We start from the raw sequence: 115,343 nt of genomic DNA, 5'->3' as shown, positions 1-115,343 counted from the left end.
GACCGAATGGTATTGATCGGGCGTGGGAGCTGAAACAGCAGCTGGGAGCTGACACTATGTTCATTGCAGGTGGTACGCTTATCCAACTGCAAAGGGAGCAAGGTACAGCAATGCCAGCTCATCTAATCAGCCTGGAATGGATAGATTCTATGAACGGTATCAATGAAATCAAAGTGAATTCCAAGGAGTATCTCCGGATAGGTTCGCTGGCTGCCTTATCAGCAATCCAGCTGCACCCAATCGTAAATGAAAGCTATCTGCTGCTTGCAGACGCTGCAGGGCAGGTAGCATCGCCTGCCGTAAGGAACCGTGCGACGATTGGCGGGAATATCTGTTATGCTGTCGGCGATACACTGCCTGCATTAATTGCAATGGATGCCGAAGCAACCTGGTATGACGGGGAAAAAACGCAAACGGATAAGCTGGAAAACTATTTGAATAGGAGAGGACCGCAGAAGGATGCCATTTTTACATCTATTTTAATACCGAAAAGAACAACGCCAGAGAATTCTAATTCTATTCGGTATTATCGCAAGGTTGGGCGCAGGGAGGAGTTTATCCCTTCCCTTGTTACGGTGGCAGTCTCTGTCGATTTAAACCGGGTTAATAGAATAGAAGAAATCCGACTTGCTGCCGGGGGAGGGACTTATCGGCCGCATCGTCTAATGGCTAGCGAACAGCTGCTGGCGGGTACCATACTTTCAAAGCATGCATTAAAGAATCTGCATGAGAAAATTATCGAGGAATATCAGCCGGATGATGACTTCTTTGCCACGGCTCACTACCGGAAGATGATGGCGGCAAATCTGATTATTGCAGAATTAGCCAGTTACCTGGATTCATAGTTTGAAAGGAGGAGGCAGCTTGCGGCAAGAGAAAGAAAAATCTAGTATTAGGCCGGATGGCTTTGCAAAAGTTACAGGTAAGCTGAATTATTTAACCGATCTTTCATTTCCCGATATGCTTTATGGCAAGATTCTAAGGAGCATTTACCCGCATGCCAAAATCATATCCATTGATACTGAGCATGCAGAAAACCTTCCTGGTGTCAAAGCCGTGATTACATACAAGGATGTTCCTGGATTGAATGGATTTGGAATCGTCATGCCGGACCAGCCGGTTTTATGTGAGGATGTTGTCCGTTACGTTGGGGATGCGGTTGCAGCAGTAGCGGCTGAGACACCAGAAATCGCAGCAAAAGCATTAGAACTTATTGAAGTGATTTATGAGCCTCTCCCCTTTCTGGACAGTCCTGAAAAGGCAATGGAATCTATGGCTCCTAAGCTGCATCCTGAAGGGAACATTCTCCATCGCACATCCAACAAAAAAGGAAATATTAAACAAGGATTTGCAGAAAGTCTTCATATTATGGAGGAAACCTATCATGTACCAAGACAAATGCATGCCTATATGGAAACAGAGGGTGGTGTCATTGTACCAGAAAAAAATGGCGGAATAACCGTCTATGTTGGAACACAGCATGGCTATAAAGATCGGTTTCAGCTGAGCAGGCTGCTTGGTATGGAAGAGGAAAAGATCCGGATTGTTTCAAGTCCGATTGGAGGATCGTTTGGTGGTAAGGATGAATTAAATATTCAGCCATATGCAGCAATCCTTGCCCTTAAGAGCGGCTATCCAGTAAAGATTCATCAATCGAGAAAGGAATCCGTCATTTCAGGGATAAAAAGACATCCAATGAAAATCACTGCCAAAACAGGTGTGGATAAGCATGGGAAAATCATGGCACATCAGGAATATATCATTGCAGATACTGGTGCCTATTCGACACTTGGACCGGCCATTCTTGATTTTGCAACAGAACATGCAACAGGTCCTTACCTTATTCCTAATGTAGAGGTTGAAGGTCTGGCAGTCTTTACAAATAATGGAGTAGCTGGTGAATTCAGAGGTTTTGGCGGTAATCAGGTGACGTTTGCACTTGAAGGACAAATGGACCGTCTTGCCGAAAAACTGCAAATGGATCCAATTGAATTGAGACGGTGTAATCTACGGAAATCAAATGACCCCGGTCCGCTTGGGCAGCGAATAGCAGAGACGGATGGAGCATCCGATGTATTGGAAGCAGTTGCTTTGAAAGCCGATAACCGGAAAAAGGAAGCCGAATCATTCAATCGGCAATCGAAATGGAAGCGCAGAGGGATCGGTATGTCGATTGCAATGCATGGAGGAGGCCTCGGATATGGGAGATTGGACCCTGCTGGAGGCAGATTATCGCTGAACAGCAATGGCAAAATAGAAGCCGCCTTTGGATTTGAAGAAGCGGGTCAAGGAATTATCGCGGTCATTGAAACGATTGTTACAGATGTACTCGGCTGCTCAAAAGAAGATTTGGATATTGTAATAGGCGACACGGCCCTTGTTCCTTCATCTGGATCGACAACCGCTTCAAGAGGAACAAGTATGGTATGGCATGCAATCAAGCGACTGGAAAATGAATTTCGCATACAGCTTTTGCAGGCTGCATCGACAGCATCAGGAATTGCTGCCGATCTTTTGGAACTGGGCCATGGCGGGGTATACATCGACACAACCAAGGATGCGCCGAAGACATTGCTTCTTAGCTATCAGGAACTTTCCAAAACGACTGAGGAAGGTAATAAAATCGCAGTTTCTACAGAATTTGATTTTCCGACTACACCTGACAAAATTGATTCCGGTCATTTCCTTTACACATTTGTTGGAGTTTTAACTGAAGTGGAGGTCGACCTTCTAACTGGTAAAGTTTCCTTAATTGATATCGAACAGACAGTTTCTGCCGGACCGATCGTCAACCGCATTGGCTATACTGGACAAATTGAAGGTGGAGGAATAATGGCAGTCGGCTATACATTAATGGAAGAAGCAGCCATGCTGAAAAGTGAATATATGACAGATAACTTTGATACATACCTCATACCAGGTATCGCAGATGTTCCGTTTAGCATGAAAGTGGAAGCTATCGAGGATTTAGTTCCTGGTGATCCGTTTGGTCCAAGGGGAGTGGGAGAGATAGGTACGGTAGCAGTCGCACCTGCCATCACAAAGGGAATCCACGATGCAATCGGATATTGGGCAGCCCGTTTACCTATCTCATCAGAGGTTATCTTGGATTATGTTATGGAAAAGGGGGCATCGCATTGGATGAACGAAATTTATTAAGGGAAAAAGGCAGCGCACATTCTGTTTCTGCTGAGCGTATCCCGATTTCACTGGTGCTGAATGGTGAACATCTGCAGCTGGAGGTTGATCCTTTGCTTCGGCTTGTCGATCTGCTAAGAGATCAGCTTCATTTAACGGGTACGAAAATTTCCTGTGGCATAGGCAGATGTGGTGCATGCTCCGTTTTGGTTGATGGAAAGCTAATGAATGCGTGCCTGTTGCTGGCATATCAGTTGGATGGGAGAACACTCACAACGATTGAAGGATTGAATAAAGACGGGAAGGTGCAATCGATACAGCAGCTATTCCTTGAAGAAGGAGGATTCCAATGCGGTTACTGTACACCAGGCATGATCATGGCAGTTGCCTCCATGCTTAAGCAGACACCGAATCCGACAGAAGAGCAAATTAAAGAGGCGCTGTCTGGTAATCTGTGCAGGTGTACCGGCTATGGAGGAATCGTACGTGCTATCCAGCGGTATGCAGAAGAACATACAGGCTGAGGGAATGTGAAAATCCCGAATAGTGATGATTGAAAGAAGGGAGAAATGAAAAATGGAGAAAAGTTTGTTTCCACGTCCAGAACAGGCGGATTGTATAAAAGAATTGAATGCTACGGCGCGCGGCGACAGTGCTGCCTCACTCGTAATACAAAATGCCAAGCTGGTAAATGTGGTTTCAGGTGAAATTTTACCTGAAATGGATGTTGCTGTACAAGGAAGCCGTATTGCCTATGTGGGTAAAGATGCGGGACATACAATCGACGGCAGCACCAAAATCATTGAAGCAGATGGACGTTACTTGGCGCCGGGATTTCTTGATGGACATTGTCATATCGAAAGCAGTCAGATTACTCCAACCCAATTTGCACGTGCTGTACTGCCGAAAGGGACGACTGGGGGATTTTTTGATGCGCATGAGATAACAAATGTACTTGGCCTGGAAGGATTGAAGCTGATGTTCCAGGAAGCAAGGCAAACGCCGATGGCATCCTATATGCAGGTCGCTTCCTGTGTTCCTTCAACGAGTAGTGATTATGAAACGAATGGAGCCTCCATCGGCCCGGATGAAGTGGCAGAAGCATTTACATGGGGAAAAGATATGATTGGTCTTGGAGAAGTGATGAATTTTCCTGGTGTAGTGTATGGTGATGAGCGTATGCTGGGAGAAATTGAACAGGCATTAAAGGCGAATCGCATCGTTGACGGGCATTACACATGGTCGCCCAGGGATGATAGGAAACTGTCTGCCTATGCTGCAACAGGAATCAGTGGCGATCATGAATGTACGACGTCAGAGGATGTCATTGCAAGGATTCGGCTTGGACAATATGCAAAAATGCGCCGTGGCTCTGCCTGGCATGATGTTGCGGAAACCATCAAGGCATACACAGAGAAAGGTTTGGATACAAGGCGAATGATGCTTGTAACGGATGATCGCAGTCCTGAATCGCTTGTGGACGAGGGACATATGGATTTCGTCATCAGGCATGCCATTGCACAGGGAGTACCGCCGGTTATTGCCATTCAAATGGCGACAATCAATACAGCGGAACGGTTTGGACTGTCCAATGATATTGGAATAATTGCGCCGGGTCGCTTTGCCGATATGGTGCTGCTGGACGGTGCCTTAACAGATGTAAATGTTGCAATGACGATAGCTGCCGGCCAGGTTGTCGCTGAAAATAATCAAATAGTTGCCGAGCTTCCAGATTTCAGCTATCCTGTTTCCGCTCTGCAATCTGTTCATATTGACCGTAAAATCACTCCAGGAGAATTCGTTATCGAATCACCAGTTCAAGAAGGCAGATTAGAGGTAAGAGCAATCGAGGTCCGTGAAAACCAGGTTGGCACATTCGAAAGACATATTCCCGTCACTTGCTCTAACGGAGAGGTAAGTTCTTTAGACGGTCTTTGTAAAATGGCGGTATTGGAACGTCATGGCATCAATGGGAATACAGGGCTTGGGCTTGTATCGGGAATTGGTTTTAACGAACCTGCAGCAATAGCGACAACTGTGGCACATGACAGCCATAATCTGATGGTAATTGGAAGTAATGATGCCCGAATGGCCGAAGCGGCAAATGCTGTAGTGGAAATGCAGGGCGGCATAGCAGTCGTGAGCGATTCCGGTATTACTACGCTCCCGCTTCCGGTTGCCGGTTTAATGTCGGAAGCTCCATTTGAAGAGGTGGCGGCAGGATCAAAGGCAATCAGTCAGGCTTTGGCGGCAGCTGGCTGCACCATGAATTATGCCTTTATGACATTATCGTTATTAGCACTTGTCGTGATTCCGGAAATTCGCCTGTCGGATACTGGACTGGTACGTATAACAGATGCAGGTTTTGAAAAGGTGTCCCTGTTTGTAGAAGAAAAGATAGATGCAAAGGTTATACAATAAGACTCTCTTCGTTAGTATTGCTCTTTCTCTGAACTTCGCATGTGAAAAAATTGAGAGATAACAGCAACGGCCGATTTCCGCTCCGGGCAGTCGCTTTCCGTGGCGGGCGCTTCAGCTTCCTCGGAAGAACCCCACTTCCTGCGGGATCTTCAGCTGTTGCTTTTCTTGCTGTACTTCCCTGGTTTCTATCAGCGGCCTATAATTATTTATGAATTTATTCAATAAAGAAAGCAGTTAGTAAACCCGATAACAGCAACGGCCGATTTCCGCTCCGGGCAGTCGCTTTCCGCGGGCAACGCTTCAGCTTCCTCGTAAGAAACCCACTTCCTGCGGGATCTTCAGCTGTTGCTTTTCCCTACCTCCTTGGTTTCTACCAATCATTTCAAATTATTTAAGGATTTATTAAAATACAATCGAATATAAAAAAACTCAATAAATACGATAACTGCTTAGGCCGATTTCCACTCCGGGCAGTAGCTTTCCGCGGGCAACGCTTCAGCTTCCTCAGAAGCAAAACCGGCTTCTTGCGGGATCTTCACCTGTTGCTTTTCCCGCTGGAGTCGACTGCCCTACGCTCCAATCCATCAGCTTCATAATCGAATCAGTAATTTGATTCAGAAAACTAAATCTTAGCGGAGGAAATACACGGAGACTCCTGCGGGAAAGCGAAGACGATAAGACCCCACAGAGAGCGAACTTTGCGAGCGAGGAGGCTTAGCGCGAGCCCGCGGAAAGCGCAGTGTATTTCCGGAGTGGAGATTACCACAATATAATTTCTATAAACAATTGACAGAACAGCATAGAAATGAGGAAATTCACTTTGGCTTTTTTGTCTTCAGAAAAAAGCGAAGACGCTAAGACCCCACTAGATGCACCTGCATCTTCGCAGTATGCTTTCTCGGTGCAAGGAAACATAGAAGCAATCGCAAGTAGTACCCTGGCTTAGCGCGAGCCCGCGAAAAGCACAGTGTATTTCCGGAGTGGGGATTACCACACCATAATTTCTATAAATAATTGACAGAGCAGCATAGAGATGGGGAAATTCACTTTGGCTATTTTGTCTTTAGAATATACGGTGACGCTAAGACCCCACTTGATGTACCTGCGTCTACCAGTAATGCTTCGAAGCTGGCTTCCTCGGTGCAAGGGAGCACAGGAGTAATCGCAAGTAGTGCCCTGGCTTAGCACGAGCCCGTGGAAAGCGAAGTATATTTCAGGAGCGGAAATCGGCCGTTATCTCAAAATTTATATGCTATATGTCATGAACAGCAATCTTTTAGAAACAGCATATAAAAAAGAATGCAGCAGAAAAAGTGAAATCAAAATTGGTTTCACTTTTTCTTTTGTGCTTTTTAAAATAATAATCATTTTTTCGCAGGATAACGCTAATTAATTAAGTGAAGAGACAGCTCTCGCACATAATCACCTGCAACATAAGGCAAGGCGGTCCCGCACGAAAGCTAGTAACCGTATGATAAACATAACGAATCTTCTTATGTGAAGATTACTAACATCTGATTATATATTTTGTACAAATTGCCATTAGAAGTTCATCGATATTAACTAATGACATTTGTGAGCTTATAAATTAGTATGGATAAAAATAAAAATAATCTGAATTATTGCGTGATGAAGTTTTACAAGCATGCAGCTAACGGTTTTAAAATTGTTCTGGAAAGGAAGATAACGATGCATACAACCGAAGAAACAGTCGTTTCATTTAGACGTGTCAGCAAAATCTTCAACAAGAAGATAATGGCATTGCAGAATTTTGATCTGGAAGTGAAAGATGGTGAGTTTATCAGTTTTCTTGGCCCTTCCGGATGCGGAAAATCGACAGCATTACGCATGGTTGCCGGTCTTGAGAAGGCGTCTGAAGGTGAAGTGCAGGTCTTTAATGAACAGCCGAAAGAGGTAATAAGCAATACGAATGATGTTGCTTTTGTTTTCCAGGATGCTAACTTGCTGCCATGGCGAAATGTTTTGGACAATGTCGTCCTTCCGCTTGAGCTGAGGGGAGAAAATAAACAGGAAAGCAGAGATAAAGCGATTGATGTCCTTGAAAAGGTGGGATTGAAGGGCCATCTGAAGTCCTATCCAAGGCAGCTGTCGGGCGGGATGAAGATGAGAGTATCGATTGCACGTGCCTTGGCTGCCAAGCCTAAAATGCTGCTTATGGATGAACCTTTTGGAGCGTTGGATGAAATGACAAGACAAACCTTGCAAATGGATCTTCTGCATATATGGGAAAGGGAGAAAACAACTATCCTTTTTGTAACACATAATGTCTATGAAGCGGCATTGCTTTCATCGCGCATCGCTGTTATGACTGCTGGCCCAGGCAGATTGTCGGCGTTGATAGACGTCGATCTTCCGCGGCCTCGTGAATTGAGTATCCGAACTTCGAACGAGTTTATGAAATATGTTGAAACAGCATCAAATCATCTGGAAAATGGATCAATCGGAAGGGAGCTGGGATAAATGACGATGCAAACAGCGGAAGTGACCAAGCAAACAACTGTAGTTAACGACGTTGAGAAGGAGCAGAATCGATTATGGCTTATTTTCAAAGGGAACCTTCTTGGTCCTATCATTGCTTTTATCCTTTTCATTGCTATATGGCAAATCCTTCCGACTGTGCTTGGGCTGGAACACTATATTCTGCCCACGCCTATAGACGTTGTGAATGCAGCGGTTGAAGATTGGGCATTGCTATGGCCTGCCGTTCAAATAACGATATTGGAATCTGTAATTGGATTTTTCCTGAGTGCTGTTCTGGGAATTGGTATTACCATCCTTTTAGCGAGCTCAAAAGTTCTGGAAAAGAGCATTTATCCATATGCGATCGTTTTACAAACGATTCCTGTTGTTGCCGTAGCTCCGATTGTAGTCATTTGGTTTGGAGCGGGATTGAATTCCATTGTCATCCTGTCTTTTCTCGTCGGATTTTTTCCGATCATTTCCAATACCTTAATGGGATTAAATTCAGTCGATAAAAATATGGATGAGTTATTTACTTTATATAATGCTTCCAAATGGCAAAAGATGTGGAAGCTGAGAATCCCGGCAGCAATGCCGTTCATCATGGCCGGGTTAAAGGTATCCTGTACATTATCGATTATCGGTGCGATTGTTGGTGAATATGTTGCAGGGATCGGCGGTGGAAGGGGTGGATTGGGATATTCTATAACGGTTGCCGCCATTCAGGTAAAAACTCCATATTTATTCGCTTGTGGAATTGCTGCTGCCATATTAGGGATAGGATTCTATCTGCTTATAAGTCTATTTTCGCATCTCATGCTCAAGTCCTGGCATGAATCAGCTATGAAACAAGAAAAATAAAAATTTGGAGGTTGAAAAATGTTAGGGCATTCGAATGTTAAAGCGAAAATCATATGCCTCTGTTTAACCATAGTTGTATTACTTGGAGCATGCAGTGGGCAGGAAAGCAATGGCGCAACTGAAGACGGTGAATTCAATGATTCCGTTAAATTGGTTTTAAACTGGTTTCCTAAAAGTCAGCATGGTGGTGCATATGCAGCACAGGAAAATGGGATCTATGAGGAGAATGGTCTTGATGTAACGTTGGAGCCTGGTGGTCCGCAAGTTTCGCCTATCCAAATCGTTGCTTCTGGAAAAGCAGAGTTTGGCCTTGCGCACGCAGATCAATTGGTAATGGCAAGAAACGAGGGAATCGAACTTGTTTCTGTGGCGGCGACAATGCAAGGCAGTCCCCAGGCCCTAATGTTCCATGAAGGTCATGGAGTGGAGGATTTCAGTGATTTAAATGGAAGACAGGCTTTCATACAACCCGGTATCCCGTACTGGCAATATTTAAAAAACAGCTATGATTTAAGCGGGGTTGAAGAGCTGTCCTATAGCGGTGAATATTCTATCTTTATGCAGGATCCGGAAGTTGTCAGCCAATCGTTTGTTACCTCTGAACCGTATTTCATGGAGCTTGAAGGTATAGCAACGGAAACACTGTTAATCTCTGAGTCCGGTTATGACCCATACAATATTGTTCTATTTACAACAAAAGAATATATCGAAGAAAATGAGGAAACGGTTAAACGTTTTGTCGATTCCTATTTGGATGGTTGGTATAGCTACCAGGATTCACCGGATACGATTCATGAAGTCATTAATGAAGCTAATCCAGAGATTGAACTGGAAGCATTGGAATTTGAAGAGGAGACCCAGCGTGAATTTATCTTTGGAGGAGAAGCCGAACAGAATGGTGTTGGCTATATGACTGAAGAACGCTGGCAGCTGTTGATTGACCAGCTGCTGGAACTGGAAATGCTGGATGAGGAATTTGACCCGAATGAAATATTTACAACAGAGTTCCTGCCAGAAAATTAATCGGAAGCAGATATAGGGATTTATTCATTGGTTAAAATGATCGGTATATTGATTAACTATTAGGAGGGTGTAAATGAAGGACCTTTACCATGCATATGTAAACAAAGACCTTACAGTTGATCCAAGTGGGCATTCCCTGTTGGATGGGTTAACTTTTTCTGTGAAAGATGTTATCGCAATAAAGGGGCATACCAATGGTGCCGGCAATCCGGATTGGCTGGCATCACATGACGAGGCTGGCCGCCATGCACCAGTGATTGAGAGGCTTCTGCAGCATGGTGCGAGGCTGCATGGTGTCACACATACCGACGAGATTATGTATAGCTTAAATGGTGAAAATTATCATTACGGGACACCAGTAAATCCGAAAGCGCCGGACCGGATTCCTGGCGGCTCATCAAGTGGTTCAGCTGTAGCGGTATCAGGTGGATCGGTTGATTTTGCTTTAGGTACAGATACAGGCGGTTCAGTTCGGATCCCTTCCGCCTATTGCGGTATCTTCGGTTTCCGGCCAACACATGGTGCAATGTCAATGGAAGGAGTAATTCCTCTGGCACAAAGCTTTGATACGATTGGCTGGATGGCCCGCAGTCCAGCCATTATGCGCAAAGTTGGCAATGCACTCCTTGATGAAGCGGATCAAAATGATGCGGGGAAAACCGAATTTATTTTCTTGAAGCAGGCATGGGAGTTTTTGGATGAAGATACAAGTAACGTATTATCGGCATTTACACCGATTTTTGAAAAGCTTGGAAGTAAATCGATAGCATCTGCGAGTTTAAGTGATTGGGCGAATGCATTCAGATATATACAAGGAATAGAAATCTGGCAGGAGCACGGCAAGTGGATCAGGCAGACACGACCTGCGTTTGGTCCGGATATTGCCGCCCGTTTTGAATGGGCGAGTACATTGAATAAGGATGGCGCTGAGAAGGAATTCGAATTAAGGAAAGAACTCTGGAAGACGCTTGCAGAGGAATTGGGAAACAATGGTGTCTTTGTCATCCCAACTACTCCTGGAACTGCACCAAAATTGAATTTGGCAAGCAAAGAGCTGGAGGAACGCCGAAATAAGACTATGCAGCTTACTTGTATTGCCGGATTGGCCGGATTACCGCAAGTAACCATCCCGGCTGCTGAAATCGATGGAATGCCAGTCGGACTGTCGATAATCGCTAACCGTAATCAGGATCGACGTTTATTGATGCTGGTCGAGAAGATATTTGAGACAATCGCTGCAAAGAAGTGAAGTAAGGCATCAGAGGCTCAAGCAATAATAGATTGCCTGAGCCTTGTTGTTAGAGTATCTGCCATTCTATCCTCGCAGCCATTTTCCTTTTCCTGTATTTTTGGTATCTTTGTCAGCTTGATAGATGGGTGTTCCACGGTTTATTGTTCCAATTATCCTGCAGGGAAATGTATGATCCATGTAAAGGCTTTGTTTATGTCTGGAAAATAGGTTTTCTGCAGTTACAGTATGTGCTTGATCCAAGGAGATAATGGCTAAATCTGCATCCATCCCGACACGTATCTCTCCTTTATCAGCTAAATGAAACCGTTTTGCCGGATTAGATGCGGTCCACTTTGCAATACGTTCAAAAGGAATATCATGTTTTATCGCCAATTCAATCATGGACAATAACGTGAATTGTCCGCCATTGATTCCTCCCCAGGCTTTCCTTAAGCTGAAATTAGCTGGGTCTTTCAGTTCTGGCGGACATGGTGAGTGGTCGGAAGTAATCATATCGATTTTGTCTTCCAGTAGTGATTCTATCAGTCTCCTGTTTTCTCGTTCATCGCGCAATGGCGGGGCGCATTTTGCTGCTGCTCCTTTTGTTTCCAGATCTGACATGGTACATAGCAAATAATGGGGGCAGGTTTCGAGTGTAACATCCATTCCCTGCTGTTTTGCTTTTGTAATGATCTGGACAGATTGAGCACTGCTGATATGTACAAAGTGAAGTGGGCAATTGGTTATCTTGGCAAAGGAGAGTGCACGCTGCACAGCTTCTGCTTCTGCTTCTATTGGTCTGGTAGCGGCGAAAGAAGCGGCATCATCTCCCGTGATTTCCCCTTCCAAAAATTTTATGATTGCAGTGCTTTCAGAATGTAGTGCAAGAATTTTTCCAGTTTCTGCAATCCGCTTCATGCCTTTCAGCAATATGGCATCATCCACATGTTCAAACGCTTCATTTCCGCTTGGAGAGAGAAAGGCTTTAAAGCCGATAACACCTTTTTGGGCAAGATGGTGAATCTCCTCCAGATTTCCTGGGACAAGCCCTCCCCAGAGCCCGAAGTCGATTAATGATTTATTTTCTGCTATTTCTGCCTTTTGTTTCAATGCATCGACTGTAACAGTGGAAGGTATACCATTAAGCGGCATATCGAAGTAAGTGGTGCAGCCGCCGGCACCCAACATCGCCGATCCGGTATGGAACCCTTCCCAGTCTTCATGTCCCGGTTCATTGAAATGGACATGGATATCAATGGCACCTGGAAAGATGTAATGATTATCGGCATGGATGACGCGATCTGCCTTGTTTTGCAAATCTTTTTCCACTGCTGAAAATTTTCCATTGGTGACCCCGATATCCAGCTTTCTGACACCGGTTGGCAGCACAACATTTCCATTTTTAATAATGGTATCAAAATGTTCCATCAATCATCTCTCCTTTCCTTTCCTTTCCTTTCCTTTCTATGATTAGTTTACTAGGGCCTCTTTTTCCTGTGCCTCGTATTCATCCATTGCTGCCTGGAGTGCCTTGCCGATCTTTACGGGTACATGATGCCTGATTAATACGGCCTCAAGTGCAGCTAATGCAAACAAGATATTTTCTTTTCGGCAGCTGTATCCCATTGTTCCGATTCGCCAAATTTTCCCCTGAAGCGGGCCAAATGAACTGGCGATTTCAATTCCAAATTCATTAAGCAGCATCTTTCTGACAGATTCCCCATCCACTCCGGGGGGGATTAGTACACAGGTGACTGTCGGCAGCTTGGAAGCCTCGTTTCCGAAGATCGATAAACCCATTGCTTTAATTCCGGAAATCAGTGCCTGTTCATGCCGCTTATGGCGCAAGAACCGTTCCTCCAGCCCTTCTTCCAGTACAATCCGCAAGCCTTCATGGAGTGCATAGAGCATCGTGGTTGCTTCTGTATGGTGGTTGAGCCTTCTAGGCCCCCAATAATCCTGCAGCATACTAATATCAAAGTAATTGCTCTTAATGAAAGGTCTGCGGCCAGTCTGTCTGCGATCTGCTTCCGTCTCAATTCCTTTCTCCACTTTTTTTCTCGCGGCAATGACTTTTTCAATCCTGTTATTATAAGTTATCGGCGCCATACCGGATGGAACGGACAAACATTTCTGAGTGCCCCCGACAACGCCATCAAGGTACCATTCATCAGCTCTGACAGGAGTGCCGCCAATGGAAGCGACGGCATCAACAATAAATAATATATCCTGTTCCCGGCATGCCCTGCCGATTTCCTCGAGGGACTGCATCTGGCCGGTTGAGGTTTCACCGTGGACAATGGCTGTGATTTTTGGTGAAATCTTTTTCATTTCCTGAATGATGTCAGAAGGGGAGAATACCTCCCCCCAGGGGCATTCCATCGTATGCACGTCCGCACCATATCTTTCACAGATTTCCAGGAGCAAATGACCGAATCTGCCGTAAATGGGAATGAGTACTTTATCTCCCGGTTCAATAATGCTGCAAAGCAGTGCTTCCACTCCCGATCTTGACGTGCCATCGACCGGGAATGCCCAATCATTCTTCGTTTGGAATACCTTTCGAAGCATCTGCATGACCCGGTCCATAATGGTTGTGAAGGCTGGATCAAATTGCCCAAGTATAGGTGTTCCCATAGCCCGGAGAACTCGCGGGTCCACTTCTACTGGGCCGGGTGTCATGATTGTTCGGCTCGGTGTACTTAGTTCTCTATAGGTCATCATATCTCTCCTCCCTGATAGGCTAGCTTATATAGAAATGCAGTCAGCAATTCAACACCTTTTTCCAAATCCTTGTTAAGTGTCTGTTCCAGTGGTGAATGACTGATGCCATCCACACTTGGAACAAACAAGAGAGCGGTTGGACAGAAGCTTCCAAAAACTTGGGAATCATGGCCGGCACCGCTAGTTAATTCATGATGGGAGATACCTTTTTCGCTGGCAGTGAGTCGGGCTATATTCAATAGATTCTCATCCATTTTTACCGAATCAGCTTGAAACCATTGTCTTACATTTATCATTGTTCCTGACTTGCCAGCTATGTCCTTGAAATAGCGGAACAGCTCATCGCAGAATTGTTCCAAGTATGCTGTATCATGGTGGCGGACGTCCAGTGAAAATTCGGTTTTTCCGGCGATAACGTTCGATACATTTGGACTGGCTGTAATACTGCCAACGGTTGCACGGAGGCCGGGATCTGCCTTTCCTGCCTTCTCGGTAATATGTGCAATTAGTCCTGCTGCAATCGACAATGCATCTTTCCGGTCATGCATGGGGGTTGTACCCGCGTGATTGCTCTCCCCTTGTACTGTGATTGTGAAACGTTTCTGTCCAACTATATGGCTGACAAGCCCAATTGATTTTGCGGCTTTTTCGAGAATGCTGCCTTGTTCAATGTGTATTTCAACAAAGCAGCCAATGTCTGTTCTGGAAGTAGGCTTGTAATGCTCTGGGCTAAATCCGGAAATTTTCATTGCCTCCAATAAGGAGACCCCATCTTCATCTCTGACTGCAGCGGCGTCATCCAACGTGTATTCACCCGTTATATTCCGAGATCCCCAGTAGGAAATCGGAAATCTGCTGCCTTCTTCTTCGCATAAGGAAACTACTTCCATTGTATGCTTGGGTTCGCCGTACTTTTTGAATAATCTTTGTACTGCAATCAGGCTCGCAATCACACCATAGGCGCCATCGAATTTGCCGCCATCCACCACGGTATCCACATGGGATCCTGTTAATATAATGGGAGCCGTTTTATCCTTGCCTTCTACCCGTCCGAATAAATTCCCCACATTATCATAATAGGCTTGGAACCCGGATTTTTCCATGAAAGTTTTCAATGCTTCCTGTGCCTCCAGCCAGGAGGAAGTGTAAAGTAAGCGTGTAACCCCGTCGTTCTTTGTCTGCCCAAATTTGCTTAGCCATTGGACCATCTCAAGAGTGTTAGGGAATGGTGAAAAATCCATACTCATTAAATATACCTCCCAAGGAAGTCATTTATTTTCAATTTTAAAAATAATGAATATCCTTTATAGTACTAAATCAATGGCTGGATGACATTGTTTAAAATGTAGTTTTTTATGGAAATATTTGTACAAAACAACCAATTCATCAACGAAACTAACTACATTCCTTAGATAACTTACCCAATGCGCATTTAAAAATTTGTATATTTTGAATAATGACAATTAAAAGGGTTGTGTTTATCATATAATGTAAGGTAACTTAACATCAAGTGAAGGGGGTATGCTTGCTTGGTGAATTTGCAATTATTAAATCAAATGAGCGAACAGGATTTTATTGATACACTTGGTGAGATTTATGAGCGCGCAGCATGGGTTGCTGCAGGGGCAGCTGATTCTAGGCCATTTAAGTCGATTGATTCGCTTCATCAGTCAATGGCTAAAGTAGTCCAAGGCGAAACAAAAGGGAAAAAGCTAGAACTGATACGAGCACATCCCAATCTGGGGGATTCCATGGAAATGAGTGTGAAATCTCAGGAAGAGCAGCAAGGTGCTGGATTGAATGATCTTTCTCCAGAAGAATTGGAGAAGTTCAGGGCTATGAATCAACTTTATATGGACCAATTTGATTTCCCATTCATAATCGCTGTAAAAGGAAAAGATAAAAATACAATCTATCAGGCGATGGAAAAGCGTATCAGGCATTCATCAACTGAAGAATTTGAAACGGCTCTTCTGGAAATTCATCAAATAGCTTTCTACCGTTTGCAGGATAAAATCAGGGAGGAGAATACTTATGATCAATCATACAAATGAAAGAGCAATGTTTTATGGAAAAAAAGATGTCTTTGCATATCGAACCTATTTAAAGCCGCTTTCAGGTATAAGGAAAATACCAGAATCGGATTTTGCCGGGAGAAATAATATTATTTTTGGAATCAATGTCAGTGTCTCGGTCGGCGGCGAAGAGCTTCTTCCATCCTTTGCTGAGGGAGACAATTCAAAGGTCGTGGCGACGGACTCGATGAAAAACTTTATTCAAAGGCATCTTGGCAGTTATGATGGATCAACCATAGAGGGTTTCGTTTCCTATGTGTCCAAATCTTTTCTGGAAAGATATCCCCACTTTGAGAGTATTCAAATGACTGGGAAGGAAGTGCCTTTTAAATCGGTGAAAGCTATAACAGAACAAGGATTGAAGGAAAGCCCGCTTGTTTTTGACCATTCGAGAAACGAGTGTGCAGAGGCATCTGTTGCAATGAAACGCTATGGAGAAACAATCGAAATGAGAGATCAAAAAAGCGGCATTACTGGACTTCAGCTGATTAAAGTGAAAGGGAATTCTTTTGTTGGGTTTGTCCGTGATGAATATACAACATTGCCGGAAGACGGCAACAGGCCATTATTCATTTACTTAAATATATACTGGCGATATGCGGACGCGGAACAGGCATATGGAGAAGACCCGAATTTGTATGCTGCGGCTGAACAGATAAAGGATATTGCAGCCTCTGTATTCCATGAACTGGAAACTGCCTCGATTCAGCATCTTATCTATAAAATTGGCTGTCGGATCCTGCATCGTTTTCCGCAACTGAAGGATATTACCTTTGAATCGCAGAATCGTACGTGGGAGACAGTAGTGGAAGACATTGAGGGTTCAGAGGGTAAGGTATATACTGAGCCAAGACCGCCATACGGCTTTCAGATTTTCACCGTAACACAGGAGGATGCATTACAGGATATAGATAGTCTGGAAGAGCAAATCAGTAAATAGGAAGAGGGATATGTTTGGCATTAACGACACATATATTGGACCTGGCAGAGGGAATTCCGGCAGTGGATGTTCGTGTTGATTTATTTATATTGAGGGAGACCTCTGCTGAAAAGGAATTATTGAAAACGAGTCTGACAAATCATGATGGTCGTCTTGATATACCGCTTTTAATGGAGCCGGATGTAGAAGCGGCAGTATATGAACTTATCTTTTATATCGGAGATTATTTTCGCAGGAAAAACCCTGACCTGATCGAACCTCTCTTTTTAGATAAGGTGCCTGTCCGTTTTGGTATTAGTGACCCTGCAGCAAATTATCATGTTCCGCTGCTTGCTTCTCCGTGGGGATATCAGGTTTATCGCGGGAGTTAGCGTACGATGGCAGTAGCTGCTAGCTGCAACATTCACTCATCGTACTTGGCAAACAGATTGTCATTTGACCTTATAACGGGTGATTTCCTCCATCTCATCTGTTATGAATTCGGGTTTTCAGATGGAGGCTCCCCTGTGTACTTGAGGGGGAGGCAAGTGTCCGCATGATTTGTTTAGCTAAATATGTCCCTGCAAATTATGCTGGATCCGTAGTGCAAGCCGGAGACGAAATGTTGTTTCCGGGTCGCTCAGACTTTCCCCCTCAAGTAATTTTTCACATTTTTCCAATCGGTAAATAACAGTATTTCGATGGATATACAGCCGCTTGGCGGTTTCAGAGATACTTGAATGGTTTTCCAGGTAGACAAATAATGTATGTAATAAACTTTCATTATGAGAAGCTGGTCCAGTAAGGTTTTTTAAGGTGGACGCGTAAAACCTCTTTAATTCCTCAACAGGAATGATACGCAGCAGATCTGTCACATCTTTGGTTTGATAGGTTTGGATAAATCCGGATTTCCCAGAAATAATCCCACTTTGCAATGTGTCCGATGCTTCTGTATACGCATGTTCCACATCCATAAAATGCGGTGCAGCACTGCTGACCCCGAACGAAATATGCTTCTGAAAATGTGTGTAGATCTTTTTCTGCATGCTTGTCAATGCTGCAAGAATGGCCGGGTATATTTTTGAAGTACCCTCACTTACTTCCAGCAAGATAATGACAATGTCGTCATTGCTTAACATATGTGATGGAAAAGGCAAATCCAATAAATTCCCCTCAATAAATTCAAATATTGTGTCCATCTCTCTTTGGTGACTGGCAAAGCTGAGTGATTTCAGATCATTATCAATCCTTCCGGCGACACATACATAGGCTTGTTCATTGGCAAGGCCAAACTCCTTTGCACGGCTTTGAACCTCTGTACTGGATGAAAAATTCCCATTGAGATAATTGATAAAAAAGTCATTTTTTGCCCGTTGCTTTTGCTGCTTCAATGCCGTTTCCTTTATTAGCTCGAAGGCAATCACATTGGTTGCCTGTTTAATGGACAGAGCAACGCCAGTATCAGCATTCAGCATGTTCCCGCAAATGATCAGGAAACTGCGTTTTTTTTCTGTCATGTAAATAGGGAAAACAGCCAGGGTCTGATATTGGTCATGCTTCTCTTTAGGGATGATCGAAAAATAGGTGGATTCGGATTTCGGTAAAAATAAATGGTAACCGTTTAATAGAAGCAATTCCATTTTGTGATGTATATCTTCAGCCTCATGGGATGCACTGATAAGCTTTGCATGAGGATCCAGCAAAATCACAGGGTATGAAACCATTTTTGAAATCTCCTGCAACAATCGCTTCATTCCTTTCCCTGTCATTATATGCTGTGTGAACTTCTGATGGGATTGGATGGCATGACTCAGTTCATTGTTCCTGATATTGAGAATGATGCTAAGTGTTTGATTGGCGACATCACTTAAACTGACTTCGCTTGGCAGATCTATAAGGGGAAAATTATATTCCCTTGCAAGATGAATGGCATCGTCAGGGATTTCGTTGAGGAATCGCTTTGACTTAATGCCAATCCCGGCACAGCCAATCGTCGACATATACTGGATCAGCTCCAGGAGAAGAGAAATATCGTCTTTAAAATGGTAGGCAGTAGTGATCAGCAAGTCATTTTTCTGCAGAAATTCACTGATATCCGGGGCATCCATCATTTTTACATTTTGGATGGTTCTATCAACATCCCCAGTAACCAATTTGGCATCCTCAAGCAATGGCATTTGCAGCAGTTCGGAAATACGCATCAGCAACCCTCCTCAAATAGTACAATCTCTAAACAATCTATATTTTTGCATTATACTAAAAATTAAGGTGCCTGTCACTTCCCGGTTTTTGTAGAAAAATGTCGATTTGGATGGAGATAATCTCATATTCCCCTACCGAATCTTGTAAGAGAATCTAACATAGAAGTTATTTGACGGAAATAATAAATTTTTCTGAGAATTTTGTTTACAAACAATTTTATATTAGGTAATATATGTTTTAAACAAATGAGAGGTTGAAATCGCTATCATATTTTGTGTGCTTTTCTTTTCTTACGGATGTATATCGTAAAGAAGGATAGCAAAGGTTTATTTGAGTGAAATAGAAGTCGGCTGCAGCCTGCCTAAGCGCAGCTATTCTTCGTAAGGATCTCTAGGCTATTTTAAAGTAATAGTTTAGGAAAGATCTAAAATGGGCGTACTTGGCTGAACTATATAATCAGATGGTAATGGGGAGGTAATTTATTTGAAAAAGAGATTGGCTATGCTGTTTATCCTGTTGACTGTAATTTCGCTTTTGGCAGCATGTGGCGGTGAATCTGATGCAGATGGTGAAGAAGTATATACATTACAGGCAGGGCACTCATTGCCGGATGATCATCCCTATCAGCTAGCATTGCTGGAAATGGCTGAAAATGTGGAAGAAAGAACCGATGGAAGAGTGAAGATTGAAGTATTTCCTTACAGTGAGCTTGGGGCAGAGCGCGAATTAACAGAGGGTATGACATTGGGTACAGTGGATATCGTTGTATCGTCTACTGCACCTGTAACGAACTTTGTACCGGAATTGGCTGTATTGGACGCCCCGTTTATATTTAATGATCGTGAATCCGCTGTTAAAATCCTTGAAGGTGAAATTGGCGATGAACTCTTCGGTGCACTGGAAGAACAAGGGATTTTGGGCATGTCGTGGGGGGAGAATGGGTACCGGCACATTACAAACAGTACGCATCCAATAGAAAAACCTGAAGATCTAAATGGTGTAAAGATTCGTACGCAGGAAAACGAAATACACTTGGCAGCTTTTGAAGAGCTGGGGGCCCAGCCTACTCCAATGGCCTGGACTGAAGCACTGACAGCCCTTCAGCAGGGGGTTGTGGATGCCCAGGAAAATCCGGCCATTGTTGCAGACCAATATAGTCTGTTTGAAGCCAATCAAAAATATATGAGCTTAACAGGTCATGTATATTCCGTTGCAATCTTTATGATGAGCAAACAGACATATGATGAACTTCCAGAAGATTTGCAGGAAATTGTCCTGGAAGAAGGGCAGCGGATGGGTGCGGTTGAACGTGACATGATTATTGAGATGGAGAAGGAATCGATTGGAACATTGAAAGAGCAAGGGATGGAAATTATTGAAGACGTTGATGTGGCACCATTCCAGGAAGCTGTAGCACCGGTATATGATCTGGTTGAATATCAGGATCTATTAAATAGGATATTGGATGCTCAAAAATAAAATTATGTTTTACAGTTAGGGAGAAACAGGAGAGAGTTATTTTCTCCTGTTTCTCTATTCTTGATAGGGAGTGGGAAACAGTGCTACGTATAGTAAATTACATAAATTTTGGTATGAAACATATTCTTAATCTGATTATGGCTGTTTTGGTAGCTTCTACGTTTATGCAAGTCATCTACCGATTTTTTCTTCATAACCCTCTTGCATGGACAGAGGAATTGGCACGCTATTGTTTGATTGTCCTGACGTTCCTTGGGGCAGCCTATGCGATGTCATTAAAGCAGCACATCGGGATAGAATTTATAGTAGATAAATTTCCTGCAACCGGAAAGAAAGGATTGCAGACAATCGCATTTCTAATATGTTTGCTGTTTTATCTGCTGATGATTGTTCAGGGGTTAAACCTGGCAGACAGTGCGATGAACCAACTATCCCCCGTTCTTCGTATACCAATGGGGATTCTGTATATGGTCATTCCGCTTAGTGGTTTCCTGCTGGCGGTTAATCATCTTGCTAACTTCCTGGAAGCTATGAAGGGAGGCAGCGGGCATGACGATTCTATTGTTTAGTATCATGATCCTTCTGTTTTTTATAAATGTACCGATTGCAATTGCACTTGCGATGGCTGCTTCGATTATTTTTCTGATTCAGGGTGATGTGTCATTGGTTGTCATTATGCAGCGAATGTTTAATTCAGTCGACTCCTTCCCGCTGCTCGCTATTCCATTTTTTATCCTTGCAGGTAAGCTGATGGAAAGTGGTGGAATATCAAGAAGGCTGATTCATTTTGCCAATGTTATATTCGGAAGGGTCAATGGAGGACTTGCCATCGTATCCATTGCAGCCTGTGCTTTTTTTGCGGCGATTTCCGGATCGGCAGCAGCGACAACGGCAGCCGTTGGATCGATCCTTATTCCGGCAATGGTGAAAAAAGGTTACGATAAAAGCTTCTCTACTGCGGTACAGGCAGCAGGGGGGACAATTGGGGTTATGATTCCGCCGAGTGTTCCGCTTGTGCTGTACGGGGTGACTGCAGGCGTATCAATCAGTGATTTATTTATCGCCGGAATCATTCCAGGATTAATGGTGACAATTTCTCTGATGATTCTGGTCTACATCATCTCTCTTAAACAGGGCTATGGCGGGGGAGAAATATTTAGTTTTAAGGACCTTCTAAAGGCTTTTGCTGATGCGATCTTAGCTATCCTCATGCCAGTCATAATTTTAGGAGGGATATATGGTGGTGTATTCACTCCTACAGAGGCTGCTGTGGTAGCTGTAGTCTACGGTTTAATCGTAGGGATCTTTATTTACCGGGAAATCAGCATCAAAGATTTCCCGGATATATTTTCTTCCTCGGTTGTAACAAGTGCGGTAATTATGTTCATTATTGCTGGGGCATCTGTTTTCGGGTATTACTTGACAAGGGAAAGAGTGCCGCGCGAACTGGCGGAATTTATGCTCGGAATCACGGATAATTGGATTATCGCGTTATTGATCATCAACTTATTATTGCTGATCATTGGTACGTTTATCGAAACGTCTGCAGCAATTATTATAATGACACCCATCCTCGCACCGATTGCAGCTGCGCTCGGAATTGATCTGATCCATTTTGGTATCATCATGATTGTCAACCTTGCAATTGGGTTTATCACTCCGCCCGTTGGTGTGAACCTGTTTGTTGCTTCAAACATATCGAATACCAAGATTGAACATGTGATAAGGGCGATTATCCCATTTGTCCTGGTGATGGTCATCAGCTTATTGATCATCTCCTTTATGCCTGTGTTTAGCCTTCTGCTGGTTGATTAAGAAGAACGTGATGTTAGAAGTGTCTGCCTCTGCTCCTGCCTGTTAAAGGCAGTAAACCAGGGGCAGACACTGTTCTATACTGGCAAAAATCATCTATTCCCGGTTTTAGTGTATGATCATGCCCAGCTTGAGATAAGTTTTGGCTTTGGAGTTTACTGTTTATCTATGCAGGTTATGGAACCTCTTCGATAAGCGGTTTTCTGTTTCTTTCATTTTGCCCATGTCAACGAAATGGCTATAGACTTGAAGTGAATTTTGTGAAAAAATAAGAAATAAAACATCGTTTAGGAGCTATTATCATGAAGAAAGTCGTCCAATGGGGCTTGCCTATCTCGATCATTACCTTTACAGTATTGCATTTTGTTACCTACTTTAACGGAAATGAATTTTTACTTGATCTCCTGTCCATAAGCGGAATGGGGATTTTGTTATTTGCAGTCATTTTATATACACCGCCGAAAATAAAAATGCCATTCGGTCTTTTTATTGCCGGTCTGTTAATCATCACTTTTTCCGATTCCCATCTTATGGAGGGACTGATGGATGGTTTTCGGGAAATGCGCAATATGATTGGTTTGCTTGTCACTGTACCGATGATCAGCTGGGTGTTGCGGGAAGAGCCCTTTCTCGAAGCAATTATGGGATTTGGGCATCGTTTTCTGAACACTAGCAGGAAATTTTATTTCGGTATGATTTCGTTTACCCAGATTATTGCATATTTCCTCTTATTCGGATCCATATCGATGATGTACCAATTTGTGGATATGATTTTAAAAGATGAAAGCGGCGAGGCATGGGAGCATTTTAAAGGGACGGCTCTCCTTCGGGGATTCTCGCTTTCTGTCATGTGGGTGGTGAGCATTCCGAGTTTTGCATATGTTGTGGAATCGATGGGTGCCTCGCTTGGCGTCTCCATTATCCAAGGAATGTTTGTCTCTATCGCTGGAATCATGGTCGCGCTCCTTTTTTCAAAATTTGAAGAAAAAAGCTATGGGGTGGATTTGACCGCGGGACTCAAGACGGAAATAGAAGAACTGCTCAGCCACACTGCAGATAAGAAGCAAATGAACCGGATAGTTTTGGAATTTATGATTCTCTTTGTCTCCCTGTTCGGGTCGATTTTTATCCTGAGTTCTTTCGTCGAGATCGAATTGTTAATTCTGATACCTTTAGTTGTTATGGTCTGGATTTTAACCTATTATGTCAGTAAACGCCGACTCAATAAACTATTTGATTTAGCAAAGAAATATGTGCAGAAGGATATGGCTCATCAATCCTATCAGCTATGTGTCATGCTTGGTGCTGGGATTCTTATTTTTGCATTGAGCCATACTGAGTTTGCAAGTTTAATAGTTGATGGTATCTATTCCTTGCAAGAGGTACTCCCGTTCTTGAATGTCCTGTACTTTCTCCCATTTATGGTGATTATTCTGGGATTTTTTGGGCTTGGGCCGCTTACTGTAATGGTATTGGTTGCCGGAATTCTGGAATCCATATATCTCCCGTATCCGCCGGAGCTTATTGTGCTGGCAGTTACTTTGGGTAGTTCCATTTCCATACTTCTTTCGCCGATGATCATGCCAATCATTATGCTTAGCGGTGAAAATGGGCTTAGCGGATTTAAGAATGGGATCGGTTTCAACTGGAAATTCGGAGTCGTCATTTATTTAATGGTAATGGGCTATGTTCAGGTCAGGGTTTATATGGGATGGTAAAATAACGGATATGTGTATGAGCCAAGCCGATGCAGGGGATAACCTCTGCATTTTTTTGGAATGGCAAGAATCTATTAAACTTGGATGAAGTGTGAAAAGAAGCGGCATTCCCTTATCAAAGCTCAACTGCCACATTCCTGCTTGACATTGCATTTCCTACTATTTAAAATAAATGTAAACGATTTCAAAATATTCTTGCAGAAATTGATCTGTCCCTCCATTAAATAGGCTGTTAAGAAAAAAAGAGTTCATTAACATCACCTTGAAAATCCTCGTGTTCGATTAATAGCATCACTTTAAAATCAGCAAAATATAGCAAGTATCCATCAGCAGGATCTACCCATAAAAAGCAATCAGCTTTATCTTTTCAGTAAGCTATGAAACTAAAAAGACAGTTTGAGAAATCTATTGATTTATTTTATGTAAACCTTCTTTGACTATCCGAATAGGAAGAAGGCATGAATAAGCCGGTCTAAACTCAGTCCATAAAATGGGCCAAGGAACCAGCATAACCAATGCTGGACATAGCTTATTTAATGCGCATTCTTATATCGGAACCAAAATAGACTAAGGTTGGGGTGTATTTATGAACTGGAAAAAAGTTTAGAGCTGAGCTTGGGAACATTACTCCGTTTCTATCAAGATCCGGTAAGCCGGATGAATATGCCCAATTGGTTCAAAGTATAATTAAAAATACGATGCTGAATGGAGAAACCATTCGGCTGGACGGAGCGATTCGGATGCATCCTAAGTAAATAGGAGGAAAAGAGATATGAGGGAAGCAGTCATAGTTGAAGCGGTAAGGACGCCGGTCGGAAAAAGAAATGGGGCCTTGAGTGAAATACGGGCTGAAGATTTAGCTGCGATGGCTTTAGAAGAAGTCATCCACCGTTCTGGAATTGCAGCAAATCTGGTCGAGGATGTCATTATGGGTTGTGTTACACAAACGGGGGAGCAGTCGTTTGATATCGGCAGGCAAGCGGCTCTGATTGCGGGTTATCCTGTCGAGGTACCCGGCACAACGATTGATAGACAATGCGGATCGAGTCAGCAGGCCGTCCATTTTGCCGCACAAGCGATTATTAGCGGGGATATGGATATTGTTGTCGCAGCAGGAATTGAAAATATGTCCCGAGTGCCGATGGGGTCCAATCAGCAAGGGGTCAAGCCCAGTGAGAAACTAACCTCCAAATATGAAATAATCAATCAGGGAATTTCGGCAGAGAGAATCGCCGGAAAATGGGAAATCAGCCGTGAAGAAATGGACGCTTTTTCTATTGAAAGCCATGAGAAAGCCATCCATGCAATGAAGAAAGGCTACTTTAATAAAGAGATCATTCCCTTAAAAGTGATACGTGCTGATGGTACGCAAACAGTAATTAATCAGGATGAAGGGCCGCGTGAGGGCTCGTCCATGGAAAAAATGGCGGGGCTGAAGCCGGCATTCCTAAAGAATGGAAGAATTACAGCAGGCAATTCAAGCCAAATCAGTGATGGTGCAGCGGCAATCCTTATCATGTCGCGTGAGAAGGCGGAAGAGCTGGGATATAAACCTAAATTTAAAATTTTGGCCAGAGTTGTAATAGGTTCAGATCCGACACTGATGCTGACAGGGCCAATTGCCGCTACAGAAAAGGTATTGAAAAAAGCTGGATTGAGCATGGATGCTATCGATATTTTTGAGGTGAATGAAGCATTTGCATCTGTACCGATTGCCTGGCTGAAGGAAACTGGAGCCAATCCGAATAAACTTAACCCAAATGGTGGAGCGATTGCCCTTGGTCACCCGCTCGGTGCCAGCGGTGCAAGACTGATGGTCACTATGCTGTATGAGTTGGAGCGAACAGGTAAGCGCTATGGGTTACAGACGATGTGTGAGGGACATGGAATGGCAAATGCAACGATAATAGAAAGACTGGATTGACTCTTTGATGGGGAATCTGGAGAGATTTTGCGCTCAATTGAGGTTGAAAAAGTGATCGGTGTTTTCATTTATCATATCATATCTGATTATTCTAAAAATGAGTTCACGAGTAAAGATCAATAGATTCATCCACGGTTGATTATGGAAAGAAGTCTTTTATGAATACTTCTTGAAAACTATCAGATTGAAAACTATCAGACGAATTTTTGAAAAGGAGATAAGCTAAAATGCAGCTAAACGGTTTAAAACAGCAAATGAAATTACCTGTCATTATGGCACCGATGTTCTTAATATCCAATCCCAATATGGTAATCAGTGCCTGTGAGTCTGGGATAATTGGCTCTTTTCCGGCGCTCAATGCCCGTACAAAGGAAATCTTGGACGAATGGATGGAAGAAATTAATTCGGTACTCAAACAAAAGCAAAAGGAAAATCCGGAAGCTAGAATCGCACCATGGGCCATTAATTTCATTAGCCATAAATCCAATAAGCGATTCCAGGAAGATCTGGAATTAATTGAAAAGCATCAACCACCGATTGTGATTACGTCACTTGGTGATCCCAGTTACGTGGTTCAAGCTGTCCACGCTTATGGCGGCATCGTATTGTCTGATGTTATCAATACCAAGTTTGCCAAAAAGGCACTGGAGAAAGGCAGCGATGGTTTAATTCTTGTTGCTAACGGTGCTGGCGGACATGGAGGAACGCTTAATCCATTTGCATTTGTCCATGAAATCCGCAGCTTCTTTAACGGGCCGATAGTACTTGGCGGGGCAATGTCCAAGGGAGAGGATATTTTGGCGGCACAGATATTGGGTGCAGACCTTGCCTATATGGGTACCCATTTCATTACTGCAAAGGAAAGTAATGCCAGTGAGGAATATGTGATGACGGCAATCAATTCATCTGTTGATGATATTGTCTATACATCTGCTTTCAGCGGCATACCTGCCAATTACTTGATTCCAAGCATTGTAAAATCAGGGCTCAACCCAAATCAGCTCCCCGAGAAAGGAAAGATTGATTTTTCTGAGCTTGGACATCCCGAAATTCGTGCATGGAAGGATATCTGGGGAGCGGGTCAAGGAGTTGGCGGGGTCAAAAGAGTCCAGTCTGTCGCTGAAATTACGGAAGAATTGCTGGAACAGTATAACCATGCAAAGGAAAAAGTAATCAAGGGTAAAAAGGACTTCGCAACCCGCTAATGAAAGAAAAAGGAAAAGAGGTGTCGGCATGTCAGAAGTTGTTAACGTAAGGAATCAAAACAAAATAGCATATATATCGATGAACAGACCGGAAAAACGTAATGCATTGTCGGTAGATATGGCAAATCAATTATTGGATGCATTTCATGATGCGGACCGGGATGAAGAGATAAGAGCCATTATTTTTACAGGAGAAGGGAAAGCTTTTTCTTCTGGAGGCGATTTGGAAACATTAGACAGTCTAAACAATACTGCAGAAATTATCACATATATGAAGCAGGCATTAGCAGTTATCCAAACCATCCGCCAGCTGGATAAATACGTTATAAGCGCTGTACATGGGTTTGCAGCAGGGGCAGGGTTCAGTTTGGCCATTGCAGCAGATTTTATTGTGGCAGATACAAATGCGAAATTCGTCAGCAGCTTTACAAATGTAGGGATAATACCTGATCTTGGACTTCTTAAGGCTTTGTCGGATAAGCTTCCCTCAGCAGTAGCGAAAGAGTGGATTTCCTCCGGCAAACCCGTTTCTGTCCAGGAGGCGTATGAGAAAGGGATTGTCAATAGGGTTGCAGATGGCAATCTCTTAGAAGAGGCAGCAGAATTTGCCAGATTTATTGTGGAAGGTCCGCCACTTGCCAACCGGTTTGTCAAACAGCTGGTCAATCACTCGAATGAACTTACCTTTGATACGAATGATATGCAGGAAATGGCCGTTCAGACATTGCTTCTGCAATCGGAAGACAATAAGGAAGGAATTCAGGCATTTTTTGAAAAAAGAAAGCCAATTTTTGGTGGCAAATAGAAATAAATTGTATAGGAAGGAGCTGTTCACATGTTTTCACCCTTGACACCACTGGACTGGAAACGCCGTGCCGTAAAATACTATCCAAATAAAACGGCGGTGATTGATGGGGAAAAGGAATTTACGTATAAGGAATTTGGCAACCGTGCAGACAGGCTATCGGCATCATTGATGGAAGCGGGCATTACAGAAGGTGATCATGTTGCGGTCATGCTCCCTAATACCCACTATATGCTGGAATGCTTTTATGGCATCTGTCAGCTAGGGGCAGTAATGGTGCCGCTGAATTATCGGCTCAGTGGGAAGGAACTTGAATATATCATCAATCATAGTGATGCGAAAATGCTGATTGTTGATGAGGAATTCGCTCGGCCGATTGAAGAGATTGGGGATCGCCTCTCATTGGAAGAGATAATTGTGGTGTCGGTGGAGGGCCAGAAGACTTCCTTAACAGCAATCGATTATGAGGGTTTTTTGACCAAGGCTCCTGCTGACGTTAAGCTTCCGGAGGTGCAAATCGATGAGAATCGGCTTTTGACCCTAAATTACACGAGTGGAACAACCTCGAATCCTAAAGGTGTTATGCTCACACATCGAAGCAATTACTTTAATGCAGCGAACTTCATGCATCATATGCGAGTGGAGCATGATGATGTATACCTTCATACATTACCAATGTTCCATGCCAATGGCTGGGGCGGTGTCTGGGCTATAACAGCAGCAGGAGGCACACATGTCTGTTTACGGAAGGTGGATTCTTCCTTCATACTGGATCTGTTCGAAACAAGGAAAATTACATTATTATGCGGAGCACCGACTGTGGTGAATATGCTTGTGAATGACCCGAGGGCAAGGGAAGTGACGATGGCAACAAATCCGAGAATGGGAACGGCCGGTTCACCGCCTGCAGCGGCACTTATTCATAAGGCACAGGATATATTAGGACTGAACATGATTCATGTTTATGGATTAACCGAAACATCCCCATTTATTCTTTATTGCGAATGGAAGAAAGAATTCAATACCAAATCTCCCGATGAGCAGGCAGCAATCAAGGCGAGACAGGGGATAGAACTAACTCGCCTTCAATGGAGAAACCAAGGTTATCCATCAGGACGGGGAAGAAGTACAGTGGAACGGCGAAGAACTAGGTGAAATTGTCACTCGTGGAAATGTAGTGATGAAAGGATATTATAAGGATCCGGAGAAGACAAATGCAGCTATCAAGGATGGCTGGTTCCATACAGGCGATCTCGCAGTCACATATCCAGATGGCTTTATAGAAATACGGGATCGTGCTAAAGATTTAATTATATCGGGTGGAGAAAATATCTCTTCGACAGAAGTAGAAGGGATATTATATAAACATCCCGATATTTTAGAAGTTGCAGTGATTGCAATCCCTGATGAGAAATGGGGAGAGGTACCACTTGCCATTATTGTCCTGCAGCCGGAAGCCCGGCCGACAGAAGAAGAAATAATCCTCTATTGCCGTGAAAATATGGCACATTTTAAAGCGCCAAAAACCGTTGAATTTGTGGAAGAGCTCCCAAAGACAGCTACAGGCAAGCTGCAGAAATATCGCCTGCGCGAAATGTTCTGGAAAGGAACAAAAAAAGTTAACTAACTATACCTCACAGGAAACGGGCAGCACCTTCTATCTGGGTTCAGGTAATGTCGAGTGGCCGAATGCAGAGCAATTGCGGGATGCCACTTCCTGCTCGCCAGAATACTGTCCGGTCTTGGCAAAATACTGTCCGATTCCAGCCAAATACTGTCCGAATACGGGTAAATACTGTCCAAATCGGATGGAATACTGTCCAAATGCACCCAAATACTGTCCGCCCGGCGAAATACAGAGCAAGTGCGGAAGTCCGCGCCCGCCCAGCCAAATACAGTCCGCGCCGCGCGCCCCGTGCCACCCACGCCCTCAACCCCCGCGCCTCTCGCAGCCTTTGAATTTCACTAAACCTCAATCATTTCTAAAAACAGCCAAATATTATATGATAGTACTAGATAAATAATTAGGAGGTCCGATATGATAACGCATCTGCAAGATACGGTTACATTAAACAATGGAGTGATGATGCCTGGTTTTGGGCTGGGTGTGTATAAGGCAGCTAATGATGAAACGGTTGTTAATGCAGTCAAATTTGCTATCCAAAATGGGTACCGGAGCATCGATACAGCTTCATATTATGACAATGAAGAGGGTGTCGGACAGGGCATTAGAGAATCGGGAATTGCTAGAGAGGACATTTTTGTGACATCAAAGGTATGGAATGATGAACAGGGATACGAAAGCACATTGGAAGCATTTGACCGCAGTCTTAAGAAGCTGAAAATGGATTACCTGGATCTCTACCTGGTCCATTGGCCGGTAAGGGGAAAATATAAGGAGACCTGGCGTGCCCTGGAAAAATTGTATGCAGAAGGTAAAGTGCGGGCAATTGGTGTAAGTAATTTTCACCCCCATCATCTAGAGGATTTGATGAGGGATAGTCAAGTGAAGCCTGCAATTAATCAGGTCGAATATCATCCGCATCTTGCACAGCTAGAGCTTCGGGATTTCTGCGAGAAGGAACATATTCAGCTTGAAGCATGGTCACCGTTAAAGCGTGGCCAACTGCTGAATGAACCAATATTGACCGAGATTGCTGAGAAACACGGAAAATCTGCTGCGCAGGTAATCTTACGCTGGGACATACAGAATAATGTAATTACAATTCCCAAATCAGTTACAAAGGAACGGATCATTGCGAACGCTGATATTTTTGATTTTTCGCTGACGGAAGAGGATATGGAAAAAATCAATCGCTTGAATATCAATGACCGATCAGGTAAGAATCCAGACAGTTTCGATCAGGAATAATGATCGAATATGATGTTTGCAGAGCCGGGCTGAACAGTCCGGCTTTTCTTCGGTTCTCAATAGCACTAGTAAATAATATGTTTACATTTTCCTTAATCAGGGCAAAGAAAAATAAAACTGTTAAGGAAGTGACCAATATGCTAGCAGTAACAAACCAGGGAAAGAACAAGGTCGAAGTGAAAGATGTAGAAGCCCCGAAGATTCAAAAGGACACGGATATGATTGTCAAAATCACAACTACAGCTATCTGCGGATCAGATCTGCATCTGTATAGAAACACGATACCGCTGAGCAAGGATTATGTGATTGGACATGAGCCGATGGGGATCGTTGAAGAAGTCGGTCCCGGTGTGAAAAAGGTTAAAAAGGGTGACCGGGTAGTTATTCCATTTAATGTAAGCTGCGGGGAATGTCACTTTTGCCAAAATCAAATGGAGAGCCAATGTGATAATTCCAATCCACATCAGGATACTGGTGCCTACTTTGGCTATTCGGAAATGTTTGGAGATTATCCGGGTGGACAGGCTGAATACCTTCGTGTTCCATATGCCGATTTTTCATCATTTGTCGTTCCAGAAAGCAGTGAGCTTGATGACGAAAATTTGCTCTTTCTGTCCGATGTTGTTCCAACAGCGTATTGGAGTATTGAAAATAGCGGGGTAAAGGAAGGGGATACGGTAATCGTCCTTGGATCCGGACCGATTGGATTGATGACTCAGAAATTTGCTTGGCTAAAAGGGGCAAAACGGGTAATCGCCGTTGATCACAATGAATTCCGCTTAGCGCATGCTGCAAAGACAAATAAAGTAGAGACGTATAATTTTAAAGAATTTGATGATATCGGTAAGCATCTTCATGAGATTACAAAAGGTGGAGCTGAAGCAGTTATTGACTGTGTCGGGATGGATGGAGATGTAACAGTAAAAGAGCATCTGAAAACCCTGACTGGGCAGATTGGCTCGATTGATCCGATTATTACTGCTGCACATTCAGTCAAGAAATTCGGTACGATTCAATTGACGGGTGTGTATGGTTCCCCAGCAACTGCATATCCATTGCAATCCATCTTTTCACGAAATGTCACCGTAAAAACCGGACAGGCACCTGTCATCCATTATATGCCGGAATTATATAATATGGTGGAGGAAGGTGTATTCAATCCTACAGATATTATTACGCATAGAGAGAGCTTGACCAATGCCGCACATGCGTATGAGGTATTTAATGCGCAGGCAGATAATTGCATCAAAGTAATTTTAAAACCATAAGACCTGCCACAATTCCATAACCTAAAACAAAATGGCGCCCGCTGACTGGGTGTCATTTTTTATGCTTAAAATTAACTATATTTCACTTATTCTAGTAAAAAAGTTGCACGGGAAAAGACTACTAAAAAGAGAAGGTGCATATAATGTATTAGTTTCAATATTTACTTGAAAGGGGGACTTGGCTGCTTGTATTTTTACACGTATTTAATAAACAGGGGGTGTTTTTATGAGTAATGGCCACAAAATAGTCTGGAGTGTTGCTGCTTTCTCTTTTTTAGTCATTGTCTTTATCATATTTGCGCAAGTTGGTAAGAATACGGAAGAACCAGAGGTAGCAAAACCGGATGTAGAGACAGAAGAACCGGAAGCTGAAGAGCCTGAAGGAGCGGTAGAAACGGGTGAACAGGAGGAAACAGAAGAACCGGCTGCTGGTGATGCAGAAGTGGAAGCTGTCGTAAAACAGCATAAGCCCTATGAATTTAAAGTTGCGCCTGCTTTTACGGCTGACGAATTGACAGCGCTTCCAAAGAGTGATTGGCTAACAAATGGAGGGAATCTTTCCAATCAGCGCTACTCGCCTTTGGATCAGATAAACACATCTAATGTTGGAGATTTAAAAGGAGAATGGGTTGCCAATCTTGGATCGGGATTTGATTTTAAATATTCGGGTGAAGCATCTCCGGTCGTTTATGATGGTGTTATGTATGTAATTACTGGTGCCAATGATGTGCTCGCACTCGATGCTGTTACAGGGGAAACAATTTGGGAATATAGACCCCATATTACTGACAAACTGACTACAGTATGCTGCGGCTGGACCAGCAGAGGTGTAGCTGTCGGTGAAGGGCTGGTGTTCGTTGGACTATTGGATGCGAGATTGGTAGCTCTGGATCAGACGACAGGAGAAGTAGTTTGGGAGACTGTTGTTGATGATTGGAGAAAGGGCTATACTATCACGAATGCGCCATTGTATTACAATGGAAAGGTGTATACCGGTGTTTCTGGCGGAGAGTATGGAATCCGCGGGCGTCTGACAGCATTTGATGCAGAAATGGGACGTGAATTATGGCGCTTCAATACTATTCCGGGTCCTGGTGAGAAGGGACATGAGACATGGCCATCGGATAATAAGGCGTGGATGTCCGGTGGAGCGCCTGTCTGGCAGACCCCGGCCGTTGATCCGGAATTAGGGCTAATGTATTTTTCAACTGGAAATACGGCTCCAGACCTTGATGGCAGCAGCCGGGAAGGGGATAACCTCTATTCAGATTCTGTTATTGCTTTAGATCCGGAAACCGGGGAGTATAAATGGCATTTTCAGCAGGTGCATCATGATATATGGGATTTAGATTCACCCAATCCGATTATCCTGTTTGATGTGGAGATTGATGGAGAACCACGCAAGGGACTTGGGCAGGCAGGGAAAACCGGATGGATTTATTTTCTTGACCGGACCAATGGTGAGCCACTAATTGGTATTGAAGAAACGCCAGTTCCACAGGAAGAAAGGCAGAAAACATCACCTACTCAGCCGATTCCAAAGGGTGACTCTTTCGTACCACAGGATATAACTCCTGAGGATATTGAAAGGGATATGTCAGATGCGTTTGAAGGGGAATACGGCGGGATTTTCACTCCGTTCTGGGAAGAACCGCTTACCTTAAAACCATCTCCGTTCGGTGGAGCGAACTGGCCGCCATCAGCATATAACCCAAATACGGAATATTTCTATGTACTTGGAACAGATCAGTATATGGCATATACCCGCAGTGACGAAGAATTCAATCCAGATGAGATTGAAGAGGGGCATGCATGGGTTGGAAGCATTATGGCACCTGTAACCGATGCACCGGTTAGAGGGACAATAACTGCAATGGATGTTAAGACGAATACCGTTGTATGGCAGCAAGTCTGGGATTCGATGGCCTATAGCGGTGCAATGACGACGAAAGGAAATCTGCTATTTGTCGGTCATAATGATGGCAGATTCATAGCCTATGATGCAACTACCGGTGACCAGTTATGGGAATTTATGACAGATGCTGGAGTGAATGCGCCTCCTATTACCTATGAAATTGATGGGAAGCAATATATTACCGTCTTTGCAGCGGGGAACTCATTGGCTGGCAGTAAACATGGAGATTCAGTCTGGACATTCTCTTTAGATGGAGAAATTGAGTCAGTCGATGATGTGGTAAAGCCTGCCGATGCCGCCGTTGAAGATGGAGAAACCGGGGAAGAAGGCGGAAGTGATGAAACATTGGACGATGAGGAAAATGACGCTGTATCCTCATCTGAAGGTCAAACGGAAAGCGGATCTGCTATCTATGAGGCTAATTGTCTTGCATGCCATGGTACAGAAGGGGCAAATGGCCATAATGGACCTAATCTCCAAACAAGCAGCATTGCTCCAGATAAAGATGCTGTAATGAAAAGGGTTAAAGAAGGCGGAGAATCGATGCCATCCTTTGAAGGAACCCTTACCGAACAGGAGATAGATGATGTAGCAGCATATATCAGTGAAATTATCGCCAATTTGGATGAATAGAGTAAGTGGTGCAGGATATCTAATCCTGCACCACTTTTATTTTTGAAGTTTATGAGAATATCCCTTACAATTTAAAAGAAAATGAAATGATAAGGAGTCCTGTTATCGTGAAACGATTGATTCATGCAGCCATTATTATTCCCTTCTTTCTTTTAGCGGGATGCCTTAATCCTACAGTGGTATCTATCGTCGAGGCTGCCCATGAAGCGGCATTGGTGGAAAATGATGAACTGGTTGGCACCTATTTCTCTGATGATTTCATGGAAGAACGTTCATTGGAGGGATTGTCTGATGGACTGGCGGAAGATGTTCGAAATAGTGAAGGTGTAAAGCTGATGAATATGAAGGAAATTAAGGAAGGTCAATTGCGCCAAGAGATTGTGGAGAAATTTAATACTAGATATGATGGTGAATGGAATATGGTAGCCGGACAAACTGGCGAGACGTTCATCAAGGTCTGGATCGTCAAAAAAGAAAACCATAGATATGTGATAGTGGAAGGAGAAGAGATGGACATTGATACATACAATGAACAGATTCTAAAGTGATTGAAATAGAGAAAATAAAAAAGATTGGATATAAGTACTGTTAATGAATTATTCTCAATATTGACGCAAATGTTTGACATCTTTGTTTAACTGTTTTATTATGTAAACCTAACATGAGATTCTATTTTATACCTGCAGGCAATAGATCCGTTTTGTAACCCACAGCATACAAAAAGTACCCACTCAAAAAATGAATAGACATTTTCAACCATGGAAATTTGCTGTATTTAGCCGAATTTAGCTAATATTATACGGAATTTAAAATCTGAATATTCAGTTAAAATGCGTTGAAATCAAAGAAAAGGGAGAACTGATATGACCTTAAAAAAGATTTTTACGCCAATTATAATGGCAATCATTTTTGTCAGCTTAATCCTGTTAGGCAATATGACTTTAAGTTCGAATGCTGGAAATAAGGAATCGGGTACGGTCCAGCTGCGTCTTGGACAGGCAAAAGCTGCAACACATCCCGTATCCCAAGGAATCGATAGGTTTGCGAAATTAGTGAAGGAGAAGTCAAATGGTGAAATTGTAGTCGAAACCTTTCATGATGGATTAATTGGAAATGACCGTGAAGTCATTGAGAGTGCTCAAATGGGCAGCCTTGCGATGGCCAGTTCATCAACACCTAATATGACCAGTTTCACGAACTATTTTACAGCTTGGGACCTGCCATATATTTTCGAAAATAAGGAAGAGGTTTATACCGCGATTGATGGTGAACCGGGTGAGATAGTACGTAAAGAAATGGAGGAATATGGATTCAAAGTAATATTTTTTCCGGATTATGGATACCGTCAGATAGTAAACAATGTGCGTCCTGTAGAGGTGCCTGAAGATCTTGCAGGCATGAAAGTAAGAACAACGAATTCCAGGATAGAGCAGGCAGACTTTAATATGTATGGGGCAAATCCTACACCTGTAGCGTGGTCGGAAGTGTTCACCGCCCTTCAGCAAGGAACAGTAGAAGGGGAAGGCAATAGTTATTCATTGCTCTGGGATTCGAAGCACCAGGAGGTTTTGGATTATGCGACAGAAGTCAATTATAATTACAGCTCGGACATTGTCGTCATGAATTTGGATAGATATGAAGGACTATCAGAGTACCATCAGAAAATTATTATGGAAGCTGGAGAAGAGGCAACAAAATGGCAGCGTGAAGTGGCGAACGAACGTGAAGCAGAGGCCAAACAGCAATTCATAGATTATGGCATTGAAATCTATGAACCGACAGAGGAAGAAATGAAACAATGGAAACAGGCGGTAGAACCTGTCTGGGATCAGTTTGTAGTTGAAGGATTATCGGATCCGGAATATGTAGAAGTTATTCTAGAAACACTTGGAAAGACAAAGGAAGATATTTTTGAATGAATGATTAATATAAACAGATTCTAAGATTAGGGGCTGAATAAATGACACGGGATACTGTGATTACTGGGGAAAATCCCCATCATGATAAACCGCCTATGCAGGATAGGAGCGGGTTGCAGCGTACCTGGGCAATGATAGATAATCGATTTGAAGAAATCCTCATTGTTGCAGGGTTTGCTGTTTTCATCATTTTAATCAACCTTCAAGTTGTGAATCGCTATGTATTAACCTTTATTGAAATTGGGAACATTACGACCTGGACAGAAGAGATTGCCCGGTATATTTTTATATTTGTTTCTTTCCTTGGAGCGAGTCTGGCGATCAAAAAGCGGGAAAATATTCGAGTAGGTATTTTAATAGATCGCATTCCGGAGCATATACGATATGCAATTGATGCAGCGAACAGTATTTTTATGCTTTATTTCTGTTATTTGATGGTAATGTACGGCTTCAATCTGATTCAGTTTCAACTGGAAACAAATCAGGTCACACCAGCACTTGGGATTCCTATGGCTTTAGCATATAGTGCCGTGCCGATGGGATTTCTGTTTATGGGCTTTCGATTAATCCAGGCATTGATTGAAGATATTAAAGGGATGTCTGTGAGGGATGGGCTGCTGACGGCAGGAATATCCGTTTTATTCATCTTACCTGCAATCGTGTTTAAGGATGGCAATATAACATTGCTTTTATTTGGTTATTTTGTCTTGTTTATCATTTTAGGTATGCAAATTGCCTTTGCATTAGGTGTCAGCACCCTGGCAACCGTCATGGCGACCGATGCAATACCTGTCGATTTCTTTCCGCAAACCGCTTTTACAAGTATTGACAGTTTCCCAATTATGGCGGTTCCTTTCTTTATTGCTGCTGGGATTATTATGGGGAACAGCAGTATTATCGAAAAACTATTGAAACTTTCTGATGAATTACTCGGCTTCCTCCCCGGAGGTCTGGCACTTGTGGCAGTAGTTACGAGCATGTTTTTCTCAGCAATCAGTGGGTCCGGTCCTGCAACAGTGGCAGCAATCGGTACGCTGTTAATCCCGGCCATGATCAAACAGGGATATCATCCTGGTTTCTCTGCCGCAGTTGTGGCTGCTGCGGGTACAATCGGAATCATAATCCCGCCGAGTAATCCACTGGTCATCTACGGGGTTGTCGGCCAGCAGTCCATTACAGAACTATTTATGGCAGGAATCATCCCAGGTGTACTGACTGGATTAGGGCTGATGGTGGTCACTTATTTTATATCTAAGAGAAAAGGGTGGAGCGGTGACAGGGATTCCTTTAGCATGAAAGGAACATTAAAGGCCGTTTGGGATGCCAAATTCGCCCTGCTTGTTCCCGTTATTATTCTAGGAGGCATCTATGGGGGCATTATGACTCCGACTGAGGCAGCTGCAGTCGCCGCTGCATATGGATTGATTATTGGCTTGTTCGTTTATAAAGACCTTAATCTGAAGGGAGTATATAAAAGCCTTGCTTCTGCAGGTATCACGTCAGCGGTTATTATCCTGCTGATTGTCATGGCAAATATCTTTGGGCGTCTGATAACATTAGAGCAGGTTGCAGAAACAGTTGCTGATTTTGTGTTATCGATCAGTGAAAATAAGTTAATCATCCTGTTATTATTAAATGTATTCCTCTTACTTGTAGGTCTGGTGCTGGAGGCATTGGCGGCCATCGTAATTTTAACCCCGATTCTGCTGCCGATGGCTATGGAGATTGGAGTTGATCCAATCCATTTTGGCATCATCATGATCATGAACCTTGCTATCGGATTGATTACACCACCAGTGGGCGTTAATCTCTTTGTATCGGCAGGTGTCATGAAACTTAAGATAGAGGAAGTCATTAAAGGGGTCATTCCATTGCTGATAACGATGCTGGCAATTTTGTTCCTGATAACATATATCCCGCAGATCAGTATGTTTTTGGTGGAATTGACGAGGTAGAAACATATATGAAAATGGAGCAGCTATAGCCAGCTGTTCCATTTGTTTTATGTAGATTTAGTTTATAACTATATCTTATAATCATCATTAGAATCTTCGATAATTTGAATTTACTGAAAGTATTGACTTATCAAAAATCAACTGTTTTAATTAACCTAACATCAGATAAGATTAATGTCCAAACTGGTAGCAACATCATTACCTCTCTTAGAAAAAAGGAGCATAAAAATGATTAACTCTGACTTACCTATCCCTTTGCATGTGCAAATAAGTAATTTACTTGAAAAGGATATTCAAAAGGGGGCATATGAAGAGAAAATACCTAGTGAAAGAGAATTGATGGATATGTTTTCGGTTAGCAGAACGACTGTTAGGGAAGCGGTAGCAAATTTGGTGAATGAAGGAAAACTTCAAAAAGTTCATGGGAAAGGTACATTTATTTCGAAGCAGGCACCTATTCAGGAATGGCTAACCTCATTAAATAGTTTTACGGATACCGTCAAAAAGATGGGAATGATGCCAAGTAGTAAACTTTTATTTTCTGGGCGAACGGTGAACCGCTTGGATGTATATGAACAATATAATGAAATTTTTCTTATTGAAAGACTACGTTTTGCCAATCGTCTCCCCGTAGCAATCGAAAGACATTATTACCCGGTGGAAATTGGTGAAAAGCTGGCAAATTTTGATTTGAATACAGCTACAATTTATGATTTGCTTGAGAATGAATTGCATATTAGCCTTTTAGAGGCAGAGCAGTCCATTTCATCTGTGCTTATAAATGAGAAGGACTCGGTAAATTTAGGGATTACATCCTCTTCAAATGTGCTTAGCGCAGAGAGAAAGATATATGGCCGGTACGGAAAAGTCGTTGAATTTTACGAGGGTCTATATCGTCCTGATATGTATATTTTCCGTATTAAGACAAAGCGAAAGTTTAAATAGAAATTTTATGAAAGCGTTATCAAACTGGAAAGGGGTTGAAATAGATGGGGAAAATGAAGCCCAATGCAATTTTAATTCTAGTAATTCTTACTTTTATTAGTATCGTTTTTATCGGACAGGATGCACTTAATAAGAATGTTAATGCTGAAACAGGAGAAATCACATTAAGATTAGGGCAATCAAAAGCAGCAAATCATCCAGTATCCCAAGGGATTGATAAATTTGCTGAACTGGTAGAAGGAAAATCGGAAGGGAAAATTATAGTTGAGACATTCCATGATTCTTTACTAGGCAGTGACAGGGAAGTTATTGAAAGTGCACAACGGGGCAGTCTTGAGCTTGCGAGTTCTTCAACACCTAATATGACCAGCTTTACCAATTATTTTACAGCCTGGGATTTACCGTACATTTTTGAAAATAAAGATGAAGTATATAAAGCAGTTGATGGCAAGCCTGGACAGATCATCAGGGATGAAATGGAACATTCCGGTTTCAAAGTGATTTTCTTCCCAGATTATGGATTCCGCCAAGTAGTGAACAATGTCAGACCAATTAAACTTCCAGAAGATCTAAAAGGATTAAAAATCCGGACTACGAATTCAAAAATTGAACAGGCCGATTTCGATCAATTTGGTGCTAGTCCAACGCCAGTTGCCTGGTCCGAAGTATTTACCGCTTTGCAGCAAGGAACGGTTGAAGGAGAAGGAAACAGTTATTCGCTTCTATGGGACTCCAAACACCAGGAAGTCTTAAACTATGCAACGGAAGTGAATTATAACTATAGTTCCGACATAGTCGTAATGAACAAAGAAACTTTTGATTCCCTGCCAGAAGAATATCGGGACATCATAATGGAAGCTGGAGCAGAAGCGACAATTTGGCAACGTGAACTTGCTAATCAAAGGGAAGAAGAAGCGAAGCAGCAATTTGTTGATTATGGTATAGAAATCTATGAACCTACTCCTGAGGAAATGAAAATATGGAAGCAATCAGTCAAAGCTGTATGGGATGATTTTGTCCGAGAAGGAGAAGCCGAGCCAGAGTATGTGGATATAATTTTAGAAACTCTTGGGAAGACCAAAGAAACTATTTTTGAATAATATTTGGGTCTGAAAAATTATCCCGATTAGATGATGGTTGGGATTAAGGAGCTGAACTTATGTGAGTCAGGAATTAAGCCCAGTGGAGCAGCTGGATAATCAGAATGCACCTATGTTTAGAAAAGAAAGCAGATTTCTAAGGACGATAAAATTCATTGATCAGCATTTTGAAGAGATTTTGATTGTAATTGGCATGTTAACATTTATTCTCCTAATCAATTTGCAAGTATTGAACAGGTATGTTCTCCCGTTTATTGAGATTGCTAATATAACGACTTGGACGGAAGAGGTATCCCGCTATATTTTCATTTTCGTTTCCTTTCTCGGTGCCAGTTTAGCAATTAAAAATCGGGATTCCATTCAGGTTACAGCTTTGGTGGATAAATTTCCGATAGGGATGCAGAAATCAATCCAAATTGCCAACACCATTTTTATGCTCTATTTCAGCTATATGATCGTAACAAATGGATTCAATCTAATCATGTTCCAGTTTGAAACTGCACAGTCAACCCCAGCCCTATCTATTCCTATGGCAATACCGTATAGTGCAGTGCCAATAGGCTTTCTGCTAATTGCAATTCGCTTGGTTCAAAATCTACTGGAAGACACAAGAGAAATGGAAATTAAAGATGGATTAATCGGTATTTTCATTGCCTTACTGCTTATACTGCCTGTAATAGTAATGGGAGAAGCAGATATTACATTGCTGCTTTTTGGTTATTTTGTATTATTCATTATTATCGGTATGCCAATAGCGTTTGCACTAGGAGTCAGTACTTTGGCTACTGTACTAGCAACAAATGCTATACCTATGGATTTTTTGCCGCAGACAGCTTTTACCAGTATAGACAACTTTCCAATCATGGCTGTTCCTTTCTTTGTTGCCGCCGGAATCATCATGGGTGGAGGATTCATCATAAAAAAGCTCCTGAGGCTTTCAGATGAATTATTAGGATTTTTGCCAGGGGGGTTGGCACTTGTAGCAATTGTAACCAGTATGTTCTTCTCTGCTATCAGCGGGTCAGGACCAGCTACCGTTGCTGCCATTGGGACTTTACTTATACCAGCTATGATTAAACAAGGGTATTCGCCAGGATTTGCTACAGCCATTGTAGCGGCAGCAGGGACTATTGGTGTTATCATACCTCCAAGTAATCCTCTAGTAATCTATGGGGTGGTTTCTCAACAATCCATTTCGCAGTTATTTATTGCAGGGATAATCCCGGGTGTAATAACAGGTTTGGCATTAATTGTTGTTACTTATTTTATTGCTAAAAGGAATGGCTGGCAGGGTGATAAGACAACATTTAGCATGAAAAATACACTTATAGCGGCATGGGATGCAAAACTTGCACTGTTAGTCCCTATATTTATATTAGGTGGAATCTACGGGGGATTTATGACACCGACAGAGGCAGCAGCAGTTGCTGCCGCATATGGGATTGTGATAGGAATGTTTGTATATAAGGATATGGATATAAGGGGTCTTTACAGGAACCTGTCCAAAGCGGGTGTCACTTCCGCAGTAATTATTTTGCTGATTGTTATGGCTAGTATATTTGGCCGTCTGATAACGCTGGAAAAAGTGGCAGAAACAGTTGCGAATGCAGTATTGGCTATCAGTGAAAACAAATGGGTTATCCTACTATTGCTGAACGCATTCCTGTTACTTGTTGGTCTTGTAATGGAAGCGCTTGCTGCGATAGTGATCCTGACTCCGATATTACTTCCTATGGCAGTTGCAATAGGAGTTGACCCTGTACACTTCGGTTTGATCATGATATTTAACCTTGCAATTGGATTCATTACGCCGCCGGTTGGAGTCAATCTCTTTGTAGCGGCGGGGGTAGCAAAGCTGAGGATTGAGGATGTTATAAAGGGAATAAGACCATTGCTTGTGACAATGATTGTTATATTGCTGTTGGTGACCTATATACCTACTATCAGCTTGTGGCTAGTAAGCTTTATGAAATAACGGGCTGAAATAAAATATCTGGCCTGAAAGGAGTGATTCAATTTAGGAAATTTCATTTGTTTCCATTATATATTTATATAAAGGAGGTAAGAAGATGTCATCAACTTATTTACCAAGACAAATTGCTGTGGGACCAAATAGTCTTGAGCAATTAGGGGAAATTGCAATTGGAAATGATGCATCGAAACTATTTGTTGTGATTGATGGATTTCTAGTAACCTCTGATATTCAATTAGATAAGCGTATAGGTCATATTCTGCAGAAGGAAGGATTAGAGGTTACCTTCTTCTCAGATTATCAGGGAGAACCTACAACGGATCATTTAGAGTCTGCGTTAAATCTATTACACACTTCCCAAGCTGACTGTGTAGTGGCAATAGGTGGGGGAAGTGCAATTGATATTGCAAAAGCGGTTTCTCTATTTGCTCTCAATATCGATTTAGCCTGGGATGAGATTACTTCCAAGAATCGCTTGAAAAGGCTGCCGCTAATCGCCATACCTACAACAGCAGGTACTGGTTCTGAAGCGACAAAAGTAATGGTTATAAAGGATATGAAAACAGATATTAAGATGAATCCAGGCCATAAGGATTTGGTTCCGGATGTCGCTATTTTAGATCCGGAACTAACAACAAGTCTGCCAAAGCATTTCACTGCATATACTGGACTGGATGCATTGGCACACGCGATGGAGGCATATGTTTCAACCTTGGCTTGTGATACTACAGATAGCTATGCGCTTAATGCTATCCGCTTGATTGGAAAGGCACTGCCAAACGCATATAAGAATGGTTCAGATATCAAGGCAAGAGAGCAGATGCTGCTCGCCAGTTGTTATGCAGGAATAGCTTTTTCCAATGCATCTACAAATCTTGCGCATGCAGCCGGAAGACCATTGGGGGCTAGATTCCATATTCCGCATGGATTGAGTATTGCTTTGCTGTTACCGTTTGTTGTTGATCTTGGATTGGAAGAAGCAGAAGAAAGGTATGCAGAAATTGCAATAGAATTCGGTGAAGAGGAAAAAGATAATCCGAAACAGTTAGCACAAAAAACGCGTACAAAGCTAGATTACTATAATGATCAATTTCAAATCTGGGAAGATGGCTTAAAGTATATTGATATCGAGGATTTCAGAGAGAATATACCATTGCTCGTGAATGATGCCCTGAATGGAAATGGAATCATAACCAACCCTAAAGTTCCACAGAAAAGTGACATTGAAAATATCTATCATTCCTTATTGAAAAAGCTGACAGAGACAGCCATGAATAAAGTATTCTAATTTATCCAATATAACAACTGGTACGGACGTTACGACGATGCAGCTTGATGAAAAAAGAATGATAGGCAGGTATTGTAAATGAATTATGAAAGGTTAAAAACATTCATCACGGTAACTGAGAAGAAGAGCTTCTCTGATGCAGCAAAAATTCTTCATGTTACACAACCGACTATCACAGGACAAATTAAATTATTAGAAGAAGAACTTCAAACAAAATTATTTGAACGGACTACAAAACGTATCGAATTAACTCAGTCAGCGGAAATCTTGCTGACTTATGCAAAGGAGATCGTACGTCTTAGTGAATCTGCTCAAAAGAAAATAGTTGAAATTGAAGAAACTATACACGGAGATCTAAGTATTGGTTGTAGTCTGACAATCGGGGAATATATTCTTCCTCGGTACCTGAAAAGATTTATAGATATGTATCCATTAATTCAAATTAGAGTTAAAATCACCAACTCTTCTAATATTATCGATGGCTTAAAAGATCATATATTTGATGTTGGACTGATTGAAGTACCAATCAGTGATGATAGTGTCATCATGCAACCTTTATTGGAAGATGAACTTTTTCTAATTACAGCACCAGATCATTTCACTGAATATGGAGATGCGGTTTCCTTAAAACAATTAAAAAAGCTTCCATTTATTTTACGGGAAAAAGGATCTGGCACTAGGGAAGTTGTCAGTATCCATCTGCAGCAAGCAGGGATTTCGATGGAAGAACTAAATATAATCATGGAACTGGATAGCACAGAAGCAATTAAATCTGCGGTGGAATCGGGACTTGGTGTCTCTCTTATATCTGAATATGCTATCAAGAAGGAAAGACAATTAGGGTTGTTAAGTTATTACAAGATTATGGATCTCTCATTTACCAGGAATTTCTATATGGTTTACCGAAAGGAACAGGTAATGAAAGCAACTGCTGAAGCTTTTATTCATGATTTAGAAATACAGCTTTATAAATAACTTTTAGGAGGAATTATAATGGCAAAACAGCAAACAGAGGTAAAAAATCATATTAATCAGAAGATGAAAATGACACCGAGTGAAGCAATCGTAGAAACATTAGCGGCAGAAAATGTTAAAGAAGTGTATGGTATTGTCGGTTCAGCCTTCATGGATATGCTGGATTTATTTCCAACCGCTGGAATTCGCTTTCTGCCTGTAAGACATGAGCAAAGTGCTGCCCATATGGCTGATGCGTATACACGTGTTTCAGGGATAGCAGGGGTTGTAATCGGACAAAATGGACCAGGAATTACAAATATGGTCACATCAGTTGCAGCAGCCAATCAGGCACATACGCCAATGGTTGTTATCTCACCTTCTGCGGGTACGCCGACTATTGGATGGGATGGGTTCCAAGAGGCCAATCAAGTTTCCATATTTGAAGATATAACGAAAGAAACGGTACGCGTTACTCATAAAACACGTGTTGCTGAATGTTTAAGAACGGCATTTCGAATAGCCTATGCTGAGAGAGGGCCTGTATTATATGATATTCCTAGGGATCTATTTTATGGCGAATTAGAGGACTATATACTAGAACCCCATCAATATCGCATCGACTCAAGAGGCAGTGGAGATCCAGCTTCTATTGAAAAAGCTGTTGAACTGCTAAAAGAAGCTGCGAATCCAGTAATCATCTCAGGACGTGGTACAGTAGATAGTGATGGCGTTAATGTAGTTAGTAAAATTGCAGAACATTTGACAGCACCGGCAGCTGTTTCCTATATGCATAATGATGCGTTCCCCGCAGACCATCCACTTGCTGTTGGACCAATTGGATATATGGGGTCAAAGGCGGCCATGTATTCATTGCGGGATGCTGATGTCGTCTTGGCGATTGGAACAAGATTATCAGTCTTTGGTACTTTACCATGTTATGATATTGATTATTTTCCAAAGACAGCCAAGATAATCCAAATTGATATTAATCCTAGAAATATAGCACGTACACATCCAGTGGCAGTGGGAATTATAGGTGATGCCAAATTAACAAGTGATGAAATCTATAAGCAATTAACAAAGGTACAACCGGATCCTGAAAGGAATCAAACACGATTGGAAGAAGTCAGCAGACTTAAACGGGAGTGGGATCAGGAATTAGTGGATCTTGCCATGGTGGATGGCAATCCTATTAATCCCCGCAGAGCTCTACTAGAATTAACAAAGGCGCTACCTGAAAATACAATTATTTCAACAGATATTGGAAATGTGTCATCAACTGCCAATGCCTATTTGAAGTTCAATCAATCGAGAAGGCATATTGCTGCATTAACATTCGGAAATACAGGGTTTGCATATCCAGCAGCACTTGGTGCCCAGCTTGCAGAACCAAATACTCCTGTTGTGGCAATCATTGGTGACGGAGCTTGGGGAATGAGCTTGCATGAAGTAAGTACAGCTGTTGAGCAAAACATTCCAGTTATTGCATGTGTTTTCAATAATAAGTCATGGGCTGCGGAGAAGAAAAATCAAGTGGATTACTATGATAATCGCTTCGTTGGTTCTGATATTGAAGCCCCTGAGTTTGCTGAGGTTGCTAAATCCATGGGTGCTCTTGGCTATACGATTGAAAATGTAAATGAAATCGAAGGTGTAGTAAAAGAGGTCCTTGCTCAGCGTAAACCTGCTGTGCTCAACATTTATGTGGATGGAACACAGCTTGCCCCTCCTTTTCGCAGGGATGCGTTACAAATGCCTACTCGTTTATTGGATAAATATAAACACCTGGATTATGAATCCTGGAAGAAATAATATGCAATAAATTTCAGCAGTGCTAATATTCATTCGTGATTTTTGCTTTATGAGCATATTTTTGGATTTTCTCCAATTTCATGGGATAATAAAAAATATCAAATGATTGGAGATTCTAAATGATGAAATGCAAAATTAATCGCAATGCAGCTAAAGTTCTAAAGGAAATGCTGACTACTGAAGAAGCAGAAGGCAAAATGGTGCGTGTCTATATCTCTCACATGCACGGAGACCACGCACATTATGGAATTTCTTTTGACACACCAACGGAACATGATGAGATCGTAAAAACAGACAAAGATATAGATATCCTTCTCGATACACGCCAAGAGTTTCTTGATGGTATCTGGATTCAATATTTCTTTGTTGATAATCAAGGCTTTGTTATCACCAACCCTTCCAAAGGGCTTGGACACCATCACTAAGACAGAAAAAGAAATCGGTCAGCAAGCCGATTTCTTTTTTTTGCTCTTTCAAAAGTACTGTTGGCTACTCTTCGTCATCTAAGACGTGATAGGCTTTTTCAAACAGTATCATTTGGCTATCGAATTCCTTTTCATCCAGCTTTCGCTGCACATAATGATAGGAGCCGTCACTGTGCTGTTCTCTTGCCTTGACATTGTCTTTTAAGGAAAGGGACAATATTTCTTTGATTCGATTTTTGACCGCTATATCATAGATTGGGAAGAGGAGTTCCACTCTTTTTTTCATGTTTCTTGTCATCATGTCTGCAGAAGACAGCAGCACCCGCTCTTCTCCGTTGCTGTAAAAATAAAAGATTCTGCTATGTTCCAGGAAACGGCCAACAATGCTTTTGATTCTGATATTTTCACTTACTCCATCAATGCCGGGTTTCAGACAGCATATGCCGCGAACGATCAAATCGATTTTAATGCCGGCCTGTGATGCTTCATAAAATTTCTTAATCAGTTCCTTATCCGTCAAGGAGTTCATTTTAGCTATTATTCTTCCATTCCCGTTTTCTCTATGCCAGTGGATTTCTTCTTCTATATAGCGGATGAAATCCTCCTGTATATCGAAAGGGGCCATGGAAATATGATTGAATTCCGGCTTTTCGGTGAATCCGCTTAGATAGTTAAAGAAGTTGGTTGCGTCAATGCCAAATTCTTTATCAGTCGTAATAATCCCCATATCTGTGTATAGATTCGCGGTGGAATCATTATAGTTTCCGGTGCCCAGATGGACAAATCGTTCTATCTTCTTTTCACGTTTACGGACGATCAATGTAATCTTACTGTGGGTTTTAAGTGAATTCATTCCGTAAATAACATGGCAGCCTGCCTTTTCCAGTTCCTTTGCCCAGTGTACATTCTGTTCTTCATCGAATCTTGCCTTTAATTCAACGAGTACGGTAACCTGCTTCCCATTTTCGGCTGCCTGCTTCAGACCCTTTATTATCGGGGAATTTCCACTAACGCGGTACAGTGTCTGTTTAATGGCAAGAACATCCGGATCATCTGCAGCATCTTCGATAAAATCAACGACAGGCTCAAACGATTCGTATGGATGATGCAGAAAAATATCCCGTATTTCGGCAGCATCAAATACAGTCTCATCCTGCCCGATATCCTGTGGCGGCTGTGGTATTAATGTTTCATAGATAAGGTGCTCCTTTTCCCGCTGTACCTCTTTATAGAACCCAAATAGATAGGTGAGGTCGAGCGGACCCTTCACGATATACATGTCTTTTTGATGGATTTCAAGAACATAAAGCAGAAAGCTCACTACGGTGTCATCGCATTTATCCGACCTTACTTCAAGACGGACAGCGGCTCCCCATTTGCGCTTTTTTAACTCCTTTTCTATCTCCTTCAAAAGATCGCGCGCACCCTCTTCGTGAATCGTCATATCGGCATTACGCGTAATGCGAAATTCTGTAACGGAACGAACGTTATAGCCTTTGAACAATTTATGGATGTAATGGGAGATAATATCTTCTATTAAGATATACTGTCCTGTTTCGGAAACTTTTACAAAACGGTCCAATAGTGCCGGTACCTGGACGATTGCATTTTTTGTTGTTGTGAATTCCTTGTCAAGCGCATCCTCAAGGACAACAGCCATATTGATCGATTTATTGGAGAGCATTGGAAAAGGATGATAAGCATCAATTGCCATTGGTGTTAATACAGGAAAAATATGCTCGTCAAAGTATTTCTCAAGCCGTATTTCCTGTTCGGATGTCAAATCCTCAGCTGCAATAACAGAGATATGTTCCAGTTCCGATTCCGTCAAAAGATCACGATAAATTAAATATTGGTTGTCTACAATTGCATGGTTCTCTTTTGCTATTTGGTCCAATTGCTGTTTAGGTGTTAGGCCGGCTTTGTTTTCCGGTTTATTGAATCCAGCCTTCACCTGGTCTTTCAACCCAGCGACACGCACCATAAAGAACTCATCAAGATTTGATGAAAAAATAGCCACAAATTTAAACCGTTCCAGTAGCGGATTGTTTTTGTCGAACGCTTCTTCGAGAACTCTTTTATTAAAGGCAAGCCAGCTGAGTTCCCTATTGTTATAAAAGATTGGATTATCCAAATCAATTGCATTAGGAGAAATTGTCACCATAATCACCCTCAAATAAATCTTATCTATCATTATTATATAATAATTACCAGCAGGAAAATGATAAGTTTTTGAAAAGTTTTGAAATCCGTTAAGGGTGGAGACGCTTGCGACTTCTAATAATGGAATGGTTATAGGAAATGGAGCTCTATACTTTTGCCAAGTGCTTTTTCAAAATGTTTCTTTTGCTTTTCAGCCTGGTATTGCTCTGGTTTATAATCCTTGCTGCAATATAGTTTCAGCGTAAGACTTTCTTCATTAATATCCATATCAAAGTCCTCAATTACCTGTCTGTTGGTGGTATCAAGGCTGTAAGTGAATTTCAGCAGTGTTCCAAGCAGGTTCAGTTTATTCCTTTCTTTCTTTAGAAACCAATGTTTAAATGGAGCAATGAACTGTTTAAACAAGGTTTTATTTTTATAGGAAGCGATTAAGGCCGTTTTCAGCCTGTCAGCATGCATCAATCCGTCGATGGTCCGATTGGCGATCAGATAGAAGGTATGCTGTGGGCTTGATTCGGAATCAATATACGCCCCGAGGTTGTAGACAAAGCAAGCACGTTCCAAAAGGACCCAGTCATCTTGGGTTAGATCTGCTATCCCATTGTCCTGAAGTCCTCTGAAAAGCTTTGCAGTCAAATACTGTATATGATGTATTTTATCAATATCCAGGTTGTATTCATAAATCAGCTCCACAATACTATCTTCCAGCACGTTCGGATACAAATTTGATTTGGTGTTTTCAGATAAGTATTCATAAAAAACACCATCACGCAATCCTTTTCTGCTCAAGATAAAGCCATTTGCCTCGATTGCCTTATAGAGGGTAAGGAATACACAAGAGGCAGGAAGGATTGTATCGGCCCGGTCTTTGGAGAGCCCTTCTACTTTCTCCAATTCCACTTTTTCCAAAGATGCTAGCAAAGCTACAATGTGAGCGATATCACGATCAGTCATTTGATATTGATGAAGCCCAGCGAGTGGATAGGATTGCAGCGTCTGGTCGATCTGGGCCAGGTTACGTGCACTGCCCCCGATACCGATTAGAGGCACATTCATATCCTGAATCCAGTCTAAGGTGCTGAACTGGTCTTGAAGAAAATATTGAAGTTCTGTTAGTGCTGTTTCCTTAGATTGATTGTCAGCGAAAAATTCTTTCAATGTCAAAGCACCAAAAGGAAAACTGTGATAGTGCTTTAGAATTCGATCTTTGAAATAAGTGATTTCTGTACTTCCGCCACCAATATCAATCGTAACTCCCTCAGTAATGGAAGTGGAGTTGACGACAGAAAGGTAACCGTAAAATGCCTCTTCTCTTTCGGATAATACACGAATATCCCAGCCAATTTCCTGTTGAATAATCTCTCTGATTAGCTCTTTATTATGGGATTGGCGAATGGTCGCTGTCGCAATGCAGGCAAAGGCAGTCAATTCATAGGTATCCACTACATTTTTGAAGCTTTTTAAGGTTGTGAGGAGTTTGCCGATTCCTTCTTCATTGAGCAGGTTATCGTGATTAAGGAAGTTTCGAAGACGTGCAACAGCCTTAACATTCTCCACTTCATGAAGACGTCCGGATTTCTCTTGGGAGTAGATCACCAGCCGCATTGTATTGGAACCGATATCAATGATGCCATAGTAGCTTTTTAGCATTTAGATCACCAATTTCTGTTTTGATTATTAGAAGTATACCATATGGACATTAAGGCCGGAAAATGTAAGCCATAAGTCCGGGTATCTCTTGATTTTGACAGAATTCGATAAAATATTTCCCGGGTAATATATCTATTTTCCGTTTCCCTTATCCTAAGGAGGGCAAACCTTTCAGACAAGGCATGAATCCATTTGTCCGTGCATAGGATATATAAACCGCTGCATAGATGGAGGGAGTAATACATGAGTATATTAAACAAGGTGAGAAATTATAGGGAAGAAGAAAAGCGTCTAATGTGGGAAGGGACCTTTGCAGAGTATTTGGAAATCTTAAGAGAACGCCCAGAAGTTGCCCAAACTGCACATTCACGTGTATATAATATGATCAAGAGTGCTGGTGTAACAGAAAGAGACGGGAAGAAGATGTTTGAGTTCTTTGGTCAGGGAATATTTGGGCTGGAAACGGCTATTGAGCGTTTGGTGGAGGAGTACTTTCATCCCGCTGCCAAAAGGCTGGATGTCCGGAAGCGTATCTTACTCTTGATGGGACCTGTCAGCGGCGGTAAATCTACAATTGTCAGTATGCTAAAACGCGGTCTCGAGCATTATTCACGTACGGATGAGGGAGCAGTCTACGCCATCAAAGGCTGTCCGATGCATGAAGATCCGCTGCATTTGATTCCGCAGCATTTGCGTGAAGATTTCTTTGATGAATATGGAATCCGTATCGAAGGCAGCCTGTCCCCATTGAATACGATGAAGCTTGACAAGGAATATGGCGGACGTATTGAGGATGTCCAGGTGGAAAGGATTTTTTTCTCGGAGGATAAGCGTGTTGGAATCGGTACGTTCAGTCCATCTGATCCGAAATCACAGGATATTGCCGATTTGACAGGCAGTATTGATTTTTCGACCATTGCCGAATATGGATCGGAATCTGATCCGCGTGCCTACCGTTTTGATGGGGAACTCAACAAGGCCAATCGCGGAATGATGGAATTCCAGGAAATTTTAAAAAGCGATGAAAAATTTCTGTGGCATCTATTATCCCTTACCCAGGAAGGTAATTTTAAAGCTGGCAGATTTGCCTTGATATCTGCCGATGAGCTCATTGTGGCTCATACGAATGAATCGGAATACCGCTCGTTTATTGCAAATAAGAAAAATGAAGCACTGCATTCCCGGATGATTGTCATGCCCATCCCCTATAATCTCAGGGTGAGCCAGGAAGAAAGAATCTACGAAAAGATGATTAATGAAAGTGATATTTCAAATGTCCATATGGCGCCGCATGCTTTACGAGTAGCAGCAATATTTTCTATTCTGACGAGACTGAAAGAATCAAAGAAACAGGGAATTGACCTCTTGAAGAAGATGAGACTTTATGATGGAGAGAGTGTGGAAGGGTTTAACCAGATTGATGCAGAAGAACTGCGAAAGGAATTTCAGGATGAGGGAATGGAAGGGATTGATCCCCGATATGTGATTAATCGTATTTCTTCCACCATCATTCGCAAGGAAGTCCCATCCATAAACGCCTTGGATGTATTGCGATCCTTAAAGGATGGACTTGATCAGCATCCATCGATTTCAAAGGATGATCTGGAAAAATATATGAATTATATTGCTGTGGCCAGAAGAGAATATGATGAAATTGCCAAGAAGGAAGTACAGAAAGCGTTTGTATATTCCTATGAAGAGTCTGCCAAAACATTGATGGATAACTATCTGGATAATGTGGAGGCCTATTGCAATAAAAATAAGCTGCGTGACCCGCTCACGGGCGAAGAGATGAATCCGGATGAAAAGCTGATGCGTTCGATAGAGGAGCAGATTGGGATTTCAGAGAATGCTAAGAAAGCATTTCGTGAGGAAATTCTTATCCGGCTTTCCGCTTACGCCAGAAAGGGCAAGCGGTTTGACTACAATTCACATGAGCGTTTAAGGGAGGCCATCCAAAAGAAATTATTTGCCGATTTAAAAGATGTTGTGAAAATAACGACATCATCTAAAACACCTGACGAATCCCAGCTGAAAAAGGTGAATGAAGTGATTGCACGTCTAATAGATGAGCATGGCTATAATTCCGTTTCAGCAAATGAATTGCTTCGCTATGTAGGAAGTCTGCTGAATCGTTAAGGATTATCTTCATTGCAGGACTAACGACTAAAGTTAGTCCTTTTTTCATATGAAATATAGAATTTTGGAAATAACTTGTATCAGGCTGCATAGTATAAAGAAAGTCTATCTTGACGATTGAAAACTGAAACTAACAATTAGGAGAGGGTATAATGCAAGAAGAGCAGGAACATAACTTTGTTGTCTCCCAGGAAAACTGGTCTCTCCATCGGAAAGGTTATCAGGATCAGCAACGACACATTGATAAAGTAAAAGATGCCATTAAAAATAATTTGCCTGATCTAATCAGTGAAGAAAATATAATCATGTCCAATGGACGTGATGTCATTAAAATTCCAATACGTTCATTGGATGAGTATAAGATCCGTTATAATTACGAAAAGTCAAAACATGTAGGTCAGGGAAATGGAGATTCAGAAATTGGCGATGTTATTGCACGCGATCCGAACGCCAAACAGGGGCAAAATGGAGCAGGAAGCGGCAAAAAGGCTGGAGATAAACCTGGAAATGATTATTATGAAACAGAGGTTTCCATTGCAGAGATTGAAGATGCTCTTTTTCGTGAGCTGGAGCTGCCTAATTTAAAGCGGAAAGAGCCGGCTGAAATAACAACCGAGAAAGTTGAATTCAATGATGTTCGCAAAAAAGGACTAATGGGCAATGTAGATAAGAAGCGAACCATTTTGACCGCATTAAAAAGAAATGCCAGAGACGGTAACGCAGCTATCACGCCAATCCATAATGATGATTTGCGGTTCAAGACTTGGAATGAAGTTATCAAACGGGAATCTAAAGCAGTGGTAATTGCCATGATGGATACAAGCGCCTCAATGGGAACATTTGAAAAATATATGGCAAGGAGCTTCTTCTTCTGGATGAACCGGTTTTTGCGTACGAAATATGAAACAGTCGAATTTGAATTTATTGCCCATCATACAGAAGCAAAGGTTGTAACAGAAGAAGCATTTTTTTCAAAAGGAGAAAGTGGCGGAACGATTTGTTCCTCTGCTTATATGAAGGCACTTGAAGTGATTAATGAGAAATTCAGTCCGTCACGCTATAATATTTATCCATTTCATTTTTCAGACGGGGAGAACATTACTTCCGACAATACAAAATGTATTGAGCTTGTCAATGAAATCATGGACTGCTCCAACATGTTCGGATATGGTGAGGTCAATGGATACAATCGTTATTCGACATTGATGAATGCCTATAAAAAGATCGATGATCCTAAATTCCGCCATTATATTTTAAAGGAAAAAGGCGACGTCTATCATGCAATGAAGAGCTTTTTCCATAAGGATACGGCCGCAGTATAGCGATTACATTGCCTTGTGGTAAGCAGCTTATGGGAACGGCTATTTCTAATTGGATAAATATGAAATCCCCTGCTTGTGCAAGGGGATTTCGATTATTCCTGTTCAATGGAGTATGTTCCACGATCCGTCTTCAGTGAAAAAGATGTACCATTGAAGCTGTATTCTGCTTCATCATTTAGTGGTATTTCATAGATGGGAGCTGGTAATGGTTCCATCTCGTCATCTTCATTTTCAATTTCACCTTCACCATTAAGCATTAAGGAATGTTCTGGTACATAATCATCAATTCTTCTTGTGTTATTTGTATACGAAACAGATGTTAATGCCATTACCGTCTCATCAAGGTCATTGATTTCTTTCTTTGTGATTTTGATATTTTTTCCAGTCCAGGATTTTAGTTTTTCGTTAAATTCTTCAATAGATAAAGATTGTTGTCCCACATGAATCCCTCCTGCTTTTAGATTACCCTCATTTTCTGCATCATACACCTGAACCGATTTTTTGTGGGACATTATTTAAGGTTCGATTCATAAACTATAAAAAGCACTTCAGGAGGGATAAAATTGGAACATACAAAAGAACTGACTCGTGCTATTGAAGAGATTACCGAAATTGCATCGGGGTTTGGACTTGATTTTTATCCGATGCGCTACGAGATTTGTCCAGCAGATATTATATATACGTTTGGTGCCTATGGCATGCCTACAAGATTTACCCATTGGAGTTTTGGAAAGCAATTTCATAAGATGAAGCTGCAATATGACCTTGGTCTGAGCCAAATTTATGAGCTTGTCATCAACTCCGATCCCTGTTATGCATTCCTGCTTAATACGAACAGCCTGATTCAGAACAAACTCATAATCGCACATGTGCTGGCCCATTGTGATTTTTTCAAAAATAATGTTCGTTTCTCGAATACGAGGAGAGATATGGTTGAAAGTATGACGGCTACGGCTGAACGTATTGCTGACTATGAGATGATCTATGGGAAAGAAGAAGTAGAAAATTTTCTGGATGCCATACTGTCAATCCAGGAGCATATTGACCCATCCATCGTGCGCTCCAAGCTGCCGGTAGCGGAAGATGAGGAAGAAGCGGTTGAACCGGTTAAAAAAAGCGAGTATGCTGATTTATGGGGTATCGATGAACTGCAGGCTGAAAAAAGGCCGACTACAAGAAGAAAAACAAAGAAGCTGCCGCCGCGTCCGGAGAAGGATATCCTATTATTTATTGAAGAGCATAGCCGCGAATTGGAAGATTGGCAGCGCGACATTTTAACCATGATGCGTGGGGAGATGCTGTATTTCTGGCCACAGCTGGAAACAAAAATCATGAACGAAGGCTGGGCCTCGTATTGGCATCAGCGGATCCTGAGAGAAATGGATCTTACTACGAATGATACGATTGAATTTTCCAAGCTGAATGCAGGGGTAGTCCAGCCATCGCGAACAACCATCAATCCCTATTATTTGGGATTGAAGATTTTTGAAGATATCGAGTACCGCTATAACAATCCTACCGATGAGATGCAGCAGCTTGGCTATAAACCAAATTCCGGCAGGGAGAAAATCTTCGAAGTACGCGAAATTGAGTCAGACATTTCGTTCATTCGTAATTATTTGACAAAGGAATTAGTGGAGCAGGAAGACATGTACTTGTTTGAAAAAAAAGGTAGAGATTACAGAATCACAGAAAAGGATTACGAACAGGTGAGAGATCAGCTAATCTCGATGCGTGTCAATGGCGGTTTTCCCTATATTGTCGTTGAAAACGGTGACTATCTTCGTAATGGCGAACTATACCTTGTTCATGGCTATGAGGGAATTGAACTGGATATCCGCTATTTGGAGCACGTCCTTCCGTATATCCATCAGCTCTGGGGAAGAACGGTCCATATGGAAACGACCATTGAAGGAAAAGAGACAGTCTTCTCCTATGACGGGAAAGATATGTCAAAACGGAGTATATGAGTTAAAGGGCACGGGATAATCGATATACCAGTCAAACAGACAAAAACAGCAATCTATTCGACAAAATTCGGGGAGTGACAGGCACCTATAATTGAAAGAATTTTACTCGGAAAAATCGGACCAGATGATGTAGAAGAAATGTTTTCCTATAGATCGGATGAACAAGTCGCCTGATATGTAGGGTACCTTAAGAAAAGCGATGAAGATTAAACAAAAGCATGTTGATTTAAACTAAACGTATATTCTATTTTGCTGGAAGAATATCAAGGCAGCGGAAATGCCATTTGAGCAGTAGGATGACAGTTAAACAAAAGAGCTTGGGAAACAATTAAATAGATTAAACTAATAAGAGGATATTAAGCTCAATGTATGAGCTTAATATCCTCTTTTCTTATACGACTAGATTCGTTATTTATAGTTTAATATGTATACATCCTGCAGAAACATATGGTTGCATAGGCTGAAGGACAGGAAAAGCCCCTATACACTTAGCTTTAGTTTGAATTTTCTAAAGGCCTTTTAAAAGGATGTGCATTCCTATGATAAAATATAGGAAAAGGGGGAATTTTAATGATTGCGAAAAGTGAAAAAGAAAATCTATTATTACATAGCGACAGTAATTTTAAATCTTTACTTGAAATAATTGAATCAGTACCCAACAGAAAAAGGACTATTTCTATTGAAACTCAAGAAAGAGATAAGAATTTTCGTGATGTATTCATGCATCTGTATGAGTGGCACGCGATGCTTGAAAGGTGGTATAGAGAGGGGATGGATGGAGATATTCCTTTTATGCCAGCACCCGGTTTTAAATGGAGAACTATCAAGCTACTTAATATGCAGATTTGGGAAAACCATCAAGATGTAACATTGAATCAGGCTATAAAAAAGTTGAAGTTGAGTCATGAAAGAGTAATGAATCTAATTAAATCACATACCAATGAAGAAATCATGACAAAAAAGTACTATAAATGGACTAAGACAAGTAACTTATACAGCTATTTTGCAGCAAACACGTCTAATCATTACATATGGGCTATAAAAAAATGCGAATCAATTGCAAAGTCTATAAAAGATGAGGAAAAGAACAAGTTTGTAATAAAATCAACTTAACTATCAGAATATGATTATTGGATTAGAAAGGACATAACATATTGGTCATATAAAATATGTTATGTCCTTTCAGTATCTAACTTTTTTCAACGGAGGTACGGTTACAATTTAACCAAGCTCTTTTGCTGCCGAAAACCGGCAGTAATTGCTGTTCTCCGCAGCAAATATTATTCGACAAAATTCGGGAAGTGACAGGCACCTCGATTGTTATCTTATTTGTCTTTTTTTCTGAAGTAGTCGTACAGGGATTTTAATGAATTGGCATCAAGCTCAATGTTATTTTCATAGGCGTATTTGATGGCATAGCCGAGCGCTAATGTCATTCCTCCTGCAATGCTTCCGCCGGCAACGGATCCAGCTCCGGGAATGAATTTAACAACCTGACGAAACAAGGTTTTACCAATATTGCCAGTGATCGTCGCGATGGTCAATTCCCTTGCCCTTTCTTTGGAAAGCGGTTTTTCATATAATGCTGCCAGCTTGACCATCAATCCAACCTGAATCCCTGTAAGCGGAATAAAGTCCGAGCCTGGCAATGGCGCAGCCCCAACTGCTGTTGCTGAACCGGAAGCTGCTATGATCCACTTATTGGCTGTAGAAGATTTTGCCTTCATGAGCCTGGCAAATTGGATTTCCTTATTCTTTTTTTTAGGATGTCCAAAATCTCATTTCGCAGTTTATCAATATTCTCGCCAGTTCGTGACGAAATTGGAATGACATTGTATTTATTTTCTGTATTTTGTTTTACATAATTGACGAGACTTTGTATGTCATCTGCTGCATCAATTTTGTTTAATACAAACAGGATATTTTTATTTTCTTTCGAGATAATTTCAAATGACTTCTTTTCCCCTTCTGAAAAAACGGTACCGGCCGCATTCAGGAAAAATAAAATAACGTCTGCATTTTTATAAAACTTCATGGTTTCCTGGGAGTTCCGATTATTAATATCATCCAGACCAGGTGTATCTGCAAAAATGATTTTATCCCGATATATATAGCGGTCAATCCCAGTGGTTTCACCCGGTTTTGCCCCTACCATGGCAACCTCATCGCCAATAAGTTTATTAATTGTTGAAGATTTACCGGTATTGACGTCGCCGATCATAGCAAATAAAATTTCTTCATCCAGTTGTGCATTAATTCTGCTTGTTTCTTGGTCGTATGCTTTCTCGAAATCCTGCTCATTGAATTCCTGTCTGTTTTTATTTGCCAAGACAACCACACTCCTTGTTCTATATATTACCAAATATAGGATGCTTTACACCAGTTTTCATAACTAAACTAAAAGAGAGACACGCTCTAGGCGTGAAATTGACTGGTGGCGCTCCTTTTATGAAAAGCAAAAAATCCACGAGACATCTGAACATGCTCCGTGGATTTTTCGATTAAAAGAAACCTATTGTTCCGGCTGTACAATCTTACTTGCTTACACTTGCCTCAGCTACTTCACTCTCAATAAAACTGGAGTTGACCAATCCATCAAGATTTGGTTTTTCTTTCAAAAATTCCAATTCAAACGAAGAATCAGCAAAGTCCTGTAAAACGCTGCTATCTACTTCATAAGTGAAATTTATACGTTCCCAGGCCCGGTCGATGACGGATGCAGAAAGTGCCTGGCCGGTGATTTCTTCAATTTTTTCACTGGCAATCGTTTTTGCCTCTTCTGGATTCTCTTCAATGAATTCAGTTGCCTGTTTATGGCCGTCAACAATTTTCTGAACCAGTTCCGGGTTCGTATCGACAAGGTCCTGCGATGTTACGAAAACAGCTGCCGGCAGTGTCTCGCCGTAGGCCACATCAGGTGAATCGATCAGCACTTTCCCGCTTCCTTCTTCTTCAATGACTGATGCCCATGGTTCAGGAACGGTTGCTGCATCTACTTTTCCGGATTCAAACATGCTATGGTAGGTAGCTGGTTCACCGGTTACGTGTTTCATTTCCCCGCCAGTACGGTCAGAAGTCATATTGTATTCTTCGCTCATCAATGTTTCAAATTGGACATCATGTGTACATCCCACTTTAGGTGAGATGAATGTCTTGCCGGCCAAATCTTCCGGTGTTTCAATATCGGAATCACTATTGGCCATGATTACGGTTCCCCCAGTTGACCCGCCAGCAACTACATTAACTTTAGACCCACTTGTAAAATGGTTCATGGCTGGTCCTGGTCCGACAAGCCCTCCTTCGATCTCACCTGCTGCAAGGGCGGTCATGAATGATGATCCATCAGGGAAATATTGATAGTTTACGGTTGTTCCGTCAGGGAAGTTTTCCGAATATAAATCTTTTTCTTCAGCGACCATTCCCGCAACGTGATTTATATTAGGGAAGTAACCGATTGTGATTTCATCAGGGGTACCCCCGTCTGAATTAGATCCTTCATTTGCTCCACCACAGGCTGCAAGCACTAGGGCAATTGCAGCAAAAGCTATAAATAAGATTGTTTTTCTCATGTCTTTAACATCCTTTCTAGTTATGAAATACGAATATAATTCGACAAAATTCGGGAAGTGACAGGCACCTCATTAATAGCCCCATCTTTTCATGACGGTTTTTTCTAGTTTTGAGAATACGAGATGATCGACAACTGCCCCAATGACACCAATAATAATAATGATTGCAATAACCTGATCCATCCGGGCATAATCCTGAGCATAGCTTAAGGTGTATCCTAATCCGGGGCCGTTGCTAAGCAATTCACCTGCCATCAATGCGCGCCAGCTGAATGCCCAGGCAAGCCGAAGTCCGGACATGAAATATGGGATGCTTGCAGGCACTTCCACTCGGAAGAATAACGCAAATCCTCTTGTACCCATCGTTTTTGCGGCACGCACCAATTGTGGGGGGACATTCCGAATTGCTGTTCTGACATTCAATGCCATAACGAATGTACCGCCGAGTACAATGACAGATACGACAGCCATCTCTGAGAAACCGAAAATCATGATTGCCAAAGGCACCCATACAATACTCGGGATACTTTGCAGGGCAATGAGATACATGCCTGCTGTTTCGTCAGCCTGCCTGGATTTACCAAGGATAACTCCGATAAGTGTCCCAATCAGAATCGCTAGCAAAAGCCCGCTGAATAAATGCTTAAAGCTTGCACCCAGGGCAATCAGGAAATCGCCACTTGCAAATCCTTCATATAAAGCACCGAATACTTTAGTCGGCGATGGAAAAATGATTGCTGCAAAAATATTTAACGAATAAATCAGCTGCCATATTCCAACCATTGCGATTAAAAAGATGGTTCGTTTAACGAGTAAATTCCACTTCATTAGTCAACTCTTCCTTTAAGACTTTATTTATTTCCCCTTCAAGCAGTCCCATAATTCGTTCTTCCAGTTCGATTGCTTCCAGGATTCCGCGTTTCCTAGGTCTGGCTATATCTACTGTTATATCTGCAATGATACGTCCGGGCCGTGTTCCCATAACGATAATCCGGTCTGATAGTTTGATAGCTTCCTGGATGCTGTGTGTCACAAACAGAATGGTTTTCTTTGTTTCCTGCCAGATTTTCATCAATTCATCATGCATGATATATCTTGTTTGCTCATCGAGAGCGCCAAATGGCTCATCCATCAGCAATATTTTCGGATCCATTGCCAGAGCACGGGCAATTGCCACACGCTGCTGCATGCCGCCGGATAATTCGTAAATATAATTTTCTTTAAACCTGCTGAGCTGGACCATTTTCAAATAGTGATCAGCCTGTTTGTTTGCCTCGGTCCTGCTCATTTTTCCCTTTAATGGAAACGTAACATTATCGCGAACATTGAGCCATGGAAAGAGGGCGGGCTGCTGGAAAACCATGCCTCGGTCCGGACCGGGCTGTTTTATTTCTTTCCCTTCAAGTATCATCTCACCCTCGGAAGCTGGCTCGAGTCCCGCTACCATTGAAAGTAGAGTTGACTTCCCGCAGCCGGATGGTCCGAGTATCGATACGAATTGATTCTCCTCAACCGAAATATCAATACCGGAAAACACTTCAAATGTGCTTTGTTTTTCTTCATTGTGAAAGTATTTTCCTACATTATCCATCTTAAGAAACAATGAATTCACCTCCCTGAATGTTAATATAGATAAGTATGTTTATATACCTGGATTTAATCCTAGTTATTTAATGGGATTAATATAAATTATATTATGTACGATTATCATGATTTGTCAACCTTTTGGAAAAAACAGTTTTATAATTGACAGCTATTTAGTTGGACCGTTCCCTTAATAATAAGAAGTAATCATTTGAAAAGTCAGTAAGTTGTTTTGCTGTTCGTGAAATAGACATAAAAAAGTGAGTAGAAATCCATGGAATTAAATGCGAAAAATGAAAAGCTCGGGGAAATTTTATCTGATATGGGACGTGTGCTAATAGCCTTCTCTGGAGGAGTGGCCTGGCATCGAGATTCCTTTATGGAACTAAAATTGATCGTGAGAAGGTTAATCAGGTAAATGACAGAGCTTTTTCTGATCAAACTTGGCTTTGATTATGTATCACTTGACTTAAAGGGATATCGTACAGGAAGTATGAATGAGGTATTGTCTCAAGAACAGCTGAAAACAGAAATGGGATAAGTAATAGAATAGGAAAAGAAAAGAAAAGCCGTTCGTATGCTGGTAAATTTACCTAGCTGCAAACGGTTTTTATCATACCCATATAGTGAAACCTGCTCCCGATTAAATGGGAGCTCCAATGCAAGGTTACCTGCTCATCTGTATCAACAGCTGCTGGTATGCAGATGCTTCATCTTTGTCCCCGAGCTGCTGATAAATCTTGGATAAATAGGTTACTGGATTGCGGTCTTCCGGATGCAATTCCATTTCCCACTTAAAGCAGTCAATTGATTTTTCCAGCTGGTCGAATTGAACATACATTTCCCCGAGTGCGAATTGCTGATCGGGATCATCTGTCATTGCTTTCATCTTCAATAGTTTTCTTTCAATTGGAAGGCTGACTCCGGCTGTGCGGAAAGGCTTCAGCCACTCTAGAATATTACGGAGCTCATAATCCTGCAGGAACGCGGAAACAAATGGAGTAACAAGCTTCTCCAATAGAACGGCATTTTTTTCGGATAGCTGCAATAGTCTCTGAGCGGATTCATCAAAATAGGAAGATATGACATTGGCATCCGCATCTTCAAAGCTTTTCGTGACCAGTTCCATCTGATCTCCGCTGGGAATATAGTCGGTTGCCATTATAAATTTAGCGATATCATTGGCGCGTTCTGATGCCACAAGCAGCTTCATTACATGTTCAGTGACGTCCGTATTTTGCTTTATTTGCTGTAAATATTGGATTTGATCTTCCAATTGGAAGTCATTCAATATAGAGAGGATAGCGTCAAAATTTGATTTGGAAAACTTTCGATTAAGCCGTACTGTTCTGATGGCAAGTTCATCGAGGGTGCGATTCTGTTCTTGGTACAGTTGATATAGGAGTTCACTATATTTACCTTTATAGGATTGGTCAGAGGCTGAAGCTTCAAAATAAATCGGATCTTTCTCGTATACTTTTTCTATGTCTTGATATAACGCTTTATAATTTTGAAGCTGTAGGTCATTCATCATATTATGGATAAATTTAGTTTCGTGATGTGTATTGCTATAGGTCTTTAATAGTTGGTAAGCGATAAAGTTTTGACCGTTTCTGCGGTATTCGTAAAAGGTGCGTTTAAATAATTTTTGGATGGATCCTGTTTTGGTAAATGAATCGAAGTAGGAAAGGAGCAAAGCAGTTTCTAACTTGGAATAGGATTTTTGAATGCTTTTATAAAGCTGATTAATGGAAATGAGATGAAAAGTTTTCTGATTCTGCAGCAGTTTTCTGGCAATCGGATGATCGCCGTCGAAGTGGATTCCTTTTGTAAAAGCATGGTGGATGTGGGAATTTATTTTAATCTGGTTTCTTTTTATGCCATTGATAAAATCATTCTTATAAAAAATCAAATAGTAGTAGCTACCGTTCTTATCGGTTGCTTCAAGAACTTTGCTTTGTTTGTAGAAAACAAGCTGTTCGGCTGTCAAAAGAAGGTTCTTCTTATCTGCTTGGATTTGGAATTGATTTCTTTTCATCATAAATTCCTCCTTGTTAATATATATATCATAACATAAAAAAATTAACCGAGCTAAGATGTTTGTCAATTTATTGATATCTGATATAATTATCTAAATATAGAACCTGGTACTAAATGGGAGGATGAATCAAATGAATAGAGAGGCTTTAATCGCTCCAGAGGAATACAATATAGTCATGGAAATTGAAAAGTATGCCAAAGATGTGGACAGACATGCCGTTATTTGGGAAGATGAATCCGGAAACAGGAAAGAAGTCACATATGAAAGACTCATAAAAAATGCTAATCAGATTGGTAATTTATTTATAGAAAAGGGGCTGAAACGCGGCGACAAATTACTCGTCATGATGCCTCGCCTTATAGAAACCTACGAAGTGTACCTGGCTGCTCTGAAAACAGGAATCGTCATCATCCCCTGTTCAGAAATGTTCCGTACAAAGGATTTGCAATATCGTATCACACATGGGGAAGTTAATGGAGTTGTTAGCTACGGTGACTATACCGAACAGTTCGAAGGGATTAAAGAGTATGATGACTTGGTCAAATTCTCTGTTGGCGGAATGACCGACGGCTGGAATCAGCTGGATAAACTGAAGCAATCTGCATCCGATCAGCTTGATATCGTCTCCACAAAACGGGACGATATCGCCTTCTTGCCATATACTTCCGGGACGACTGGGAATCCGAAGGCTGTTATGCATACACATGGCTGGGGATATGCCCATATGAGGACAGCACCGGCAAACTGGTTAAGCATTCGTGAGGGAGATGCAGTTTGGGCGACTGCCGCTCCCGGATGGCAGAAATGGGTGTGGAGTCCTTTTCTTTCCGTACTTGGCTCAGGAGCTACCGGATTTGTCTATAATGGAAGATTCGATCCGAAAAAATATCTAAGCTTATTGCAGGATAATAAGGTGAATGTCTTCTGCTGTACGCCGACCGAATATCGTCTGATGGCGAAGCTGGATAATCTATCGGACTATCATTTGCCGGAATTGCATAGTGCTGTATCTGCCGGTGAGCCATTAAACCGTGAAGTGATTGATCAATTTGAAAAATACTTTGATGTAACGGTTAGGGATGGTTATGGTCAAACAGAAAATACATTGCTGCTCGGATTCTTAAAAGGAATGAAGGTAAAACCAGGATCGATGGGAAAACCAACACCAGGCAACAATGTACAATTGATTGATGAGGACTGCAATCCAGTTCCGGCTGGAAAGGTCGGCGACATTGCGATTCCGCTGGATACCCCTGCATTGTTCAAAGCCTATTATAAGGATCCGGAGCGGACACAGAAGTCGCAAAGAGGGGACTTCTATGTTACCGGTGACCAGGCTTCAATGGATGAAGAAGGTTATTTCTGGTTTGAGGGGAGAAATGATGATATTATTGTCAGCTCCGGATATACGATTGGACCTTTCGAAGTGGAGGATGCATTAGTAAAGCACCCTGCTGTAAAGGAATGCGCCGTCGTAGCATCTCCTGATGACGTTCGCGGCAATGTTGTAAAAGCATATATCGTATTGCAGAGCAACGCCGAAGCAAACAATCCAGACTTAGTGAAAGAACTGCAAAACCATGCCAAAAAGCTTACGGCACCATATAAGTATCCCCGTAAGATTGAGTTTATCGATGAACTGCCGAAGACATCATCCGGGAAGATTCGCCGGATCGAACTGAGGCAACGTGAAGCGAATTTAAATAAGTAAAGAAGAAGGCGAAGAGTGACAAAAGTTCTCTTCGCTTTTTTTGCTTTATATTGAATGCCTGCAGGAGGTTTATGGGAAAATTTTATCATGCATGGTAAACTATAGAAAAAGGGGAGCGGTCAGAATGAAAATAATTGATACACATTGTGACGGACTTATGAAATTGCAGTTTGCTAAAAGAGGGCAGTATGGGTATAAGCTGCCAATGCATTTCAGGAACGCGGAAGCTCTTGATACAAATCTGGAACGGTTAAAGCAGGGGAATGTCATGACACAGTTTTTTGCTATTTTTATCGATCCGGATGTGCCATCTGATGAGAAATGGCAGCATGCATTGGAACAGATTGATTTATTTTATACAGAGGTTATCGGAAAGAATCCTGAAATGAAGCATATTCGAAGCTGGCAGGATCTGAATGGACTGACCGATGGCGAAATCGGAGCGGTATTAACGCTTGAGGGGGCGGATGCGTTCGGGAATGACCTGATGAAGCTGCGACAGCTATACCGTCTCGGCGTACTTTCAATCGGCTTAACTTGGAATAATGCCAACCTTTGTGCTGATGGGGCAGGAGAGCCCCGTGGAGGCGGATTGACGCTGCTCGGTAAAGAGGTAGTGAAACTGAATAATCAGCATGGAGTTTTTACCGATGTTTCCCATTCTACGGTAAATGGTTTCTGGGATATAATAGAGCTTTCGGATTATCCGATAGCAAGCCATTCCAATGCGCGTGCAATATGTGAGCATCCTCGGAATCTGTATGATGACCAAATAAAAGCCATGTTGGCTAAAAATGGTCTGATTCATGTCGTATTTAATCCTCCCTTTATTAATGAAGATAGCGAGACGGCTTCCATATCCGATTTCATGAAGCATATTGAGCATATTTGTTCATTGGGTGGAGTGAAACAGATTGGATTTGGCTCGGATTTTGATGGCATCAGCAGCTTTATCAGCAATCTGGAAAATGCATCCGACTATCAAAATCTGATCAATGAACTGCTTAAATTCTATTCGGAGGATGAAGTAAGGGGATTTGCCCGCCAGAATTTTCTTGATCATCTTCCAGTTCTTTAATGGTGTATATTTTTCCCGTAATTAACCTATATTAACGGATGTATGAAATTTTTAATAAAATAGGTGAATGGGTTGATGACGATGATCAGAAAAATAGCGACTGTACTTTCTCTTATGTATCTTAGTTTTATAGCCGTGGAAATACAAGAGACAGATGCAGCGGCACTGGAAACCGATGGGGAAATTGCTGAATTTCAGCATAATTGGAAAGTATACCATATAGATCATAGTGTGATTGAAGCTGGCTCGCATGACTTTACATACTGGAAAAACTTTATGAGGAAAACCCGGACATGTCATGTTACCCACGAAATGAAAACAATTGTTTATTACTGTGATCTTCATGACCATACGAAATCGGAAACGTCTTTGGTAAAAGCGAATCATAGTACAGGGCATTCCCATTAAAAAAGCTGGCTATTCGAAAAGAATCGCCAGCTTTTCCCCTACAATTTTTGACCATAGTACCTGTCCAAAGAGAATCCTCTTCCTAAAATTTCAGAAGCATTGATAAAAATAACAAAGGAGGTAGGGGTTTCTTTCTGCAGAATCTTTTTCAGCTGGACAGCCTCAGATTGGGAAGTGACACAAAGAATCATCGTCTTATCAAGATTGCTGTAGCCTCCAACCGAACGAACCTTTGTTAGTCCGCGGTCTATTCCGTTATGGATCAGTGATTGAATCTTTTCCTCTTCCTCCGTAATAATCAAGATCAGCTTTGTAGCAGAGGTCCTCAATTGGACGAAATCAATTGCTTTTCCGGAAATGTAAATCGCTGTAAGTGCAAATAGTGTAAGCTCAAGATTGAAGACTATCAGAGATGCGGTTACGACAATTCCATCTACAATAAATTGCGAGTAGCCGCTAGATATGCCGGTAAATTTCTTCACAATCTGCGCAATCGCTGCCGTTCCCCCTGTAGATCCGTTTCCTTTATAAACGATGCCAAGCCCGACTCCAAGCATAATCCCGCCGTATAGGGCGCCAAGGAGCGGATTGGTGACGGTAAGTGGTATGTCGGCTGAGAGAAAGATGACGAAAGGCACCCAAAACGTACCGACCAAAGTTTTTAAGCTGAAATCCTTTCCTAGAGCAATCCAGCCGATAAAAAATATTGGAATATTAATAATCGACTGGGTCAGGGCTGGGCTTAGTTCATAAAGTTCAAATAAAATCGTGCTAATTCCAGAAATTCCGCCTGCTGCTAGCCGGGAAGGCAGGAAAAATATATTATAGGATAAACCGACAAGTGTCGCGCCGAAAATAATATAGAAGTATTCGGATAACGTTTTATTATGCTTTAGTTTGTTCATTATGTGTTTCCCTTCCATGTTAAGATGCCTCTTATACTTTATCATTGAGGAGGAAGGGAGTAAATAGCAGGTAATTCGAATACTTCTTTTGAAATGGCTCTTTTCGTAAGTATTGTTGTTATATATATAAACTGCGACGAAATTTGATGAATAGCTTTATCTCCGCTCTGATTTGGCTTTCTGAATCAAATTGCTGATATTCGATTCGATGTAATTTGATGATATGCTTTATCCCCGCTCCGGAAGTACACTTCGCTTTCCGCGGGCTCGCACTAAGCCTCCTCGCTCGCAAAGTTCGCTCTCTGTGGGGTCTTAGCGTCTTCGCTTTTCCCGCAGGAGTCTCCGTGTATTTCCTCCGCTAAGATTTGGCTTTCTGAATCAAATAACTGATATTCGATTCGATGTAATTTGATGATGTGCTTTATCCTCGCTTCGGAAATACACTACGCTTCTGCGGGCTCGCACTAAGCCAGGGTACGACTTGCGATTGCTTCTTTGTTCCCTTGCACCGAGAAAGCTTACTGCGAAGCGCTGTGGAAGACGCAGGTGTATCTATCGGGTTCTTAGCGTCTTCGGTTTTTCTGAAGACAAAAAAGCCAAAGTAATTTCCTCATTTCTATGCTGCTATGTCCATTTATAGAAATTATGATGGGGAAATCACCGCTCTGGGAATACACTACGCTTTCCGCGGGCTCGCGATGAGCCTCCTTACTCGCAAAGAACGCTCCCTGTGGGTCTCATCGTCTTCGCTTTCCCGCAGGACAAGGAAGGCTGCGTCAGCAAGACATCGCACGCAGAAAATGCGGATGCAATTTCAAGGAGTCTCCGTGTATTTCCTCCGCTGAGATTTGGTTTTCTGAATCAATTTTTATATTCAATTATTAAGCTGATGGATTGGAGCGCAGGGCAGTCGACTCCAGCGGGAAAAGCAACAGCTGAAGATCCCGCAGGAAGTGGGTTTCTTCCGAGGAAGCTAAAAGCGCCCGCCGCGGAAAGCGACTGCCCAGAGCGGAAATCGGCCGAAGCAGTTATCGTATTTATTGAGTTTTATTCTTATTCGATTGTATTAGAATAAATCCATAAATAATTTGAGATGGTTGGTCGAAGCCAAAGAGGTACAGAGGGAAAAGAAACAGCTGCGATCCTGCAAGAAGGCGGGCTTGCTTCTGAGGAAGCTGAGAGCGCCCGGAGCGGAAATCTATCCGCTGCTGTTACGTCATAATTTCCATCAAATACAAAGTTAGAAATTTATGTAAAACAACAGTCTTATGATGTATATCGTTATACGGTTGCCCTCACCGTTTCTGTTTCGACAATTCTTGAGGCAACCTTTTCTGTCAGGTCTTTCGTCATCTTTGGTACAACTGTCTTTAAAAAGGGATTAATCACCGGTCCCATCCTTCCTTTAACGGTAATGGCCAAGCTGCCTGTGATAGTTGTCTTTGTCTTTGAAATCTCTGTTGCCTGAAAGTAACCTTCTCCTGTACAGGTCTGATTGAGCCCGCTAAGATGGAATTGGATATTGGAAGGCTTCCTGGATTCCGTAATATTTACTTCCAATTTAACGGTTCTTTGCATGATTCCAAAATCCCCCCGCAGTTTCCAGATGGACTTTCGATCATTTATAAGTTTGTGATCGGCATATCCCGGAACAAGAATCGCCCAATTGTTGATATCGCTGATAAATTTCCAGATGATATTGATCGGAATGTCGAGTTCCATTTGATGAATACTATGTGCCATTTTTTGTACCCCCTTATGTATGCAGCTAAATAAGCACAAGGTTAACATATGAGTCCGGAAACAATTTTAGAACAACTGCCAACGAATAAAAACAGTAATATTACAGAGCCTAAGTCTGAACAGATTCAATTCTGTTCAACTACACCGAGGAGTGATCTGGATGGCTGATAACAATCGTAATCAATTGTTAGTGCCTGGTGCGGAAAATGCAGTCAACAAGATGAAAGAAGAAATCGCCAATGAATTCAATGTCGAACTTGGGGCTGACACAACTGCAAGGGAAAACGGATCGGTGGGCGGCGAAATGGTCAAACGAATGATTAAATACGCTGAAGAAGGCATGACAGGCAATAACAAGCATTAGAAAACAGTGAGGATACCTTTCAGATTTGTTTTTCTGAAAGGTATCTTTATTGAATAGAAAAATGATATTTAGACTTGAGTGACAGGAGAATGTCACGGTATCCACACCTAATGCCAAGATTAATGGATTGTTTTCACACAAAGTTAGCGGACATCCGGGAGAATTTTCAGGAAAAATAAAAGAAAAGTGACTTGGGGGAAACCAAGCCACTTTTTGACAAAATCTTATACTAAAATGCCATCTTTTTTATTTTACAGTTGTTTTCGCTTCTACTTCTTCTACCCAGCCAAATGGATCTTCCGAAGTTCCATATTGGATGCCGGTTATTGTATCGTAAACTTTTTGTGAAATTTCTCCAGTTTTCCCTTCGTTAATAACCATATCCTTACCTTCCCATGTCAGTTGTCCGATTGGGGAGATAACTGCAGCGGTTCCTGAACCAAAGGCTTCTTCCAGTGTTCCGTCCAAATATGCTTCGCGCAATTCTTCCATCGAGATTCTTCGCTCGGATACAGGAATGTTCCAATGTCTCAAGAGTTCGATAACCGAATCTCTTGTCACACCTGCAAGAATACTGCCGTTAAGCTCAGGGGTGACAACCTCGCCATTGATTTTGAAGAATACGTTCATGCTTCCAACCTCTTCAATATATTTCTTTTCAACCCCGTCTAGCCATAGTACTTGTGCAAATCCATCTTTTGAAACCAGTTCCTGTGCTTTCAGGCTTGCTGCGTAGTTGCCGCCAGTTTTCGCTTCACCAGTTCCGCCTTTAACGGTTCGTACATAATGATTTTCAACAGCAATTTTTATGGGATTGATTCCCTCTTTGTAATACGCTCCAACAGGTGATAGAATAACAATGAATTTATAATGGCTTGCTGGTGCAACACCAAGATACGGTTCAGTGGAAATGATAAACGGTCGAATATACAAGGATGTTCCTTCTGCATCAGGCACCCATTCCTTATCAATGGAAACGAGTTTCTTGATTGCTTTTAAAGCAAATGCCTCATCAACCGGAGGGATGCATAGACGGTCATTGGAAAGGTTCAGGCGTTCGAAATTTTTTCGCGGTCTGAATAACTGAATATCTCCATCCTTCGTGCGAAATGCTTTTAACCCTTCAAATACGGATTGACCATAATGGAATACCATAGCAGATGGATCGATCGATAGAGGTTGATATGGTACAATGCTCGCATTATGCCACCCTAAAGGATCAGAATAATCCATTACAAACATGTGATCTGTAAATGCTCTGCCAAAAATGAGCTGATCCGATTTAGGTTTTTCTTTTTTTGTTTCACTCAGTTGTACGCGAATAGTTTGTTCAGCCATATCAATTATCTCCTTGTTATGTTAATAAATTTTCTATTTATCATAAGGGATATTTTAAATTAGCGCAAGACTTAATTTTTGATTAATTTTGTTAAATTAATATTACAATAGTATGCTAAAAAGGAAAATTATGTGTGGGGGAGCTGGAGAAATGATTAAAGCAGTTTTTTTTGACTTGGATGATACATTGCTTTGGGATGAGAAAAGCGTAAAAGATGCCTTTGAAAACACGTGCCAAATAGCGGCAGGAAAATATGGCATCGACCCAGATGAACTGGAAATGAGTGTGAGAAAAAACGCTCGGGAGCTATATGAAGCATATGATACATACGATTTCACAAAATTAATCGGAATCAATCCATTTGAGGGACTATGGGCAGAATTTCTTGACGAAGGGGAGGAATTCGCCAAACTAAAGGAGATTGCGCCAGCCTATCGGAAAGAGAGCTGGACAAGGGGCCTGGCTGATTTGGGCATTGTGGATAACCAATTGGGAAGGGAATTGGCAGAGGCTTTTCCTAGAGAACGGAAGAAAACTGCATTGTTATTTGAAGATGCCATCGAGGTGCTTGAGGAGCTGAAGGGGAACTATCGTCTGCTGCTGCTTACTAATGGATCTCCCAGCCTGCAGAATACAAAGATGGATCTGACACCGGAACTGCTTCCGTACTTTGACCAGATTCTAATTTCGGGCGAGTTTGGAAAAGGGAAGCCAGATCCAGCAATTTTTGAACATGCACTTGAACGGATGGCTCTCAAAAATGATGAAGTCATCATGGTTGGGGATAATCTTAACACCGACATACTTGGTGCAGAGCGGGCTGGAATTGACTCGGTATGGATCAATCGCCATCAGAAGGTAAAGGATAAGGTTGTCCCGACATGGGAAATCTCCGGGCTGAACTACCTGTTGCCGATTATCGAAAAGTATCTGTAAATGTAGAAGCACACAGTCTGTTGCTTGCCGACTGTGTGCTAATGGCAATTAAAGGTCTATCGCTGTAATTTCTTTTATTTCATCTAAGCTCTTTAACTGTTCCAGTGCTTCTGTTTCCAGATGTTTATCGATGGTCAGTATCATGATGGCATTCCCGCCCATATCGGAGCGGTCGACCTGCATGGTTGCAATGTTAATATTATGCTTTGCAATTGTACTGCCCATCCGGCCGATAACCCCTGGCTGATCCACATGCTGAATGACCACCATATGTCCTTCAGGATTCACATCCACACTGTATTCATCCACTTTCACAAGACGTGGTCCAAATCCATTCAATAATGTTCCGGCTACTTTTCTGGTTCTGGACTTACTTTTTACCTCAACTGTGATTAGATTTGTAAATCCCTTCTTTGAGGAAGTTTTACTTTCTTTTACACTTATTCCCTTTTTATCGGCAAGATACAGTGCGTTTACATCGTTGACTCCGCTGCCAAGATGCCGCTTAAGAATCCCTTTTACCGTATTCCTTGTCAATGGGGCCACTTCGATTTCCGAAAGCTCACCGGAATAGGTAATGCTAATCTCTAAGGCCACTTCTTTCATCAAATCGATCAGGAAGGTACCAAGCTTCTCAGCAAGATGGAAATAGGGTTCGATCTGATGCAGGATTTCATTCGGGACAGAAGGGAGATTTACCGGATTTTTGACTGCATCTCCATTCAGAAACCGGATCACATCTTGACTTACATCGATTGCTACAATTTCCTGCGCTTCTACCGTGCTTGCCCCCAAATGGGGTGTGGCTACCACTTCGGGAAGTTCCAGCAGTTTATGGTCGGTAAACGGTTCTTCTTCAAATACATCCAATGCTGCACCCGCAACTTTGCCGGTTGTGATTGCATGATATAATGCATCTTCATCAATGATTCCGCCGCGGGCACAGTTAATGATTTGTACACCATGCTTCATCATTTCGAATGCCTGGGTATTGAGTAAATGTCTCGTTTCCTTCATCAAGGGGGTATGTACGGTAATGAAGTCAGCCTTCTGCAGGACATCTTCCAGCGTTCCATAACCAATCCCCATTTGCTCTGCCTTTTCCTTAGTCAGAAACGGATCATATGCAATTACATCCATCCGCTGACCTTTAGCACGAGCGGCCACCTCCGCACCGATTCTTCCAAGCCCGACAATGCCAAGCAGTTTATTTTTTATTTCTATCCCGACATATTTTTTTCGATCCCATTGCCCATTTTTTAAGGCGTGAAAGGCTTGGGGGATGTTTCTGGATAATGCCATGATCATCGCCATTGTGTGTTCTGCAGCTGAATTTGTATTCCCATTCGGTGCATTGACTACGATAATCCCCTTTTCAGTAGCCGCTTCCAGGTCTATATTATCAACACCGACTCCTGCGCGGCCTATAATTTTTAGGTTGTTTGCCTTATCGATCAATTCGCGGGTTACCTGTGTTTGACTCCGGACGAGAAGGGCATCGTACTCTCCGATTCGTTCACCAAGTTCTTCCGGGCTTAAGTTGGTTTCCATCACAGTTGTGATATTACCTGCAGCCCGTAATGGTTGGATTCCATCTTCACTCAATGGATCGCTGATCAAAACCTTATATGTCATCTTTTATTGCCTCCTCACTGTAACCCTTTATTTGTTATTCAATATAGCAATTATCTTTCTGATGTCAATAAATTTCAGAAGTTTATCAAAATATTAGACTATTTACTTTTATTCTATTGACGTTCCAATAGACTTATAATTTTAATTTTAAAAAATTAATTGAAGTATTAAAAAATTAGTCATATAATAGTCCGAAAGAAAGGTGGTTTTTTGGATGGGTAAAGATTTACGAATAAAAAGTAAAGCGTTTGACGGAGCTATGAGGGCGCCAAACCGTGCAATGTTACGTGCTGTTGGTGTAACGGATGAGGATTTCACAAAGCCAATGATCGGCGTAGCCAGTACATGGGCTGAAGTCACGCCTTGCAACATACATATTAATGATCTGGCTGTCAGTGTGAAGGGCGGTGTAAGAGAGGCAGGAGGTGTCCCGCTGATTTTCAATACAATCACGGTCTCGGATGGAATTTCCATGGGGACGGAAGGGATGAGGTATTCTCTCCCAAGCCGTGATTTAATAGCGGATTCGATTGAAATGGTTGTCGGAGCGGAGAACCTGGACGGACTTGTCGCAATCGGTGCATGTGATAAAAACATTCCCGGCTGTATGATTGCCATTGCTAATGCTGGTGTCCCAGCGGTGTTTGTCTATGGTGGAACGATTGCTCCTGGATTACACAGAGGCAGGGATATCGATATTGTTTCTGTATTTGAGGGTGTTGGACAGCATAATGCTGGATCAATTGATGACGGGGAACTTAGAGCAATTGAATGTAGTGCATGCCCTGGTGCAGGTGCATGTGGCGGTATGTATACAGCGAACACAATGGCTTCTGCTGCAGAGGCATTAGGGATGAGTTTGCCTGGAAGTTCCTCAAACCCAGCGGAATCCGCTGAAAAGGCGGAGGATGTCAAAGTGGCTGGCGAAGCGGTGTACAGCTTGCTCGAAAAGGGAATTTACCCGAAGGATATTATGACAAAAGAAGCATTTGAGAATGCCATTACGGTGGTAATGGCACTCGGCGGTTCGACAAATGCAATTCTTCATCTGCTAGCAATTGCACATGCAATAGAAGTAGATCTGTCTATTGATGACTTTAACCGTATACAGAAAAAGGTGCCGCATCTTGCTGATTTAAAGCCGAGCGGAAGATTTGTCATGCAGGACTTGCATCGAGCTGGCGGTGTCCAGGCTGTAATGAAGCTTCTGTATGAAAATGGTTACTTGCATGGAGATTGTTTAACCGTAACAGGGAAAACGATTGCTGAAAACCTGGCTGCATCTCCAGATTTGAAGGAGGATCAACAGGTTATCATGCCATTAGATAATCCAAAGCGTCAGGATGGTCCGCTGATTGTACTGAAAGGTAACCTTTCTCCAACAGGTGCAGTGGCCAAGCTTTCTGGAGTCAAAGTCAAACATCATACCGGACCTGCACGAGTGTTCAATAATGAAGCGGATGCTACTGCAGCGGTCATGGAGAATAAGATTAATGAGGGCGATGTAATTGTGATCCGTTATGTCGGTCCAAAGGGCGGACCGGGGATGCCGGAAATGCTTTCTATCTCAGGAATACTAGTCGGAAAAGGGATGGATGAATCTGTCGCATTGCTGACTGATGGAAGATTCTCTGGTGGTACCCATGGCCTGGTTGTTGGACATATTTCACCAGAGGCACAGTCGGGTGGTCCGATTGCGTTTCTTGAGGAAGGCGACCTTGTTACCATTGATTCTGAGAAAAGAGAAATCTCGATGGAAGTCTCCGAGGAAGAATTAGATAATAGACGGAAAGGTTGGCAGGCACCACCCCTGTACACAAAAGGTGTCCTGGGGAAATATGCCCATAATGTCTCCTGCTCTTCAAAAGGTGCTGTTACCGATTATTTAACTAAATAAATGGGCTCTTTACGTTATTGCTGTTACATCGCACTTGTTAATCTGCGATGTAACAGCAATAACCGATTTCCGCGGGCACCGCTTCAGCTTCCTCGGAAGAAACCCGCTTCCTATGGGGTCTTTAGCTGTTGCTTTTCTTGCTGTACTTCCCTGGTTTCTATCAGCCGTCTAAAATTATTTATGAATTTATTCAATAAAGAAGGCAGTTAGTAAACCCGATAACTTGCTTCGGCCGATTTCCGCTCCGGGCAGTCGCTTTCCGCGGGCACCGCTTCAGCTTCCTCGGAAGAAACCCACTTCCTGTGGGATCTTCAGCTGTTGCTATTCCCGCTGGAGTCGACTGCCCTGCGCTCCAATCAATAAGCTTAATAATTGAATATCAGCAATTTGATTCAGAAGCCAAATCACAACGGAGGAAATACATGGAGACTCCAGCGGGAAAGCGAAGACGCTAAGACCCCACTAGATGCACCTGCGTCTGCCAGTTTCTCTTCGGAGCAGGGTTCCTCGGTGCAAGGGAGCACAGAAGTAAACGCAAGTAGTACCCTGGCTTAGCGCGAGCCCGGGGAAAGCGAAGTGTATTTCTGGAGTGAGATTGACCACGCTATCTCTATAAATATTTGAGAAAGCAACCTAGTTTTAATGCAGCTTCAGTCTATAAAACTGAAGCTGTATTTTTATGATTGCAAAGCGAAGATCGAGAAGCGGATTGTGAACAAAAAACATTTTATTTTCGTTTGTTTACGAAAAATTTATATAATCGTAATCATTATTAGGACAGCAATGTAAACGCATTCATAAAATCTGACTAAATGGAATTATCAAAAAACTTCAAAAAGCCTATTGACTCTATAACTAAAAACGTTATATGATTGACCGCAATATCAGAAATGATTAACTAAACGTATTTTTCTGAAAACAACTTTAACATTATAAAAAAGCAAAATTATATAGTTTAACTCGATGACGGGAAAAAAGGAACATGTTACATGTACTAACAGAGAGCTGGGGTTGCTGGAAGCCCAGAAGTACATATTGTTCCGACATCTTCTCTGAGTGCCGCTTTGAACGGAGCTGCCGCATTTTGATGGTGACTCTCACTAGATTTGGCCGGGTGCATTACTTTGTACCTGTTATCCATGCAGACTGTTGTCAGCCTGCTAAGGTAGTATTCGCGAGGATGCTATGAACCTGGGTGGTACCGTGAAAAGAAGATTCTTTTCTCCCCAATAATTCTGATGTAATGCAGATTATGGGGAGAGAAGGGTCTTTTTTTATTTTGGCAAAATGTTGCTTGATTTTAACTTAGATTCAAGGAGGTTGCAGTTGTGAAGGTAGATGCTAGTCATGAAATGGAACTGAAACAAAATTTGATAACTGGTGCCGATCTATTGATTAAAACGCTGATTGAAGCTGAAGTGGACACCGTATTCGGTTATCCGGGCGGGGCAGTATTGCCAATCTATGATGCACTGTATCGAAATGAGACCCCTTTTGAACACATACTTTCCAGACACGAACAGGGATCCATTCATGCAGCGGAAGGATATGCACGTGTTACTGGCAAGCCGGGAGTAGTTATCGCTACATCAGGTCCTGGTGCAACGAACCTGGTCACTGGAATTACCGATGCGATGATGGATTCATTGCCACTCGTCATCTTTACCGGTCAGGTGGCTAAAAATGTAATTGGCACAGATGCTTTTCAGGAAGCCGATGTGATGGGGATAACGACTCCAATTACGAAGTATAACTACCAGGTGAGCGAGATTGGGGATTTGCCGCGAATTGTAAAGGAGGCATTCCATATTGCCACTACCGGCCGACCAGGTCCAGTTGTCATTGATATACCAAAAAATATCTCTGCAAATATTACGCTGGATGATTATGAAGATGACTTTTATTTACCGGGATACCAGCCAACGATCAATCCGAATCCTTTACAGATTATTAAACTTGCAGATGCTTTAAGCAATGCAAAGAAACCGTTGCTCCTAGTAGGGGCAGGAACATTGTTTGCCGATGCAACGGAAGAACTGAAGCAGTTTGCCGAATCCTTTCAATTGCCTGTCACTACCACATTACTCGGACTTGGAAGTTTCCCGGGATCCAATGAGCTTTCTCTGGGGATGGCAGGAATGCATGGGACATATGCAGCGAACATGGCAATTTATGAATGTGATCTGTTACTGAATATCGGAGCCCGTTTTGATGATCGGCTGACAGGAAATATTGAACACTTTGCCCCAAATGCTGTTGTTGCGCATATTGACATTGATCCGGCGGAAATCGGTAAAAATATCCAAACCCATATACCGGTTGTTGCAGATGCAAAGAAGGCACTGGCTGCCCTGTTGAATGCAAAACTAGAAATGCAGGAAAAGGAAGAATGGATGGAGCAGCTGCAGCAAAATAAAAGGGATTTTCCATTGTGGTATCAGCGGAATGAGAGCCCAATATCTCCCCAATGGCTCATTGAGCAGATTTATAACATATCAAGAGGGGAAGCAGTCGTAACTACTGATGTTGGTCAGCATCAAATGTGGGCAGCACAGTTTTACACATTTGATAAGCCGAATAATTGGGTCACATCAGGCGGACTTGGAACAATGGGCTTCGGCTTTCCGGCAGCAGTTGGAGCACAGCTTGGAAGACCGGATGATCTGGTGATCGCGCTTGTCGGAGATGGCGGTTTTCAGATGACTCTACAGGAATTATCCGTTGTCAAAGCAAGAAATCTTCCGGTGAAAGTGATCATTGTCAATAACGAAGCACTCGGGATGGTTAGACAGTGGCAGGAAAGTTTTTATGAAGAGCGATATTCAGAATCGTTATTTTCCGACAATCCCGATTTCGTTAAATTGGCAGAAAGCTATGGTGTGCGCGGAGTCAAGGTGGATCAAGAGGCAGATGTCAGGAAGACACTGGAAGAAATTTTCGCTTATGACGGACCAGTTGTAGCCGATTTTCGGGTAGTAAGGTTAACATCCGTCCTGCCAATGATTGCACCAGGGAAGGGGATTCATGAAATGGTAGGGGTGAAGAAATGAAACGAATCATAACGGCTACAGTTCAAGATCGCGGGGGAGTGCTGAACCGGATTACGGGGATGCTTCATAAACGGCAATTCAATATTGACAGTATTTCGGTTGGCGCTTCTGAGACAGAAGGTATTTCTAAGATGACATTTGTTGTGGAAATCAGCGATAGTCAGAAATTGGAGCAATTGACGAAGCAGCTGAACAAGCAAATTGATGTACTGAAGGTATCTGATATCACAGACAAAGCAATGGTAGCAAGGGAGCTCGCCTTAATTAAGGTAGTTGGAACCGGCCACACTCGCGCAGAAATACAAGGTATCATTACACCTTTTCGCGCTTCCGTTATTGACGTAAGCAAAGATAGTATGACGATACAGGTGACGGGCCGTCCCGATAAGGTCGATGCGATGATTGCCCTCCTTCGGCCATATGGAATTAAGGAACTGACCAAAACCGGTGTTACAGCATTCCTCAGGGGACAGCAGCCGGAACAGGTATCTGAGATAAATACAATGATCAACTAAAAAACAAAATGGAGAGGAAGATTTTAAATGGCTAAAGTACTTTATGAACAGGATATTCAAAAAGAGGTATTGCAAAATAAGAAAGTTGCAGTAGTGGGATATGGATCACAGGGTCATGCACATGCATTGAATCTTCGCGAAAGCGGTTATGATGTTGTGGTTGGATTAAGACCAGGTAAATCCCAGCAAAAAGCAGAAGCAGACGGATTTGAAGTCCAACAGGTGGCAGACGCTGTTAAACAGGCTGACGTTGTCATGATTCTTTTACCGGATGAATTGCAGCCTAGAGTCTATAAAGAAAGTATTGAGCAAAATCTGCAAGCAGGCAATGCACTCGTTTTTGCCCATGGATTCAACATCCATTTCAATCAGATTGTCCCACCTTCAGATGTGGATGTTTTCCTTGTAGCACCTAAAGGTCCAGGACATTTGGTAAGAAGGACATTTGAAGAAGGTGCAGGTGTCCCGGCATTATATGGTGTTTTTCAGGATGTAACGGGAACTGCGAAAGAGCTGGCGCTGGCATATGCGCAGGGTATTGGCGCCGCAAGAGCGGGTGTACTGGAAACGTCATTCCAGGAGGAAACGGAAACGGACTTGTTTGGAGAACAGGCAGTGCTTTGCGGCGGGGTAACAAGTTTGATCAAATCAGGATTTGAAACATTGACAGAAGCAGGATATCAGCCTGAAGTTGCCTATTTTGAATGTATGCATGAAATGAAGCTGATCGTTGACCTCCTCTATGAAGGCGGATTGGAAAACATGCGCTATTCCATTTCAGATACAGCACAGTGGGGAGATTTTGTCTCGGGACCGCGTGTCGTAAATGAAGATACAAAGGCAAGAATGAAAGAGATACTAACGGATATCCAAGATGGGAAATTTGCTAAAGGATGGATTCTCGAAAACCAGGCAGGCCGCCCGCAATTCAATGCAATCAATAATAAGGAAAATAAACATCAGATTGAAACTGTTGGAAGGGAGCTCAGGGAGTTAATGCCTTTTGTTAAACAGCCAGTTAATTCAAAACAGAAGGAAGTGAAAGTCCATGTCCCAAATTAAGATATTTGACACAACACTGCGTGATGGAGAGCAATCACCGGGAGTTAACCTGAATAAACAGGAAAAGCTGGAAATCGCAAGACAACTGGAACGGTTCGGAGTTGATCGGATGGAAGCGGGATTTCCTGCCTCCTCGAGGGGTGATTTTGAATCGGTAAAGGCAATTGCCGATACGGTTAAAAACACGTCAGTCATTGGTTTGGCAAGAACAATCAAGTCAGATATCGATATTGCATGGGATGCATTAAAAGGAGCGGAAAAACCAGCCATTCACATTTTTGTGGCAACATCTCCAATTCATATGACTTATAAACTGAAAAAGACTCCGGAAGAAGTGGTGGAGACGGCAGTCAGGATGGTTTCATATGCAAAACAAAAATTCAACGATATTGAATGGTCTGCTGAAGATGCTACAAGATCCGACTGGGATTTCCTTGCCCAAATTATAGAAAAGGTAATTGACGCAGGGGCAACGGTCATTAATCTGCCGGATACAGTTGGCTACACAACACCGGCAGAATACGGGAAATTATTCCGCTATATCAAAGAAAATGTCCCAAATATCAATCGGGTGGCACTTTCCTGCCATTGCCATGATGACCTTGGTATGGCGGTAGCCAATTCGATTGCAGCAGTTGAAAATGGAGCCACACAGGTAGAGGGAACTATCAATGGAATCGGTGAACGTGCCGGAAATGCAGCGCTGGAAGAGGTTGCGGTAGCATTGAAGATTAGATCCGATTACTATCCATTTGAGACAGGACTCAAATTAGATGAAATCAAACGTACCAGTGATCTTGTATCGAAACTGACTGGAATGTACGTCCAAGCGAATAAGGCAATCATTGGGCGGAATGCCTTTGCACATGAATCGGGGATCCATCAGGACGGTGTTCTGAAGAATGCGGAAACCTATGAGATTATTACTCCGGAAATGGTTGGCGTTACATCCAACACATTATTTTTAGGCAAACATTCCGGCCGTCATGCATTCAAGGACAAAATAAAGGAATTTGGAGTGGAACTTACGGATGATGAAGTGAAAAATGCCTTTGATCAATTTAAAACATTAACCGATCACAAGAAGGAAGTAACCGATGATGATCTGTACACGATCGTAATGGAGATTAAAACAGATTCTTCTACTGTCGGCAAATACCATCTGGAAAACTTTCAAGTGCAATATTCGACAGAAAACGTACCGACTGCAACCGTGATATTGAAAACACCGGACGGAAAGATTGCAAAGAAATCATGTCCTGGTCAGGGGAGCGTCGAAGCCCTTTACAAAACGATCGATAATATAATTGAAGAAACTATCAAGCTGGTGGACTATCAGTTGAATTCTGTTGGTGGCGGAAAAGATGCTTTAGCTGAATCCCATGTCCAATTGATCATTGATGGGGAAGCTGTCAATGGCAGAGGGTCGGCACAGGATGTATTGCAGGCGTCCGCCAATGCATTTATCAATGCAGTCAATCGCTACATCATTAAGAGAAGTACAGCGGGGAAAAAAATGCTCGTCAACGAGTGATAAAATCAAAAGCCTTTTCAGCAGCAAGAATATGCCAAGGCTTGTTGATGGCAAGACTAGATGAGAAAAACATTGGAGGGACTCCGGCTATGGATAAGCAAATCATTCTACTTCCAGGCGATGGAATTGGAAGGGAAATTATGGAATCTGCAAGACTTGTTTTAACAACTATAGCATCTGAATACGGCCATAAGTTTACTTTCCATGAACACGCAATTGGTGGAGATGCTATTGATCATTATGGTGTGCCATTACCTGAAGAAACGATTCATGCATGTCAAGAGGCGGATGCTGTTTTGCTTGGTGCAGTCGGAGGTCCCGAATGGGATACCGTTCCAGCCCACCTAAGGCCGGAAAAGGGACTGCTGGGCATTCGTAAATCACTCGGACTTTTTGCCAATTTACGTCCTGTTAAGGAATTTGCAGCCTTGATCCATGCATCTCCTTTAAAGGAAGAAATAGTAAAAGACAGTGATATTATGATTGTCCGTGAATTGACAGGCGGGCTTTATTTTGGCCAGCCGAGTGAGCGAAGGGAAAATGGAAATGCTGTAGTCGATACACTTTATTATCGGAGATCTGAAATGGAACGCATTATAGAAAAGGGATTTGAAACCGCCAGAATCCGTAAAAAGCATCTTACTTCAGTCGATAAAGCCAATGTCCTGGAATCGAGCCGGATGTGGCGTGAAATAGTAGAAGAAAAAGCCAAGGATTATCAGGATGTAAAGGTAGAACATCTTCTGGTAGATGCTGCGGCGATGAAATTAATTACGCAGCCAAACCAATTTGATGTCATTGTAACAGAGAATCTGTTTGGTGATATTTTAAGCGATGAAGCATCCGTGCTGACCGGGTCATTGGGAATGCTTCCTTCAGCAAGTATTCGTTCAGATGGTGTAGGGCTGTATGAACCTGTACATGGCTCTGCTCCAGATATTGCAGCAAAAGGTATTGCAAACCCACTGGGGATGATCCTATCTGCTGCACTAATGCTACGTTATTCATTTGGTTTGGAGGAAGAAGCAGCTGAAATAGAAAGATCGGTAGATGAATGCCTGGAACAGGGCTTTCACACACCAGACTTGAAGATCAGAGAGGGTACCCAAGTCGGTACGAAAAAAATCACAGAAATTGTATTGGAGAATTTAACCACGAAGGGTATTTCAGATTCTATTTGTAATATGTATGTCTAAATCGTGAGGTGAAAAGATGGGGAAACCGGAAACCATTATCGAGAAAATTTGGAATAGGCATGTGGTACATGAGGAAAAGGGGAAGCCTGATTTACTGTATATTGATCAGCACCTGGTTCATGAAGTGACATCTCCGCAAGCATTTGAAGGGCTGCGGCTCGCAAACAGGAAGGTAAGACGCCCGGATTTGACCTATGCCACAATGGATCATAATGTTCCAACAAAAAACAGGCAAGTTATTAAAGATGAAATTTCCAAAAAGCAAATGGAGACATTAAGGAAAAATTGTCAGGATTTCGGCATTAAGCTTGCCGATATGTTCCACCCGGATCAGGGGATTGTGCATGTGATTGGGCCGCAGCTCGGATTGACGCAGCCGGGTAAAACGATTGTATGCGGTGATAGCCATACATCAACACACGGTGCATTTGGTGCATTGGCATTTGGGATTGGAACGAGCGAGGTGGAACATGTTCTGGCAACCCAGACAATCTGGCAGGAAAGACCGAAAACACTGAATGTTAAAGTGGAAGGGAAACTTGGACCGGGTGTGACAGCGAAAGATCTGATACTGGCGATTATTGGGAAATTCGGTGTTCGTTTCGGTACAGGATATGTCATGGAATATACAGGTGAGGCAATCCAAAACCTGCCCATGGAAGGCCGTATGACGATTTGCAATATGTCGATTGAGGCCGGGGCAAGGGCAGGATTGATCAGTCCTGACCAGACCACTATCGACTATTTGGAAGGCAGAGAATATGTTCCAAGCGGAGAAGATTTTACTAACGCCACTGCTGAATGGCTGGAGCTGGCAACGGATGAAGGTGCAGTTTACGACCGAACTGTCGTCATCCTTGCTGATGAGATTGAGCCCCAGGTCACATGGGGAACAAATCCTGGCATGTGTGTGCCTGTGGGAGGAACTACTCCTAACCTGGCAGATGCGGAACATATGGAAGATATCAAACACGCACTTGACTACATGGGGCTGAAAGAAAATCAGCCAATTACTTCTATTGAAATAGATCATGTATTCATTGGTTCATGTACCAATTCAAGATTAAGCGATTTGCAAAAAGCAGCTTCTATCATTCAAGGCAGAAAAGTAAAGGAAAATGTAAAAGCGATTGTCGTTCCAGGTTCATTCAGTGTAAAGCTTCAGGCTGAGGAGGAAGGATTGGATAAGGTGTTTATGGAAGCGGGATTCGAATGGCGGGATTCCGGATGCAGTATGTGCTTGGGGATGAATGATGACATCGTTCCTCCAGGCGGGCGCTGTGCTTCAACGTCCAACCGGAATTTTGAAGGAAGGCAGGGAAATGGGGCACGAACACATCTCGTAAGTCCGGAGATGGCAGCAGCAGCAGCTATTGAAGGCCATTTCGTTGATGTACGTAAATTTGCAGGAGTATTAAACTAGGGAGGCAGGTCATATGGAGGCAATTCAAGAACACAAAGGTCTCGTCTATCCATTGGACCGGACAAATGTCGATACAGACCAAATTATACCAAAGCAATTTTTAAAACGGATTGAGCGTACCGGCTTTGGACAGTTTCTTTTTTTAATTGGCGTTTTGATAATGACGGAAAACTAAAGGAAGAATTTCCGCTAAATCAGCCAAAATATCAAAATGCCTCAATCCTGTTAGCAGGTGAGAATTTCGGCTGCGGCTCTTCCAGGGAACATGCTCCCTGGGCATTATCTGACTTCGGATTTAAAGTGGTAATTGCACCGAGTTTTGCCGATATCTTCTATAATAATGCATTAAAAAATGGCATCGTTCCTATTAAAATGGAAGAAAGCCAAATTAATGAATGGATGCAAAAGGCGAAAGATACAATATTTGTCCTATGGGTCGATTTAAAACACCAGCAGATAACAGATGATGAAGGAAAGGTAATTGACTTTAATATACCAGAATATCATAAGGAAAAGCTATTGAATGGCTGGGATGATATTGCATTGACACTGTTGCAGGAAGATAAAATATTGGAATATGAAAATAGCAGAAATTAGTTTTTATTGCTTTAAAGGAGAGTGAATTGTCTTGGGGATTGCTTAACGGGTGAAAGGGTATACCATGCATATAAACAGCTGACGCCCATTATTCATCGGACACCGATCGTCACATCACATACGACGGATAGCATAGTAGGGAAACAAGTTTATTGTAAAATGGAAAACCAGCAAAAAACAGGAGCATTTAAATTTAGGGGAGCAAGCTTCAAGCTAATGCAATTATCGAAGGAAGAGCTTTCAAGAGGCGTAATTACAGCATCAGCAGGTAATCATGCACAGGGTGTTGCCCATGCCGCAGCGAAACTGGGCGTAAAAGCAACTATATTTATGGCGGAAGGGACCCCGCTTGCGAAAGTGAATGCAACCCGTAATTATGGTGCAGAGGTGGTACTTACCGGGGAAAGCTTTCAGGAAGCCTACCATGCATCATTAGAGCATCAATCGTTATCTGGAGCAGTCTACGTACATCCATTTGATGATTATGATATTATGGCCGGTCAAGGAACGATCGCTTTTGAACTGCTGCGCCAAGAGGACCGGATAGATACGATACTCGTTCCTATCGGTGGGGGCGGGCTCATTAGCGGTATTGCTGTTGCGGCCAAACATATCAACAGAAACATTAAAATCATTGGTGTGCAGGCAGAAGGAGCCCCTGCCATATATGATAGCTACCATACGGATACGATTCAAAACCTGTCTAAGGTATCCACGATTGCAGAGGGAATTGCCGTAAAGGAGCCTGGGAAATTAACCTTTCCGATTATAAAGGACTATGTAGATGATATTGTCACGGTGAATGATAAGGAAATTGCTTCAGCCATCGTTTATATGCTGGAGCGGAACAAGACATTGATGGAGGGTGCCGGAGCCGCAGCACTGGCCGCCTTATTTACCCATAATGATAAGATAAAATCAAGACATTGCGGTGTCATTGTCAGTGGTGGAAATCTGGATATTGGAACCATGTCCAATATTCAGCAGCTTGCTGAACAAATAAACCATATGAAACCAAAAGCTTCTATAGCTCTATAAGAGACGTAACCTCCCAATATAAGATTGGGAGGTTTTTTAGCTATCTTTCTGATTCCTAATTCCAAAGGCTAAATCAGTACCATGAAAAGTGCTGAAATTAGACCTTGCTAAAACAGTCGAAATTTAGTAGAAGGCCATTAATTGGGGGTTAATTCTCTAGAGCTTCAAATTAGATTTTACGACAAATTTAAAAATTGGTAAAAACTTTTTAACTGAAAATTGTTGCTTTTTAAAATAATATAACATATAATTGAAAAAATAATTTCGTTTTCTTTAAAGATAGAGTACCTCGTTAGTAAAGGCTGAGAAACTCTGAGAAAGCGGTTTTTTTAAAGATAATGTTTGAAAAAAGTATTAATCCATTTTTAAAGGAATCAGTGAAAGCATATTTTTTTGTAAGAAATTATCACAATCTTCTGATTAGGTGAATACTTGAAATATTAACGCCAATTACAGTGTGATGACTTCAAATAAAAAAGGAGGATTAATTTGGGGAAGGAATTGCTGGAAATCAAAAACCTATCAACATCATTCAGGATTGCTGATGAATACTATGCAGCAGTCGATGATGTGACATTGACATTGAATAAGAATGAAGTACTCGGGATTGTTGGAGAGTCGGGCTCGGGGAAAAGTGCACTGGCATTTTCGGTAATGGGATTACATAATCATGCGAAGATTGAAGGGGAAATATTACTTAATGATCGCGATATTGCCCGCTTATCTCCGTCCAAGATGAATAAACTGCGCGGTGATGATATGGCAATGATTTTCCAAGATCCATTGACGGCGTTAAATCCGCTGATGCATGTTGGTGATCAAATTGCAGAGACTATCGTGCTGCATAGGCAAAATATGTCTCAAAGACAGCGCAAGGGACGGGTTTTGGAACTTTTGAATATGGTTGGAATTCCGCGTCCGGAATATGTATATGAACAGTTTCCGCATGAATTATCAGGGGGAATGAGACAACGGGTTGTCATAGCTATTGCGATAGCAAATAATCCCGAATTATTGATTGCAGATGAGCCCACAACAGCGCTCGATGTTACAATCCAGGCTCAGATTCTGGATCTGATCAGAAAGCTGAAGGATGACATCCATGCTGGTATTATCCTGATTACCCATGATCTTGGGGTAGTGGCAGAGATGGCAGATCGGGTGGCGGTAATGTATGCAGGACAAATTGTAGAGATAGCAGAAGTGCATCGTTTGTTTGAGAATCCCTTACACCCGTATACACGGTCGTTATTGAACTCGGTTCCTGCTGAAGGACAGGACAAGCTGCATGTCATACAGGGGATTGTTCCGGCATTGCAGAACCTGCCGCGTCATGGCTGCCGATTTGCTGCAAGAATACCTTGGATAGATGATTCCGTCCATGAGGAGAACCCCGCTTTACATGAAATCGTACCAGGTCACTTTGTGCGATGCACTTGCCATAGGCATTTTTACTTTCCGGATAAAAGCAAGGAGGAATTGACCAATGGGGTTACTTGAAGTAAAGGATTTACAAGTATATTTTCCCATTAAGGGCGGGATATTCAATCGGAATGTCGGCTATGTAAAGGCAGTCGATAGTGTGTCCTTTACACTGGAACAGGGCAAGACATACGGGCTTGTCGGCGAATCCGGTTCGGGTAAAACAACTACAGGAAGAGCGATTATCGGTCTCGAGGAGGTAACATCCGGTCAAATTATTTTTGAAGGTACTGATATTACTTCGAGTAAAAGTAAAACAAAGCAGCTAAGGAAAGATATTCAGATGATTTTCCAGGACCCATACTCCTCACTAAATCCGAGAAAACGTGTATTGGATGTCATCGCAGAGCCACTGCGAAATTTTGAAAACCTTACGAAGAAGGAAGAAAAAGAGCGCGTACAGGAGCTATTGGAACTGGTTGGCTTAAGCCCTGAGAGCATTTTGAAATATCCGCATGAATTTTCAGGGGGGCAGAGACAGCGTATCGGAGTTGCCAGGGCAATAGCGCTAAAGCCAAAACTAATCATTGCCGATGAACCTGTTTCCGCATTGGATGTTTCTGTACAAGCACAGGTATTGAACTTCATGCAGGAAATTCAAAAGGAATTGAATCTGACTTATTTGTTAATCAGTCATGATCTGGGGATTGTAAAACACATGTGTGATGACATGGCGATTATGTATAAAGGGAGATATGTTGAACAGGGAACAAAAGCAGATATTTTCCACCATCCTCAGCATATTTATACAAAACGTCTGATTGCAGCTATTCCTGACATCAATCCAAGAAATCGTACAGATCAATTCAAGTTCCGTCAAGCAGTACAGCAAGAGTATGAGCAATCGTACAATGATTACTTTGACAGCGAGGGGCTGGCCTATGGCTTGAAACCTGTTTCAAATACCCATCTCGTTGCACTGCCGGGGAAAGGTTGATTCGTATATGTGGAAATTTATTGTTAGAAGACTTTTGATTACTGCCCCTCAATTGGTGCTGCTCAGTATTCTGATTTTTGTTTTGGCTCAGTTCATGCCTGGAGATGCTTTATCAGGCATGATGGATCCGAATGTCAGTTTGGAACAGAAAGAGGAATTACGGGAAAAACTTGGGTTGAATGACCCTTGGTATGTCAAATATGGTGAGTGGGCAACGGGAATTCTGCAAGGCGATTTTGGACAATCCTTCCGATTTAAAATGCCAGTATCCGAATTAATTGAACAGCGGATGAATAATACCTTCTGGCTGGCATTGGCAACATTGTTATTTACATATATTATAGCCGTTCCTTTAGGGATACTGAGTGGCAGATATAATGATTCACTGCTTGACTCATCCATTACCGGCTATACATATCTGGGATTTGGGACACCATTATTTATTTTTGCGCTTGTGATGCTATGGATATTCGGATATCAATTGCAATGGTTTCCGACAAGTGGAAGTGTAGCTCCCGGAATTGCTCCAGGCTCAATTGATTACGTATTGAGCAAAGTGAATCACCTATTGCTGCCGGCCATCTCAATGGCATTGATACAAACTGTCTCAACCGTTCAGTATTTGCGAAGTGAAATTGTAGATACAAAGCAAAAAGAGTTCATTTTAACTGCAAGGGCAAAAGGGGCTTCAGAGTCCAGGGTCTATAACAAGCATATTTTAAGGAACTCCTTATTGCCAATTGCTGCATTCTTCGGGTATGAAATCACCTTTCTGATAGGCGGAACCATTTTTGTAGAAATGATATTCGGTTTTCCGGGTATGGGACAACTTTTTATTGAGTCCATTAATTTACGGGATTATAGCGTTGTAAACTCTATCGTTCTATTGTTTGGAGTTGCAGCTATCTTAGGGACCTTATTATCTGACATTATCTTAAGCATTGTGGATCCGCGTATCCGTATCAAATAAGAATCAAGCTAGACTCTGGAGTGATTAAAATGGAAATGAATGATATGAAAATGACGAATGAAACAAAGGATCTGACTAAAAGCCCATCAGGTATGGGCATCCTCTGGAAAGAAATTGTCAGGGATAAACTAGCCTTAATATCGTTAATATTTATCATACTTATTATGGCATTCGTATATGGGGTTTCGTTATTTTTAGATAAGGATCAGATTGTAGCTGTCGATCTTTTTTCCATCCATGAACCGCCATCAGAAGAATTTATTTTAGGGACAGATTATGGTGGCCGTGACGTATTTGGACAGTTAATTATCGGTACACGCAATTCACTGTCAATCGGAATAATGGTAACGGTGATTAGCGGTCTAATCGGAATCGCTTTTGGATTGATTGCCGGTTACTTCGGCGGGCAGACAGATAATTCAATGATGCGTGTGCTGGATTTCTTTCAAGTCCTCCCATTTACGATGCTGGTTATTGTATTTGTATCCATCGTGCCAAACTACAGTACTTGGGCCTTTTCGCTGATAATGGCAGCTTTTAGCTGGATGGGGATTGCCAGGCTGATAAGGTCCAAGGCACTGCAAGAAAAAGAGCTGGACTATGCACAAGCATCGAAAACATTAGGCACATCAAATACGAAAATCATATTCAGGGAAATCATGCCAAACATAAGCTCACTTATTATTGTAACCATGACATTAAACCTTGCCGCAAATATTGGAATTGAGTCAGGACTTTCTTTCCTTGGTTTTGGATTTCCGGAAAGTACACCAAGTCTTGGTACGCTTTTAAGCTATGCGACAAATCCGCAGACATTGGAATTCCGCTGGTGGATCTGGGTTCCGGCAGCAATATTGATTCTGATTATGATGCTCGCCATCCGCAATGTAGGCGAGGCCTTGCGACGTGCCACTGATTCCCGGCAGCGAAGAGGCTAAGTCCTATTCCTGATTAATGGAGTTATTAGCGAAGTTACTTACATTGGTATAGTTCTATATTGATGTTTAGTATATTGCCGTTCAAGTATAAGTGCTTGATGGCCCAAAAAAGAGCTTAAAAAAAGGGAGGTTGCAAGATGGAGAAAGCAAGTTTCAGTAAGTGGTATTTAGCCTTGATGCTAGTATTATTAGTAGTACTGGCAGCATGTAATGGAGGTTCTGAAGAGCAAACAGGTGAACCTGAAGACACAGAATCCTCAGAAGAAGAGAGTGGTGAAGGTGAGGAAGAAGCAGAAGCAGAAGCAGCAGATGATGGGTTATATTCCATTGAAGACTTTAGTGTAGATAAAACAAATGCTGGAGAAGCAATTGAAGGCGGGACACTGAACTATGGTTTGGTATCGGATACTGTTTTTGAAGGTGTACTGAACATGGCCTTCTATGAAGGTGACCCGGATTTTCAGGTTATGAAATTTTTTGAAGAAAGTTTACTTGGGATTGACAACAATTTCAACTATACACAGGATGGTGCTGCGACATGGGAAGTGGATGAAGCAGGTACAACGTTTACCATTACAATTGGTGATAATGTGAACTGGCATGATGGTGAACCGGTTAAGGCTGAAGACTTGGAATTCGCTTATGAAGTAATTGGTGACCCTGAATATACAGGTGTACGATATTATGCAGTTGAAAATGTGGTTGGTATTGATGAGTATACTGCTGGAGAGGCAGAAAAAATTTCCGGTGTTGAAGTCGTGGATGAAAAGACAATCAAACTGACGTTTAAAGAACCAAACCCTTCCTTATTAGCAAGCGGAATTTGGGATTCGCCAATGCCAAAGCATATCTTCCAGGATATTCCTGTAGCAGAGATGGCTGAATCTGATGAAGTTCGAAAAAATCCAATCGGTTTCGGCCCATTTGTAGTCGATACGATTGTTCCTGGTGAGTCCGTAACGTATACTGCTTTTGAAGATTATTGGCAAGGCACTCCGAAATTGGATGGTATTACCTTAAAAGTTATCGCTCCTCAAACAGTAGCACAGGCTTTAGAAACCGGAGAGGTTGATATGGTTGATGCCTTCCCGGCAGATCAATACCCTGATGTGGCCGAAACCCTAAATAATGTGGAATTTTTGGGTCAGACTGATTTAGCTTACACCTATATTGGCTTTAAACTAGGTCATTATGACGCAGAAGCCGGTGAAAATGTAACAGACCCAGATGCTAAGATGGCGGATGTGAATCTCCGTCGTGCGATGTGGCATGCAGTTGATAATGATGCTTTAGGGGAACAGTTCTATAAAGGACTTCGCTGGGCGGGTACGACTTTAATTGTCCCATCGTTCCCGGATTATCACGATTCTACTATCGAAGTTCCAACCTATGATCCTGATGAAGCAAATAAGATTCTGGATGAAGCTGGATATGAAGATGTCGATGGTGATGGAGTTCGTGAAGACCTAAATGGCGAAGAACTTGTCATTAACTTTGCTTCCATGTCAGGTGGAGACACAGCTGAACCAATCGCACAGTACTATATGCAGGCATGGGCTCAGGTAGGACTGAATGTTCAGCTGGTAGACGGCGGTTTATTAGAATTTAATAGCTTTTATGACCGAGTGGAAGCTGATGACCCTGGTATCGATATTTACCAAGGTGCGTGGGGCACTGGTTCAGACGTAGACCAGAATGGTTTATACGGTCGTACAGCTGCTTACAACTACTCTCGTTATACGAGTGAAAAGAATGATGAATTGCTGGCTGCAGGTGCTTCTGAAGATTCGATGGACATTGAGTACCGCAAAGATGTCTACAAAGAATGGCAGCAATTGATGGTTGATGATATTCCTGTATTCCCAACACTTTACCGTGCAGTACTCGTTCCTGCAAATGAACGAGTGACAGACTTCTCCATCCAGTGGTCCTGGAATGGATGGCATGAAATTGGATTAACGCAGGAAGAACCCGTGTTAGCTGAATAATATCCGCTTCAAAAAGTCCCGCAATGGGAAATGTCTCCGCAAGTCAAGATTCAGACTTTTGGAGAGTATCCCATTGCAGGGGCTTTTTTGATGAATCCATTTTACATATCAGTCTACTTAGCTGTTTTCCGGCACCTGGACTCTTCACTTATTTATTCAACGATACTCTTACGTTATAATACGTAGTAGATGAAGAAGGGGGATTACGAAATGTTAAGTGAAATGGATCAGATGAAAAGAGCGGTTGGAGAAGAGGCAGCGGCATATGTGAAAGATGGTATGAAAATTGGATTGGGTACAGGTTCCACAGCTTATTGGCTGATTCGAAGGCTTGGAGAACGAGTAAAGTCAGGATTGAATATAGAAGGAATACCATCATCCGCACAAACGGAACAATGGGCAAAGGAATTCGGAGTGCCGTTGACTGACTTTTCAAGGGTAAAAGAGTTGGATATCACAATAGACGGTGCCGATGAGGTGGATGAGAATCTGCACTTGATCAAAGGTGGCGGTGCCGCCCTGTTTAGGGAAAAAATAATCGCACAGGCTGCCAACGAACTTATTATTATAGTAGATTCCTCGAAAATGGTAACGAATTTAGGTAAGTACCCATTGCCGGTAGAAGTCCTTCCGTTTGGATGGGAGCGCACTGCAAACGAAATATCCATGCTTGGCTGTGTACCTAACATCCGCAAAAAGGATGGGGGAAATCTAATTACGGATAATGGCAATTACATACTCGACTGTCCTTTTGATGCTATCAGCGATCCCGCTAGATTGAATGAAGAAATAAGAAGAATAATTGGGGTTGTTGAAACTGGGTTATTTATCGGGATGGCAGATAAAATCCTTGTGGGCAATGGGAAGGAAATAAAGGTTATTCAAAAAAATAAAGCCGTTTAGGATTTGCTGACTGTTTGCCCAATCACTTTATCCGCTTTTTTCGCATAGGATGGTGAAGTAGAACCAGAATGCGTCAGGAAGGGTGATATCATTGTGCGGAATAACTGGTTTTGTTGATTGGAATCAATTAGCAAGTGCGCAAAAGCCAGCATTGGAGAAGATGACGGAAACATTGGCATTGCGTGGACCCGATGCGACACAGTATTGGATAGAGGGACAGACTGGCTTCGGACATAAACGCCTTTCGGTTGTAGATTTAACGGGTGGGAAACAACCGATGAGTAAGGAAAAAGATGGGTTTACTTATACACTGGTCTATAATGGAGAACTTTATAATACGGAAGAATTGCGCCAGGCTCTTTTACAAAGGGGATACCAATTCAGTACGACATCAGATACTGAGGTATTGCTGACATCGTATATTGAATGGAAGGAAGACTGTGTAGACCATTTTAACGGAATTTATGCTTTTGGCATTTGGGATGAGAAAAAGGATCAATTATTCATGTCTCGAGATCGCCTTGGTGTAAAGCCGTTATTTTATCACGAAAAAGGCGGGCAGTTTATATTTGGCTCAGAGCTGAAAGCAATACTTGCACACACAGATGTGCAGGCTGAAGTGGACCGTGATGGTTTATCGGAGATTTTCGGTCTTGGCCCTTCCAGGACTCCTGGACATGGTTTATTTAAAGGTATAAATGAATTGCGTGGCGGACATTCTTTGATATTCTCCAAAAATGGCTTGAAGGTCTGGCGCTATTGGAATATGGTCAGTGAGAAGCATGTTGATTCAGTAGAGGAGACTGCGAGAAAAGTAAAGGAATTGTTTGTTGACGCAGTACAGCGCCAACTGGTTGCGGATGTTCCCGTATCCACGTTTCTTTCGGGCGGAGTTGATTCCAGTGCGATAACAGCTGTTGCTGCCAATTATTATAAGGAAAAAGGCAAGGGTGCATTATCGACTTTCTCCATTGATTATGAAGGTAATGATGAGAATTTCCAATCGAGCAAATTCCAGCCTTCCAGTGATAGACCTTGGATTGAAAAGATGGTTAAAGAACTTTCCACCGATCACCATGATGAAATCATTTCTGGCAATGAACTGGCCGGATTATTGAAAGAAGCCGTTGATGTGCGCGATCAGCCTGGGCAAGCGGATATTGATTCTTCTTTATTATGGTTCTGCAGAAGGATAAAGGACCATACCACAGTTGCGCTATCAGGGGAATGTGCTGATGAAATATTCGGTGGCTATCCATGGTTTCATGATCCTGCTGCAGCGGGTGAGGGCTTCCCTTGGATGCGCTCTCTGGATTCAAGGATTGATTTATTACATCCGGAATGGCAGAAGAAACTCGATTTAAAGGCTTATGTAGATAGGCGATATAGGGAAACAATTGCTGAAACGCCAAGACTTGACGGGGAGAAGGAAGAAGATGCAAGGCGCAGAGAGCTATTCTATTTAAATATGCAATGGTTCATGGCTCAATTATTGGATCGTAAAGACAGGATGAGCATGGGAGCAAGCCTTGAAGTTCGTGTGCCATATGCCGATCACCGTTTGGTGGAATATGTCTGGAATATTCCGTGGGATATCAAGATACTGGAAGGCCGGGAAAAGGGAATTTTGCGTAAGGCATTGGAAGGAATCTTGCCTGATGAGGTTTTATACCGTAAGAAAAGTCCGTATCCAAGAACATTCCAGCCAGAATATACGGCCAATGTAGTCAAATGGATGGAAGAGATTCTTGCTGATCCGGATGCCCGGCTTTTTGAATTTATGAAACGGGAAAAAGTGGAAGCAATTGTCAAGAGTGAAGGAAAAGAATTTAAGGATCCATGGTATGGTCAGCTGATGAGGGGACCACAACTGATAGCCCACCTATGCCAGATCGATTATTGGCTGCGGAAATATGATGTGAAAGTCAGCGAATAATGGAATAAGAAAAAGCTCTGCCAGAGAGAATAGGCAGAGCTTTTTTGCGTACGGGCAGAGCAGGAAGAAGAATCGTCGTGCCAGCTGTAAATATATGATGATATGGCGAGATGGGCGGAGCTATGCAGAATCGTGAAGTCGGATTTTGTCTGGTAAGCTAATGCGAGCGAGGTGCGTGGCAATGGATCCTGGCTGGACGGAGCTGACGTGGGACAACCGTCTGTATAAACGGCAAACGAACAGCCGCCAAACCCTCTGCTCATTCGACAAAATTCGGGAAGTGACAGGCACCTATTCGGGAAGGTATAATGGAGCTGGAGGTGGAGTTAACATATGAAGTATTTTGCTGCGCTTTCACCTATGCTGGATGAAGGAAAGAGCCAGAGCTATCGCTCAGACCATTTGGCATATTTGGAAGAAAAGGAGAAAGAAGGCAAGGTTTTCGCTAAGGGCCGATTTACAGATGGTACTGGCGGAATGGTAATTTATATTGCTGAGAACTTTGAAGAAGCGGAAGAAATTGTTAAACATGATCCATATGTTATTCAAGGTGCAAGAGGGTATGACATTCATGAGTGGGTAATGACGACAAATGCCGTTATGCCTGCGAAAACTGAAAAATAGGAACAGATCGAAAAGACTGTCTGAATGCTTGGATGGTCTTTCCTTATATAATGCTATACTGCGATACATAGTTTTATAGCTGCAGGCACTGATATCAAATCTGAGTCCTTTCTATTATCACACATCGAAATTCATGGTAATATTCTTTAAGGATTGAATTTAATCTAAATAAAGATAACGTTAATAGCGGAATAATTAAATATTAACGACAAATAACGTATAATGGAAACGTATAACTGTTAAAGGAGCGAATGTATGAAGAAATATATATTATCAATTGACCAGGGGACTACAAGTTCCAGGGCAATTATCGTAAATCAAGAGGGCATGATTGTGGAAACGGCCCAGCGTGAATTTGAACAATTTTTCCCCCATCCTGGCTGGGTAGAGCATGATGCGAATGAAATATGGAATTCTGTCCTTGCTTGCGTCGCCGAAGTATTAAGGAAGTCGGACATCAATCCGGATCAGATAGCGGGAATTGGAATTACAAATCAGCGCGAAACAACGGTGGTTTGGGATAAAACGACGGGAAAACCAATCTATAAAGCTATCGTCTGGCAATCTCGTCAGACAGAGGATATATGCAGGGACTTAAGAGAAGGTGGACATGAAGCGCTATTCCGTGAGAAAACGGGTCTTCTTATCGATCCATACTTTTCCGGTACTAAGGTAAAATGGATATTGGACCATGTTGAAGGGGCACGGGAAAAAGCGGAGCGCGGCGATCTCCTTTTTGGAACGATAGATTCCTGGCTCGTTTATAAATTATCCGGTGGCAAAGCCCATATTACAGATTATTCAAATGCCTCACGGACATTGATGTTTAATATTTATGAACTGAAATGGGATAAAGAGCTGCTTCAGATTTTGGGGATACCAGAGAGTATGCTTCCTGAAGTCCGTGATTCATCAGAAGTGTATGCGAGCACGAAGTCTTACCATTTCTTCGGTCATGAGGTTCCGATTTCCGGCATTGCTGGCGATCAGCAGGCGGCATTATTTGGACAAGCCTGCTTTGAAAAAGGAATGGCAAAGAACACCTATGGTACAGGTTGTTTTATGTTAATGAATACTGGTGATCAGGGTGTCGTTTCGGAAAACGGACTATTGACTACATTGGCCTGGGGATTGGATGGAAAAGTTGAATATGCTTTGGAAGGCAGTATTTTTGTTGCTGGTTCTGCTGTCCAATGGTTGCGTGATGGGCTGAAAATGATTGAAGACGGTCCACAGGCAGAGGAATTTGCTTCAAAAGTAGATTCGACCGATGGAGTGTATTTGGTGCCGGCCTTTGTCGGTCTGGGGACACCATATTGGGATAGTGATGCCAGAGGGGCTGTATTCGGCCTAACCCGCGGGACAACAAAGAATCATTTTATCCGGGCAACCCTTGAAGCGCTGGCATATCAGACAAAGGATGTTCTCGATGCGATGATTGCCGATTCAGGAATTGAATTGAAAACGCTTCGTGTGGATGGCGGAGTTGTGAAAAATAATCTGCTGATGCAATTTCAAAGTGACATTCTGTCTGTGCCTGTTCAAAGACCTGACATTCAAGAAACAACGGCCTTAGGGTCCGCATATTTGGCAGGTCTTGCTGTTGGCTATTGGAAAGATAAGGAAGAAATAGCGGAACAATGGAGAAACGAGAAAACCTTTGACCCAGAAATGGATAAAGAAAAACGTGATAGTCTTTATGCAGGCTGGCAAAAAGCTGTCGAAGCTACAAGGGTTTTTAAATAAGAGTAGGGGGATGGGTTATGGTTACCTTGCAGCATATTTATGAGGCGCGGGAACGAATTGCAGATTATATTCATCTGACACCTGTATTTGACTCAAAGCAAATCTCGAACTTGGCCGGAAATAATCTTTTTTTCAAGTCAGAGCATCTGCAGAAAACGGGTTCATTCAAAATTAGGGGAGCAGCAAATAAGGTAAAGCAGGAGGTTGCAGGTGGGGCAAAGTATGTGACCGCAGCTTCATCGGGAAATCACGGGCAGGCGGTTGCCTATATTGCACAAACGCTTGGTGTGGAAGCTACCATCGTTGTACCAGAGGATGCAAATGCCAGTAAACTGAATGCGATTAGAGCATATCAAGGTGAAATTGAAAAATGCGGCACCACTTCTGCAGAACGTTTGCCAAGGGCGAGGCAGCTTGCAGAGGAAAGAGGTGGTGTATTCATACCGCCTTATGATGATCCATTGATTATTGCAGGTCAAGGGACAATTGGCCTGGAGATACTCGAACAGATTGATCATGTGGATATGGTAGTCGTTCCGGTAGGCGGCGGTGGGCTTATCTCAGGGATATTGACGGCAATAAAGGAAAAGAAACCGTCTGTAAAGGTAATCGGTGTTGAGCCAGATACGGCCAACGATACCTTTCTATCCCTGAGACAGGGAGAGATTGTGCCGATTGCTGGAACCCAAACCATTGCAGATGGTCTCAGGACAAGCCAGCCAGGTGACGTAACCTTTCCGATTTTGCAAAAATATGTGGATGACCTAATCCTAGTATCAGAGGAAGAGATTCTCCAGGCACAAACCTTTGTACTTGAAAGAATGAAACAGCTTATTGAGCCCTCAAGTGCGGTTACAGTGGCAGCAGCGATGTTTGATAAATTGAACAGCAGAGACAAAAATATTGCTTGCGTCCTTTCCGGGGGAAATGTCGACGTGAATAAATGGGTTATCTGATTTAATATCTGAAAAATAAAGACTTCGATGGAATGGGTGCTATGGAAAAGGCATTCATTCCATCGAAGTTTTTTTATGCATGATAGAAAGGAAAAGCGAGGCTAATCTCGTTGCTAATGCTTCCCAATTGTATATATCTGCCTATCGTCTTTCATTAAAGATATCATCCTCCCATTTGATATATCTCCCCAAATCCGATATATCTGACCCGGAAATAAAATATCCACCCCAAAATCCAATATATCCTCCTCAATTTCGTGAAATCGACTTTGGAATTCCGGACCAGTTTATCATTCTTCTGAGCAAGCCGGGAAAGTGAGTTTCTGGAGCGTAAACTGGCTGCGTGGTTATCGCGTATGAAGCAAACGCTATTAAATTAGCCCCCTCCGCAATAGAAACAGTAGAAAATCTTATTAAATCTTGAGTACCCGTAAATAGCATCAGGAAATATCCAATTAAATGGAAACTAATTGTTACAAAGTTCTTATTTTATGAATAAACAAAAAATTGTCCCGAAATCTATTGATTTTTCACACTATTAATTGTATGATTATTTAAACAATTATTGATGTCAGCTAACGTTACATCAATAATTTATTTTTATTGCTTATCAGACAGGTAAGATAGGACATTCCCTAATAGTTAGGAGGATTAATGAGAGAATCGATTTTTAATGAAAAGCGATGTCAAAAGTCTTCACCTGTCAGACAGGTAAGATAAGGAAAAGGTGATTAGAATAGCAAAGAAAATCAGCACCATTGTGACAGAATTTATTGTAAAAGAAATTAAACGCGGCAAATATATGCCGGGGGACAAGCTTCCTTCCGAGCGGGAGCTGATGGAGATTGTCAATGTAGGCAGGTCCTCCATCAGAGAATCATTAAATACATTGTCTGATATGGGTGTTTTAGAAAAAAGAATGGGGATTGGTGTTTTTGTTAAAAAATCGAATGTCAATAATCTTGCGGATGCCTATGTAATCTCAGCGTTGCTGGATACCAAAACGGCAAAAGAGCTGCTGGATTTCAGATTGATACTTGAGGTGGAAAATGCAGGAAGGGCTGCACTGCTGGCAACTGAGAAAGAACTTCTGCTGATGGAAGAGGCAATTGAAATGCACAAAGAGGCAATCGACCGGAAGCTGCCGTCAATCGAAGCGGATAATTTGTTTCATAAGTCGATCGTGCTGGCAACGAGGAACAATGTACTGATTAAAGTCTATGAATCTATAACAGAACTTATTGAATCATTTAAACAGGATTTATTAAAGGTTGAAAGCAAGAATAAGAGCCTGGAGTTCCATTTACAAATATATGAAGCAATCAAAAACAAGGATGAGGAGGGAGCAAAACTAAAAATGAAAGAGCATCTTCTTGATGTTACAAGAAGATTTGAATATCTGAATCATCCAGAACAAAAAACACGGGTATAGTTAAGATTTGATAATGGAGTATAGCTTCTGGTGCTAGGTTTATATCGAAATCCTATCAAACCTTGCCTTCAATCGAAGCTTTACATAAAAACACTGGGAGGTAATAAGTATGAAAAAAGTTTTACTGATTTTCATTTCTCTTGTTTTCGCTTTAGTTTTGGCTGCTTGCTCTTCTGGTGATGGGGGAGAAGCTTCAAATGAGGCTTCAGGAGAAAGCGCAAGTGCAGGTTCAAAAGATACGTTAGTGATTGGCTTAGATGCTGATCCGCCTCAATTGGATCCGCATCTATCATCGGCTGCGGTAGATCGTCAAACATTTCAAAGTATCTATAATAAGCTGATCGATATCAATGAAGATTTGGAGTTCATTCCGGAATTAGCAACGGACTGGAAGGTTTCAGACGATGGGCTGGTATATACCTTCAATCTTCAGGAGGATGTTCTTTTCCATGATGGGACTCCGTTTAATGCAGAAGCGGTTAAATTTAATTTTGAAAGAATGCTCGATCCAGAAATGAGTTCCCCTCGTTTTTCGGAAATAAATATGATTTCTGAAGTAAATGTGCTTGATGAGTTTCAGGTAGAAATTGTACTGTCAGAACCATCTGCGCCTTTCCTGTCGGCACTGACGGATAGAGCGGGGATGATGGTATCACCAGCTGCCGTAGAAGAACTTGGTGATGATTTTGCAAATAAACCGGTTGGTACCGGTCCTTACAAATTTGAAGAGCGTGTGGCACAGAGTCATATTTCATTAACACGTAATGATGATTATTGGAGAGGGGCACCTGCCATAGCCAATATCGAAATCCTGCCTTACTCAGATTCGAATGTTCGGGTAACGAACTTGGTTTCAGGCGAATTGGATTTATTGAATAAGATCGCCTATAAGGATATTGAATCATTAGGCAATAATCCTGCCATTACCTTGCAGGAAAAAGACTCCTTGGGATTCCAGGGGATTCATTTAAATACCGAAGTTGAACCATTTAACAATAAAGCAGTAAGACAAGCTATCAATCTGGCAATTGACCGGGAAGCTATAACCAATGTTGTGTTCCATGGAGGGGCAACACCTAGTGTAAGTCCATTCCCACCTTCAAGCTGGGCAGCTCCAGATTTTGAATTCCCAAATGCGGATGTAGAAGAAGCGAAGGCTATATTGGATGGGGCTGGCTTGAGTGACATTAGCTTTACGTTAAAAATCAGTCCATCTCCAGAGGATGAGCAGACTGCCCAAATGATTCAATCCATGTTGAGTGAAATAGGCATTACCGTAGAAATCGAAATGGTGGAATTTGGTACACTGCTTGATCAAATGGCATCAGGTGATTTTGAGGCAGCACGTAATGGATGGAGCGGCCGTATCGATCCTGATGGCAATACGTATCGATTCTTCTATTCAGATGCTTCAAATAACTATACAAACTATTCTAATCCTGAAATGGACGAACTGCTTGATGAAGGAAGAGAGATAGGAGAACAAGCGGAAAGGGCAGACATCTACAGTCAAATAACAGATATTCTATGGGAAGACGCACCATACATCTTCTTATATCATGAAAAAGACTACAAAGCTATGAAAAGCTATGTGAAAGGATTCAACCATATACCAGATACCATGATCAGAACAGAATCCATCTATTTTGAATAACTGAATTTTAAAAAGAACGAAGATAAATAATCAACTGTTTGTCTTCGTTCTTCATAAATACGGGAGGTGCGGCATTGTTTGCATTTATTGTACGGAGACTTGGTTTAATGATATTGGTTCTATTTATCGTAAGTTTGATTATCTTCTCCTTAGTTAACGTATTGCCAGGAGATCCTGCCCAGCTCATTCTTGGACAGGAAGCAACAACAGAACAGCTGGAAGCGCTCCGGGAAGAAATGGGGTTAAATCAGCCTTTATACGTTCAATATTTCAGTTGGATAACAGATGTCCTGCAGGGAGATCTTGGTAATTCATTCAGGGATAATACAGAAGTAACGACGATTCTAATGCAAAAAATCCCGGTAACCCTGGAACTGACTGTATTTTCATTTGCAATTGCTATATTGATCGCATTGCCGACGGGGATTATTAGTGCCAGCAGGAAAGGGACGGGATGGGATTATTCAAGTACACTTTTTGCGCTTTCCGGTGTATCCATACCACCGTTCTTCTTAGGAATACTGCTCATTTTTATTTTCTCGATTACATTAAGCTGGCTGCCGCCATCAGGATATGTCCCTTTCAGTGAAAATCCAATGAGAAATATGATGCTTATGATATTGCCGGCTATAACAGTTGGGATCAGATTGTCTGCAGAGTTAACGAGAATGCTGAGGTCAAGTCTGCTTGAAGTTTTGCAATCGGACTATATCCGAACCGGCTATGCCAAGGGATTGCGGGAGAAGGGTGTCATTTATGGACATGCCTTACGAAATGCGCTGATTCCTGTAATAACCGTAAGTGGGCTGCAGGTTGGTTCCTTTTTAGGGGGAGCCGTGATTACAGAAACGATTTTTGCGGTGCCGGGATTGGGGCAGCTTGTAGTGAATTCCATTCTTACAAGAGATTTCCCTGTCGTTCAATCAGCCGTTATGTTTATGGCACTTGCTGTTATCCTGATTAATTTTGCAGTTGATATTCTTTACACATTCTTAGATCCAAGAATCAAGATGTCTGGGGGGACTAAATAATGGAACAACTGCCAACGATAGATGCTCCGAAAAATAATAAAATCAATAGCCCTCGGACTGCCAGATATAAATCCATGCTTCGAAAATTGCTGGAAAACAAGCTTGCCGCTGCAGCGGGAGTATTTATCCTGCTGTTAATCATTCTTGCTGTCTTTGCAGGTACCTTGTCTCCGTATGACCCAACCGAACAAAATTATGCAGATACGCTTCAAGGACCAAGCAGTGCCCATTGGTTTGGTACCGATGAAATAGGCAGGGATATATTGAGCAGAGTCATTCATGGTGCCCAGGTTTCATTGCAGGCAGGTCTGATTTCTGTTGGGATTGCACTCGTAATCGGTGTTCCAATTGGTTTGATATCCGGCTATTATCGCGGTTTTCTGGATGAATATGTGATCATGCGCTTTACAGATGCCATGCTTTCTTTCCCATCATTGGTGCTTGCTCTTGCACTAGCTGCCGTGTTGGGTGCGGGACTTGGAAATGCAATGATCGCAATTGGGATTGTAATGACACCGAACTTTATCAGACTAATACGGGCAGAGGTACTGGCCCATCGGGAACGGGAATATGTCGAGGCTGCAAAGGCTTCAGGATTAAGAGACTGGCGGATTATCATGTTTCATATTTTCCCAAACACCCTGGCGCCAATCATGGTACAGGCTACGCTTGCAATCGCATCTGCCATTATTTCAGAAGCGTCATTAAGCTACCTGGGACTTGGAACACAGCCGCCGACCCCAAGCTGGGGAGCAATGCTCTCGGCAGGACAGGGGTATCTTGCAGAGGCGCCATGGATTGCGATTTTCCCAGGAATATTCATCTTCCTGACCGTTATTTCAATCAATTTATTCGGTGATGGAGTACGAGATATGCTGGATCCTAAAATGAAGTAGCTATGAATCCATACACTTATAGATGTTTATGGATTCCGTTTCAGCCAATATATCTAAAAGGAGCGGGTGGAAAGCGTGCGTGAAAAACTATTGGAAGTGAAGGAACTGAAGGTTGGATTTCAAAATAAGAAAAACTATACAACCATATTGAATGGTGTTGATTTTTCAGTAGAAAAGGGCGAAACACTTTGTATCGTTGGAGAATCCGGCTGCGGGAAAAGCCTAACATCTTTATCGATCATGGGGCTGCTGCCGGAAAAAGGGAATATTGGCGAAGGTGAGATCATATTCAATGGGGAAGATCTAACCAAAAAGAATCAAAAGCAATTGAGCAAAATACGCGGTAATGAGATATCCATGATTTTTCAGGAGCCGATGACTTCACTTAATCCGGTCCATACAATTGGCAGGCAGGTCTCTGAATCTGTTCGTCTGCATCGGAAACTGGGGAAGAAAGAAGCAGAGACAAAAGCAATTGAAATGTTAAGATTGGTCGGGATTCCATCACCTGAGCAGCGGATCCACAACTATCCCCACGAATTAAGCGGAGGAATGAGACAGCGTGTCATGATTGCGATGGCGCTTTCCTGTGACCCAAAACTTCTGATAGCTGATGAGCCGACAACAGCACTGGATGTTACAATCCAGGCGCAAATATTGGAACTGATGGCCAGCCTGAAGCAGGAGATGGATATGTCAATCGTGATGATTACACATGACCTCGGTGTTGTTTCTGAAATAGCCGATAAAGTAATTGTCATGTATGCCGGAAAGATTGTGGAGTATAGTGAGATGCGTTCACTATTTGATAAGCCGCTTCATCCCTATACAATCGGATTATTGGAATCGATTCCCAAATTGAATGAAGACCAGATGGAATTACCGGTTATCCAAGGCTCTGTACCGGACCCGAATCAAATGCCGCAGGGCTGCCGTTTTGCTACAAGATGTCCATTTGCAAGAAGCACATGCTTAAAGGATGCCCCGCCATCTGTTGAAAATGGCGACAACCATTATGTTAGCTGTTGGCAATATACCGACCAATGGGATTCCATAGCAAAGGAGGAAAAATTAAATGACGATAGCGGAAGTTACGAATTACCAGCAGCTACTGGAAGTTAAGTCGTTGAAGAAATATTTTTCTGCTTCTGGTGGAGTATTAAATAAAAATCGGATTGATGTCAAAGCCGTTGATGGTGTTTCCTTTACAGTGAAGAAGGGAGAAACATTAGGGATAGTCGGTGAATCGGGGTGCGGCAAATCAACGATGGGGCGAGCTGTCATGCACTTACTCGAACCTACAGAAGGTGAAGTATGGTTTGAAGGGAAGGACATCAGTAAATATAGCAAAAGGCAATTAAGGGAATTACGCAAAGATATTCAGATTATTTTCCAGGACCCTTTTGGTTCGCTTAACCAGCGGATGTCTGTTGGAGCTATGCTAAGCGAAATTGTCCGTATTCATAAAATTGTCCCAAGGAAAGAAGAAGTGACGTATGTGAAGAAGCTGTTGGGTGATGTGGGCTTAAATCCGGATCATTATTCACGCTATCCCCATGAATTCAGCGGAGGGCAGAGGCAGCGTATTAGCATTGCAAGAGCGCTGGCGGTCAAGCCTAAGCTCATCATCTGTGATGAAGCGGTATCTGCTTTGGATGTGTCAGTCCAGGCGCAGGTCCTGAATTTACTGCAAAGGCTAAAAGCGCAATATCAGTTGACCTATATTTTTATTTCTCATGACTTATCGGTTGTTAAGCATATTAGCGATCGTGTCGGAGTTATGTATTTAGGCGAACTGATTGAAGTGACGGATAAGCATAGGATCTATAATAATCCGCAGCATCCTTATACACAGGCACTGTTCTCGGCAATACCCGATGTTGCCGTCCAAGGGAAAAAAGAGCGGGTTATATTGAAAGGGGATGTACCGAGTCCATTAAATATCCCTACTGGCTGCCGTTTCCACACCCGTTGTCCATTGGCACAGGATATCTGTAAAACAAAGAAACCGGAATTCCGGGAAGTTGAGGAAAAGCATAACGTGGCATGCCACTTTGTCTGATACCAGTTTTATTGCTGTAGTGTTATTGCAAAGGTTAGTGTGTGCATCTTCATTTATGATAAAATTAAAAATAAACTGAATGATTTAAAAAGTGCATGTTTTATTCTGTTTAAAGTATCCCTTTTTCTGGGAGTTGACTGTTTGCGCCCAATCTATCGCCAACAAAGGGAATGGGGATTTCTTTATCGAAACAGCATAACGAAAAAAATCACAGATTTTTACGAGGAGTGTTTTAAATGAACCATCAGTCGAATCCGTACTCAGTTGCGAGGAATTCGGTATATGCCAGAAAAGGGATGGTTACAACATCTCAGCCACTTGCATCGCAAGCGGGCCTGGATATTCTTAAGAAGGGCGGAAATGCAATCGATGCGGCAATCGCTACAGCGGCATGTTTGACCGTAGTGGAACCTACATCAAATGGTATCGGAAGCGACGCATTTGCCTTAATATGGACGAAGGGTAAGCTTTATGGTTTGAATGGAAGCGGCAAATCACCAGCAGCAGCTTCGATTGAAGCAGTGAAGGAAAGAGGTTATGAGAAGATACCTGCTCATGGCTGGATCCCCGTCACCGTTCCGGGGGCTCCAGGAACATGGGCTGAATTATCGGAAAGGTTCGGGAAATTACCATTGGCAGAAGTGTTGAAACCGGCAATTACATATGCCAAAGAAGGATTTCCAGTCTCAGCAACACTGGGGAAGTATTGGAATAAAGCATATGTTGCCTATAAGGAAAAATTGACAGCTCCGGAATTCGACAACTGGTTTAAAACATTTACACCAAATAATCGGGCCCCAAAAGTTGGCGAGATTTGGTCTTCACCGGATCATGCACATACATTGCAGGAAATTGCGGATACGAATGCAGAATCATTTTACAGAGGGACTCTAGCTAAGAAGATAGCTGCCTTTTCCAAAGCGTTTGACGGATTTTTGACGGAAGATGATTTAGCATCATTTAAACCGGAATGGGTCGATCCGATTAAGATAAATTACCGAGGACATGATGTATGGGAAATCCCGCCGAATGGCCAAGGCATTGTTGCCCTGCAGGCATTGAATATCCTAAAGGGATTCAATTTTGACAATAAGGAGACCGTCGATACATATCATAAACAAATTGAGGCACTCAAGCTCGCCTATGCAGATGCTAAAGAGCATGTTACCGAAGAGAAATTCATGAAATATTCTACCGAGGAAATTCTTAGTCAGGCATACGCTGATAAAAGAAGAGCTCTTATCAAGGAAGAGGCTATTCTTCCTGAAGCTGGTGAACCTGCTTCCAGTGGAACGGTCTATTTGGCCGCGGCAGACAGTGAAGGAAATATGGTATCATTTATTCAGAGTAACTATATGGGATTCGGTTCAGGGCTGGTTGTGCCTGGAACGGGGATAGCTCTACAAAATCGCGGGCATAATTTCTCAATGGACCCTCAACATGTAAACGCATTACAAGGCGGAAAACGAACGTATCACACGATTATTCCGGGGTTCCTGACTAAAGGGGAAGAGGCGATTGGCCCATTCGGAGTTATGGGCGGTTTCATGCAGCCTCAAGGACATATCCAGGTAGTTATGAATACGATTGATTTCGGTTTACATCCCCAGGCCGCATTGGATGCGCCGAGATGGCAATGGATGAAGGAAAAAACGGTAGAAGTAGAAGATAGATTTCAGCATCACATTGCACAAGGCCTTTCCCAAAGAGGCCATGATATCCGCATCCAGCTGGAACCGAACAGCTTCGGCAAGGGGCAGATTATTTTGCGAAATCCCGAAAACGGAGTACTGGCAGGAGGCTCTGAAGCGAGAGCGGATGGTGTCGTTGCTGCTTGGTAAAAAAAGAAAAAAAGATGAGAAGGAAAAAAATGAAAACTCAATGGAATATTTTTATAGCATTTTTTAGGGTTGGAATGCTGGGCTTCGGTGGAGGGCCAGCATCCATACCCCTTATTCAAAAAGAAGTTGTCGATAACTACAAATGGATGGACAATGAGGAGTTCGGTGATATGCTGGCGATCGGCAATACATTGCCAGGACCGATTGCTACCAAATTGGCAGGGTATGTCGGGTATCGTATTGCAGGTATTGTTGGGATGATTAATGCTTTGCTTGCATCCATGTTCCCTACCATTATTTTAATGATCGTTCTATTGACCTCGCTTTCCGGTATCCGTGAGTTTGATTGGGTGCAGGGAATGACAGCAGCTGTTGTGCCGGTTGTTGGAATGATGATGGCTGTTCTTACATGGCAATTTATTGCAAAAGCCGGAAAAGGCCTTGGCTGGACAAAGGCACTGCTTATGATTGTCATTCTGTTCATTTTCCTGCAATTGTTAAACATTCATCCTGGAATTGTGATTGCTGTATTGCTGACCATTGCGCTGATACTTCCGGGAAAAGTGTCCGATGCTAAGTCCGACAGTAAGGAAGGTAATAGATTATGATCTATCTGCAGATATTTTTAGCCTTCTTTATACCTGGAGTCTTGGGATATGGCGGGGGTCCAGCATCTATCCCCCTTGTTGAAAATGAAGTCGTTAAGAGATACGGATGGATGACGGTGCAGGAATTTGGAGAGGTGTTAGCCCTTGGAAATTCGCTTCCAGGACCAATCGCCACAAAAATGGCTGGCTATATTGGTTACGAAATGGGGGGGATACTTGGGTCAATAACAGGTATTTTTGCAACTGTTGCCCCGTCTTTGATTCTCATGATCCTGCTTGGCGGTATTTTAATAAAATACAAGAAATCTCCAAAAGTGAAGCGGCTTACCCTATTCGTTCAGCCGGTCATTGCTATCTTGCTAGGCGTTATGACCTGGAATTTTTTCAGCGAATCCTACCAAGGCATTGGTCTTTGGAGGACTGCTCTGATTGTAGTGCTCAGCTATCTATTGATTGAGAGGTGGAAAGTCCATCCCGCTTTTGTCATTGCTGGTGCATTGCTTATCGGGGGGTTCTTTCTATAATTCGAATCCGGAAATCTTATGAAAAAAAGCAAAGCCATGGTGTACCCCTGATAAGTCAGATTTTAACGCTGACATTCAGGGTACAACTCGTGAAGGCTTTGCTTTTTAGCTGCTTTGATGAAGTCGGGATAACTAATCCACCATTCCAAGCTTCTTTAGGCCATTAAAAATCCCGGAGTCGGATACAGATGTTGTTCGATGTTTGGCAAATTGGAACAATTCCGGACTGGCATTGCCCATTGCAAAACTTTCTCCAACGGCCTGCAGCATTTCTTTATCATTCATCCCATCACCGAAGGCAATTGCCTGTTCCTTAGGGATATTTAACCTTTTGAGGATTTTCGTTACGGCTTCTCCTTTATTCACGCTTTTTCGGATGATATCATAGGCCATTGTCGCTCCTTCAATATTCACCTGTGACATTCGGATGTCTTCGTTGATCTCATATAAAGGAACCTGTGCCGGTTCAAGATTCAGTGCAGTCGCTCCAATGATCTGGTCGGCAACATCATCCTTGTACAAGGAATTCTGCTTCAATTGAAAAAGCTGATTGAAGTTCTTCACAAATGGATGCTCCAAAGATGTATAGTAATTCCTGTCTTTCGTATAAAGTACCAACTCATTGCCATTTTCATTCGCTATGTTCAGAAATTCCCTTACAGGACTTTCGCCAATCGGTTCGTCGATAACCGTTTTCTCCTGATAGACGGCATATGCACCATTATAGCCAATAAACGATTCTACATTTAGCTCCTTGGCAAGTTCCTTTACCTCGATAAGCGGTCTGCCGGTTGCAATAAAGACTTCCACTCCATTATCCTTCACCTGCTGGATAGCTTCCTTGGTTGATGCCGTATATGTATGATCCGGTTTCAGTATCGTTCCATCTATATCCAAAAAAAGTACTTTGTATGACATGACAATCTCCTTTGTTATGTAGTTTAAACCCATTCTAGCATAAGTATTTATGGTTGTGCGAATAGGCGCTTCCATAAACAAAGAGCAGCTCTCCAATTGGAATAGCTGCCCTAGCTGATTTACAGTGATTTATCATCCACCGATTCGAGCCAGTCTTCAATGGTTGCGATAACGGACTCGACGGTACCTTCTTCAAATGGCGAGCGGAGGCCGGCTGCTTCTACAAGGCCGAGGAACGGTCTTGATCCTCCTAATTTACACAGATTTAGATAGTCTTCCCATGCTGTCTGGTGATCTTCACGTGATTTTTTCCAAAACTGAAAGGCGCAGATCTGGGCAAGCGTGTAATCGATATAATAGAAAGGCGCATCAAATATGTGGCCCTGACGCTGCCAGTATGCTCCGGATTCCAGATATTCGTTGCCATCATAGTCCCTGTGCGGCAAGTAGATTTCCTCAAGCCTTTTCCAAGCGTCCTTGCGCTCTTTTGGCGTCCAATCCGGATTTTCATAAATCAAGTGCTGGAATTCATCTACTGCAACACCATATGGCAGAAACTGCAGGCCATCAGCCAGATGGGAGTACTTGTATTTATCGGCATCATCCGTAAAGAAGAGCTCCATCCATGGCCATGTGAAAAATTCCATGCTCATGGAATGGATTTCTGCGGATTCACTTGTTGGAAATATATATTCCGGTATTCCGATATGACGGCTGGAATATGCCTGGAATGCATGACCGGCTTCATGTGTCAGTACATCTACATCACCAGAGGTGCCATTAAAGTTCGCAAAAATAAATGGTGCTTCATAGTCACCGATAAATGTGCAGTAACCACCAGCTTCTTTTCCTTTTTTCGCTTCAAGATCCAGTAGATTCCGTTCAAGCATAAAATGGAAAAATGCATTGGTTTCATCTGATAGCTCTTCATACATTTTTTTGCCATTATCGATAATCCAATCCGGTGATCCTTTAGGCTTGGCATTACCGCTTTTAAATTTAAAGTTTTCATCATAGAATTTGAAGGAGTCAACACCAATACGTTCCGCTTGTTTTTCATACAGCTTTGTAGCAAGAGGAACTACATAGTCCCGGACTTGTTTCCGGAATACATCGACCATCTCTGCATTGTAATCGATTCGCAGCATCCGCAGATAGCCTACCTCTACAAAATTCTTATAGCCAAGTTTCAGGGCAATTTCATGACGTGTCTTTACGAGTTGGTCATAAATGGAGTCAAATGTATCGCCATTGTCTTCGAAGAACCCCGCACTGGCGGTAACTGCCTGTTTCCGAGTCTCTCTGTCTTCGCTCTGTGCAAATGGAGCAAGCTGTGCCAATGTATATGTTTTGCCTTGGAATTCAACCTCGGCTGAGGCGACCAGCTTGGAATACTCGGAAGATAATTTATTCTCTTTTTGCAGCAGGCTGATGATTTCCGGTGAGAAGGATTTGATCTCGAAATCAGCAATCTGGAATAGTTGGGAATTGAATTGCCTTTCGAGTTCTTCGCGATAAGATGATTTTACGAGTTCTTTATAGAATTCGGTGTTCATGGCCTTAATCTCAGGCTCTATATCATCAAAGTAATCGCGTTCCTGTTGATAGTATTCATCTTTTGTATCAATCGAGGCACGGATATAGACAAGGTTAAATAAGGTATCCAGCCTGCTGCGGAACACGTTTATTTCCTTGATTGCTTCCGTTGCTTCTACAGCCGATTGCGAATCGGTAAATTTCTTTAAAAGAATTTGGAATCTCTCTTGTTCTGTCTTTAGTTCTGGTCTTGCATATGGATAATCTTCAAATTTTAACATCATAATCCCCCTTGATATATGTAGTGCACTTTAACTAATTCGACTAACGATCGTATATTCCTTTTAATATGATAAAACTTTTTTCAGTAATATTCGTAAGACAAGTTGAGATTTATATGCTGAATGGTATGATTAGATAGTCAGTCAAAGGAATAATTAAATGGATTGGAGATAGAATAATGGCAGTTGATGGAAGATATAGAAAGAATGTTCACCCTGGTCTGGAGGTCGACATCATATTGAAGAAAGACCAGCGAACAGGAATAACTACTAGCGGAATTGTAAAAGATTTACTCACTAAATCTGAATTTCATCCACATGGAATAAAGGTTCGTCTGGAAGATGGGCAAGTCGGCAGAATAGCTGCAAAGTAGCAACAGGATGAAATGGCATGCTGCTGAACGTTTATACCAGGGGAAATACAATTATCAGATTGACTTTGGAACCTTTCAATTGTAGACTATAAGTAGTGTAATTTATTATTATAGAGGTGAATTCCATGATAGAGGCAGTATTGACTATCGGGGCAATTTTGACGGCAATTAACGTTGTTGTAAATATTGTTCTTGTTAACAAAAGTTCAAAAGAATCACAGTCTTCCTATTATCCAAGCTTCTTTTTAGCTATCGTTGGCCTATTGCTCGTATTGGTTGCTTCACTAGCTCCAAAAGTTGATTTGCTTGGTGCCGGATTTGGCGGCTGGGGGATTGCAGCTTTGTTTGCAGCGGCAATCGGATTTGTCATCACATCCATATTAGATTCTTATAAAAATGTGAATGCATAATCAGGCAAGTGACTGCCTGGCATAACAGGATGTAAAAAAACGCAGTATCTTTAATCAGATTCTGCGTTTTTTTATTTTGTGGATGACGACTTTATTTTAGATAGGTATTCCCATCACGTTGTTCGATTTTGCCTTCCTTTAATAATCTTCCTAACGCACGCTTGAAGGCGGCCTTGCTTATTTGGAAGGTACCGCGGATTTCTTCTGGATCACTTTTATCACTAAAAGGAATGACACCGCCATTTGCCTCCAGGTGATTTAGGATTGCTTCTGCATCGGCATTCATGCTGTCCTGCTTTAATGGAAGAAGCGAAACATTAATGGAACCATCGTCCTTTACGGCAATTACTCTGCCTTCAACGAATTCACCAATTCTTGGTTCTGCTTTACGCTCAGACTGGTGAATGAAACCGCGGTAATTATTTGTTGTAATCATTGCAGAGCCTTCCCTATCGGTATAATAGATGGTTCCGCTTATGTTCTGTTTCAGCAGTTCTTCCGGTGCCGCTTCTACTTCTCTGGCGACGATACCTTCTGTTGCCGGGATTGCGAGAAGTTTCCCTTTTTGATCTCTTCCAAGGGTAACGAACAGTTTATCACCAGGCCGTGGCCAAACACTTTCGAAAAGGGGCAGGTCATCTTTGGAGACGAGCATATCCTTTGATGTGCCGATCGATACAAATGCTCCAAGACGCGGTATGACTTCCACCACCTCTGCCCAGCCATATTCATCCATCACGATCTCTGGAAGGGCTGCAGTTGCAACGATATTTCCTTTTTTGTCATTGTAAAGGAATACCTCAATCTGCTGTTCAACCTCCAGTTCGTTCTCTGTTTCATTGTGGTGCAATAAGGCTTCTTGCCCATCCGCCTCTAGTACGTAGCCTGTATCGATTTTGCGATTGACTGTCATGGTCTGGATTGTTCCTGTAACAAGTGTGTTCATGTTTTTTCCTTCTTTCATATTGAAGTAAAACAGTAGCTTCATTCATTATTTTAGGCTGTTTTCTCAAAGAGCAATGCAAGTGGCTGCGATATGTCGCGCCCTTGCTGATATGTAATTGGAAAAGGGGCACCCCTACTTAAAAGAGTACCCCTTTGTTTTAAAAGTAACACATAAGATATTTTATTTTTTATTAACCCCGATTGAATCGGGTGGGAAATTTTAGCATTTAAATTTCACTTAACCGCGGTACATGTTCCACTGGTTGAAAGCTTTTTAGCAATTGCGACTTCTGAGACATCCTTTGCCGGCGCCCGATATTGCTTCGGTCATATTTCAGTCTGTTGATCGCTAAATTAGCTTGAAGCTTTTCCTTGTTTTCTAAACTTAAGCAACGCAAGCCCTACCTGCTCTTACGTCCTTGCGACCCCTTAGTCGCGCCAGTGTGAATAAGCATCTTCAAAAACACTGTAGAATGCCAGATCACTTAATGTTACTTTATTAACTAGTCTATAATCTCATATCCGATAATTATTGTCAAGTTATATTCCGAATCGTCATATCCTGTCTGAAAATATAAATTCCTGATGATTGATGCCATATGTTAAACTAATGATAATTTATTGGTTTGGAGATGTTGGGAATGAGCCTATTTTTAAATGTAATCATACCTCTCATGGCGGTCTTCGCTTCCGGTTTTGTGCTGCAGCGCATTCGAGTGCTTGATGTGAAATCCGTTTCAGCCGTTTCACTGTACATATTGTCTCCTGCATTAGTGTTTGTGACATTATATGAGGCAGAGTTTGATAGCGGATTTGTGATTATTCTGGTCTATATGTTCGTATTATTCTATATCATGGTCCTATTGAACAAGATTCTGGCCAAAATTTTCAAATGGGGGCCAAATACGGAGAGTGCTTCCATTCTGGCAACAGGATTTATGAACTCCGGTAACTATGGTCTGCCTGTCGTTCTGTACAGTGTAGGAAATGCAGCGTTGCCATATGCGATATTTATTATGGTTGTCCAAGCATTGCAGAATAACTTTTTCGGCATTTACTATGCTTCCAGGAGTACAAATGGCATGAGACGTGCAATTGAAAATATCCTGAAAATGCCAACAACCTATGCAGCAATACTGGCTTTTGTTTTTCAATACTTCTCCATAGGTGTGCCGGAATCGGTGCATTCAACGCTATCGATGGTTGGGAACGCGGCTATCCCGGTCATGATGATAATGCTTGGTATGCAGCTGGGTTCGATTACCGGTTTGAAACTTAATTGGCAGGTTGTCCTATCTGCCGTCACTTTGAAAATGATCGTTGCACCGCTCATAGCATTTTTATTTGTTCTGATGATTGATATGGATCCTATTATTGCTACTGTGCTTATTATTATCTCGGCAATGCCGACCGCTGCAACAACGACGATGTACGCCATCGAATTTGATACAGAGCCGGAGCTGGTTTCCAGTATTACGTTTATTTCTACTGTAACTAGTATTGTCACATTAACAATTCTGTTGAATCTGCTTTCCTAGACGAATGTTTTTAGTGCTGGTAATTCGGGTACCATAGAAATATCAGACGAAAATATTCTGCAGCAGGAAAGGATGAATAACATGGTTCGTACAATTTTAATGATTATCGGTGCAATTGTAGTGATTGGATTTATACTTTCATTAATTTAAATAAAAGGAGCACATATAACTAACGTTATTTTTATAGGCTCTTTTCGTAAGTATTGTTGTTATGTCTAACTCTGTATTTGATAAAAACTGCGACATAATTAGAAATCATTGGTGCTTTATCCGTACTCCGGAAATACTGCGCTTTCCGCGGGCTCGCGTTAGTACTTGCGATTGCTTCCTTGTTCCCTTCCACCGAGGAAGCCAGCTTCGAAGCGTTACTGGCAGACGCAGGTGCATCTAGTGGGGTCTTAGCGCCTTCGTATTTTCTAAAGACAAAATAGCCAAAGTGAATTTCCTCATTATTTATGCTGCTCTGTCAATTGTTTATAGAAATTATGGTGTGGTAATTGCCACTCCGGAAATACACTGCGCTTTCAGCGGGCTCGCGATGAGCCTCCTCACTCGCAAAGAACGCTCCCTGTGGGGTCTCATCGTCTTCGCTTTCCCGCAGGACAAGGAAGGCTGCGTCAGCAAGACATCGCACGCAGAAATTGCGGATGCAATTTCAAGGAGTCTCCGTGTATTCCCTCCGCTATGATTGGGTTTTTCTGAATCAATTTTTATATTCAATTATTAAGCTGATGGATTGGAGCGCAGGGCAGTCGACTCCAGCGGGAAAAGCAACAGGTGAAGATCCCGCAAGAAGCCGGTTTTGCTTCTGAGGAAGCTGAAGCGTTGCCCGCGGAAAGCGACTGTCCGGAGCGGAAATCGGCCG

91 protein-coding genes and 4 pseudogenes (1 of these 95 cut by a window edge) are annotated in these 115,343 nt (G+C 42.3%); 75 read left to right on the top strand and 20 right to left on the bottom strand.

Annotated elements, in window-relative coordinates; all coding sequences use genetic code 11:
* From OMHG_RS02265 to OMHG_RS02225, 8 genes are all read left to right on the top strand, one after another.
* Positions 1–845: the 3' portion of an FAD binding domain-containing protein gene (locus tag OMHG_RS02265; protein ID WP_010647953.1), read on the top strand. Its footprint begins 34 nt before the window's first position; the window shows 845 of its 879 coding nt (coding positions 35–879); its start codon lies off the left edge, out of view; its stop codon occupies positions 843–845.
* A 19-nt stretch (positions 846–864) separates the two neighbouring features.
* Positions 865–3,159, top strand: a complete 2,295-nt coding sequence (gene pucD, locus OMHG_RS02260; protein WP_010647952.1) for a xanthine dehydrogenase subunit D — start codon at positions 865–867, stop codon at positions 3,157–3,159.
* Entirely contained in the window at positions 3,138–3,662 is a 525-nt protein-coding gene (locus tag OMHG_RS02255) for a (2Fe-2S)-binding protein (protein ID WP_010647950.1), read from the top strand. The genes pucD and OMHG_RS02255 overlap by 22 nt, the downstream gene beginning before the upstream one ends.
* 52 nt (positions 3,663–3,714) lie before the next feature.
* Entirely contained in the window at positions 3,715–5,559 is a 1,845-nt protein-coding gene (gene ade / locus OMHG_RS02250; RefSeq protein ID WP_010647948.1) for an adenine deaminase, read from the top strand.
* Between the two features lie 1,629 nt (positions 5,560–7,188).
* Positions 7,189–8,040 (top strand): ABC transporter ATP-binding protein, encoded by an 852-nt coding sequence (locus OMHG_RS02240; RefSeq protein ID WP_044476740.1) that lies wholly within the window; start codon positions 7,189–7,191, stop codon positions 8,038–8,040.
* Positions 8,041–8,901, top strand: coding sequence for an ABC transporter permease (locus OMHG_RS02235; protein ID WP_010647945.1), 861 nt, complete (start codon positions 8,041–8,043; stop codon positions 8,899–8,901).
* 18 nt (positions 8,902–8,919) lie between these two features.
* Positions 8,920–9,924, top strand: a complete 1,005-nt coding sequence (locus tag OMHG_RS02230; protein ID WP_010647944.1) for an ABC transporter substrate-binding protein — start codon at positions 8,920–8,922, stop codon at positions 9,922–9,924.
* A 73-nt stretch (positions 9,925–9,997) separates the two neighbouring features.
* Positions 9,998–11,173: an amidase gene (locus OMHG_RS02225; RefSeq protein ID WP_010647943.1), complete on the top strand. Its 1,176-nt coding sequence runs from the start codon at positions 9,998–10,000 to the stop codon at positions 11,171–11,173.
* Between the two features lie 66 nt (positions 11,174–11,239).
* On the opposite strand, the gene allB is transcribed toward OMHG_RS02225, so the two are convergent.
* The 3 genes from allB to OMHG_RS02210 are packed head-to-tail and all read right to left on the bottom strand — an operon-like array spanning position 11,240 to position 15,126.
* Positions 11,240–12,583 (bottom strand): allantoinase AllB, encoded by a 1,344-nt coding sequence (allB, locus tag OMHG_RS02220; protein ID WP_010647942.1) that lies wholly within the window; start codon positions 12,581–12,583, stop codon positions 11,240–11,242.
* 42 nt (positions 12,584–12,625) lie between these two features.
* Positions 12,626–13,876 (bottom strand): pyridoxal-phosphate-dependent aminotransferase family protein, encoded by a 1,251-nt coding sequence (locus tag OMHG_RS02215; protein ID WP_010647941.1) that lies wholly within the window; start codon positions 13,874–13,876, stop codon positions 12,626–12,628.
* Entirely contained in the window at positions 13,876–15,126 is a 1,251-nt protein-coding gene (locus tag OMHG_RS02210; protein ID WP_010647940.1) for a Zn-dependent hydrolase, read from the bottom strand. Before OMHG_RS02210 ends, OMHG_RS02215 begins: the two co-directional genes overlap by 1 nt.
* A gap of 285 nt (positions 15,127–15,411) precedes the next feature.
* Here OMHG_RS02210 and uraD point away from each other — a divergent pair, with 285 nt between their 5' ends.
* Genes uraD through uraH form a run of 3 tightly spaced genes read left to right on the top strand, consistent with a single transcriptional unit; the run spans position 15,412 to position 17,265 of the window.
* The gene (gene uraD, locus OMHG_RS18900; protein WP_237566143.1) at positions 15,412–15,933 is read left to right on the top strand and encodes a 2-oxo-4-hydroxy-4-carboxy-5-ureidoimidazoline decarboxylase; all 522 of its coding nucleotides are present in this window, start codon (positions 15,412–15,414) and stop codon (positions 15,931–15,933) included.
* Positions 15,914–16,894 (top strand): factor-independent urate hydroxylase, encoded by a 981-nt coding sequence (pucL, locus tag OMHG_RS02200; protein WP_010647938.1) that lies wholly within the window; start codon positions 15,914–15,916, stop codon positions 16,892–16,894. The genes uraD and pucL overlap by 20 nt, the downstream gene beginning before the upstream one ends.
* 14 nt (positions 16,895–16,908) lie before the next feature.
* Positions 16,909–17,265 (top strand): hydroxyisourate hydrolase, encoded by a 357-nt coding sequence (gene uraH / locus OMHG_RS02195; RefSeq protein WP_010647937.1) that lies wholly within the window; start codon positions 16,909–16,911, stop codon positions 17,263–17,265.
* A gap of 177 nt (positions 17,266–17,442) precedes the next feature.
* Here uraH and OMHG_RS02190 read toward each other — a convergent pair whose 3' ends face one another.
* Positions 17,443–19,074 (bottom strand): PucR family transcriptional regulator, encoded by a 1,632-nt coding sequence (locus OMHG_RS02190; protein WP_010647936.1) that lies wholly within the window; start codon positions 19,072–19,074, stop codon positions 17,443–17,445.
* A 484-nt stretch (positions 19,075–19,558) separates the two neighbouring features.
* Between OMHG_RS02190 and OMHG_RS02185 the strand changes: the two genes are divergently transcribed.
* The 9 genes and pseudogenes from OMHG_RS02185 (at position 19,559) to OMHG_RS02150 (ending at position 29,645) form a co-directional block, all read left to right on the top strand.
* On the top strand, positions 19,559–20,554 hold the full coding sequence (locus OMHG_RS02185; RefSeq protein WP_010647935.1) for a TRAP transporter substrate-binding protein: 996 nt from the start codon (positions 19,559–19,561) through the stop codon (positions 20,552–20,554).
* 113 nt (positions 20,555–20,667) lie between these two features.
* Complete coding sequence (locus tag OMHG_RS02180) at positions 20,668–21,123, top strand: TRAP transporter small permease (protein ID WP_237566125.1); 456 nt, start codon at positions 20,668–20,670, stop codon at positions 21,121–21,123.
* Positions 21,104–22,369, top strand: a complete 1,266-nt coding sequence (locus OMHG_RS02175) for a TRAP transporter large permease (protein WP_010647933.1) — start codon at positions 21,104–21,106, stop codon at positions 22,367–22,369. The genes OMHG_RS02180 and OMHG_RS02175 overlap by 20 nt, the downstream gene beginning before the upstream one ends.
* Positions 22,370–22,668: 299 nt before the next feature.
* Complete coding sequence (locus tag OMHG_RS02170) at positions 22,669–24,084, top strand: hypothetical protein (RefSeq protein ID WP_010647932.1); 1,416 nt, start codon at positions 22,669–22,671, stop codon at positions 24,082–24,084.
* A gap of 605 nt (positions 24,085–24,689) precedes the next feature.
* Positions 24,690–24,839: pseudogene (locus OMHG_RS18895) on the top strand (3-hydroxyacyl-CoA dehydrogenase); the annotation flags it as partial.
* 17 nt (positions 24,840–24,856) lie between these two features.
* A complete protein-coding gene (locus OMHG_RS02165) occupies positions 24,857–26,008 on the top strand; it encodes a thiolase family protein (protein WP_010647931.1) in 1,152 nt (383 codons plus the stop codon).
* A gap of 227 nt (positions 26,009–26,235) precedes the next feature.
* On the top strand, positions 26,236–27,213 hold the full coding sequence (locus OMHG_RS02160) for an NAD(P)H-dependent flavin oxidoreductase (protein WP_010647930.1): 978 nt from the start codon (positions 26,236–26,238) through the stop codon (positions 27,211–27,213).
* A 28-nt stretch (positions 27,214–27,241) separates the two neighbouring features.
* Positions 27,242–28,018: an enoyl-CoA hydratase/isomerase family protein gene (locus tag OMHG_RS02155; RefSeq protein WP_010647929.1), complete on the top strand. Its 777-nt coding sequence runs from the start codon at positions 27,242–27,244 to the stop codon at positions 28,016–28,018.
* A gap of 30 nt (positions 28,019–28,048) precedes the next feature.
* Positions 28,049–29,645 (top strand): annotated as a pseudogene (locus OMHG_RS02150) (long-chain-fatty-acid--CoA ligase).
* Between the two features lie 30 nt (positions 29,646–29,675).
* Here the strand turns inward: OMHG_RS02150 and OMHG_RS18180 are convergent.
* Positions 29,676–29,852, bottom strand: a complete 177-nt coding sequence (locus OMHG_RS18180; RefSeq protein WP_154648213.1) for a hypothetical protein — start codon at positions 29,850–29,852, stop codon at positions 29,676–29,678.
* Positions 29,853–30,056: 204 nt separating this feature from the next.
* On the opposite strand from OMHG_RS18180, the gene OMHG_RS02145 reads away from it, so the two are divergent.
* The 13 genes from OMHG_RS02145 to OMHG_RS02085 all read left to right on the top strand — a co-directional run bounded on the left by OMHG_RS02145 (position 30,057) and on the right by OMHG_RS02085 (position 47,079).
* The gene (locus OMHG_RS02145) at positions 30,057–30,890 is read left to right on the top strand and encodes an aldo/keto reductase (RefSeq protein ID WP_010647928.1); all 834 of its coding nucleotides are present in this window, start codon (positions 30,057–30,059) and stop codon (positions 30,888–30,890) included.
* A gap of 137 nt (positions 30,891–31,027) precedes the next feature.
* Complete coding sequence (locus tag OMHG_RS02140; protein ID WP_010647927.1) at positions 31,028–32,158, top strand: zinc-dependent alcohol dehydrogenase; 1,131 nt, start codon at positions 31,028–31,030, stop codon at positions 32,156–32,158.
* A gap of 226 nt (positions 32,159–32,384) precedes the next feature.
* Entirely contained in the window at positions 32,385–34,706 is a 2,322-nt protein-coding gene (locus OMHG_RS02135) for an outer membrane protein assembly factor BamB family protein (protein ID WP_010647926.1), read from the top strand.
* 107 nt (positions 34,707–34,813) lie between these two features.
* Entirely contained in the window at positions 34,814–35,254 is a 441-nt protein-coding gene (locus OMHG_RS02130; RefSeq protein WP_010647924.1) for a hypothetical protein, read from the top strand.
* 315 nt (positions 35,255–35,569) lie between these two features.
* Positions 35,570–36,625 carry a TRAP transporter substrate-binding protein gene (locus OMHG_RS02125; RefSeq protein ID WP_010647922.1) on the top strand — a complete coding sequence of 352 codons (1,056 nt, stop codon included), beginning with the start codon at positions 35,570–35,572 and terminating at the stop codon, positions 36,623–36,625.
* A gap of 41 nt (positions 36,626–36,666) precedes the next feature.
* A complete protein-coding gene (locus OMHG_RS02120; protein WP_010647921.1) occupies positions 36,667–38,580 on the top strand; it encodes a TRAP transporter large permease in 1,914 nt (637 codons plus the stop codon).
* Between the two features lie 228 nt (positions 38,581–38,808).
* The gene (locus OMHG_RS02115; protein WP_010647918.1) at positions 38,809–39,525 is read left to right on the top strand and encodes a GntR family transcriptional regulator; all 717 of its coding nucleotides are present in this window, start codon (positions 38,809–38,811) and stop codon (positions 39,523–39,525) included.
* A gap of 44 nt (positions 39,526–39,569) precedes the next feature.
* Complete coding sequence (locus OMHG_RS02110; RefSeq protein ID WP_010647917.1) at positions 39,570–40,625, top strand: TRAP transporter substrate-binding protein; 1,056 nt, start codon at positions 39,570–39,572, stop codon at positions 40,623–40,625.
* 61 nt (positions 40,626–40,686) lie between these two features.
* Positions 40,687–42,600: a TRAP transporter large permease gene (locus OMHG_RS02105; RefSeq protein ID WP_010647916.1), complete on the top strand. Its 1,914-nt coding sequence runs from the start codon at positions 40,687–40,689 to the stop codon at positions 42,598–42,600.
* Between the two features lie 94 nt (positions 42,601–42,694).
* On the top strand, positions 42,695–43,885 hold the full coding sequence (locus tag OMHG_RS02100) for an iron-containing alcohol dehydrogenase (RefSeq protein ID WP_010647915.1): 1,191 nt from the start codon (positions 42,695–42,697) through the stop codon (positions 43,883–43,885).
* A 78-nt stretch (positions 43,886–43,963) separates the two neighbouring features.
* Positions 43,964–44,860: a selenium metabolism-associated LysR family transcriptional regulator gene (locus OMHG_RS02095; protein ID WP_010647914.1), complete on the top strand. Its 897-nt coding sequence runs from the start codon at positions 43,964–43,966 to the stop codon at positions 44,858–44,860.
* Positions 44,861–44,878: 18 nt separating this feature from the next.
* A complete protein-coding gene (gene xsc, locus OMHG_RS02090; protein WP_010647913.1) occupies positions 44,879–46,654 on the top strand; it encodes a sulfoacetaldehyde acetyltransferase in 1,776 nt (591 codons plus the stop codon).
* A 122-nt stretch (positions 46,655–46,776) separates the two neighbouring features.
* The gene (locus OMHG_RS02085; protein WP_010647912.1) at positions 46,777–47,079 is read left to right on the top strand and encodes a heme biosynthesis protein HemY; all 303 of its coding nucleotides are present in this window, start codon (positions 46,777–46,779) and stop codon (positions 47,077–47,079) included.
* Positions 47,080–47,143: 64 nt separating this feature from the next.
* Here the strand turns inward: OMHG_RS02085 and OMHG_RS02080 are convergent, their stop codons facing one another.
* Positions 47,144–49,243, bottom strand: a complete 2,100-nt coding sequence (locus OMHG_RS02080; protein WP_010647910.1) for an RNA degradosome polyphosphate kinase — start codon at positions 49,241–49,243, stop codon at positions 47,144–47,146.
* Between the two features lie 128 nt (positions 49,244–49,371).
* Positions 49,372–50,892, bottom strand: a complete 1,521-nt coding sequence (locus tag OMHG_RS02075; RefSeq protein ID WP_010647908.1) for a Ppx/GppA family phosphatase — start codon at positions 50,890–50,892, stop codon at positions 49,372–49,374.
* Positions 50,893–51,135: 243 nt separating this feature from the next.
* On the opposite strand from OMHG_RS02075, the gene OMHG_RS02070 reads away from it, so the two are divergent.
* A complete protein-coding gene (locus OMHG_RS02070) occupies positions 51,136–53,031 on the top strand; it encodes a PrkA family serine protein kinase (RefSeq protein ID WP_010647906.1) in 1,896 nt (631 codons plus the stop codon).
* A 152-nt stretch (positions 53,032–53,183) separates the two neighbouring features.
* Positions 53,184–54,353 carry a sporulation protein YhbH gene (yhbH, locus tag OMHG_RS02065; RefSeq protein WP_010647905.1) on the top strand — a complete coding sequence of 390 codons (1,170 nt, stop codon included), beginning with the start codon at positions 53,184–53,186 and terminating at the stop codon, positions 54,351–54,353.
* Positions 54,354–54,445: 92 nt separating this feature from the next.
* Here the strand turns inward: yhbH and ymzB are convergent, their stop codons facing one another.
* Positions 54,446–54,793, bottom strand: coding sequence for a protein YmzB (gene ymzB / locus OMHG_RS02060; protein WP_010647902.1), 348 nt, complete (start codon positions 54,791–54,793; stop codon positions 54,446–54,448).
* 123 nt (positions 54,794–54,916) lie between these two features.
* Between ymzB and OMHG_RS02055 the strand changes: the two genes are divergently transcribed.
* Together OMHG_RS02055 and OMHG_RS02050 are read left to right on the top strand one after the other, a co-directional pair.
* Positions 54,917–56,323 carry a SpoVR family protein gene (locus OMHG_RS02055; RefSeq protein ID WP_044476680.1) on the top strand — a complete coding sequence of 469 codons (1,407 nt, stop codon included), beginning with the start codon at positions 54,917–54,919 and terminating at the stop codon, positions 56,321–56,323.
* Positions 56,324–56,893: 570 nt separating this feature from the next.
* Complete coding sequence (locus OMHG_RS02050) at positions 56,894–57,436, top strand: ClbS/DfsB family four-helix bundle protein (protein WP_010647899.1); 543 nt, start codon at positions 56,894–56,896, stop codon at positions 57,434–57,436.
* 212 nt (positions 57,437–57,648) lie between these two features.
* On the opposite strand, the pseudogene OMHG_RS02045 reads toward OMHG_RS02050, so the two are convergent.
* The 4 genes and pseudogenes from OMHG_RS02045 to OMHG_RS02030 form a co-directional block, all read right to left on the bottom strand.
* Positions 57,649–58,652 (bottom strand): annotated as a pseudogene (locus tag OMHG_RS02045) (GTPase).
* Positions 58,653–58,857: 205 nt separating this feature from the next.
* The gene (locus OMHG_RS02040) at positions 58,858–59,892 is read right to left on the bottom strand and encodes an ABC transporter substrate-binding protein (RefSeq protein WP_010647897.1); all 1,035 of its coding nucleotides are present in this window, start codon (positions 59,890–59,892) and stop codon (positions 58,858–58,860) included.
* A gap of 72 nt (positions 59,893–59,964) precedes the next feature.
* Positions 59,965–60,720, bottom strand: coding sequence for an ABC transporter permease (locus tag OMHG_RS02035; protein ID WP_010647896.1), 756 nt, complete (start codon positions 60,718–60,720; stop codon positions 59,965–59,967).
* Positions 60,698–61,495: an ABC transporter ATP-binding protein gene (locus OMHG_RS02030; RefSeq protein ID WP_010647893.1), complete on the bottom strand. Its 798-nt coding sequence runs from the start codon at positions 61,493–61,495 to the stop codon at positions 60,698–60,700. The genes OMHG_RS02035 and OMHG_RS02030 overlap by 23 nt, the downstream gene beginning before the upstream one ends.
* Positions 61,496–61,894: 399 nt before the next feature.
* Between OMHG_RS02030 and OMHG_RS18175 the strand changes: the two genes are divergently transcribed.
* Entirely contained in the window at positions 61,895–62,017 is a 123-nt protein-coding gene (locus OMHG_RS18175) for a hypothetical protein (protein ID WP_010647889.1), read from the top strand.
* Between the two features lie 126 nt (positions 62,018–62,143).
* Here OMHG_RS18175 and OMHG_RS02025 read toward each other — a convergent pair whose 3' ends face one another.
* The gene (locus tag OMHG_RS02025) at positions 62,144–63,514 is read right to left on the bottom strand and encodes a tetratricopeptide repeat protein (RefSeq protein WP_010647887.1); all 1,371 of its coding nucleotides are present in this window, start codon (positions 63,512–63,514) and stop codon (positions 62,144–62,146) included.
* 133 nt (positions 63,515–63,647) lie between these two features.
* On the opposite strand from OMHG_RS02025, the gene mbcS reads away from it, so the two are divergent.
* From mbcS to OMHG_RS02010, 3 genes are all read left to right on the top strand, one after another.
* Positions 63,648–65,228 (top strand): acyl-CoA synthetase MbcS, encoded by a 1,581-nt coding sequence (gene mbcS / locus OMHG_RS02020; protein ID WP_010647886.1) that lies wholly within the window; start codon positions 63,648–63,650, stop codon positions 65,226–65,228.
* Between the two features lie 124 nt (positions 65,229–65,352).
* Complete coding sequence (locus tag OMHG_RS02015; protein WP_010647883.1) at positions 65,353–66,306, top strand: dipeptidase; 954 nt, start codon at positions 65,353–65,355, stop codon at positions 66,304–66,306.
* Positions 66,307–66,381: 75 nt separating this feature from the next.
* A complete protein-coding gene (locus OMHG_RS02010; RefSeq protein WP_010647882.1) occupies positions 66,382–66,714 on the top strand; it encodes a hypothetical protein in 333 nt (110 codons plus the stop codon).
* Between the two features lie 38 nt (positions 66,715–66,752).
* Here the strand turns inward: OMHG_RS02010 and OMHG_RS02005 are convergent, their stop codons facing one another.
* Positions 66,753–67,637, bottom strand: coding sequence for a YitT family protein (locus OMHG_RS02005; RefSeq protein WP_010647880.1), 885 nt, complete (start codon positions 67,635–67,637; stop codon positions 66,753–66,755).
* A 712-nt stretch (positions 67,638–68,349) separates the two neighbouring features.
* Here OMHG_RS02005 and OMHG_RS18880 point away from each other — a divergent pair.
* Positions 68,350–68,694: a hypothetical protein gene (locus tag OMHG_RS18880; protein WP_010647878.1), complete on the top strand. Its 345-nt coding sequence runs from the start codon at positions 68,350–68,352 to the stop codon at positions 68,692–68,694.
* Positions 68,695–68,900: 206 nt separating this feature from the next.
* Here OMHG_RS18880 and OMHG_RS01995 read toward each other — a convergent pair whose 3' ends face one another.
* Positions 68,901–69,362, bottom strand: coding sequence for an SRPBCC family protein (locus OMHG_RS01995; RefSeq protein ID WP_010647876.1), 462 nt, complete (start codon positions 69,360–69,362; stop codon positions 68,901–68,903).
* Positions 69,363–69,522: 160 nt separating this feature from the next.
* Between OMHG_RS01995 and OMHG_RS01990 the strand changes: the two genes are divergently transcribed.
* A complete protein-coding gene (locus OMHG_RS01990) occupies positions 69,523–69,726 on the top strand; it encodes an alpha/beta-type small acid-soluble spore protein (protein WP_010647874.1) in 204 nt (67 codons plus the stop codon).
* Positions 69,727–69,972: 246 nt separating this feature from the next.
* On the opposite strand, the gene OMHG_RS01985 is transcribed toward OMHG_RS01990, so the two are convergent.
* Positions 69,973–71,064 (bottom strand): branched-chain amino acid aminotransferase, encoded by a 1,092-nt coding sequence (locus tag OMHG_RS01985; protein ID WP_010647872.1) that lies wholly within the window; start codon positions 71,062–71,064, stop codon positions 69,973–69,975.
* A gap of 151 nt (positions 71,065–71,215) precedes the next feature.
* Between OMHG_RS01985 and OMHG_RS01980 the strand changes: the two genes are divergently transcribed.
* Positions 71,216–72,001 (top strand): HAD family hydrolase, encoded by a 786-nt coding sequence (locus OMHG_RS01980; protein ID WP_010647870.1) that lies wholly within the window; start codon positions 71,216–71,218, stop codon positions 71,999–72,001.
* 48 nt (positions 72,002–72,049) lie between these two features.
* On the opposite strand, the gene serA is transcribed toward OMHG_RS01980, so the two are convergent.
* Positions 72,050–73,636 carry a phosphoglycerate dehydrogenase gene (serA, locus tag OMHG_RS01975; RefSeq protein ID WP_010647869.1) on the bottom strand — a complete coding sequence of 529 codons (1,587 nt, stop codon included), beginning with the start codon at positions 73,634–73,636 and terminating at the stop codon, positions 72,050–72,052.
* A 214-nt stretch (positions 73,637–73,850) separates the two neighbouring features.
* On the opposite strand from serA, the gene ilvD reads away from it, so the two are divergent.
* From ilvD to OMHG_RS01835, 28 genes and pseudogenes are all read left to right on the top strand, one after another.
* A complete protein-coding gene (gene ilvD / locus OMHG_RS01970) occupies positions 73,851–75,533 on the top strand; it encodes a dihydroxy-acid dehydratase (RefSeq protein ID WP_010647866.1) in 1,683 nt (560 codons plus the stop codon).
* Between the two features lie 1,328 nt (positions 75,534–76,861).
* Entirely contained in the window at positions 76,862–78,583 is a 1,722-nt protein-coding gene (gene ilvB / locus OMHG_RS01965; RefSeq protein ID WP_010647864.1) for a biosynthetic-type acetolactate synthase large subunit, read from the top strand.
* Positions 78,580–79,098 carry an acetolactate synthase small subunit gene (ilvN, locus tag OMHG_RS01960; RefSeq protein ID WP_010647862.1) on the top strand — a complete coding sequence of 173 codons (519 nt, stop codon included), beginning with the start codon at positions 78,580–78,582 and terminating at the stop codon, positions 79,096–79,098. Before ilvB ends, ilvN begins: the two co-directional genes overlap by 4 nt.
* Before the next feature lie 27 nt (positions 79,099–79,125).
* On the top strand, positions 79,126–80,160 hold the full coding sequence (ilvC, locus tag OMHG_RS01955) for a ketol-acid reductoisomerase (RefSeq protein ID WP_010647859.1): 1,035 nt from the start codon (positions 79,126–79,128) through the stop codon (positions 80,158–80,160).
* Complete coding sequence (locus OMHG_RS01950) at positions 80,147–81,694, top strand: 2-isopropylmalate synthase (protein ID WP_010647856.1); 1,548 nt, start codon at positions 80,147–80,149, stop codon at positions 81,692–81,694. Before ilvC ends, OMHG_RS01950 begins: the two co-directional genes overlap by 14 nt.
* A gap of 89 nt (positions 81,695–81,783) precedes the next feature.
* Positions 81,784–82,890, top strand: a complete 1,107-nt coding sequence (gene leuB / locus OMHG_RS01945; protein WP_010647853.1) for a 3-isopropylmalate dehydrogenase — start codon at positions 81,784–81,786, stop codon at positions 82,888–82,890.
* 16 nt (positions 82,891–82,906) lie between these two features.
* Positions 82,907–84,313: a 3-isopropylmalate dehydratase large subunit gene (leuC, locus tag OMHG_RS01940; protein ID WP_010647851.1), complete on the top strand. Its 1,407-nt coding sequence runs from the start codon at positions 82,907–82,909 to the stop codon at positions 84,311–84,313.
* A 13-nt stretch (positions 84,314–84,326) separates the two neighbouring features.
* Positions 84,327–84,910 (top strand): annotated as a pseudogene (gene leuD / locus OMHG_RS01935) (3-isopropylmalate dehydratase small subunit).
* Between the two features lie 21 nt (positions 84,911–84,931).
* Positions 84,932–85,948, top strand: coding sequence for a threonine ammonia-lyase (ilvA, locus tag OMHG_RS01930; protein ID WP_044476679.1), 1,017 nt, complete (start codon positions 84,932–84,934; stop codon positions 85,946–85,948).
* Between the two features lie 489 nt (positions 85,949–86,437).
* The gene (locus tag OMHG_RS01925) at positions 86,438–87,448 is read left to right on the top strand and encodes an ABC transporter ATP-binding protein (RefSeq protein WP_010647843.1); all 1,011 of its coding nucleotides are present in this window, start codon (positions 86,438–86,440) and stop codon (positions 87,446–87,448) included.
* Entirely contained in the window at positions 87,435–88,367 is a 933-nt protein-coding gene (locus OMHG_RS01920; protein WP_010647841.1) for an ABC transporter ATP-binding protein, read from the top strand. Before OMHG_RS01925 ends, OMHG_RS01920 begins: the two co-directional genes overlap by 14 nt.
* A 7-nt stretch (positions 88,368–88,374) precedes the next feature.
* Positions 88,375–89,337, top strand: coding sequence for an oligopeptide ABC transporter permease (gene opp4B, locus OMHG_RS01915; RefSeq protein WP_010647839.1), 963 nt, complete (start codon positions 88,375–88,377; stop codon positions 89,335–89,337).
* 29 nt (positions 89,338–89,366) lie between these two features.
* Entirely contained in the window at positions 89,367–90,275 is a 909-nt protein-coding gene (locus OMHG_RS01910) for an ABC transporter permease (protein ID WP_010647836.1), read from the top strand.
* A gap of 137 nt (positions 90,276–90,412) precedes the next feature.
* On the top strand, positions 90,413–92,263 hold the full coding sequence (gene opp4A / locus OMHG_RS01905; protein WP_010647834.1) for an oligopeptide ABC transporter substrate-binding protein: 1,851 nt from the start codon (positions 90,413–90,415) through the stop codon (positions 92,261–92,263).
* Positions 92,264–92,473: 210 nt separating this feature from the next.
* Positions 92,474–93,166 (top strand): ribose-5-phosphate isomerase RpiA, encoded by a 693-nt coding sequence (gene rpiA / locus OMHG_RS01900; RefSeq protein WP_010647832.1) that lies wholly within the window; start codon positions 92,474–92,476, stop codon positions 93,164–93,166.
* A 91-nt stretch (positions 93,167–93,257) separates the two neighbouring features.
* Positions 93,258–95,102, top strand: a complete 1,845-nt coding sequence (asnB, locus tag OMHG_RS01895) for an asparagine synthase (glutamine-hydrolyzing) (RefSeq protein ID WP_010647830.1) — start codon at positions 93,258–93,260, stop codon at positions 95,100–95,102.
* Positions 95,103–95,435: 333 nt separating this feature from the next.
* Entirely contained in the window at positions 95,436–95,726 is a 291-nt protein-coding gene (locus OMHG_RS01890; protein WP_010647827.1) for a YciI family protein, read from the top strand.
* A 255-nt stretch (positions 95,727–95,981) separates the two neighbouring features.
* On the top strand, positions 95,982–97,472 hold the full coding sequence (gene glpK / locus OMHG_RS01885) for a glycerol kinase GlpK (RefSeq protein WP_010647826.1): 1,491 nt from the start codon (positions 95,982–95,984) through the stop codon (positions 97,470–97,472).
* Positions 97,473–97,489: 17 nt separating this feature from the next.
* Complete coding sequence (locus OMHG_RS01880) at positions 97,490–98,428, top strand: threonine ammonia-lyase (protein WP_010647823.1); 939 nt, start codon at positions 97,490–97,492, stop codon at positions 98,426–98,428.
* A gap of 760 nt (positions 98,429–99,188) precedes the next feature.
* Complete coding sequence (locus OMHG_RS01875; protein WP_237566124.1) at positions 99,189–99,860, top strand: FadR/GntR family transcriptional regulator; 672 nt, start codon at positions 99,189–99,191, stop codon at positions 99,858–99,860.
* A gap of 109 nt (positions 99,861–99,969) precedes the next feature.
* The gene (locus tag OMHG_RS01870; protein WP_010647821.1) at positions 99,970–101,514 is read left to right on the top strand and encodes an ABC transporter substrate-binding protein; all 1,545 of its coding nucleotides are present in this window, start codon (positions 99,970–99,972) and stop codon (positions 101,512–101,514) included.
* 74 nt (positions 101,515–101,588) lie between these two features.
* A complete protein-coding gene (gene nikB, locus OMHG_RS01865; protein WP_010647820.1) occupies positions 101,589–102,545 on the top strand; it encodes a nickel ABC transporter permease in 957 nt (318 codons plus the stop codon).
* Positions 102,545–103,441 carry an ABC transporter permease gene (locus tag OMHG_RS01860; protein ID WP_010647819.1) on the top strand — a complete coding sequence of 299 codons (897 nt, stop codon included), beginning with the start codon at positions 102,545–102,547 and terminating at the stop codon, positions 103,439–103,441. The genes nikB and OMHG_RS01860 overlap by 1 nt, the downstream gene beginning before the upstream one ends.
* A gap of 75 nt (positions 103,442–103,516) precedes the next feature.
* Positions 103,517–104,563: an ABC transporter ATP-binding protein gene (locus OMHG_RS01855; RefSeq protein ID WP_010647818.1), complete on the top strand. Its 1,047-nt coding sequence runs from the start codon at positions 103,517–103,519 to the stop codon at positions 104,561–104,563.
* On the top strand, positions 104,517–105,503 hold the full coding sequence (locus OMHG_RS01850; protein ID WP_010647815.1) for an ABC transporter ATP-binding protein: 987 nt from the start codon (positions 104,517–104,519) through the stop codon (positions 105,501–105,503). The genes OMHG_RS01855 and OMHG_RS01850 overlap by 47 nt, the downstream gene beginning before the upstream one ends.
* Before the next feature lie 236 nt (positions 105,504–105,739).
* A complete protein-coding gene (locus tag OMHG_RS01845) occupies positions 105,740–107,344 on the top strand; it encodes a gamma-glutamyltransferase family protein (RefSeq protein ID WP_010647813.1) in 1,605 nt (534 codons plus the stop codon).
* Between the two features lie 29 nt (positions 107,345–107,373).
* Positions 107,374–107,952 (top strand): chromate transporter, encoded by a 579-nt coding sequence (locus OMHG_RS01840; RefSeq protein ID WP_044476732.1) that lies wholly within the window; start codon positions 107,374–107,376, stop codon positions 107,950–107,952.
* The gene (locus OMHG_RS01835; protein WP_010647810.1) at positions 107,949–108,476 is read left to right on the top strand and encodes a chromate transporter; all 528 of its coding nucleotides are present in this window, start codon (positions 107,949–107,951) and stop codon (positions 108,474–108,476) included. The genes OMHG_RS01840 and OMHG_RS01835 overlap by 4 nt, the downstream gene beginning before the upstream one ends.
* A 132-nt stretch (positions 108,477–108,608) precedes the next feature.
* Here the strand turns inward: OMHG_RS01835 and OMHG_RS01830 are convergent, their stop codons facing one another.
* Both OMHG_RS01830 and OMHG_RS01825 read right to left on the bottom strand, forming a co-directional pair.
* Positions 108,609–109,394 carry an HAD family hydrolase gene (locus OMHG_RS01830; protein ID WP_044476731.1) on the bottom strand — a complete coding sequence of 262 codons (786 nt, stop codon included), beginning with the start codon at positions 109,392–109,394 and terminating at the stop codon, positions 108,609–108,611.
* A gap of 119 nt (positions 109,395–109,513) precedes the next feature.
* Complete coding sequence (locus OMHG_RS01825; RefSeq protein ID WP_010647807.1) at positions 109,514–111,211, bottom strand: M3 family oligoendopeptidase; 1,698 nt, start codon at positions 111,209–111,211, stop codon at positions 109,514–109,516.
* A 179-nt stretch (positions 111,212–111,390) separates the two neighbouring features.
* Here OMHG_RS01825 and OMHG_RS01820 point away from each other — a divergent pair, with 179 nt between their 5' ends.
* Together OMHG_RS01820 and OMHG_RS01815 are read left to right on the top strand one after the other, a co-directional pair.
* Positions 111,391–111,585, top strand: coding sequence for a YwbE family protein (locus tag OMHG_RS01820; protein ID WP_010647805.1), 195 nt, complete (start codon positions 111,391–111,393; stop codon positions 111,583–111,585).
* A gap of 125 nt (positions 111,586–111,710) precedes the next feature.
* Positions 111,711–111,995, top strand: a complete 285-nt coding sequence (locus OMHG_RS01815) for a hypothetical protein (protein WP_010647804.1) — start codon at positions 111,711–111,713, stop codon at positions 111,993–111,995.
* A gap of 91 nt (positions 111,996–112,086) precedes the next feature.
* On the opposite strand, the gene OMHG_RS01810 is transcribed toward OMHG_RS01815, so the two are convergent.
* Positions 112,087–112,941, bottom strand: a complete 855-nt coding sequence (locus OMHG_RS01810) for a CvfB family protein (protein ID WP_010647802.1) — start codon at positions 112,939–112,941, stop codon at positions 112,087–112,089.
* Positions 112,942–113,581: 640 nt separating this feature from the next.
* Between OMHG_RS01810 and OMHG_RS01805 the strand changes: the two genes are divergently transcribed.
* Positions 113,582–114,478 (top strand): AEC family transporter, encoded by an 897-nt coding sequence (locus tag OMHG_RS01805; RefSeq protein ID WP_010647801.1) that lies wholly within the window; start codon positions 113,582–113,584, stop codon positions 114,476–114,478.
* Positions 114,479–115,343 lie beyond the last annotated feature (865 nt).

It is taken from the genome of Oceanobacillus massiliensis str. N'diop (assembly GCF_000285495.1).
GTDB lineage: Bacteria > Bacillota > Bacilli > Bacillales > Amphibacillaceae > Oceanobacillus > Oceanobacillus massiliensis.
Note: the sequence above shows the minus strand (reverse complement) of the source record. Positions and strands in the feature narration are given on the sequence as shown.

What these genes read in the sequence shown, in the direction of transcription:
- ade (WP_010647948.1), top strand. Translation starts at nt 3,715, where the DNA reads ATGGAGAAAAGTTTGTTTCCACGTCCAGAACAGGCGGATTGTATAAAA.
- OMHG_RS02240 (WP_044476740.1), top strand. Translation starts at nt 7,189, where the DNA reads ATGAAGTTTTACAAGCATGCAGCTAACGGTTTTAAAATTGTTCTGGAA.
- OMHG_RS02235 (WP_010647945.1), top strand. Translation starts at nt 8,041, where the DNA reads ATGACGATGCAAACAGCGGAAGTGACCAAGCAAACAACTGTAGTTAAC.
- OMHG_RS02230 (WP_010647944.1), top strand. Translation starts at nt 8,920, where the DNA reads ATGTTAGGGCATTCGAATGTTAAAGCGAAAATCATATGCCTCTGTTTA.
- OMHG_RS02225 (WP_010647943.1), top strand. Translation starts at nt 9,998, where the DNA reads ATGAAGGACCTTTACCATGCATATGTAAACAAAGACCTTACAGTTGAT.
- allB (WP_010647942.1), bottom strand. Translation starts at nt 12,583, where the DNA reads ATGGAACATTTTGATACCATTATTAAAAATGGAAATGTTGTGCTGCCA.
- OMHG_RS02215 (WP_010647941.1), bottom strand. Translation starts at nt 13,876, where the DNA reads ATGACCTATAGAGAACTAAGTACACCGAGCCGAACAATCATGACACCC.
- OMHG_RS02210 (WP_010647940.1), bottom strand. Translation starts at nt 15,126, where the DNA reads ATGAGTATGGATTTTTCACCATTCCCTAACACTCTTGAGATGGTCCAA.
- pucL (WP_010647938.1), top strand. Translation starts at nt 15,914, where the DNA reads ATGATCAATCATACAAATGAAAGAGCAATGTTTTATGGAAAAAAAGAT.
- OMHG_RS02190 (WP_010647936.1), bottom strand. Translation starts at nt 19,074, where the DNA reads ATGCGTATTTCCGAACTGCTGCAAATGCCATTGCTTGAGGATGCCAAA.
- OMHG_RS02180 (WP_237566125.1), top strand. Translation starts at nt 20,668, where the DNA reads ATGAAACATATTCTTAATCTGATTATGGCTGTTTTGGTAGCTTCTACG.
- OMHG_RS02175 (WP_010647933.1), top strand. Translation starts at nt 21,104, where the DNA reads ATGACGATTCTATTGTTTAGTATCATGATCCTTCTGTTTTTTATAAAT.
- OMHG_RS02170 (WP_010647932.1), top strand. Translation starts at nt 22,669, where the DNA reads ATGAAGAAAGTCGTCCAATGGGGCTTGCCTATCTCGATCATTACCTTT.
- OMHG_RS02165 (WP_010647931.1), top strand. Translation starts at nt 24,857, where the DNA reads ATGAGGGAAGCAGTCATAGTTGAAGCGGTAAGGACGCCGGTCGGAAAA.
- OMHG_RS02160 (WP_010647930.1), top strand. Translation starts at nt 26,236, where the DNA reads ATGCAGCTAAACGGTTTAAAACAGCAAATGAAATTACCTGTCATTATG.
- OMHG_RS02155 (WP_010647929.1), top strand. Translation starts at nt 27,242, where the DNA reads ATGTCAGAAGTTGTTAACGTAAGGAATCAAAACAAAATAGCATATATA.
- OMHG_RS02145 (WP_010647928.1), top strand. Translation starts at nt 30,057, where the DNA reads ATGATAACGCATCTGCAAGATACGGTTACATTAAACAATGGAGTGATG.
- OMHG_RS02140 (WP_010647927.1), top strand. Translation starts at nt 31,028, where the DNA reads ATGCTAGCAGTAACAAACCAGGGAAAGAACAAGGTCGAAGTGAAAGAT.
- OMHG_RS02135 (WP_010647926.1), top strand. Translation starts at nt 32,385, where the DNA reads ATGAGTAATGGCCACAAAATAGTCTGGAGTGTTGCTGCTTTCTCTTTT.
- OMHG_RS02125 (WP_010647922.1), top strand. Translation starts at nt 35,570, where the DNA reads ATGACCTTAAAAAAGATTTTTACGCCAATTATAATGGCAATCATTTTT.
- OMHG_RS02120 (WP_010647921.1), top strand. Translation starts at nt 36,667, where the DNA reads ATGACACGGGATACTGTGATTACTGGGGAAAATCCCCATCATGATAAA.
- OMHG_RS02115 (WP_010647918.1), top strand. Translation starts at nt 38,809, where the DNA reads ATGATTAACTCTGACTTACCTATCCCTTTGCATGTGCAAATAAGTAAT.
- OMHG_RS02110 (WP_010647917.1), top strand. Translation starts at nt 39,570, where the DNA reads ATGGGGAAAATGAAGCCCAATGCAATTTTAATTCTAGTAATTCTTACT.
- OMHG_RS02100 (WP_010647915.1), top strand. Translation starts at nt 42,695, where the DNA reads ATGTCATCAACTTATTTACCAAGACAAATTGCTGTGGGACCAAATAGT.
- OMHG_RS02095 (WP_010647914.1), top strand. Translation starts at nt 43,964, where the DNA reads ATGAATTATGAAAGGTTAAAAACATTCATCACGGTAACTGAGAAGAAG.
- xsc (WP_010647913.1), top strand. Translation starts at nt 44,879, where the DNA reads ATGGCAAAACAGCAAACAGAGGTAAAAAATCATATTAATCAGAAGATG.
- OMHG_RS02085 (WP_010647912.1), top strand. Translation starts at nt 46,777, where the DNA reads ATGAAATGCAAAATTAATCGCAATGCAGCTAAAGTTCTAAAGGAAATG.
- OMHG_RS02080 (WP_010647910.1), bottom strand. Translation starts at nt 49,243, where the DNA reads ATGGTGACAATTTCTCCTAATGCAATTGATTTGGATAATCCAATCTTT.
- OMHG_RS02075 (WP_010647908.1), bottom strand. Translation starts at nt 50,892, where the DNA reads ATGCTAAAAAGCTACTATGGCATCATTGATATCGGTTCCAATACAATG.
- OMHG_RS02070 (WP_010647906.1), top strand. Translation starts at nt 51,136, where the DNA reads ATGAGTATATTAAACAAGGTGAGAAATTATAGGGAAGAAGAAAAGCGT.
- yhbH (WP_010647905.1), top strand. Translation starts at nt 53,184, where the DNA reads ATGCAAGAAGAGCAGGAACATAACTTTGTTGTCTCCCAGGAAAACTGG.
- OMHG_RS02050 (WP_010647899.1), top strand. Translation starts at nt 56,894, where the DNA reads ATGATTGCGAAAAGTGAAAAAGAAAATCTATTATTACATAGCGACAGT.
- OMHG_RS02040 (WP_010647897.1), bottom strand. Translation starts at nt 59,892, where the DNA reads ATGAGAAAAACAATCTTATTTATAGCTTTTGCTGCAATTGCCCTAGTG.
- OMHG_RS02035 (WP_010647896.1), bottom strand. Translation starts at nt 60,720, where the DNA reads ATGAAGTGGAATTTACTCGTTAAACGAACCATCTTTTTAATCGCAATG.
- OMHG_RS18175 (WP_010647889.1), top strand. Translation starts at nt 61,895, where the DNA reads ATGACAGAGCTTTTTCTGATCAAACTTGGCTTTGATTATGTATCACTT.
- OMHG_RS02025 (WP_010647887.1), bottom strand. Translation starts at nt 63,514, where the DNA reads ATGAAAAGAAATCAATTCCAAATCCAAGCAGATAAGAAGAACCTTCTT.
- mbcS (WP_010647886.1), top strand. Translation starts at nt 63,648, where the DNA reads ATGAATAGAGAGGCTTTAATCGCTCCAGAGGAATACAATATAGTCATG.
- OMHG_RS02015 (WP_010647883.1), top strand. Translation starts at nt 65,353, where the DNA reads ATGAAAATAATTGATACACATTGTGACGGACTTATGAAATTGCAGTTT.
- OMHG_RS02010 (WP_010647882.1), top strand. Translation starts at nt 66,382, where the DNA reads ATGACGATGATCAGAAAAATAGCGACTGTACTTTCTCTTATGTATCTT.
- OMHG_RS02005 (WP_010647880.1), bottom strand. Translation starts at nt 67,637, where the DNA reads ATGGAAGGGAAACACATAATGAACAAACTAAAGCATAATAAAACGTTA.
- OMHG_RS01995 (WP_010647876.1), bottom strand. Translation starts at nt 69,362, where the DNA reads ATGGCACATAGTATTCATCAAATGGAACTCGACATTCCGATCAATATC.
- OMHG_RS01990 (WP_010647874.1), top strand. Translation starts at nt 69,523, where the DNA reads ATGGCTGATAACAATCGTAATCAATTGTTAGTGCCTGGTGCGGAAAAT.
- OMHG_RS01985 (WP_010647872.1), bottom strand. Translation starts at nt 71,064, where the DNA reads ATGGCTGAACAAACTATTCGCGTACAACTGAGTGAAACAAAAAAAGAA.
- OMHG_RS01980 (WP_010647870.1), top strand. Translation starts at nt 71,216, where the DNA reads ATGATTAAAGCAGTTTTTTTTGACTTGGATGATACATTGCTTTGGGAT.
- serA (WP_010647869.1), bottom strand. Translation starts at nt 73,636, where the DNA reads ATGACATATAAGGTTTTGATCAGCGATCCATTGAGTGAAGATGGAATC.
- ilvD (WP_010647866.1), top strand. Translation starts at nt 73,851, where the DNA reads ATGGGTAAAGATTTACGAATAAAAAGTAAAGCGTTTGACGGAGCTATG.
- ilvN (WP_010647862.1), top strand. Translation starts at nt 78,580, where the DNA reads ATGAAACGAATCATAACGGCTACAGTTCAAGATCGCGGGGGAGTGCTG.
- ilvC (WP_010647859.1), top strand. Translation starts at nt 79,126, where the DNA reads ATGGCTAAAGTACTTTATGAACAGGATATTCAAAAAGAGGTATTGCAA.
- OMHG_RS01950 (WP_010647856.1), top strand. Translation starts at nt 80,147, where the DNA reads ATGTCCCAAATTAAGATATTTGACACAACACTGCGTGATGGAGAGCAA.
- leuB (WP_010647853.1), top strand. Translation starts at nt 81,784, where the DNA reads ATGGATAAGCAAATCATTCTACTTCCAGGCGATGGAATTGGAAGGGAA.
- leuC (WP_010647851.1), top strand. Translation starts at nt 82,907, where the DNA reads ATGGGGAAACCGGAAACCATTATCGAGAAAATTTGGAATAGGCATGTG.
- OMHG_RS01920 (WP_010647841.1), top strand. Translation starts at nt 87,435, where the DNA reads ATGGGGTTACTTGAAGTAAAGGATTTACAAGTATATTTTCCCATTAAG.
- opp4B (WP_010647839.1), top strand. Translation starts at nt 88,375, where the DNA reads ATGTGGAAATTTATTGTTAGAAGACTTTTGATTACTGCCCCTCAATTG.
- OMHG_RS01910 (WP_010647836.1), top strand. Translation starts at nt 89,367, where the DNA reads ATGGAAATGAATGATATGAAAATGACGAATGAAACAAAGGATCTGACT.
- opp4A (WP_010647834.1), top strand. Translation starts at nt 90,413, where the DNA reads ATGGAGAAAGCAAGTTTCAGTAAGTGGTATTTAGCCTTGATGCTAGTA.
- rpiA (WP_010647832.1), top strand. Translation starts at nt 92,474, where the DNA reads ATGTTAAGTGAAATGGATCAGATGAAAAGAGCGGTTGGAGAAGAGGCA.
- OMHG_RS01890 (WP_010647827.1), top strand. Translation starts at nt 95,436, where the DNA reads ATGAAGTATTTTGCTGCGCTTTCACCTATGCTGGATGAAGGAAAGAGC.
- glpK (WP_010647826.1), top strand. Translation starts at nt 95,982, where the DNA reads ATGAAGAAATATATATTATCAATTGACCAGGGGACTACAAGTTCCAGG.
- OMHG_RS01880 (WP_010647823.1), top strand. Translation starts at nt 97,490, where the DNA reads ATGGTTACCTTGCAGCATATTTATGAGGCGCGGGAACGAATTGCAGAT.
- OMHG_RS01870 (WP_010647821.1), top strand. Translation starts at nt 99,970, where the DNA reads ATGAAAAAAGTTTTACTGATTTTCATTTCTCTTGTTTTCGCTTTAGTT.
- OMHG_RS01860 (WP_010647819.1), top strand. Translation starts at nt 102,545, where the DNA reads ATGGAACAACTGCCAACGATAGATGCTCCGAAAAATAATAAAATCAAT.
- OMHG_RS01850 (WP_010647815.1), top strand. Translation starts at nt 104,517, where the DNA reads ATGACGATAGCGGAAGTTACGAATTACCAGCAGCTACTGGAAGTTAAG.
- OMHG_RS01845 (WP_010647813.1), top strand. Translation starts at nt 105,740, where the DNA reads ATGAACCATCAGTCGAATCCGTACTCAGTTGCGAGGAATTCGGTATAT.
- OMHG_RS01840 (WP_044476732.1), top strand. Translation starts at nt 107,374, where the DNA reads ATGAAAACTCAATGGAATATTTTTATAGCATTTTTTAGGGTTGGAATG.
- OMHG_RS01835 (WP_010647810.1), top strand. Translation starts at nt 107,949, where the DNA reads ATGATCTATCTGCAGATATTTTTAGCCTTCTTTATACCTGGAGTCTTG.
- OMHG_RS01830 (WP_044476731.1), bottom strand. Translation starts at nt 109,394, where the DNA reads ATGTCATACAAAGTACTTTTTTTGGATATAGATGGAACGATACTGAAA.
- OMHG_RS01825 (WP_010647807.1), bottom strand. Translation starts at nt 111,211, where the DNA reads ATGTTAAAATTTGAAGATTATCCATATGCAAGACCAGAACTAAAGACA.
- OMHG_RS01820 (WP_010647805.1), top strand. Translation starts at nt 111,391, where the DNA reads ATGGCAGTTGATGGAAGATATAGAAAGAATGTTCACCCTGGTCTGGAG.
- OMHG_RS01815 (WP_010647804.1), top strand. Translation starts at nt 111,711, where the DNA reads ATGATAGAGGCAGTATTGACTATCGGGGCAATTTTGACGGCAATTAAC.
- OMHG_RS01810 (WP_010647802.1), bottom strand. Translation starts at nt 112,941, where the DNA reads ATGAACACACTTGTTACAGGAACAATCCAGACCATGACAGTCAATCGC.
- OMHG_RS01805 (WP_010647801.1), top strand. Translation starts at nt 113,582, where the DNA reads ATGAGCCTATTTTTAAATGTAATCATACCTCTCATGGCGGTCTTCGCT.